This is a genomic window from Alteromonas sp. 4NS20-0143, from assembly GCF_057542855.1.
On the sequence record NZ_BAAJLR010000002.1, the window covers coordinates 461,372 to 576,714 of the forward strand.

Sequence of the window (115,343 nt, forward strand, 5' to 3'; positions counted from 1 at the left end):
TACCATTGGTTCATTCTTCTCTAGCTTATTCGCTAAATAGTACCACTGCACTGACTATCAATATTCCAAGAGCGAATATGCTTTTTGATACTAACGACTTAATACCGATAACCTTTGATGGCGTTCGCTATCAGTCAAAAGAGCGGTATATTTCAGCCACAGGCAATAAATGTATAAGATTCGTGTTAAGCGATAGCAGTAAAGAGGCAGTGCCTAGCGCTACTCGTAAAAAACTTACGTCATGCGAACGAGATGGTGTGTGGGTTTTAATAAACCCACTTGTCGGAACCACTAACATGGAAGGCGTTTAATTAAGATGATGGCTCATAACGTGATTAAGCTTAAACAATCTCTAGCGGTTGCATTACCGCTTCTCATTACATTTTTAGTTTTTAGTACCAACGCAAATAGTCAAAGCGCCGAACAGATAGAACAGCTAAGACAGCGAGCTCAGCAAACGAACAGCTCGTCTGCGGGAACCTCGGCTGTTTCCCCGCTTAATATTCCAAGCCAACGAACGCTTCCTGGGGCAACACAACCTGGCAGCGCTGTAGGGCAGTTTTCAACCCAACCCAGAAATGGCGTCTCTTTGCCGGGTGAGCCCACAATAGATACCGTATTCCCTCTACAAACAGCGATGGAAAACCCGCCTTTTGCGGCTAATCTGTTTATCGGTGGATTTGAATCTGAGCGCACCTCTGGAATGAATGACAATTACCTTGTAGCACCAGGAGATAAAATTTCAATTTGGTTATGGGGCGCAGTTAACTTTTCAGATGTGGTCACTGTGGATAACCAGGGCAATATCTTTATTCCAAACATAGGCCCAATTCGTGTTGCAAATACGCCAGCAGGCAGTGTTAATCAAACCGTAACTGGCAAGATACGTCAGGTTTACACTAATGATGTCAATGTATATGTAAACCTTCTTACGACTACTCCTGTGTCGGTTTACGTTTCTGGACCAGTGTTACGACCGGGACAATACGCTGGCCTTGCTTCTGATAGCGTTCTCTATTTTTTAAAAAGAGCGGGCGGTGTAGACTTTCAGCGCGGCAGCTTTAGACAGATAGATGTATTGCGCGATAACAAAGTGGTAGCAAGCGCAGACCTTTATGCCTTTTTCAGAAACGGAAAGCTTCCTTCCCTATCGTTTAAAGATGGCGATACTATTTTAGTGCACCCTATTGGCAACACTATTACTGTTGAAACAGGTGCACGAAACAGCTTCACATTTGAATTTTTGAATGAAGAGCTAAACGGTGAAGCCGTCAACTACTTCGCTCGTCCTGGTGAGTTTGCGTCTCACGCTTCAGTAGCAGGCGTAAGGGGAGATAAGCAATATGCTAGATATTTAAGCATAGAGGAGTTCTCTGCTCTAACATTACGTGCAGGAGATACGGTAGAGTACGTAGCCGATAACGAACCGCAAATATATCGCATAAACGTTGCCGGAGCCTTTTCAGGCGCCTCACAAGTTATGATTGACAAAGGCACTCGCCTGCTTGACGTGTTAGATCATATTGAGGCTGACACCGCCTTATCAGACACTCAAAATATCTTTTTATTAAGAGAAAGCGTGGCAATAAAGCAAAAAGAAATCATTGAAGAAGGCCTACAGCGTCTTGAACGCAGCATGTATACCGCACCAATTAGCTCAACGGGCGAAGGGGCAATCCGCGCACAAGAAGCGCAGCTCGTCGCTGATTTTATTGCTCGAGCTAGACAAGTCGAACCTCAAGGAAGGGTTGTCGTTTCTGAAAACGGTGACATCGCGAATATTCTCCTTGAACCGAACGACACTATTGTAATTCCGGAAATCACCGACCTAGTTCATGTAGGTGGTGAGGTACTGCTACCTCAATCTATTGTATTTAATCCTGAAGCGACCACCGAAGACTACTTAGCGTGGGCTGGCGGATTTACAGAAAGAGCGGAAGACGAGCGCATCTTAATTGTACGTAAAAATGGTAACGTCACATTTAGCAACTTAAACGGTAGCTTGTTATCGGGTGCTGAAAGTAAGCTAGAGCCTGGCGATCAGATTATTGTATTACCTGCTATCGATACTAAAGTGCTTCAAGCGGTGAAAGATATCACTCAAATTGTCTTCCAAGTTGCTGTTGCCGCCAATGTGGCGACAAACTAATAATGGTAACGTTTAAAGAACAACTCTATGCATGGAGAGGCGTAGTCTTTGCGCTTTTCCTTCGCGAGTTGCAAAGCAAATTCAATGACAAATTTGGATTGGGGTGGGCATTTTTAGAGCCTTTCGCATTTATTTTTGCATTGTCTTATCTTCGGGGTCTTATCAGTGGTGGTGACATTCACTCTGTTCCATTGTTTATCTTTATGATGGTAGGCATGGTGGGCCTGCAGTCTCTCACAACGTGTTTACAGTCGGTGTCAACATCGGTGCGACGAAACAAACCCCTTTATGCATTTAGACAAGTTCAGCCAATATCTGCCATTATCACTGCTGGGTTCCTAGAGTTTTCAGTAAAAGTGGTTGTTGTTATGCTCCTAGCCTTGGCACTTTTTCTGATGGGAGAAACATTCGTTGTTCATGACCCATTACTTTTGATTTTTTTGTTTCTACTTTTATGGATATTTTCAATCTCGATTGGTCTTATGTTTGCCATTGCAGCAGCATTTGTACCTGAAGTGGACAAAATTAAGTCGATGCTTACACGGCCGCTTATGTTTATCTCCTGTGTATTCTTCAGTTTGCAAGACTTACCAGAAGAGTTTTGGCCGTATCTAACATGGAATCCGCTAGTGCATTTCAACGAACTAGCACGTTATGCCTGTTTTGAGTCTTATGGCCATAAAGGTGTATCACTTGCCTTTGCTATCGAAATTACCGTTGTTTTCTTATTCTTAAGCCTTTCGATGTACCACATCACATGGAAAAGGGTGCTATCTAGATGATAAAGATAGAAAACTTAACCAAAAGCTATCCCAGTAAAATGGGACCGCAGTACATTTTTAAGAATTTAAACTTCGATTTCCCAAGCGAAGATAATGTGGCTATTTTAGGTAAAAACGGGGCGGGTAAATCTACGCTGTTTCGCATGCTCGCTAAAAGTGAATATCCAGACAGAGGCCGCGTTGTCACTAATAAAGCCATGTCTTGGCCAGTGGCACTGGCCACTGGCGTTCACCCACAAATGACAGGGCGTGAGAACACGCGCTTTGTGGGAAGGATTAACAATGTTCGTTCTCTTCCCGAATATGAAGAAAAGGTTCAGGAATTTGCCGAGTTAGGCAATCGTTTCGACCTTCCTGTTCGCACCTATTCTTCGGGTATGCGCGCAAAGCTTGTGTTTGCATGCTGTATGAACATCGATTTTGATATTTACCTTATCGATGAAGCAACGTCCGTTGGCGACCCACTTTTTCGTAAAAAAGCCCGGCTCTCATTAAAAGAAAAAAGTAAACAGGCCGGCGTCATTATGGTGAGCCATGAATTAGATCAAATCCGAGAGTTTTGTACTTCAGCTGTCATCATTGATGATGGAAAGCTCACATATTATCAAGATCTTGAAGAAGGCATCGACGTGTATACGCAGGATGCGGACAATAAGAAATCACTTAAATAGGTTTAACACCGTGGAAAAATCTCTTACACAGCTAAACACTCTTCTTAAACAGAATAAAACCGCACTTCTTATTCTGCCATGGGTGCTTTATGCCTTTTATCTTATCGTTTGGGCAGCGCCTCAGTATGAAAGTCAAAGTCAGTTAATTGTAAAATCAAGTGATGGTGGCAGCAGTTTCGACCCATCTTCTCTTCTTATGGCTGCTGGCGTATCTGGTGGGAGCGGTAACGAAAGCTCTTTAGTAGAAGCCTATATCCAGTCTGCCGATATGATTAGGTATCTAGACAGCACTATTCAATTGCGTGACCACTACACCTCTGATGAGGCAGACATGTTCAGCGGTCTATCCTCAGAGCATAAACAAGAAGACTTTTATCAATTTTACCTTAACCACGTTGACGTAAGTGTTGATTCTACGTCTTCGGTAATTACATTGCGTACACGGGCCTTTAACGCTGAGTATGCACAAGTAATTAACCAGGCTATCGTAGAGAAAGCTGAACAATTTATTAATACTATCAATAACAACTTAGCTAAATCTAAACTGGTATTCGCGAAAGGCGAGCACGAAATTGTAGAGCAAAAACTTCAAAATGCAAAAACAGAGATTTTGGGCTTTCAGTCAAAATATAATGTTTTAGACCCCACCGCCGAAGGCGCTGCGTTTCAACAGATAGCCTTCTCTCTTGAAGCGACACTTGCGCAGAAAAAAGCCGAACTGAGCACCATGGCCACAATGATGTCGAACATGGCTCCAGAGGTAATTAATATAAAGCGAGAAATCAGTGCACTTCAAAAAGAAGTAGAAAAGCAGAAAGAAAAAATCAGCACTACCGAAGGACCGGGGCAAAGCCTTTCTGTGAGTGAATTAATGGCACAATACAGCAATTTGCAAGTCCAGCTACAGCTGGCCATTCAGGCATATTCATCTTCTTTAATCACGCTCGAAAACGCTCGGGTTGAAGCTTATCAAAAACTACAGCATCTGGTGACAGTGGAATCATCCACCCTACCCGATGACAATTCCTACCCCACTATTTTGTATAATCTTGTCCTTTTCGGCGTAGCGCTACTTTTACTGTATGGCATTGCACGCATCATAGTAGCAACGATTCGAGAGCTGTAATTTTCTCGTAGAATTAAGATAAATGTCATCCGACCGCTTTTGCTCAGCATTGTTCAATACTTGGTCGGTTGACACTTGGCTTTCGAAGTTTGCACGCGAAATCTTGTGTCTTATCGCCACCTCTAGTATAAGAAGTTATCCGTATTCGGACCATTATCAAAGAGCCGACCAATATAGAGCTCTACAATAACAACCATAAGCAATGTGGAATTAAAAAATAATTATGAAACCATCTATCGATACAAGCTTTTTCGGTCATCCAGGGGGCCTAAGAACGCTTTTCTTCACTGAAATGTGGGAACGCATGAGTTATTACGGTATGCGCGCCCTGCTCGTACTTTTTATGACAGCAAGCCTTCAAACCCAAGGACTTGGATTAACCGTCGCGACAGCGGGTGCAATTTATGGCTTATACACCGGTGCCGTTTACTTTCTTGGCTTACCCGGTGGTTGGTTAGCTGACAGACTAATTGGCGGTAAGCAAGCGGTATGGTACGGCGGCCTTATTATCTTTGCAGGGCACGTAGTACTTGCTATTGATTTGCAAAACCTATTCTTCGTTGGTCTAATTTTAGTGGCATCAGGAACTGGGTTACTCAAACCTAATATTTCTGCCATGGTCGGTCAGCAGTACGGGGAAGACGACGGTCGCCGTGACAGTGGCTATGCACTTTATTACATGGGTATCAATATTGGCTCTTTGATTGCGTACTTGGTCACCGGCTACCTTCAAGAAAACTGGGGCTGGCACTACGCCTTTGGCGCCGCTGCTGTGGGTATGGCAATTGGTCTAATTCAATACTATTTCTCCAGCCGTACGCTTTCAGCGGAATCGGTCGCCCCGGCAAATGCCTATCAAGGCGTAGCCAGAAAACGAGCGTGGACAGGTGTTCTTGTGGTTGTTGCGGCAGCTATTGCTGTCATCATCATGGCTCACATGGGTAGCATTGTTATCGAACCTATCGCGCTTGCACAAAAAGTGGCTATCTTCTTTACTGCTATTTTCTTTTTATATTTTGGCTTTATTTACTTCAAAGGCGACTTATCAGAAAACGAAAAGAGACGCATGTGGGCGCTATTCCTAGTATGTGTAGCCTCGGCATGTTTTTGGTCTGGTTTTGAACAAGCGGGCTCTTCACTTAATTTGTTTGCCCAGAATTATACCGACCGTGTGTTAAGCGATGGTTCCTTCCTTACCTCTTGGTTTGGTATGTCTGCTATACCTACGGTGTGGTTCCAGCTGTCAAACTCATTGTTTATCATCATACTATCGCCGTTTTTTGCCGCGCTTTGGATAAACCTTGCAAAGCGTATGATCGACCCGTCTTACACCATCAAATGTGCCGTCGGCATTATCATTATGGCGTCAGGCTTCTTGGTCATGTTTATGGCATCACAATATGCCGCACAAGGCCTAAAAGTAGCGCCTATGTGGTTGGTAACAACTTACTTCCTACATACAGTGGGCGAGCTATGCTTAAGCCCTGTGGCGCTAAGTGCGGTCAGTAAGCTGTCGCCTAAACGTTTTGCTGGACAGATGATGGGTGTATTCGTATTGACCTATTCAATTGGTAACATCATTGCCGGTCTTCTTTCTGGTAATTTCGACCCTGAAAATGTAAAAGAGATGCCTAATCTTTATCTACAAATAGCCTTATTCAGCATTGCCGTAGGTATTGTGATTGCCCTTCTTAGCGTTAAATCACGCTTCTGGGAAAAAGCTGGGATCCAAAATAAAACGTAAAAGTTGACTATATTTTTCCAGGTTAAAACAGTTTTATTTTTACGCTGTTTTAACTAGTAGAATATTGACCTACAATAACCGCCGTTATAGTTATATTTCGGCGGTTTTTTATTGGGCGCGAACTGCTAAGGGCGTGTTGTCTTTTGCTGTACATTTAGTCCAAAACTTGTACAGCAAAGGTGAACAGGCCCTAATTATAAGTAAGTTTTTTATTGAGAGTGAATGATGACGTTTTATTTTTCTACACGTAATATCCCTGCGCTACAAGGTTTACCCTTAGCCGAGCGAGCTCGTTTGCTTGACCAAGCATCAAAGCGGCTTTCCGTACCAGAAAAAACGCTACTGAATGTCTTAAAGCTACTCGTTATTGTGCCTGTTTTTGCCTTTATTCTTCAAACGGCTACAAATTGGACATCGCTACTGTGGGCATTTGTGGTATTTTTACTTTATCCGTTGGTAATAAAGCCTATCCAATACTCCATATGTGCTAAATACATAGCGCAACCGTCAAGCAAGGAAAATGAATGAAAACCATCTTAGTTACTGGTGGTGCGGGTTACATCGGTAGCCACACCGTTCTACAGCTTCTCGAACAAGACTACGGCGTCGTTGTACTCGATAACCTATGCAATGCCAGTCCTGAGTCGTTGAGACGGGTTGAAGGCCTTACTGGGAAGTCAGTTACTTTTGTACAAGGTGATATCCGAGATACCGCCGTATTAGATGATATTTTTAGTGAGCACAGCATTTTTGCCGTTATTCACTTTGCCGGACTTAAAGCGGTAGGTGAATCGGTGGCTAAGCCGTTATCTTATTACGAAAATAATGTGTACGGCACGCTAACGCTATGCAAGGCAATGCAAAAACATAATGTGAAGAACATTGTGTTTAGCTCATCAGCCACTGTATACGGCGACCCTGCATCCCTTCCTCTTAGTGAAGATATGTCTACAGGTCACCCAACAAACCCTTACGGCATGTCAAAACTGATGGTCGAGCACATGCTTAGCGACCTTTATGGATCAGACAACGAGTGGAACATTGTGTTGCTGCGGTATTTTAATCCAGTAGGTGCACATAAGTCTGGCCAAATCGGTGAAGATCCTAACGGGATCCCAAACAACCTGATGCCATACATCTCTCAAGTTGCCACAGGGAAACTTCAGCAGCTTAGTGTATTTGGCGATGACTACGACACCGTTGACGGAACGGGTGTTAGAGATTACATACACGTTGTCGATTTAGCGAATGGCCACTTGAAAGCGCTAGACAGACTCAATCTTAATATGGGATTAGATAAGTATAATCTCGGCACAGGTCAGGGTTATTCTGTGCTAGAAATGATAGCAGCATTTGAAAAAGGCTCTGGCAAAAAGGTGCCTTACAAGGTTGCACCGAGACGAAGTGGCGATGTAGCCGCCTGTTATGCTGACCCTACAAAAGCGGCCCAAGAATTAAATTGGAATGCAGATAAAGGATTAGAAGACATGTGTGCCGACACATGGAATTGGCAGTCGCAGAACCCAACGGGTTATCCAAAAGATTAGCCATCGGTTAGACACATTTAAATGCAAAAAAACCATGCGCTTACGCATGGTTTTTTATTTGTCTTGAGCTTGTAGCATTGCTGAAAGTAAGCTTTTATTACTTATGCGCTCGAGAGCTTTGAATGCTCTTTAATTATCTATAATATCGCTATCTTCTGACGCTTTAGCTTTATCACTTTGCTGGTCATCTTCGCTTTGCTCTTCTTCATATTCGTAATCATCAAAGCTTGAATCTTCTAGCATAGCCTCAAAGTCAGCGAAATCATCTAGCTGCTTTTCATCAATAGCCTTATCGCCACTTTTACCATCGGTTACCCGAAAGGCTAGGTTTTCAAAATAGGCGTTTTTGATAAACGCATAATCGTCAACCGACTGTTCTAGCTGCGCTTCTTGCGCCATTACTTGAGCACGAGTTTCAAGTAGAGACACCACGTAGCGAGCGATGAAAAAATTGCTGGCAATAACCGCCATGGGGTATACCGTGCCATCAACAAATTGACCTGTGAAACTTCGAGGGTCGTTTGGTCCCAACACCGGAAGCATCATAAAGGGCCCTGTATCAACACCCCACACGCCTAACGTTTCGCCAAACTCCTCGTCCTTGCGAGATATACCAATGTTCTCAGCAACATCGATAGTACCAAGTAAACCCACGGTAGAGTTCAATAGGAAACGGGCCAAGCTATCTAAACCATCATCCACCTTACCTTGGAACACATTGTTCATAAAGTTAGCCGGCTCTTGTAAGTTCCGTGAGGCGTTTAGCAACCCAGTTCTTGCAAACTGAGGCATCACTGTCACGTAACCAACGGTCAGAGGGCGCACAATATAAGCATCAAGTACTTCCCAGTTAAAATCCCACATTAAACGGTTTACTGGTTCAAGTGGGTCTCTTGGGTCTGATGAATCCACCTGTGTGCTGTTTGTTGAAACCTCTGAAGTTTGTTGGGATGCGTTATTTGTTGCACATCCGCCTAACAGGCTGCTTATGACTAAAGCGCCAGCGACCAGTTGCCTGGTTATATCCATTACTACAATTCCTTATTTATGATGACGGTTAACTCAGGCATTTGCCCTTGTTTAACCTGCGCTGAAGTACTGCCCTGCCACTCGCCTGATGAAATAGAAACATCCCCATCCATAGACAGCCTTGCTGTGATAGTGATGTCAGAAAGCGAGCCTAAAGTGTATTGCGGCATCATTGCGTTTTTATTGCTAAGTGTCACCACCGCAGGCATAGCACCAATGGGCATTTTTACTACCGCAGCAGGCATTCTATTTTCTGATAGAGCATCTTGTGCAAATACGATGAGAAAGCCCTCTTTAGGCGCTTTTACTTTCGCCTCTTCGGACAATTTTACCTTGATAGTAAAGCCAGTTTTCATTTTTGATGGCTCAGATAACGCAGTGTCTGACATATTGCTTGATTCACCTGATGCCAACATGTTGCCGTCAGTGCTGGCATTAGTGCTGCCAGTCAGTTGCGCCATATCACTAGCTCGCCCTTCGAGCTCAGCGATACGAACCGTTAGACGCTGCTGCATATCACTGCCATTGGGAAGCTTGTCCTTCACTTGAGCATAATAACGTTTAGTCTGCGCTAAATCACCTACTTGTGCAGATACCACGGCCATCATTAAAGCAAGATTGTCGTTATCTGGAGCATCAGCTAACAAGCCGTTTAATATACCCTGTGCCCTTTGAAGGTTATTCACATCACCAGTGGTCATCAAAGCCTGCGCAAGCGTAATTTTGTGACTACTGTTGGCAGGAGCCAAAACGGTAGCTCTATCGATAGCCTCTATCGCCTGCACCTCTTGCCCTATACTTAGCATCAAACGCCCTAAATACATCCATCCAGTATCGTCACTCGGGTCGTCGCGAAGGCGCTGGCGAATAGCGAGGGCTAAATCAGCAATATCCTGTTGAGTCAGACTGTTCGCATTGCCGTTCGCAAGTTGCTGACTCAATTGAGGCAGCGCAGCAATTGCATCCGTTGAGCGCTTGACTTGGCTCATTTGATTCACTTGAGAGTAAACCACGGCGCCGCAAATGAGCGCAATGAACCCACCTACAATCAGCACAAGAGGCGCGGTGCCGGTTTTCTTTGCTGTAAAAGCACTTTCGTCAACAAGGGCAATTTTTAACTCGTCCACCGCTTGACGCTTATCTATTTCGCTAATTAGCCCTTCTTTTACTTCGCGCTCCAATTCTACCAGGCGCTGTCTAATAATTTGCGTATTGCTCAGGCTATCTCGTTTTGCATGATTTTTATTGCGTAAAAACGGAAATGCGATAATTAAAAGAACGAGGGTAATAAGCCCAGAAACAATTAAATAAAACTCAGACCAACTCATTCTTTATCTTGCTCCAACATTGCATCGGCTTTGGCTAATTTTGCTGCCATGTCCTCAGGCGGTGAGGCTGACTTACGTCTAACGATAAATAGTAATGCGATAAAAACAAACAACACCGGCACAGCCCATAGCCACATGGTAGCGATTGTCACCGGTGGCTGATAGTGAACAAAGTCCCCGTACCGCGTCTTCATATAATCAATAACTTGTGCTTCACTTTTGCCCTGTTTAAGAAGGGTATATACCTTGCGGCGCATATCATGAGCGATCATAGCGTCACTATCCGCTATGTTTTGATTCTGACACATAGGGCAGCGCAGTTCCGCAGTCAACGTTAAAAACGCCGCCCGTTGCTCTGGTGTTTCAAATGAAAAGTTGTCCTCTGCTGCATAAAGGGTACTAGCAAAAGCCAGCGCGCTTATCATTAAAGCGCTTGATATAAAGGGTCTTAACCTCAAGGCAATGAGCAACGACGTTATATACTGGCGCATTACTTTACCTCCGCGCTAATAGTATTAGCGTTTGCGTTGGTACTAATACTTGTCTTATCACTATTACTATCAAACTTGCCTGTCGATGCATCTGCCACTAACCGATTGTACAGTGGGCCTACTTTGTTTTTCCAAACCCGCTCATTAATGTCACCAATATGATGCATCCGGATAACGCCCTGGGCATCAATAACAAAATGCTCTGGTGCGCCTGTAACACCCAAATCTAGTGATGTATCGCGATACACATCAAAAATATTAAACGCATACGGATTGCCGTATCGGCTCAACATGGATGTCACTTCTTGTTGCACTCTATTGAGAGTCTTAGTGCCAAAATCTGGATCTAAATCTTGGTCAAAATAGAGACCGACAATATGAACGCCTTTCTCATTTTTCAGCTCAGTCAAATAAGGCATTTCAACCGCACACGTTACGCACCATACGCCCCACACGTTTAGTAGCGTCACCTGTCCTTTTAAACTCTCTGGGGTATAGGTTATGTCTGGTTGCATAAGATCTGGCAGTGAGAACGCTGGCAGTACTTTATCCTTCACCTGAGAATCTAGCTCTCGAGGGTCTGAAAACAACCCTTTGAATAAAAAGACAACCAGCAATAAAAATAATACCAGTGGAATGACGACTAAACGCGCATTCTTCATATTGCATTCCCTTCAGGTTTATCTGTTGTGCTTCTACTCAATACCGCTTTTACTTTCTTCACTTTCGCAATTCGGTAGCGCTTGTCACTAATTGACAGTACGCCGCCCAGCGCCATTACTACGGCACCAGCCCATAGCCAGATAACAAACGGTTTAATGTATATCCGTATTGCCCAAGCCCCATTATCTAATGGCTCGCCCATGGCGATAAACACATCTCGTGTAACTGTAGAGTGAATTGCAGCCTCGGTCATCGGCATACGCTGCACGGTGTAAAGACGCTTTTCAGGCTCAAGCCTAACGACCTTCTCGCCGTTTTTATACACATCAAAAATACCTGCGTCGGCATTATAATTTGGTCCATCGGCGCGCTTTACATCGGTAAAAGTAAAGTCATAACCACCTAAACTCACTGTCTCGCCAACATCCATACGAATATCACGCTCAAGCTCATAATTAGACACTAGAGTGATACCAATAATTGAAATAGCAAAACCAACATGACCTAGCACCATACCCCAGTGGCTAGGCGTCAGTTTTTTCAGCGACGTCAGTGTGCTCATGTCACTGGGCATTGAGGATACCCGCTGAATAACTTCTTGCACAGTCATCACCAAAATCCAAAACACCAGTACCATACCAAGCACACCCATGTAGCTTGGCGTGTCGTAGGCGAAGTTCACAAGTATGCCTGCACTTAGCGCAATGCCCAGCGCTATAAGCAACTGTTTTTTAAGCTCGCTAGCTTTTTGATGCTTCCAACGGGTAAGCGGCCCAAGGCCAAGGATAAGCACAAAAGGAACGATAAGCAGCGTAAACATCTGATTGAAAAACGGTGCACCCACCGAAATACTGCCCAACCCCAACTCTTTATGCACAAGTGGGAATAGGGTCCCTAGCAATACCACTAGCGTTGCAGCACAGAGGAATACGTTGTTTCCCATCAGTAACACTTCCCGTGAGAAAGCTTGATACCTGCCCGGGCTTTTCAGTGACGCAGCACGCATTGCGTAAAGCAGTAAACCAAAACCACTGAGCACAATAAGAATACCGAGAATAAATAAACCTCGGGTAGGATCGCTTGCAAAGGAATGCACAGACACAATGACCCCAGAGCGAACCAAAAAGGTGCCAAGTAAGCTCATGCTAAATGCAGCAATGGCCAACAAAACGGTCCAAGACTTAAAGGCTTTACGCTTTTCCGTTACTGCTAAGGAGTGCATTAATGCAGTACCTACTAGCCATGGCATGAAAGACGCATTTTCTACTGGATCCCAGAACCACCAGCCTCCCCAGCCAAGCTCGTAGTACGCCCACCAGCTGCCTAGTGCGATACCAACAGTGAGAAATGCCCATGCAGCAATCACCCAAGGACGAGACCACCGAGCCCATGTAGAGTCGAGTTGTCCTGAAATTAGCGCTGAGATTGCGAATGCAAACGCCACAGAAAAACCTACATATCCCATGTACAGCATAGGAGGATGGATAATCATACCAAAATCTTGCAGCAGCGGATTGAGATCGCGCCCATCAACAGGAAAAAACGGCAGCATGCTGTTGAACGGGTTTGACGTTAGCAGCATAAACAAATAAAAACCGATACCGATCATTCCTAGCACCGATAGGACTCGAGCGACCATAGCAAGGGGGATCCCTCGGCTAAATATGGCCACTGCAACAGTCCATAGCGACAGCATCAGTACCCACAATAAAAACGAGCCTTCGTGACCACCCCACACCGCGGTGATTTTATAGTAAATAGGCAGTTTGCTGTTCGAGTGTTGGGCAACGTATTCAACGCTAAAGTCATCGGTAACAAAAGCATATGTGAGGCACACGTAAGCAATTAGCGTGAAAACAAATAGGCCAATCGCTAAGGGCTTGGCCGTTGCCATCAAGGTTTCATGTTGACGATGGGCGCCCCAAAGTGGATATACCGCCAACAAAATGGATAGTACTAGCGCCAGTGTAAGCGCTATATTACCAATTTCAGGTATCATGACTTACTGCCCCTCATTCATGCTCGTGGTTGAATTTGCCTTCGAAGGCTCATTGCCCGATACACCGCTTTCGTAAGTGCTTTTCCCATAAGAGCTGGCGTCTGAAGAACCGTAACCGGATTTATTTTCCGGCTTAACGTGTTTTATACCCTTCATTTTTTCTGCCAATTCAGGCGGCATATACTCTTCATCGTGTTTTGCCAGTACTTCCTGAGCATTTATCTGTCTTGAGTCTGTTAATACGCCCGTTGCCACTATGCCCTGACCCTCGCGAAATAAATCCGGTAAAATACCGGTAAAAGTCACCGTAACAGCAGGGCCTGTATCTTCAAGGTCGAAACTGACCGCTAAACTATCTGGGTCGCGGCTTACCGTTCCTGGCACCACCATTCCGCCTATCCGCAAACGTTGTCCTACCTTTGGCTTTATTCCATTTTTACCCTCAATGATTTCGCTTGGCGTATAAAATAAATCAATGCTGTCGTTTAATGCATAGAGCATCAGTCCAATTGCACTAGCAACTAGAAGGCCTATTAAAGCCACTACAGTTAAACGCTGCTTTCGTCTCGAGTTCATGCAACTATCTCACTTCGATATTTGGAAAATTGAAAATTGTGTCTTGTTGATAGCACGCCTTATACAGTGCGCTAATTTTAAGCGCCCAATTTACACGCTCTGCTGGGCACGCTTAATTCGGGCTCTTCGCTCTTGTTCTTTTAGCGTTGTAGACAGCAGCGTTTTTTGTTTTACATAACTTTGTATTGCTATGATGGCCATGCTGCCAAACGTGACAAAAAACGATATCCATACGTAAAAGGCATACCCGCCCATCGCAAAAAAGTCTGTCAACGATTCAAATTGCATACTACTGAGCCCCTTTTACCTGTTTTTTCGCAAGCGCTTGCACCCAAGGACGATGCATTTCTCGCAGCACAATTTCATTGCGTAAGCGAACTGTGGTTACTGCACCAATAAAAAATGCAAAACCAAGTAGGTTAATTAGTAGTGGCCACAGCATTTCAGGTGCTATCGAAGGGTTGTCAAATTTGCTAATTGTGGCGCCTTGATGAAGGGTGTTCCACCACTCAACTGAGTAATGAATAATGGGAATATTCACTACCCCTACTAACGCCATAACCCCTGCGGCTTTGCCAGCTTGCTGTTTATCTTCAAATGCACCGTAAAGCGCGATAACACCAAAATATAAAAACAACAAAATAAGCTCTGAGGTCAACCGCGCGTCCCATACCCACCACGCGCCCCACATGGGCTTGCCCCATGCAGCACCGGTGAACAAGGCAATAAATGTCATTACAGCGCCAACAGGCGCCATGGCAATCATGCTCATGTAAGCCGTGCGCCACTGCCATACCATACCGACGAGTGCCGCTACTGCCATGGCTACATACGTGCCCATAGACAATATGGCGCTTGGCACGTGAATATAAATAATACGAAATGAATCACCCTGTTGATAATCCTGTGGCGCAAACGCAAGTCCCCACAGCGTGCCAACAAACAAAGCAATGCCTGCGCCGGCCCAAAGCCAAGGCTGTAATGTTACGCAAAGCTGATAAGCTCGCTCTGTTTTTGCGTAAGGATGTAACCACTTCCACATTAGTTCTGACTCACTCTTAAAGAATACGCTATCGCAAAAGGTGCTATTGCTAGTGCCAGCAGCAGCATGGCCGCGATAATAGCAAGTTGCGGATAATAAGGTAATTGAAGTGCGGCAGAATCCACAGCTGACGTGGCAAAAATGAGTAACGGAATAAAAACAGGGATTAGCAGCAATGCTAACAACACACCACCTTTCTGTAACCCTACCGTTAAACCTACTGCAATTGCACCAATTAACGACAGTAGAGGCGTACCTAGAAACAACGTTGCTAGTAGCGCCACGTACATATCAAACGTTAAATTTAAAAACATGGCTAATAGCGGTGACAGCACGAGCATGGGAATAAAACTCACCAGCCAATGCACGCACACCTTCACAGCACTAATCCCCGCAAGAGACATACCTGAGAGCACGTATTGCTCCATGGTGCCGTCTTGAAAATCGTCTCGAAACATTCGCTCCATGGCCATCAATGATGACAGGATTGCCGCAATCCACAGCACCCCAGGACCAATGCGTTGTAAGGTTTCAGGAGACGGGCTGACACCAAGTGGAAACATGGTAACTACCATCAGCAAAAACATAAGCGGTTGAAGTAGCTCAGCCTTCTGTTTAAACGCAATGTGAACGTCTCGTTTAAAGACTCCCTGATACAGCGACATTAAAACCGATACTCCAAATCAAATACGCTGTGCTCGCCTGCGGATTCAGACAGCGGCTGATGAGAGGTTGTTATGACAACGCCACCACGCTCAACATGAGATTTCATTCGCTCTTCGAGCAACGCTATGCCTTTAACATCTAATGCGGTAAAAGGCTCATCGAGGATCCATACGTCAGCGGGTTTTAACCACAAACGGGCAAGGGCTACTCTTCGCTGCTGACCCGCCGACAAGAACCGTACTGGCACGTCTTCAAGACCAACTAGCCCTATACGCATTAATGCATCGAAAAGTTGGCTCTCTTCGCATTTCACTTGATGTTGAGCTAGCCAAAACGTTAAGTTGTCCAATGCAGATAAACTGCCGTTGGTCCCGCTCTTGTGGCCTAGGTATAACAACGTCGACAAATACGAAAACGAAGAATCTGCAATATCTTCTCCGTTAAACAATACGGTGCCAGATTCAGGCGTGCTTAACCCGGTGAGAATTCGAAGTAAGCTGGTTTTACCCGCTCCGTTAGGCCCACGGACATACAGAAGCTCACCGGCACTGACCGCCAATGAAACATTTTCGAATAAGACCCTGTCTCTTTTTACGCATGTCAGTTCACACGCTTTTAGCACTACGACGTCTACCTTCTGTACGAATTACTAACTCTAAAAATTGGCGCTAGTTTATCACAGGATGGCATTTTCGCAGTCGCGAATATCAATTAAATATGATTTACTTCAACAGTTTTCTTGTCTTTTTTATTAACGATTTATTGTTTATATCCCACGCTATCTACAACATTAACTGGGTTGTTCGTATGCTTTTCAAAAAATGAGTTATTTAGCGAATTAATCGGTGAGCTAATAACTGGTTTAGCAGGCGGCTTTTAACCGGCTTTACTATAATAATCGATTGTGCCTTTATTAATTACTCAGCTAAGGAAAAACATGCCAAGGCCGATACCATTCACATGACGTCGCAACTTTCCAATATTCTCGCGAGTGTACTGAAAACAACAGCACAATCTACAGGGCAAACAGGCGCTGCGAGCGCTGCTGGCAGTCAAAATACCACTCCTGTCTCCGCTGATACAGGCCAAGCACTTACTCGACAAGGCGCTACGAATCAACCCCGCAGCAACCCGCTATCACGGGCGGTAGCAATTGATAACGCCGCTAAGGTAGTTGTTGCTCGGCTTCCAGATAATGTATTGGCCCTAAGCACTCCCCAGTTAAAAGCAAATTTACGTGTCCCCGATACTGTTTCTCGCCAAGGAATACAACAGCCTCAACTCATATCCCTCGGCTCTGGGACAAGTGCTTTGGGAGTAAATAACTCTGGAGCGACGGCTTCTGGAATAAACAGCGCAGTACAAGCTGCATTGACGTCTGTAGAGGTGACATCGCAGAGCACGAGCATTCCTTTGGATAAGCAAGGTCAGCTGTTTAAAGCAATCGCAGAAGCTTTAAAGAACGCTGAAGGAGCCGCCGTATCGCTTAGGGCACAAATACATTCTGTTACCAGTAAAGAAGTAACCCTTGGTATAGAGGGGGGTAACTCAATTCATTTGCCCTTGGCGCAATTAGACGCTAAGTCAATGGCATCACTTCAAAACCTTATTGGCAAAGGCGTTTCCATCAGCCTTAACAGGACGCAAAGTGGGAATATTGCGCTAACCCTACACACTAGTTTAAATAATATCGCCAACGAGTTAACGGGCAAGAGCTCTGCACAGCAGCGCACAAACTTAGACTCCCTATCACTAGGAAATATAAGTGCTAAAGCTCAATACCAACTTATTGAGCAGGCACTTAAACAAGGCGGTGTGGCGATATCTCAAGAGCGCAGTGTTCCTTCAGCGTTAAAGCAGCTTCTCCCTGGCTCGGCGTCGCTCTCTACCTCAAGTTTTGGCAACAACACCTTAAAAGCCGTAAGTCTACTTTCCTTAAATACAAAGGACGCAGCAAGCGCTACACTAAACGTTCACACTACAAAAAATAGCGTGCTAACCACATTTTCACTACCGGCTTCAGCTTCACTTTTAGCCAAGGACATATTGCCTGTATTGAGCACAGGGCAGCTGCGTAATGTAGATGTTAAAAGCCTGCCGATATCTCAACTTACTGGCATTGAAATATTAAAAGCGGGAAAAGAGGCAAGTTCACGGCTAGCACCTAATGCGTCATTACATAGCTCTCATAGTGTTAATAATGCTCACAGTGCCAGTATTAAAACTGCACCTGAGTCACTTAGCGGCAGTGATGTACATAACGCCATTCACTCACTCTCCCGTGTTTTATTAAATCAAACTGGCAGCACCGCTAGTGCCCTTACAGCCCTAGTGTCCATTGTAGAGAATAGACCGAACACTAGCGCTCTTGGGCAAGTACAAGGTAATTCCATAGCTCAACAAGATACGTCATCTGCACTGTCCAAATTAATACAGCAACTAAAAAGCATAGACGTTCGCTCGGCGTCGCCTTCGGCGCTAAACAAGCCACAGCTTGAAACATCTCAGGGATTGCCTGCACAAAAGGCACCTTCTACTCAGGTTGCAAATGCGGTGGAAAACACAGCGAACACCCAGTTGACCAAAGAAGCAAACGCAACAAAGCCCACACTGGGATCCATTGCTCAAATGATAAAATCTGAAGCAAAAAGCGCTTCGGTGGAGCTGTTTAATAATCTATTGCAGCAACTCTCAAATAACACCAGCAAGCAACAAATAAGCACTAGTGAACGAAACGCGCTAGTCAAAGAAATGGCAAGTGCTTTAGCCGAGTCTGACGTGAAATCTACTGACAGCACGGGAAAGGACAAAGAGGTTAAAGACGCTAATTTAAAGACCGGAACGTCAGGGTCTGACTCGTCATTGCCTCAGCGTATTCAAACGCTGCTAAACAGCCCAGCACTTTTGGCAACGCCATCAACGCTGACCTCTCCCGTTGCGGTATCGAGTTTTGTACAAGGACTTGTTGCACTTGTTCAACTCGCACTAGCGGGAAGAGCCCTGCAGCGACAGCCCAGTCTGAAGTCGCAAATAGATGCACCTGACTCTATTATCTCCAAAACCTTGGCAAGCGTGGGAAGTAACACTCAGCCAAGCAGGGTTAGCCAAGATGTAAACCAGTTAGATGGCCGTCAGCAGCTGTTAGCTCAATTAAAAACATTGCTTGCCAATCATCAGCAAAGCAAAGTAACTCAAGCAGATTCACGTATTCAAGGTCAAGATGCTTTTTATTACGTGCTGCCCACGCTGTCTCAACACAGCACGCCACCAGAACTGCTCATCTACCGCGAAAATCACAAACAGCATCAACAGCAAGAAAATAATGCTCAGCGGGGGCTATGGAACGTCACTATGAAATTGGATATCGGCGATACAGGTCAGGTGCTTGCCAAATCAAAAATAGATAAAGAGTCAATAACCCTCGACTTGTATGCGTCAAATGACGTTATTCTGGCAAGGATTGCAGATACACTGCCGTATTTAACCAAACGGTTAGAAGGGCTGGGGCTTCATGTAGAAAATTCGAGTTTTCAGCGCGGCCATATACCAGACACACTCAATAGCCGTCCTCATCATATTTTTGAGACCAAAGTGTGAAGCGTGTTTTGAATGCTTCTCTTTTTTGCGTTCCCCTTGGAAACGCTCTGTTGAGTCTCCCTTTTTCAAAAGAAGCGTAAAAATGGTAAATGAGTTATTGCGATGAGTTCAGATAAGCAAAACAAGGCTAAACGTGCCATAGGCCTCAAGTACGAAGGAGGCGACAAAAAAAATACGCCCAAAGTGGTGGCAAAGGGATATGGCGACCTCGCCGAAGCCATCATCGCTATGGCAGAAGAAACAGGAATACTTATCCATGAAGACCCTTATTTAAGTGAAGTACTTGCCACACTTGATGTAGGCCAGGATATCCCAGAGTCCTTGTATTTTGTTATCGCAGAGCTGCTCGCCTACTCATACGTTCTTCAAGGAAAGATCCCTCCTGGCTGGGAAGGTATTATCAAACGAATCGATTTTGAGGTATGAAACACGTCCTTTGTATTAGCCAAATATCCGGCCTTCGAAAATATTCCACGCCATAAAAAAACGCCCCGTGTGGCTGGTAGGATTAACCACCTTCCAACCACACGGGGCGCTCGCGCTGATACCAGTACACTGGCTATCTAAATAGTACTTTTTCTTTGTTGAACCAATGAATGCAGAACATGATAAGGCCTATTGCTATAACGGCTGTGGAAGTAAAAATACCAAACAGCGCAAAGTAATCCATAGTGCCCTTAAACAGTTCCTTCATCGCGAGAGCTACATTCGTTAACGGGACCCACACCCACGCACCCTTTAGTTCTACACCAGGCATCATAGCAATCAGCACAGGGAAGATAACCACCATGATTAGCGAGCCCATATAGCTTTGTGCTTCTTTGAATGAACGCGCATAGATAGACAGGGAAAGCAAAATAGCTGCGAATACTGCCACCACAGGCACCAACATAAGAAATATAAGTACAAAATCTACAATGCCAATCATGGACATCACTTCAACGACAAATTCGATGGCCATACCTTGTGATAACACTATTCCCCACAGAGCCATGGACGATACGGTGATGAGGGCAGTAATGATCCCCGCAGCGCTTACCGTAAAGAATTTACCCAGTACAAGTTTGTACCTGTCCATTGGTGAGATAAGCAAGGTTTCCAGTGTTCCTCTTTCCTTTTCCCCTGCTCCCAAATCAGCCGCTGGTGCCATAGCACCTTGTAAGCACAATATGAATATGAAATAAGGAAGGAAGCCACCAATACGCTCTCCCCACACTTCTCTGTCATCGGCAATATTTTGTTTTTCAATTGAAATGGGTTTTAGCAGCGCCTCCTGCTGAGATTCATTTAAACCTAACTGCGTAAATGCAGAAAGCTGGTACTCATCCATATATACATCGATAATTTCAGCTACTCGTCCGTACACTTTATTAAGCCCAGCGTCATTAAGATAAAGCTCAATTTTATGCTGCCCTGATGTCAAAATATCAGGGTTAAAGGTTTCAGGTATTACTAGCACGAAGTCTAAGGTTTCGTTTTTAATCAGCGTTGCGTAGCCTTCTTTATTGGTAGCGGTGCCGTCAATAGCGACTTGCTCAAACTTATCAGAAGCCTGACTGAACGACTCAACAATATCTGGCGCATAAGCTTCACCAACAATGGCATATTTTAAAATTTCGTTTTCTGCCTTTTCAGCGGCATTACTCATAAAGAAAATGCCCACACCAAAGATCGCGGGGAACAATAATAGCGGTAACAAGATCATAAAGATGATCGTTTTTCTATCCCGCAATAATTCTTTAAATTCCTTCTTAAAGATTAACCACATTGCTCTTCTCCTGTGATTCTGTTTCTAGTGTTTTAAGGAAACTCTTGTGCATTTGGCCATCGGACAGTGCGCTGAACGCCGCTAGTGAGTCATTGAATACCGTTTCACCTTGATTGATGACGGTGACTTTGTCACACAGCGTTTGCACTTCATCGAGATGGTGAGTAGAGAAAATAACGGGTGTGCCTTTATCTTTTAATCGTTGAATAAATTCCATTACGGTGCTGGTAGCCATAATATCTAAACCCGTGGTGGGCTCATCGAGCACAACAAGTGAAGGCTCGTGTATAACCGCTCTCGCTATTGATACCTTTTGCTTCATACCGGATGAAAAGTTTTCGGCTCGCCGCTCTAAGAAGCTCTGCATATCAAGTAAGTCTGCCATTTCTTCAATACGAGCTTCAATCGTACTTTTCGATAATCCATGCAGTTCGCCGAAGTAGCTGATATTTTCTCTACCAGTAAGTCGACCATACAAACCTGTGGAACTCGATAAAAAGCCTATCTTTTTACGAGCAACATTAGGGTTTGCCAAAATGTCTTGACCATCTATTAGCACGCTGCCGCTATCTGGACGAAGTGCCGTTGATAACATACGAAGCGTGGTCGTTTTACCTGCTCCATTGGGACCAAGCAAACCAAGAACCTCTCCACTTTGGCATGTAAAAGACACATCCCGAACAGACTGAAAATAACGCCCCTTTAAACGCGGATCTTTTTTCTCTTGTTCGCTAAGCTTTTTCGGGTTCTCGACCTCAAAACGTTTAGCGAGGCCAGCTATTTCAATCATGGACCTTCCCTCTTCTCTTTTGTTAGTGACGATTTATGCTAGCGACTCGCGTATTCATAAACCGATGATGTTCAGTGATGCTTACAATATAAGCAGCATTACACTATTTATTTTTATCTTATTAGAAATACTTTATTTTGCATAAACATACAATTTTCATAGCTTGAGCTACTGCTTGAACATTCTATTTATCACTTCTCTATATATCGCTGTACTATTTATCGATTTATTTTTTATCGCTGTACAATTTATCGATTTAATTTACGCTTCAATGGAACGCTCTGCAGACTATTAGTCTTTTCTTTTTGTTATTAATTACAGCATTCCTCTTATTGGTCATGTAAACAAGGGTTATTCAGGCGAAAAATGTTAGTAAATGTTTTCTATTTAACGATATCGTTAATTTTCTATTTGGTTATCGATAACGTTTGATAGATATAAAAAGTAAACAAGAAGGTAGATGACTCAAGCGGTAGACAGATGAAAAATAAACAATCTGCAGATACAAAAAAACCGCCTTGATGGCGGTTTTAATTATTTTTAAGAGGATTGAGCTTCTCACAAATCATTTAAGTAAGATGCTATTTCTGGTGGTGCTTATGACTCTTCACCAGCCTCTTCGCTTTTATCTTCAACGATTTTGCCTGGAAGCAACATTTCTCTTAGCTTAGCTTCTATCTCGTCCGACACGGCAGGGTTATTCTTTAAAAACAACATGCTGTTCGCTTTACCCTGACCGATACGGTCTGTGTTGTAGCTATACCATGCACCGGCTTTATCGATTAACTTGTGCTTAACACCTAAGTCAATTAACTCGCCGTGCTTAGAAATACCTTCACCATATCTAATGATAAATTCAGCTTGCTTGAAAGGAGGCGCAATTTTGTTCTTAACGACTTTAACGCGAGTTTCGTTACCGACAACCTCGTCACCTTCTTTTACCGAACCAATTCTTCTGATGTCTAAGCGTACAGACGCGTAAAACTTAAGTGCATTACCACCTGTTGTAGTTTCAGGGCTTCCGAACATCACACCAATTTTCATACGAATTTGGTTGATGAAAATCATCATTGTATTCGAACGTTTCAGATTACCCGTAATTTTACGCATACTTTGAGACATCATTCTCGCAGCAAGACCTACGTGTGAATCACCGATATCGCCTTCAATCTCGGCACGCGGTGTTAACGCTGCTACGGAGTCGACAACAATAACGTCAACAGCGCCAGAGCGTGTCAACATGTCACAAATTTCAAGCGCTTGCTCACCAGTATCAGGTTGCGATACTAATAATTCGTTAATGTTAACGCCAAGTTTTTCCGCGTAAATAGGGTCTAGCGCGTGTTCCGCATCGACAAACGCACAAGTCTTGCCTTGGCGCTGCGCTTCAGCAATGACTTCAAGGGTTAAGGTTGTTTTACCTGATGACTCTGGACCGTAAATTTCAACAATTCGGCCAAGTGGTAAACCACCCGCACCAAGAGCAATGTCTAGCCCAAGGGAGCCTGTAGAAATAGTTTCCACATCCATTGTCTTGTTTTCGCCCAACTTCATAATTGAGCCTTTCCCAAATTGTTTTTCAATTTGAGAAAGCGCTGCATCTAACGCTTTGGTTCTATTTTGATCTGTCATCTTAACTATGCCTATGCTTATCTTTTGCGCGTCACATTGCGTTTATTATCAACAAGAGTTGGAACATGAATGTGAGTAAAAATGAAAATATAAGGATGTTTTATTACGTTCCTTATATTTTAACTTTCAAAACATCTTACTGCTTATGATTCTCGCTTTGCTTACTACTTGTTTGCGCTGTTATTCGTTTACTTTGTTGTTAATTTGCCCAGCTGCTTATCTGCCCAGCAATTTATTTGCCAGCAGCTTATCTATCTCAGGCTGCCTTGAGTTCATTCATAAATACTGAACCACTGCGACAACATCGTTCGTCAATATTAAAACGCTAGAACGACAAACCACATCTATACCCTAACAATTTCTGCATGCATTCTATACTGTACAAGCATACAGTTTCAACCAGTGTTTTAATTATTTTTTTCAACTCGGCCTAAGATGTGTTGCTTAACTAGTACTAAGCATTTTCAGCACATAGTTAATGGCAAAGGCTACCGCTTCACCACGTACTTCATCCCTGTTGCCACTAAACACCTGCTTGACTTGAAAAGCATCATCACCACAAATAAAACCAAACCACACAGTGCCTACAGGTTTGCTGTCAGTACCGCCACCAGGCCCAGCAATACCGCTAACCGTAACCACCACGTTTGCTCCACATCGCTTTTGCACACCAAGCGCCATTTCAGTCACCGTCGGCTGCGATACAGCCCCATGCGTTTCAAGGGTCTCAGTGTTTACGAACAGCTCCTGCATTTTAGCCTTATTAGAATAGGTTACCCAAGACTGATTAAACCAATCTGAACTGCCTGCAACGCTGGTAAACGCAAAAGCAATGCCGCCGCCGGTGCACGATTCAGCAGTCGATATTGTCCACCCCTTTTTACGCAACACATCACCAATCGCCATGACTTGGGTATTTAATGCGCTATCAAGCATTACGGGTATGGCGTTTGGTTTAGAAACCGTTGAAAATGGTGTGGTCATATCAATCTACCGTCAGTGCTTTTTGTTGCACAGAGTTTATCATTTATTTGTTACCATACGCACTAACACCATAAACATATCTATCGAGGCCGTTTTTTTGGAATCACATACTCCTATGATGCGCCAGTACCTTACGATTAAGGCGCAGCATCCGAATATTCTCTTGTTCTATCGCATGGGCGATTTTTACGAATTGTTTTTTGATGATGCCAAAAAAGCTGCAGACCTTCTCGATATATCATTGACGGCTAGAGGCAAGTCTGGCGGCGATCCCATCCCTATGGCTGGCGTACCTTATCACGCGGTAGAAAGTTACCTTTCCCGATTAGTTAAAATGGGTGAATCGGTGGCAATTTGTGAACAAGTAGGCGACCCCGCTACGAGTAAAGGTCCCGTAGAACGCCAAGTTCAGCGTATTGTCACACCAGGTACTGTCACCGACGAAGCGCTTTTAGAAGAACGACGGGATAATATATTAGCCGCAGTGTGTGGCCACACACTGCATTATGGTCTAGCCACGCTGGATGTGACTAGCGGGCGATTTGTGGTGTTTGAATGCGATAATGATGAGAACTTGCTCGCCGAGATTCAACGAGTCAACCCTGCTGAATTGCTCTACCCAGAGGGATTTGAGCATGTATCGCTAATAGAAAACAGAAAGGGGTTACGACGTCGTCCTGAGTGGGAGTTTGACATTGATACCGCAGATGAGCAGTTGAATCTGCAGTTTGAGACCAAGACCCTTGATGGTTTTGGCCTTAAAGGTATAACTAAAGGGTTAGGTGCTGCGGGCTGTGTGCTGCAATATGTAAAAGACACCCAACGAACGGCCCTACCCCATATCAGGCAAATACAAACCGAACAGCAAGACAGCCGCGTTCAGTTAGACGCAGCGACAAGACGTAATTTAGAGCTCACTCATAACTTATCTGGCGGTCAAGAAAATACGCTTTTTAGTGTGATGGACACCACCACAACGGCGATGGGTAGCCGTATGTTGCAACGTGTTATTCACTCACCGTTAACCGACCAACATGAGCTACAGAGTCGATTAGACGCCGTTGATGCCTTTATTGACGATAACCCTGACGATATTCGCAGCGCCTTAAAACACATTGGCGACATTGAACGTATTATGGCGCGCTTAGCCCTTCGCTCTGCGCGACCTCGTGATTTTGCCAGGTTGAAAAACGCGTTTAACGCATTGCCTGATTTACGCGACGCATTATCGCGCTTTGAAACTGGCCAAATAAAACAAATTAGTCAAACCATCGGCACTTATCCCGAGCTGCAGACACTGCTTAATCACGCCATCATTGATAACCCGCCGGTAATTATTCGAGAAGGCGGCGTCATAGCACCTGGCTACAACGAAGAATTAGACGAGTTACGCGCGCTCTCTCAGGGTGCTACTGACTATCTTGATGCAATGGAGCGTCGAGAAAGAGAACGTACTGGTATTTCTACCCTTAAGGTGGGATATAACCGAGTGCATGGCTTTTTTATTGAAATTAGCCGCGCCAATAGTGCAAATGCACCCGCAGAATATATCCGTCGCCAAACGCTCAAAAATACCGAACGCTTTATTACTCCTGAATTAAAAGAGCACGAGGACAAGGTACTTAGTAGTCAAGGGGCGGCGCTTGCCCTAGAGAAAAAATTGTACGAGGCACTATTTGATGACTTTACGCCTTACTTAAATAACCTGATAGACAGTGCCGCTGCGCTAGCAAAGCTTGATGTGCTGTGTTGTTTCGCCGAACGGGCAATTGCCCTTGATTGGCATAGGCCGAAGCTCAGTAACGAGTGTGCACTTACTTACCTAGACGGCCGACACCCTGTCGTAGAGAATGTAATGAAAGCGCCTTTCATTGCTAATCCGCTTCAGCTAGATAGCTCACGGCGCATGCTGATAATCACCGGTCCTAACATGGGGGGTAAATCTACGTACATGCGTCAAACGGCTCTCATTGCACTGCTCGCATGTGTGGGTAGTTTCGTGCCGGCACAACATGCTCACATTGGTAAACTCGACCGTATCTTCACCCGCATTGGTGCATCTGATGATCTCGCTTCTGGCCGCTCCACCTTTATGGTAGAAATGACAGAAACCGCTAACATTCTCAATAACGCCACGGAAAACTCATTGGTGTTAATGGATGAAATAGGCCGTGGAACCAGTACCTACGACGGGCTCTCACTGGCGTGGGCATGCGCAAGTTACCTTGCCAAGCAGCTGAATGCCTATACCCTTTTTGCGACTCATTATTTTGAGCTTACCGAGCTGCCAGATACACAGCAAGGTGTCGTGAATGTGCATTTAGATGCTGTTGAGTTTGAAGATACCATTCGTTTTATGCATACGGTTTCAGAAGGTGCAGCAAGCAAAAGTTTCGGGCTGCAGGTAGCCCAGTTAGCGGGCGTTCCAAAAACCGTTATTCAAGCCGCACGCCAAAAGCTCGCCGCGCTCGAATCTTCTCATATTATGACACAAGGAGAAGAGAGTGCGCCTGATAAGGCAGCAAGCACCCCGAAAGTTACAACAAAAGCTACATCAAAGGCTGCATCAGAGGCAAAGCCAAAAGGCCAAGCAGAACTGCTGTTTCCAGATAAACCTAACCCTGCTGTCGATGCCCTTGCGAACATATCTCCTGATGAGCTCTCTCCGCGGCAAGCTCTCGACCTTATTTACACCTTAAAGCGCTTGAGTCAGTCTTAGCCGCAAGGCCAAGTTTAGGTCACAATTGGCCTGAACTTGGTGTAAATCTGGCGTAAATTTGCACATCATGTAGGCAAATAGATTGTCTGTTTACATGGTTTTGCGTATACTATCGCCCCGTCCAAAGTGTAGATGGTTTCTTTCTGAAATCGGCCTATATTTACCATACAACCCTAACGTTCTAGGTTTCGCATGACACATTATATTTTCGTCACTGGTGGTGTAGTTTCATCGCTTGGAAAAGGTATTGCAGCAGCATCATTAGCAGCAATTCTTGAAGCACGCGGTCTCACCGTTACCATGTTAAAACTCGACCCTTATATCAACGTCGACCCGGGCACAATGAGCCCTATACAGCATGGTGAAGTATTTGTTACCGATGACGGTGCAGAGACAGACCTTGACCTTGGCCACTACGAGCGCTTTATTCGCACCCGTATGACAAAACGCAATAACTTCACCACAGGCCGTGTTTACGAAGAAGTACTTAAACGCGAGCGTCGCGGCGATTACTTAGGGGCCACCATTCAGGTCATTCCACACATTACCAACGAAATTAAACGTCGCGTAATTGAGGGTGCTGAAGGTCATGATGTTGCTATTGTAGAAGTGGGCGGAACTGTAGGTGACATTGAGTCACAACCTTTCTTAGAAGCCATTCGCCAACTTGGCACTGAAGTGGGTCGCGAGCGTGCTATGTACATGCACCTTACGCTAGTACCTTACATGCCAGCATCCGGTGAAGTGAAAACAAAACCCACTCAGCACTCGGTTAAAGAATTGCGCTCAATTGGTATTCAACCCGATATTCTTGTGTGTCGTTCTGTAGGTGCTCTGCCTACCAGTGAGCGTTCTAAAATCGCGCTCTTCACTAACGTCGCAGACAAAGCGGTTATCTCATTAAAAGATGTTGATAGTATTTATCGCATTCCAGCCGCACTTAAAGCGCAAGGAATGGACCAGCTTGTTGTGGATCGCTTTGGATTTGATTGCCCAGAAGCCGATTTAGTCGAGTGGGAACAGGTGCTTTACGCAGAATCCAACCCAACGGCCGAAGTTAACATTGGCATGATTGGTAAATATGTTGAATTGCCAGATGCGTACAAATCCGTTAACGAAGCATTAAAGCATGCTGGACTTAAAAACAGATTGACCGTTAACATTCATCATATCGACTCTCAAGATGTTGAGAGTAAAGGTACACAGATTCTTGATAAGCTAGACGCTATCTTAGTGCCTGGCGGATTTGGTGAGCGTGGCATTGAGGGTAAGATTGAAGCTGCTCGCTACGCCCGTGAAAATAAAGTGCCTTATTTAGGCATTTGTCTAGGCATGCAGGTTGCGCTAATAGAATTTGCGCGAAATGTTGCAGGCATGGATAACGCCAACAGCACCGAATTTGACCCACAAACTGCATACCCTGTGGTAGGGTTAATCACGGAATGGCTAGATGCAGCGGGCACAACCGAAACACGCACTGAAACCTCAGACCTTGGCGGTACAATGCGATTGGGTAGCCAGCTTTGTCATTTAATTGAAGGCACTAAAGTGCATGAAATGTATGACAACGTCGAAATTTACGAGCGCCACCGTCACCGCTATGAAGTGAACAACAATCTTCGCGATGAAATCGAAGCTGCGGGCCTTAAAGTAAGTGGTTTGTCCACTGATAAACGACTTGTAGAAGTTATCGAAATACCTGACCATCCTTGGTTTATCGCAGGTCAGTTCCACCCTGAATTCACTTCAACACCTCGCGATGGACATCCATTGTTTAAGGGGTTTGTTGCAGCTGCAGGCAAATACCAGAAAGAAAATCACTAGTTTCTAATAAAGGGAACGCTTTCCCGTTGCGTTCCCACATCAATTGTTGAGGAAATAACATGGCGAAAATTAGTCGCATCATCGGACGTGAAATCTTAGATTCACGCGGTAATCCAACTGTAGAAGCAGACGTTTATTTAGAGTCTGGCGTTATGGGTCGTGCTGCTGCACCCTCTGGCGCTTCTACGGGTAGCCGCGAAGCATTAGAACTGCGTGACGGCGACAAGTCTCGTTACCTTGGTAAAGGTGTAATTAAAGCAGTAGCGGCTATTAACGACGCCATTGCTCCGGCTCTGCTAGGCAAAGACGCACTAGCACAGTCTGATATCGATCAGGTGATGATTGACTTAGACGGCACTGAAAACAAAGAAACCCTTGGTGCTAACGCTATCCTTGCTGTATCTCTTGCTGTAGCAAAAGCTGCCGCGCTTGAAAAAGGCGTGGCACTTTACGAGCACATTGCTGACTTAAACGGTACGTCTGGTCAATATTCAATGCCTGTGCCTATGATGAACATCATCAATGGTGGCGAGCACGCAGACAACAACGTTGATATTCAAGAATTCATGGTTCAGCCAGTTGGCGCGAAAAGCTTTAAAGAAGCACTGCGCATGGGTGCTGAAATCTTCCACTCACTTAAGAAAGTACTGTCAGCGAAAGGTCTTAACACCGCTGTGGGTGATGAGGGTGGTTTTGCACCAAACCTTAGCTCTAACGCTGAAGCACTTGCTGTTATCGTACAAGCCGTTGAAAACGCTGGTTACAAGATGAATGAAGACATTACCCTTGCACTAGATTGTGCAGCGTCTGAATTCTATAAAGACGGTAAGTATGTATTATCTGGTGAAGATAAGAGCTTCGATTCAGAAGCGTTTGGTGACTACTTAGCTGACCTTTCTTCACAGTACCCTATCGTATCTATTGAAGATGGCTTAGACGAGAGTGACTGGGACGGCTGGGAAAGCTTAACGAAGAAGATTGGCGACAAAGTACAGCTTGTTGGTGATGATTTGTTCGTAACTAACACCAAAATTCTGAAGCGCGGCATCGATAACGGTATTGGAAACTCAATCCTTATTAAATTTAACCAAATTGGCTCACTAACAGAAACGCTTAACGCAATTAAAATGGCGAAAGACGCTGGCTTCACCGCCGTTATCTCTCACCGCTCTGGCGAAACTGAAGACGCGACCATTGCTGATTTAGCGGTAGGTACTGCCGCAGGTCAAATCAAAACTGGCTCTCTTTGCCGTTCTGACCGTGTCGCTAAGTACAACCAACTTCTACGTATTGAAGAAGCGCTTGGTAGTGCAGCAACCTATAACGGCCTTTCTGAAATTAAAGGTCAGTAAAGCAAAAGCGATCCTCCAATGAATTGCTGCTAACTCGCTTTAAAAACACAAAAACGCACTTGAGAAAGTGCGTTTTTTTTTGCCCTAAAAAAATGCCCAATACGTTTTAGCGTATCGGGCATTTGTCTTATTCAACAACTTTTATTCTATGGCAACCGATGTTGCAATGTTATTTAGCAACACGCCTGCTTTTACTGCTCGGTTGCTACCACTGCCTCTGAAGTATTACTTGAATAAACAGAGTTTGCGTTGTTGTCTGGGTCTAAGTCTTCACCATCTGCATAGCTTTGAAAATCATCTTGGAACACGATGTTCGTTCCGGCAGTGTCTGCATAGATGATAAGGTCGTCCAGCCAGAACATGGCATCTTGCGTAAGCGCCGTGCTGTTGCTACCAAATCGCAAAGATATCGTCGTCACGCCGCCCTCTGGATTGCTGCCAGTTGGCTCAAACGGATCCATTACCGCTTCGCCATCAATTTCCAACGTAATAGTAGGTAGTTGCCCTGCCGCCGTATTTCCGTCGGGGTAAGCCCAGGTCACACTTAACGTTTGGAATTCACCAGGAGTGACTACAGCCCCTTCGATATCCATACTTGGGTAGCGCAAACCGAAGGAATCATCTCTTACTCGTAAGTCCATGATTGAGCCATCGTTATTATTTCCCGAGTTGAATAGGCTGATAAAAGCATCAGTGCTGCCTGCGTCATCGTCAGTACGAGTAAAACGAAGGTCAAGTTTACCTTGAGCTTGTGCTTCTGGAAGTGCAAATCTCAATTCTCCCGTATCACTGTCGTCAGTATCAATAACCCGTGCGTACTGATTACCGTCACCAGACGCTGCACCATATTCTTCAACCAGAGCGTCTTCTGTATTAGTGGCGTAAGGGGAAGTGTCACTCACTTCTGAATCAAGATTAAAGCCGGCGCTGTAAGTAGAGAAATCATCTTCAAATACCAGAGTGTCACCATTTACATCACTGTATACAGCAAACTCATCAATGGTAAATTGACCGGTTTCAGGAAGCACGAGAGAGTTACTACCAAAACGGAATGAAATAGTTGTCACGCCGCCTTCAGGATTGCTTCCATCTGGGGTGAATGGATCAACCGCTGCTTCGCCGTCAATTTCAACAGTAATGACTGGCAATTGACCCGCGGCGGTGTTTCCATCAGGATAAGCCCATGTGATCACGATATCTTGTAAAGTTCCTGGTGTAACATCCACTCCATCAAATGAGCGTTCAGGGTAGCGAGTCGCAAATTGATCATCGCGAATTCGTAAGTCAATGATAGAGCCTGCATTATTATTGCCCGAGTTAAATAGGCTTATAAATGCATCAGTACTGCCAAGGTCGTCATCTGTTCTGGTGAAGCTTGCTTCAATTCTCCCAGCGGCTAGTGCTTCGGGAAGCGAGAAACGAAGTTCTCCTGTATCGTCATCGGTTAAATCTCTAATAACAGCAGCCTGATTATTACCGCTCGCAGGATTAACACCAATAATGGTGATAACCAGTGTAGCAACTGTTCCATCAGCAGATTCTAGTACCGCACTGTCCTCAACCGACTCAGAGGCATTGGCTAAGCCAGCAACCGTTGGGTCTTCTGTGTTTAGATTGTATGACCAGTCGCCAGACTCCGTTATAGAGAACGTACCATAAGTTATAGTGGTGTCTGTTTGTGCGACAATTGTCGCTTCCCCTTCATCCACATCAGACACGGACACTGAGCCCGTTAGCGGATCAGTCACATCGTTACTTACCGTAGCGGTTAGCCCACTAATTTCTGCAGGGGTATTCGTGCCGAAAGGAGCAATCTCTTCAGTAGGCTCTGAGGTAACACTTTCCTCGAAGCCTTCTAAGTCGGTATAGCTTGCAGTGGCCGTAATCGTTGTCCCTTCAGTTGCTTCACCAAGCTCTAACGTTTGAGCCGTCTCGCCCTCTATTACCGTCCCAGACGCTGACCAAGAATAGGTGACCGTTTCAGGCAAGCCATTGCCGTCTGTTACCTCAGCTGTTAGCACCGAGCCAACGGTGGTAGCACCAGAAACCGTAATTGCACCCGCTTCATTGGCAAGCACTTCAGAAGTCTCGTTTGATGTCGCTCCTTCGCGAGTTCCACCATTATCCACATAGGTCACTGATACGCGGATGGTAGCGCCGCGCTGGGCACTAGTTAGTGTAAAGGACGAGCTTGTTTGGTCAGACAAAGGAATTCCATTGGCTAGCCACTGATAGGATACAGCGCTTGCATCAAAACCATCTGCATCTTCCACACTCGCACTGAGCGTTTCGCCAGCGATAGCGTTTCCTGAAAGCGTTACTGAGCCTGGCTGATTTCCAGGTGCGTCTGAACCACCGCACCCGTAAAGCGTCAAACTCAACATACTCAATGTAAACACACTCTTTATTTTCATCACGGTTCACCTATTTCCTTTTTTAAACCCATGCTTGACCGTTGTGAAGGCTGAAAAACAAAACCTTACCAACAAAAAGCTTAATTATTACCAATTTATTTTTTGGTATGTAATCACAATCCCTCACCATATTCCATAATTAAATACAAAAAATTAACAAATAGTCTTGAAAGCTTTATCAAGCGGTAAGTTACAAAAATTAATTTTGCGTAGAGCAATCTCACGGTGCGCAGGCGTGCACTCTTTGTATTTAAAGACCTTAATCGAATAAGCTTTAAAACCATTTCAATTCGAATAATTGGTTTGTCAAAAAATAATTATTGGTAAATTTATTTGGTTTGTTAATATGCAAAACAAAGTGAACAACATGTGAAAACTTCGTTATGCAAATACGACCTAAAAAATTTACGACGTTACTCTTTTCAAGCTTCGTCTTATTTTCAAGCCAAGGGGTAGCTGTCGACGTACCGTCAGAGCGATTTGATCTTTCTCAGTGGTATATAACGCTTCCTGTGGATGATAATAACGATGGAAAGGTTGATAATATCTCTGTAGAAGACTTACAGGGCTTTCATCACCCCAACTTTTTCTACCTTGATGATGAAGGAAACATGGTCTTTACTGCGCCTAACAAGGCGCTAACAACCAAAAACTCGACAAATACTCGCAGCGAACTTCGTCAGATGCTTAAAGGTGATGACGGCCGCATAAAAACACAATCTCCGAAAAACAGTTTTACGGTGGCAAGTAATCCAATTGCAAAACGATTCGCCAGCATTGGTGGAAAAATGGAAGCCACACTGAAAGTAGAGCACGTAGCAAAAAGGGCCAAGTACCCCGATAGACCCCCCGCATTCTCCGTTGTAATTGGTCAGATCCACGCTACTAAGTGGGATAAAAAAATACAGGGTTTCGGCTGGGGTAATGAACCTCTGAAGATTTATTATAAAAAGTGGCCAGAACACGAAACCGGTTCGGTATTTTGGACTTACGAGCGCAACCTTCCTAAAGACGACCCGAATAGAACCGACATTGCCTATCCAGTTTGGGGGAACACATGGAAAGAGCCTGCCAACCCCGGTAGTGAGGGCATCGCACTGGGTGATGAAATGTCTTATACCGTCAACGTTCACGAAGACACTATGTATTTGACTTTTGAAGCTAAAGGCCACGAAACGGTGAAGTATGAGATTAACCTAGCCAATGCAGTGGATGCTAATGGTGAACTTGATAAGTTCGATCACCCCTATGGTTACACCCTCGACTGGAACTACTTTAAGGCTGGCGCATACAACCAATGCAGTACAAGCGAAAAAGCAGGGTTTTGGTATCCAGCATGTTTAGGCACGGGAAACTGGGAAGAAGATGAAGCCAATGGCGACTATGCCAGAGTGAGCTTCTCAAAACTTAAATTAAGTGAAAGTACGTCGCCGGTTGCCGGTGAATAGAGATACTGGCACTAACAATACAGTCGTTAAATACAGTCATTAAAAATAAGAATGACGAGCTTTATATTGCGCCGTCGTTAGAGCGGTAACGCTAAAGAGAATTATAAGTATTTACCAAATGTTATTGCCAATGTGTAAACAAAAGAATAGCATTGGTAACAATTGCTACTCATTTTGGTAACACCTTGGCAGTATTGGTTACCCTAATTCCTGGTATATGGACAGCATGGATTCACAAGGAACGCCTTACTTCAATTTTGGTAGTTGAAACTTTAATGGACATCACGTTTATGCACACTGATTTAAAACAAGAAACAAGATTAAGCCAAGTATTGCAAGCGATACGCAAAGCGTACCGCCCTTCACTCGTTGCTGGTGTAATTTGCGCACCAATGACAATGGCTCCCCTCTTTGCCTATTCGCAAGAGAGCGAAGGTGAATCTGCTGAAGAAACCGAAGTTATTGAAGTTCGAGGGATTCGCCAAACGATCCAAAGCTCGATATCGATAAAACGCGAGTCTACCGAAATTGTCGACGGTATTTCAGCAGACGATATTGGCGATCTTCCGGCCTTGTCTATTGGTGAAGCGTTAGAAACCCTAACCGGCGCCTCTTCTCACAGAGAGCAAGGCGGTGCAACGGAAATATCAATTCGAGGTTTAGGTCCATATCTAGGAAGCACGGTAATGAACGGACGTGAAGCTGCTAACGGCAGTGGCGACCGGTCTGTTAACTTTTCTCAGTTTCCATCAGAGTTGTTTAACAAAGTTGCGATATACAAAACCCAATCTGCTGAATTAATTGAAGGTGGTGTGTCTGGGCAAATACACCTCGATACCATCAGACCTTTGGACTACGGAAAGCGCCGCTTTCAATTGTCGTACAAAGGCAACATGAACCCTGATAATTACGACTTGGAAGATCCAGTAAGTGATTTTGGGCATCGCATTACAACCAGCTTTGTAGATCAAATTGAAACTGACTCGCTAGGTGATTTTGGCTTCTCAATTGGTTTACAACGGGACACCAAAAGTAACCCCGAGCAAGAGGCTCGCACAGGCACCTCGTGGAACGCTTGTCGCATTGCGCCTGGGTTTGATGGCGGAATTAACCAAGGCCGTGTTGATTGTGAAGACGGTGGTGGCGCCCTTGACCTTGTGGCAGACGAAAGTGGCAACGCCCCTGATGCGAACACTCCTTTTGTATTTTCCCGCTCTCAAAACTCTTTTAGACAAAATATTACTGACGACACCCGTGAATCAGTGTTTGGTGCTGTGCAGTGGCAACCTAACGATAAACTAGAAATAAATGCCGACTATCAGTATTCAAACCGCGACTTCAGCGAAATTCGTAACGACTTAGTGTTTGCTGAGGCAAACCACATAGACGGTTTTAACACCCCTGAATCTGAAAGATTACCGTTTAATTTGGTGGCCACCGAAAACGGCGCACTTCGTCAATTTACTGCACTTCAAAATATCGAAACGAATAGCCAATATGCTGAACGCGGTGAGAAATACAATGGCGGCGGTATTAATATTAAATATACCGTTAACGATAGATTAAAAGTGATGTTTGACTACGCCGCTTCGCAAACAGAGCGGGTAGAAACCATTATTCAAACTCGACTTCAATCTGAAAACAGAGATATTTATCAAAACAACGTTGAAGGTGCAGATAGCAATGGTGAAGTACTTACCGCTGCGCAAATCTTTAATAATGGTTCATTAGTACCAACGTGGACACTGCAAAACTTTGACGTAAATTATCACGCTGCCTTTGCAGATGAAGCACGAACTCGTCTTGACTTAAATCAGTCTCGTTTCAACGACGTTAATGCTGCCCGCTTAGACTTTGACTATATACCTGACTCAGAATTTATTGTGGGTTTAAAAGGTGGTTTACGAGTGTCTAAACTTGAATACGCAAGTGTTCCTGGCGGAAGCGGCACCAACAACAGAACAGAATTAACCTTCAGTAACGATGCGGCAGCTGCAGCAAACATAGCATGTCGTAACACGGTATTTCCTGAGTCAGGCTTTCTTGACAACGAAACCGGCGGTGCTCCCTTAGTTACCAATGTGGATAGCGATGGCAATGTGCTGACAAACGGTACGGGCAATTCTTTTGCCACGTTTGACCCTATCTGCTTAGCAGAAAACCTTCTTAGTTCGTTGACGCTGGAAAACGGTGATATCCGCACTATCGCAAACTCAATGCCTACCAATGACGAAGCCGATGCCCGCGATATCGCCGCTGTTGATATGGAAGAAGACACAATCGCTGCCTACCTTCAGGCCGATTATGACACCTTCATTGGTGATTATGGTGTGCGAGGCAACTTTGGTCTTCGTGTAGTTAAGACTGACGTAACCTCAATTTCATATCGCGGCCCGCTTACGGCTGAGCGAGACTTTGACGGCATTATTACTGCAATAAGCCCTGTCGAAGGAGACCTAGAACAGGTAGAAGGCGGCGGCAGCTATACCGAACTATTGCCAAGTGTAAACGTTATTGTAGATGTCCGTGATGACATTCTTGTACGTGGCGGCCTTTATCGCGGACTATCTCGCCCTGATCCATCTGACTTAGGATTTGGTCGAAGCTTTACCGGAATAGATGACGAAGTAGTCACAGGTAACTTGTCAGATGCCGTAGGCCGTGCAGTTGCAGTTGGTAACCCACTGTTAGACCCGTTTATGTCATGGAACCTAGACGCTGCAGTTGAATACTACCCTAATGAAGACACCGTATTGGCATTTGGCCTTTACTATAAAACCTTCGACGGTGGTTTCTCGAATACGTCGCAAACTGAATCATTTGAAATTGATGGCGAGTCAGTGGATACCATTGTAACTACCCCTCAAACAAGTGACGATTCAAGCCAAATTTACGGTCTAGAGCTTACCGCTACACACTCGTTCTCTTATTTAGACAGCTGGTTAAATGGCTTTGGCTTTAAGGTGAGCTATAACTACGCAGATTCAAACTTTGAATTTGAAGATGAAAGCTTTGGTACCTCAGTTGTGATTAATTCAAGCACGGGTGAACTTGAGCAGCGTTTCGGCATTGTGCCACCGGCGAATCTATTTGGTTTCTCTGAGCACGTACTTTCCACTCAAGTTTACTATGAGTATGAGAACTTTAATGTGGCGGTAAATTACAAATATCGTAGTAATTACTTCCAGCAATTCCTGGCTACACCTGGTGCAGTTCGTTATGTAGACGATACCGAAATATTTGAGGCTCGCTTGTCATACCGCTTAAACAGCAACTGGAAATTCAGACTCGAGGCGATCAACCTGTTTGACGACCCGAAAAGACAGTATCGACCTTCACGTGATAATTTCGCAGAAATTAATGTTTACGGCCCACGTGTTTTTGCAGGCGTTGAATTCAAGTACTAACACCATTGTAAGTGCTAGCAGCTTTGCAAATAGATCAACCTTGTCAATGCAAAGAGCGCAGACATGAAGGTAGCCCTACCTTCTCTCTGCGCTTCATTTTTTCTACACTTAAAGAGCAATATTTCATGCGTAGCTTATACCTATTGTGTACCCTTTTAACGCTAACAGCCTGTGGCGGTGGCGGCTCCGGCTCTCAATCGCAGCCAGTTAGCGAGTCGGTGCCAGAGCAAGTGCCTTCACCGCCCTCCACTACGGGACAAACATGTTCTACCACCTCACTGCCAATTAGCGCATCAACAGATGATAGTTCATCTAGCGATAGCTACGGGGCAAGTAACGCTGTCGATAACGATACAACTAGCGCATCGAGATGGCAAAGTAACTTTAGTAACGAATCGCTGACTCTTGGTTTTGATCAGGAGCGACAGGTAGGCAGCCTTCAAATTAAATGGTTTAAAGGCAGTGAGCGTACATATCGCTTCTCAGTTGAAGGTTCGTCAGATGGCAACGATTGGAGCACCATACTGAGCAATGAAAGCTCTAGCGGTCGACATTCAGGCTTTGAACTTATCAGCTTTGAAGAGCCAACAACCGCGAATTTTCTTCGCATCACGGGTTCGGGAAATTCAGTAAATGATGAAACCGCCATAGTAGAAGTTGACGCATTTAACTGCGAAGCGGGCGACGGAGAAATTGTCGACGTATTTCCCAATGAAGTAGGTATTGAACTACTCGATTGGTATGTGAGCGTGCCTACCGACGAGGACGGCTCTGGAACATCAGACAGTATTTATGAGAACGAACTGGCCGATGGATACACCAACTCAGAATACTTCTATGCCAGTGATGATGCAGGCATTGTAATGCGCTCACCAGCCTATGGCTTTAAGACCTCTCAAAACACCAGCTACGTGCGAGTTGAGCTTAGAGAAATGCTAAGACGGGGAAATAAAAGCATTAGCACTCAGGGCGTAAATAAAAACAATTGGGTATTTAGCTCTGCACCGCAAAGTGCACAAACAGCAGCGGGCGGTGTTGACGGTAAACTTAACGTGTCTCTAGCTGTCAATGAAGTGAGTACAACGGGTGAAAATTATCAGATTGGCAGAGTCATTATCGGCCAAATTCATGCTAATGATGACGAACCTGTAAGGCTGTATTACCGCAAGCTGCCTAACAATGACAAGGGCGCTATTTATTATGCTCACGAAAAGCGTGCCAGCGCTGATGGCTCTATGGAGAAGAGCGAAGACTGGATTGAAATGATTGGGTCTAGAAGTAGTACAGCGAGTAACCCCAGTGACGGCATAGCCCTTAACGAGCCTTTCAGCTACACCATTGAAGTGCTTGGCAACACCCTGTTCGTAACCATCTCTAGAGAAGGTAAAGCAGATGTAGTGAGTACGTACGATATGACGGGAAGTCGTTATGACGAAGCAGACCAATATATGTATTTTAAGGTCGGCGTCTATCATGTTAATAACTCAAGCAACGCCGATGAGCGAGCGAGAGTCACGTTCTACTCTATCAAAAACAGCCACGACAACTACGCAGACAGCGAGTAGCTATTAGAAAGAAAAGCTAACAAGGGGTATCTAAAACCTACTATGCGAGGCGCTGCATAGTAGGTTTTTTTATTTTTGTATGTTAGAGGCGCGTTGGGGGTGTGTTGATTTAGTTGCGCAGATGACTTAACGAATACAAGTCTCTTGTCTGACTCGTCTTTTTACGAACCTCTTCTAGAGCCTGTGCCTCGCTCGCTTCGAACAATGCATTAATAAGCCTGTTAAAATGCGCATGCATGGCAGCGCGGGCTGCTTGTGAGTTACGCTCTTTTAGGCTCTGGTAAATTTTAGTATGTTCTTCCAATCTGTCTCTGTCTGACTGACTGCAAACATTACTATAGGCCTGTGTGATCTGCGGCTGAGAATCTCTCAACGACCAAAATTTATTCACTGCAAGCAAAATGGCTTTGTTACGCGTTGCTTTTGAAATAATGATATGGAATTCACGGTCGGCTTTTTCCGCCTCTATGCCCGACTCCATGGCATCGAGGGTTGCTGCCAGTGCTTTAAGTTCTTCATCGGAGATTGACAGTGCAGCTAACGCTGCCGCCTCACCTTCAACGAGAGCACGGGCTTGAGTTAGCTCAAAAGCACTTATTTTTTCTGCTGGTGCATCATGGTTATTTTTGGGCTTATCAAGCACGTAAACACCAGAGCTTGTTTTCACTTCAACAAGCTGGAGAACTTCTAGTGCAATGATCGCCTCACGAATAGTTGGCCGACTCACGTTAAAGGATTCCGCAAGTTCTCGCTCTGGAGGTAGTCTACTTCCAGGAGGGTATAATCCAGATTCAATTAATGACTGAATTTTTTCGGCTATTTGCCAGAACATGCGACGGTTTTTCATGGTCGAACCTTTTAAAAATAATTGCTAAATACTTAAGCACGCTTACTGCTTCGCTGGGTATAGTCAATTATGTAGCCAACGATTACATTCAGTTGAAAATCACACATAACTTCTAAGTTTGCATATTTTCTAAGTTAAAATGTCCAAGAAAATATTGTTGAAATGTTGTGTCCAATATATCCATGTAGTGCGCATTCAAACGCATATTATGCCATCTTTTTTCCGCCAATATACACGCAATTGGTAATATTTCAATTCGTGCATATTTCAGCCTACTTAAAAAACGCAAAAGAACGAAATAATCAGTATTTTACTAACATGGGCATTCAAACAACACAATTTATACTCACTTAACAATCGCACAATAAACGGTCAAAAGCATTTATCCTTAATGCTTAGCAACGTATTTTGGTAAGGCCGAAGCGTGCATTTACACCTCTATTTCTACCGTATTTGGTTAGCTATTACGTTTGCGAGTTATAAGCAGAAACTGGCACGCTAGAGCCCATCGCTACGGGAACACGTTGATGAATGCCGCGTGGCTGTATGTCTAATATTCTTTCGCCATTAGCCGTCCCGCTTCCCTTGGCTTGCTCTACCAAAAAGGCCAGCGGGTTTGCTTCATAAAGCAGCCTTAACTTTCCATTTTGATTCCCCGGCCTTGCATCTTGGGGATATAAAAAAACGCCTCCCCTACACAAGACTCTGTGAATATCGCCGACCATAGCAGCATTCCACCGAAGTGAGCTGCCGGCGTAATTGTCTGATGCATAGAGAACGTCGTCAAAGAAGCGTTTAACTGATTCAGACCAGTATCGATAGTTGAGCATGTTGACTGCAAACTCTTTACTTTCTCCTGGTACTTCTAACGCGTCTCTTGTCAGTAAAAATCCACCGTGAGTATTATCCAATGTGTAGCAGCGAGTAGGCCCTCCCGTGGTCATCACTAGCATCGAAGAAGGGCCATACAATACATACCCTGCGCACACCTGCTTATTGCCAGGCTGCAGGAATTGCTCATCACTGTCGCAGGGCACATCGTCTCTTGCCTCATAGATAGTGAAAATAGTGCCTATCTGCCCATTAACATCAACATTTGAGCTTCCATCTAGCGGGTCGAAGGCAACAATATACTTACCGTTTGGGTTTCCGCTTACTACGCTATCTTCTTCCTCGGACGCAATGGTTCTCACCGCATCATCGTCAAGCAGTATGTCTTTGAGTAATTGATTAGACAGAATATCGAGCTTCTTTTGCACTTCACCTTGAATATTCTCATTTAAGGACGACCCTAATACGCCAGCAAGTTCGCCCTGTGATACGCGAAAAGAAATTTCTTTGCATGCAGCAAGCACCGTCCTAATCAACATTATTAGGTCAGTTTCAACACCGTCTTTTTTAAGTACAGGTATTAACCGACGCATTATTTGTAGCGCCCTATACAATTTAAATCAGCAAAACACTGCTCAAGTCTTTTGGCCATGTTGGTTTCTGCATGTCGCAACCACACACGGGGGTCGTAAAACTTCTTATTAGGCTTATCGTCGCCATCAGGGTTGCCAATTTGCCCTTGTAAGTAGCCAGATTTATCGTTGTAGTAATCAAGCACGCCTTCCCACGTTGCCCACTGGGTATCGGTATCGATGTTCATTTTTACTACACCATACCCCAACGATTCTTTGATTTTCTCAGGCTCTGAACCACTACCGCCATGAAAGACAAAATTCAGACTGTTTTCAGGGAGCGAAAACTGTTGCGAAACATAGTGCTGGGAATCTTTAAGAATTTGGGGGGTCAGAACCACATTTCCAGGCTTATAAACGCCGTGAACATTTCCAAACGAGGCAGCAATGATAAAATTATCGCTGACTTTACTTAACTCTTTAAATGCATAGGCAACATCTTCAGGCTGGGTGTACAGCATGGCATTGTCCATATCGCTATTATCAACACCATCTTCCTCGCCACCTGTGCAGCCAAGCTCTATCTCAAGGGTCATTCCAATCTTTGCCATCCTCGAGAGATACTTAGCGCAAATTTCAATATTTTCCTCTAAAGATTCCTCTGAAAGGTCTATCATGTGCGAGCTAAATAGAGGCTTTCCAGTTTGCGCATAATGCTTCTCTCCTTCATCAAGGAGGCCATCAATCCAAGGAAGCAACTTTTTTGCGGCGTGATCGGTATGAAGCATCACTGCTACATCGTATTTTTCAGCGACCTGGTGGACATAATTAGCTGCAGCCACCGCACCGATAACGGCTCTCTCGTCTGCCGGTAGTGACAAGCCTTTACCGCAGAAAAACTGCGCACCGCCATGTGAAAGTTGAATAATAACGGGAGAATTGACTCTTTTAGCCGCTTCTAGCGTTGCGTTAATTGACTGCGTGCCAATAACATTTACCGCAGGAAAAGCATACTCGTTATGCCGTGCATGAGCGTACAGCGATGACACTTCTTCACCAAGCGCTACTCCGGGTTTAATGGTAGACCTTATACTATCCATAATAATTAGCCTTTTATTGCTTCTCGACACGCGTCAGTAACCGCTTGCCAGTTACCTTCTGCAACCCATTCTTTCTTGGCTACCCATGTACCACCTACGGCAAAAACATTGGGCAAGGAGAGATAGTCAGATTGATTGTTCTGGTTTACACCACCAGTCGGACAGAAAGAAACCGATTTAAATACCGAGGAGACTGCACTCAAAAAAGGTGCCCCACCAGAAAGTGACGCAGGAAAAAGTTTTTGCTCTTCAAAGCCCGCTTCTAGCGCAAGTAATATATCGCCTGTATTGGACACACCTGGAAGCACGGGTAACCCGCAAGATGAAAGGTCAGCTAAAAGCCCTCTTGATACCGCGGGTGTAACAATAAAGTCAGAGCCAGCATCAATGGCCTTCTTCAAAATATCTTTATTAATCACTGTCCCTGCGCCAACGCATAGTGAAGGGACTTCTTTTTTGATAGCGGTTAATGCATCAAGTGATGCCTCAGTACGAAGAACCACTTCTACTAAATTAAGACCAGCCTCAGCCATCGCTTTAGCGATGTTCACACCTTCTTCACTCGAATTGGCTTGGATAATGGGCAGTAGAGTCTGTCCCGACATTAATTCAGAAAAACGGGTCATTTGAAAATCTCCATATTGTTTCGTCGTGGCAAAAGCCTCGAGATCAGTTCATAAGTGCATAAGTGCATAAGTGCAGTATCTATTGTGTAATTGCGCGTTTTCTTGTCATTTCGTTCGCGCCTTCTTTCGTCTCTTTTGAGGCGCTAGGAAAGCATGTGGATAGCGTGTCTGTACCATCGGCTGCTATTTTCTAGCTTGTGACAACTTTATCTATTAATGGCCTGCTCAACTAATGACCTTCTCTACCAGCCCCTTCGGAACAATAGCTCCTGGATGTTGAATAACTATTCCAGCTGCTTTAGCGGCAAGTGAAATCGCCTCACTGATAGTGCTACCCGAAAGCCTTGCGCCCAAATACACGCCATTAAAGGCATCACCTGCTGATGTGGTATCAACAACGTTGGTGACGGGAGTGATTGCGTGCTCTAAACATTCGTTGTCGAAACACGAAATAACTGAGGAAGGTCCATCTTTTACAATGATTTCGTCGATATCGTGCTTTTGACACAGGCTCAGCACCTCTTCAGAGGTGTGAACACCATAAAGAGAAGTTAAGTCTTCTACCCCAGCAAGTGTGACGTCACAGAGTTCAAAGGCGCGGTCGAAATTAACCACTGCCTCAGACTCGTTTTTCCACAATCGAGCGCGGTAATTAGGGTCAAAAACAATTTGAACCCCTTTTGATTTCAGTGTGTTGAGGAACTGCCAAAACGCTTCTCTATCGCCAGCTTCAATAATTGCTATGGATATTCCAGAAAATACAAATTGGTCTAGGTCACTAAGCGAATCTATTTGCGCTTGTGTAATAAACGACATTATTTGTTTCGCAGCAGACTCACTGCGCCAATAGGTGAAGCTGCGTTCGCCTGTTTCGTCAGTTTCAATTAAGTAAAGGCCCGTGGAGCGAGTCTCATGTTGAAACACATACGATGTATCAAGGTCGTCTTGCTTGAATCGAGCTATCATCTCGTTGCTTAGTCTGTCGCTTCCAACAGCGGTTAACATTGACGCGCTAACATCGTTAAAACAACGTGTTAAGTAAACCGCGGAGTTATAAACATCACCAGCAAATGACTGATTCAGCTTTTGAGGCTCGACCGGACGCAGCTCAACCATGCATTCGCCCATAAAGCAGATTTTTTTCATTATTTGCACTCAATTTACGTTGTGAGGTCAGCTGCCTGCCCCACTGAAAAGCGGGGCACTGCTAGCGTTATTTCAACCTTTTTAACGGCTCAACTTTAGGGATAAGGAACCACACAGCAGCCATAGCAATAATGGCTAACGAGGCACCAATAACAAAAGCAGGGGTATAATTGCCATCAGCGGTCAAGAAGGGCACCAATGATGTGAGTCCCACGGCACCGAGCTTTGCGGCCATACCAGAAAATCCAGATAACGTACCCACCGCTTTTCTTCCAAGTAAATCGCTAGGTAGTGTTTGAACGTTTCCGATTGCGGTTTGAAATCCAAACAAAATCACGGCCATGATCAATACCGCAATGACGGGAGCGCCAGGATTTGCCATCGCCAGCAACGCGGGTAGCATGATAAGGCAGCCTAACGTGATAGTGAGCTTTCTGGTTTTGTTGATGTTCCAACCTGCTTTCAGTCTGTTTTGCGCAAGCAGACCACCAAACCAAGCTCCAAACATGGCGCCCACATAAGGCACCCAACCGTATAAGCCAATAGACTGTACGTCCATGCCATACACTTCGTTAAGATAGATAGGAATCCAGAAAACAAATAACCACCAAATAGGGTCAATGGCAGCTGACGCAATAATAACGCCCCAGCTTTCTTTATGGCCTAATAACTCAGCGGTAGATGGGTTGTACTCTTCACACGCATTTCCATGCTCGTCTTTATCTTCTGCGCGCTGGCCGGTGAGAATATACTGCTTTTCTTCTTCCGTTATCCAAGGGTGACTGCCTGGCGGCGACTTCACCAAAATAAGCCATGGAACCAACCATAGGAAGCCAATTGCACCTACAATCACAAACACCATTTGCCAATTAAAGTAGATGGTAAGTAGCGCTATAGCAGGAATAGCAATTATGCCACCGATAGCGGCACCTGAATTGAAAATCCCCTGTGCCAATGCACGCTCTTTGGTGGGGAACCACTCAGCATTACCCTTCGCAGCGCCCGGCCAGTTACCCGCTTCGGCAATACCAAGAATAGCGCGGAAGAAACTAAAGCTAAGTACACCTTGTGCAAAGGCATGTAACACGGTAGCCAGTGACCACACACCAATAGACAGAACGAAGCCTAGTCGAGTGCCTACCCAGTCAAACACCTTGCCAAAAATGGCTTGACCAAAGGCGTAGGCGAACACAAACACAATGGAAATATTGGCGTAAATTTGTTTTCGTTCCAGTGCATTTTTATCTGGGAACAAGTCTTCAACAATATCCGGCCACAGCACACTCAGCGCCTGACGGTCGATGTAATTAATGATGGTAGCAAGCGCTATAAGCGCTATTACCCACCAGCGTAAGCCGTTTACTTTCATGGCTATTCCCCTACAAAGTCTTCGCGTGCAGGACTAAATGTATCAATTAACACACCACCTGTTGGGCATACTGCACCATGCTCCACATGGGGAGGAATTAAACAGCTATCACCCGCTTTGAGAATTTTCATCTCACCGCCAATGCTGAAATGGAACTCACCTGACTCAACATAGGTCACCTGTGAGTGACGATGTTTATGGGTGTAACCCTCAGCGCCTTTATCAAAAAACACTTTAACTGCCATCAGCTCGTGGTTGAATCCTAGCATTTGGCGCTTTAGACCATTACCTAAGTCTTCAATCGGTGTTTCATTGCCGAATAAAAAGTGTTCGCTTTGCTTATTCATAATATCTATTCCTAATCGTGTTACAGCTCATAAACGGCAAATCGGCCATCAAGAGAATATGAAGTTTTGTTAAAAGTGAAAGAATTTGATTCATCTGCAGCGGCGCTTCGCTTGTCTATCGCAATCAGAAACGTATGCTCGGCGGCAGTTAGTGTAACCAGCACAATCCCAGACTCTTCATCCATTGAAAGCGCCGTTATTGAGCTTGATGCATTAAGCGTAAACTCCTTGCTTGGGTTGTAGCTCCCATGAGGCTCAAGCACAGACACAAACTGGTGAGATGAAACACCCTCTACTCTGCGAATAAATCCATTTTCATTTCGAAGGTTAAAATTAGGGTCGCCAGCACCAAGCTGCGTGAATAAAAAGGTTTCTGGAGAAGTCACTAAGCTTAGTTGAGAATAGAAGTGTCCATTTTCATTAAGCCAGGTCACTCTTGACAAGGTGTCTTCAACCATTCCCTGAGCCTTAAGCCAAAGGTGCTGATAACCGTTGTCCTTGCCTAAGGCTGGAAGTGAAGATGTGTTTGCCGTCATTGGAAAGCTGGTATCAATTAGATGCCCTTTGTAATGAAGCGGAAGGTCGAACTGATGCTTACTTGATGAGGTCACGTCGAAAATATCCAGCGCTACCGTTTTGTCTATTTTTGGAAGGTCAATTAGCGCCAACGTTCTTTCTAGCGACACATCATCATAGGCCGTTTCAATCTCTCCATTGGCTATCGTTCCAAAGGCATTACTTTCAAAGAAATTTAAGGTTGGTGCATTGCGATTGCCTACTTTGACGTTACCATTGAAATGACTTTTTTCATCCACCACTATCGTGTTATGCGCAACGGTTTGTTTAGCATAGCTGTTGTTTTCCGGCAGATAACGACCACCAAACTTTGCTTCCACATTTAAAAAGCGAGCAGCGCCATAATCAGATACGATTTCTTCACCTGCATCATAGAACTGCCATGTGAGTTTATCGAAATGGCCGTGGCCTAACCCTTGAGCAGCGGGTTTAAACAGTACTGCAGAATCACCATTTTTCTCGCTGCGCATGACGACCAAAGCGCCTTCATCGCCATCTTTGCCATCGCCAAATGCGACTGAGCGGAAGCTATAAGGTGTAGTTAAACCATCATCTAACGCTTTTGCTACCTTTACACCGTCGCCAGTTAATACAATTTGGTCTTGCTTATCAGCAATGTCTAAATAGGCTGTATCACCTGTTCGCCCGTACGCTACCGCAACACCATAAACCAGTTCGATAGTATCGATCCCCTTGCTTTTGATAGCATCGTTGATGGGGAAGAATAAACCGTTATAGCTAAGCTGTATGGTGGTATCAATGGCTTTAAGTAAAACCCCATCACGATAGTCGAACACGTCTCTCTCAGGTTGATTGTTTTCAATCGCTTTGGCAAAAGTAACAAAGGGCATGAGTGCATAGCGCTGGTAATAAGGGCCTTCGTTATAGTAGCCCTGAGGTGAGAACAGTGTATCAAGCTGACGCAGGAACCCGCCTTTACCCGACTTTTTAAGGTCGTATAACGCCTTCTCTACCCATTCTGGTTCGCCCATCACGTATCCGGCCATACCTACACCAGCGGTAGCCCAAGTGCCGTGATTGTGCACTTTGTTAAACGTAGAGGGCTGGCCTTCAGAGAGAAATAGTGCAACTGGCTTTAACAGCTTGTTTTCTATAGTTGCACGTTCACCATCACTTAGCGCCGTATAAACCAAATCGTAGGCTTGAATAGTATTCACTAGCCAAACGGCTTCATTTAGGCTCTGCCAAAACAGCTTTCCAGGGTTTTGCGACTTTACTTTTCGTTTTGGGTGCACATCAAGTGTAGGGTACAGTGCAGCGTAATCGAGCAGTAAATCTTTAACGTAGTTGGCGTAAGCTTCATTTTGGCTGATTTGATACAGCACGCCAGCGTTGTACATAAGCTGATAGTTTTTCTTATGACGTTCGTGGGTGTAACCGCCGCCACCATCTTTTGGCACAGGTACAACATTTGGCTGGGTCATGTAAAAGTCGATGTTTGCCTTAAGTGCATGATAGGCATTTGAAAAGCGACCTCCTTCCTTCACGGCGGCTCTCATGTCAACCACATCACTTTCAGTAATTACTAAGTTAGGGTGGGCAGCCTGCGATTGGAACGACAGCGATGACGCGGCAAATAACAACACTGCTGTGGCGCACGATATAATTGCTAGCTTTTTCATAGGTTACTCGCTTCCTTTCCCGCAACACTATTATTTTTTAGTATTGCGGTATGTGGTCCTTCGGCATGAAGTTCTTGGATTTGTATTGTGGGTGTGGCCGTAAACGTATTATCGATTACAGAAGTGACAGGCTCGCCAACCGTGTGGTCAATGATAAGAGGTGCTGACTGAATAAACTCATTACTCTTTACATCAGTAACCTGCACACCGTGTAAGAACACGCTAGCCCCTTTTTTGTTGCGCTTACCGTTACCCACATTATTTAGCACGTTGTTGGTCATCAGTAAGTGCGGGCCAAATGTACTTTCATCAGTACCACCTCGATACAGCTTAAGTACGCCACCTTGTATATTTGTAAATGTATTTTGCTTAAGCGTCACGTATTCAGCGTTGTAAATACCAAAATCTTCAATTTCTTTATCTAGGCGAAGAATATCTCCTGAAACCGATGTAAAAGTATTATTAGAAAGGGTTATTGCATCAGCAAAGGCCCCTTTTCCAGAGGTAAAGAATGAGAACGAGTGGTTAATATCAAGGTCTTTCACAATGGTGTTTGCTAGTGTGAATCGGTAATTGTTTACCATGCCCCATTTCTTTGTACGTACCACACTGTTGCCAGAGGAATCAGGGCTTTGTGCACCAGAAATAACCAGGCCTTCTAGTTTTAGGCTTCCCCCGTCACGAATTTCAAATAGCGCAGTGCGCTCAAAATACAGGGTGGTTTTATGCAAATTTCGCGCTTTAATAGTGATAGCGTCATCAATGTAGAGTACAGACGGTACAACAAACTCTCCCTCAGCAAGCTCTAACACATCACCATTTTGTGCTGTTGCTATGGCATTTTTTAACGCGTTTGCGGAGGCTTCAACGACAATAGTGTTGCCCGCATCGAAATCATCAGAGACTACCGTTTTGGGGTAGTAGGATGTTCCTACGCTATCTTTACTGACCACTGATAAAGATTTAGCAACTCCTTGAGCAGTACCTTCAGCGTAAAAAAGTCCGTTTGCCGCTCTTTTCAGTGACAGTTTTTGCTTATCAAATCCGCGCGCAATGGGTTTTGCAGTTTCTGTATTAGTGACATTATTACGGAAGGAAATACCGCTAACATCATCGAAAATAGAAAATGGCTGTGTGTCGTTTTGGTTATAAACCACATTGTCTTTAAAAATAGTGGATTTAGGCGCAGCACTTCGCTCGGCGTCGCTGCCTGCAGCAAGATGAATATGGTCAACGTTGACGAACGTGTTATTTGTGATTGTTGCGTTTTCTACTTGGTGGTAGCGGTTAATTGGCGAATTGGGAACCCCATTCATAATGGTGAAGCCACTTCCAAAGCGATAGCCCTTAAGGCCTTCTAAGTAGTTATTTCTGATCACCTGATCTTTGTTGATAACGCGGATGCCACCGGTATGCGCAACCTCGTTGCCAAGAAACACGTTATTCTCAACGATATTGCCATTGCCATGGCGAAGCGTCAGTGTGCCTCTAGCCGATAAAAATACATTTCCGCGCAATGTATTTTTGCCAGATTTCACAGAGATGATTTCTACTTCACCGTTAGTTTGTTCGAAAATATTATTCTCTACCATCGTGTATGAATTAGTGAGGGAGAAGTGACTGGTTCCAATACGAAGGGTTTCACCGCCGTTTGAACCGAACGTGGGGCGATAGCCAAAATAATTGTGGTCTATGGTGTGGTAGTTTTCTTGGCTGGCCTCTGAGTTAAGACGAACAGCAACCGTCACGCCTTTGTTGCGCTTACCCTCTAGGTGGTTGTGATCGAAGCGGTTGTGCTTACCATAAAGAGCAACCCAATAATCGGATTCTTGCTTGTCTGGATTGTTAAAGTTATCAATAACAACATCTGTTACGCGAGAGTGATTGGCGTAACTTTCTTTATTCTTGCGAAATGCAATAACGGCGCTAGTTGGCGTGTAACCATTCTTAAACACTAGACCAGAAACAACGAGGTGCTCCCCTGCCAACCTTAAGTTTGACTTGCCCGATAATACTACATCACCTTTTGATTCTGCTTTTAAGATGATTGGCGCCTCGCTCGTACCTTTACCTTCTAGCAATATTTCGAAATCTTGCCAGACACCAGACGTTAAAATGATAGTGTCGCCAGGCGTTAGATTACCTGAAACGTTTTTATATTCATCTTGAGAGGAAACAACGTAGTCGGCAGCATCAATAGAAAATGAGAGAAATGAAGCGCTTGTGAATAATAAGCTTGCTAAATAGACCGTACTTAATCGCATAACACACTCTTACTTTATCGAGACGGCAAATAAAAATGTCATATTTTTTACAGAAACGATGTTAGGTTTGAGGATAGTGGAACGTAGCGCTCTTGATACAATACTCTATCTCGAGCGCTCATCTACCTTGATTCGCTATTACTTTGCTAGCGTTTTGAAGTAGTCAAAAATTTCCGGCACATTACCGTTGCTAAGCCCTGCATCGACGGCAGCATTGAGGTTAGCAGATGAACCTTCAGCAATCTTCGACTCAGTACCAAGGTCTTCTACCATTTTTAAGAAGTATCCAAGGTCTTTGTTAGCGTTAGCAATAGAAAAGCCTAAGTCGCTAACATCATCAACCGCGTAGTTTTTGCAAAACTGCATAAACGGTGAATTAGACGGACCTGTAGACATAATGTCGAAAAGCTGCTGTTTATCAACACCCGCTTTTTCGGCTACTGCAAATGCCTGTGACATTGCACATACTGTCGTCATACCCATAAAGTTGTTAATCAACTTAGTAGTATGGCCTGCGCCTAATGCACCAAGGTGAAAAATATTTTCGCCTTGATCGTCAAGTACCGGCTTAACTTTGTTGAAGGTTTCCATATCGCCAGACGCCATAATATTTAATAGGCCATCTTTTGCATGCGCAGGCGTTCTGCCTAGCGGCGCATCAATCATACCAGCGCCTTTCTCTGCTAAGTCTGCGCCAATCTTGCGCGTTGAAGCAGGAATTGATGTACCGAAGTCAATCAATACTGAACCGGCTTTCATACCCGCTAGGACACCATCTTCTGCGTATACCACTTTTTCAACGATGTCTGATGTTGTTAAACAAAACATCACGATATCTGACTGTTCAGCTAGTTCTTTACCCGTAGACGCTGTATTCGCGCCGCGAGCTACACAACGCTCAACGGCGTCCTTGTTTAAATCCATTACAGTAACTGAGTAACCTTTCTTCTGAAGGTTCTCAACCATATTGCCGCCCATTAGGCCTAGGCCGATAAAACCGATCGTTGGTTTGGACATGAATAACTCCTAAATTTTGATACTAGTATTGAGTTCTAAGCAGTGAAGTCTTGTATATTCACTGGTTAATAAAATTCTTTCTTAATAACGCTAGAGACTGCTCAACGATTTAGCCCCTTCGGGATAACCGTGTTAATTGATAACCGGAAGCACATAACAAAAGTCTATTTTTATTATACCAATTTGTCAACCAATCTAGGTTTATATTTAAATATTGGTAAATAAAAAGTTAGTAAAGGTAGGATATTCATACATTTATTACATTGGTGAATGAACGCTTGAGTATCCAGTTTCAATGCTAATTACGCCTCGCTAAGTCACAATCGCCTTAGGGGATATTTACGGCTTATCACCTGTAGGATGACTGCAACGTTAGGCAGGTTGCTCCGCTATATGTTAATGGCCAAATTATGATGGCTGAGTGTTAATGGTTTGGCCTTTTGTTACAAAGGCCAAACCTTGATTACAGTATCTCTTCTAGAATCTGTAGTTTGCGCCAACAGTGATGCGGCGATCAGTCAATCCTTGGAAACAAAGAACGGCATTTTCATTTACACAATACTGGTCAACTTCTGACTCGGTTAAATTCACCGCTTCAATGCCAACGTTTAAGTTTTCATTCACAGTGTATGTAACGCTTGCGTTAAGCTGGCCGCGATCCCCTTGAACAGCGGGGAAGCCCCAAGGGAAACTGGAAGTACTTCCGAAGTCGTCCGTTCTGAACGCTTCACGCCACGTGTAGCGCATGCGTGCAGAAAAGTCGTACTTTTCGTAATACAGCGTGAAGTTGTAAGCATTTTCAGAAAGATTGAGTAGGCCCTGAACTGCAGATACTTCCTCTTCGCTACCCGTTGTTGCTGCAAATACATTAGCGGCACGTGAGGTCGCACTATTTTCAGTATCACCACCAGAGAACTCTTGAATGGTATAGTTAGCCAACACACCGAAACCTGATGCCCAACCTAGCTCTTTTTCAAAGCCTGACAAGTCATACTGAACAGCAAATTCAATACCTTTTTGCGTCGTTTCACCCGTGTCGTTAACTTTAGTTTCTGTACCTACGCACACACCCGTTCCTAAATCAGGACCAAACACGTTGATATCTGCAATAGGGTTGAAGATACCGCCGCCTTCACAAGGGTCGGTTAGGTCACGGAAGCCAGTGGTTGGATCTTCGAATGGGCTGACAATTTGGTCAACAAAAAGATCTTTACGTGTTTTATGGAATATACCGATACTGACAACACTAGCCTCTGCAAAATACCATTCTGCTGATAAATCGTATGACGTCACTTCTTCAGGACTTAGGCCAGGGTTACCAATCGCTACATTCGGGTTAGGACTTGTGCTGTAAACCACAGAGGTAGATAGGTCGTTGTAGTTTGGACGGCGGATATCTTTACCTGCACCGAAGCGAACAACCACATCGTCGGTAACGTCTGCAACGATATTTAAACGTGGCAATACGAAATCGTAATCACCTTTGTTAGTCACTCTTGACACTAGCTCGTTGCCGGCATCATCTTCAGTAATTGAATTACCTAATGACGTAACGTCAGTTTGCAAATAGCGCAAACCGAAATTACCACGGAACATTTCGTATTCGAAGTTAGCTTGTGCATAAAGTGCATGAGTCTCTTCTTCAATATCAAAGAAACCAGATGATGACGCTGTCGGTTGGCTTAACGATCTGCTAGAACCATGGGTCGTCAATGCAGACTGAAGTGTTGCTAAAACGCCATCTGGGTCTGATGCAACTAACTCTGGATTAATCAAAAGGAAGTCTTTTACGAATAACTGGCGGCCATCGGCATCATTAAAGTTATCTGGACCCGCAACAAGAAGGTCAGCAAACAGGCTACCGCGAGGGCTGTCGTCCATTGTACGTAAACCTACGCTGGTACCAATATCTTCTCGTACACTAGAAGATTTGTTGTATCGATAACCAAAGTCGACTGACGTAATAAGTGAATCGATGTAATAAGACGCATCTACACGAAATGCATCTTCAGAGTTTTCAGTTGTATCACGGCCAATGTTCACGTCGCGCAATACAACGTTGTTAGGGTCGAGCAACTGTGATGAGGTTGGGGCAAAGTCTGCACCTTCTGCAATACCAAATGCTAATGAACCACCTGATAAATCGTATGCAAATGGCACACTATTATCGTTACCACCACCAGCGTCTAATGGCGCATTAGGGTTAATAAAGTTAAGCGTAGTATTGAAGCTAGGCGTTGTAGTATCTGATGAAGATGACGCGATTTCAGTGAAGATGCTCCACTTGTCGCCTTGCCATTCCCCACCAAATCTGAATATTTTGCTGTCGGTGATACGAGAGTTTGTATCGCTAGAAAAACGAAGGTTTGGATCGTCATCATCATTCTCTAGGTTTACAGGAATGACGCCACGCAGTGCCGCTTCTACAGAACCTAGGTTTCTTCCACCTAGTGAGCCAAAGTTAACCGTTTCATATTCATCAGGTACTGAAATGTCATTAAGTGCACTAACGCCTGAAGCCTGAACTCGCGAGCTTTCTTGACGACGCTCTTGGTCGTTAATGACCGCGTCGAAGAATACTCTAGAGTTGTCATTCGGCGCCCACTCAAACGTACCTACAAAGTTCTTAGTTTCATATTCGAAGTTATCATAGTCTTGAACGAAGAACTGGATAGGAAGGAAGTCGAACGCCTGGGCACTTGCAAAACCACTATCAGTAGCTACTAGGTTATCTCGGTCAGCACGTGGGCGGAATGCAGTCACATCCTGCTCTGCGTAGCTTGCACTTATTACTACACCAAACTTACCGTTGTCGTTTTCCCAGTTATCACCGAAAGTCCCGGAAAAACGTGGTTGGAAAGTGCTGTCTGTTGTAAGGCTACTGTTTTCGCCTTGTACTCGAACGGCAGCAAGTCTTTCAGTAAGTTGAAGAGGGCGAATAGTTTTTAAATTGATGGTACCACCGACTGAACCTTCGATAGTTTTCGCATCTGGAGATTTCGTTACCTCAAGGCCTGCAATAATTGCAGCTGACACGTCTTCGAAGTTTATACCGCTTCGACCTGCGCCAGAACCTACTGTTGAAACACCGTTGATTTCTGTTCTGTTTGCGTCTGTACCACGAATTTGCACGCCAGTACCAACACCAGCAGAACGCGTAATTTGAATACCGGTAATATTTTCGAGGACTTCAGCTAAGTTTTGATCAGGCAGCTTACCAATATCTTCGGCTTCGATAACTTCAACTAAGTTATTGCTAAAGCGCTTTTCGTTCAGGGCGCTTGCGAGTGAAGCGCGAATGCCTGAAACTTCAATCACTTCAACTTCTTTTTCTTGCTTGCCTTGCTCTTCAGCCTCTTGTGCATGGGCCATTGAGGCAAAATTGAGTGATGTAGCTGACAGCACGGCAAGTGTAATCTTGGATAGTTTGTGTCCCATTTGTGTTTCCTTTAAGGATTGAAAAGTGAGTTACTAGCCCACCTGAATCACAGAATTATTTTTCATCGTCATATGCCCTGCCAGATAAAAACTTACAATACGTTCACAAGGCGTTCACAAAGTTAAGCCAAAAAACGCTATTGGTCAACCAAGAATGTAAACAAAAAGCGGAATTAAGACTAAAGTTGGTAATACCAAACTGTTTTTAATGTAAATTTTATTTAAATTTTACTTAGCCTTATTGAAACAGGCCCTTAGGCCGCTAATTTACTGATTTTGAAATAACAAAAGGAAAAACAACACCTTCCCAGCAACTTACCAAAAATGTGTAATTGGTAATTTATTAGGTGAGACGAATGTTGATATTGATTTTGATGTTGATGAGGATGGTTTTAGTGATGGTCAGACAATTTAACTTTTGCAAAAAAAGTATTATCAATTATGCTAATAATACTCATCGCGCTAAGCCGCCGCCTGAACCATAATCCGATCAGGCGTTTCGCAAAATGCATTTCTTCTTTCTTCACTTCTAGCGCAATTAATAAGCGAGCAGTGGCGAGATCGCAGTATTCTTGATACGGTTAGTGCAGAGACAGTCAAAACGCGATGTTAACGTGAGCACAAACAGTCATCCGCCAAAAACACAATCAGGTTTTTTTAACGACTTAGGCGAGCTAGGTGGTAATCACGCACAGTTTTCTGAAGTGTGTACGGCGCTATATGAAAGAGAACTTTTGTTTATTGCCCACAGCGGTATCAGCAATGCGTCTATCCTTAAGCGCCGAATTGGTGGCTTGCCTCATCATATTAGAAGTGTCGCTCGATATTTTGTAACCAACCCCACCCCACTCTCTACCGATACCTATAACGGAAGCTGGTATGCCAAGCAGCCAAAATCTGCACCCCGTTTACCACAGAATGCTGATGCAACAGCGCAATGGTTTAGAAAACATGCCGACTATGGGTTAATTGTTCCGGTCTTAGTTAAAACCATTGAAGGTATTCACCTTGAATTAGACGCTATCGACAAAACGATGTTGGTAGACGATGTCGTTCATTTGAACAAACACGGTTGGTTTACAGTTGATGGAATCAATCGGGGAAACAGTCAGGAAGCGAATCGAAGAAATAAGCAGGCTAGTCATTCCATTAAAAGCTCAGATGAAGAGCCTCGTGAAAGTGGACTTGAAAGCTACGGAACTTTTGATAGTAAAACTCTTCTTAAACCAACGAAAACCATCATGGCGAGCGCCTGCTCGGGTCATGCTTGGAACTTCAAATCTCGAGTATCACCTCGTGCACTGTCTATTAGAGAAATGCGGCTGTCTACTCAAATAAACTGGAAGAACTTTACCTTATTGAAATAAAGGACTTGTCTACGCCCTTTTTCTTTTAAGGCGACATTAGTAATGCCATACCAAACCAAACATGCATAAAAATACAAAAATAATAAGTATTAATTCATTTAATAACTTCTTCATATCAGTCAAAAAGAGTACAAACATACTAACCATTTCAAAAGCCAAACTCATAATCTGCATTAGCAGCAATCAAACGGGCGTTTAACACATAAAACCAGAGAGCTCACACCACCAATTAGGATAGCCATCCTAATATGAGCGTTAAGATCAATTTTTTCATAAAAATTTAATCAATATGGTAAACAATGGTTGACGTTCAAGGCTCACATGGTTAAATTGTCGCTATCAATTTTGGTCAGCAAAGATTTTCGAAAAATGCGTATTCGTTTTCTTCTAATTACTCTACTCCTCAAGGCAGCCAGACTGCACGGGTAGATTGCGACCAGCGACTAATCACACAAAAACCCGTGCACAGCACGGGTTTTTTTTTAACTATTCAATTGAGAGAGCGTCATGACAAATCAAGTGAAAATCTTTGATACCACGTTGCGAGATGGTGAGCAGGCCTTGCCAGCAAGTCTAAGTGCCAAAGAGAAGTTACAGATTGCACTGGCGCTTGAGAGACTAGGTGTAGATATTATTGAAGCCGGTTTCCCTGTGTCTTCACCTGGCGACTTCCAATCAGTACAGTTGATTGCCAAAGAAATCAAAAACTCAGTGATTTGCGGTCTGTCCCGCGCCCTTCCCGGTGATATCGATGCATGCGGCCAAGCCCTAAGCGTAGCTGATCAGTTTAGAATTCATACCTTTATTGCCACATCGGAAATACACGTTGGCGCCAAATTGCGTAAATCTCATGATGATGTGGTAGACATGGCCGTGGCTGCGGTAAAGCATGCCCGCAAATACACCGATGATGTGGAGTTTTCATGTGAGGACGCCGGCAGAACACATATCGACTACCTTTGCCGTATGGTTGAAGCTGCTATTCACGCAGGCGCTACAACGGTAAATATTCCGGATACTGTTGGCTACACTACGCCCACTGAATTCGGCGGGATTATTCAGCAGTTGTTCAATCGGGTTCCTAACATCGATAAAGCCATTATCTCTGTACATTGCCACAACGATTTAGGCTTGGCTGTTGCTAATTCACTGGCGGCAGTAGAGCAAGGTGCGCGTCAAGTGGAGTGCACTATAAATGGTATTGGTGAGCGTGCGGGTAACGCGTCGCTAGAAGAAATTGCAATGATTTTGCAAACGCGAAAAGGGCTGCTTGGCATTGATACTAATATCAATTCAACGGAAATTTCACGTACGTCTAAACTTGTCAGCCAGCTGTGTAATATGCCGGTGCAATCTAATAAAGCCATTGTTGGAGCCAACGCCTTTAGCCACTCGTCAGGTATTCATCAAGACGGTGTCTTAAAAGCGCAAAATACCTATGAAATCATGACGCCTGAGAGCGTGGGCATTAATAAGAACAACCTAAACCTAACCTCTCGTTCGGGTCGCCATGTTATCAAACATAGACTAACTGAATTAGGTTACAAACCTGAAGAGTTTGATTTAGAGGCCGTATACGATGCGTTTTTAAAGCTGGCTGATAAGAAAGGACAGGTTTACGACTACGACCTTGAGGCGCTGTTGTTTTTCGATAAGCAAAAGCACGACCAAGCGCACTATCAACTGCTTTATCTACAAGCTAATTCGGGTAGAGAGATTATCCCAAGCGCTACCGTAAAAATGAAAGTGGGCGAACAAGAGATTACACAGGCATGCACAGGTAACGGACCAGTAGATGCCGCATTTAAAGCGATAATCTCTATTCTTGGTCATGAAGACTTAGAAGTTGTCGACTTTAAACTAGATTCAAAAGGCGAAGGTGCAGATGCATTAGCGCAAGTGAGTGTTATCGCCACATATAAAGATCGTCGATTCCACGGTATAGGCTTGGCCACAGATATCGTAGAGGCCGGTGTAAAAGCATTGATATTTGTACTGAACAATACTTATCTGGCCGACCAGATTGATCAGCAAAAGAATCAACAAGAACGCGTTGTAGGAGTGTAAATGAGCCAGTTTTCAATTGCCGTATTAGCCGGAGACGGTATCGGTCCAGAAGTTATGCAAGAGGCCAACAAGGTCTTAGATGCTGTAGAAAAGAAGTTTAGCATTACGCTAAATCGCACCGAGTTTCCCGTTGGTGGCTTTGCTATCGATACCGAAGGCGAAGCCCTTCCAGCGAAAACACTGTTAGGTTGTGAACAAGCAGACGCAATATTATTTGGCAGCATAGGCGGACCTAAGTGGGATACGCTTCCACTTGAACAGCGTCCCGAACGCGCTGCACTGCTTACTTTAAGAAGCCACTTCGATTTATTCAGTAATTTGCGCCCTGCACGTATCTACCCTGGCCTTGAAGGTTTGTCTCCACTTCGTGAAGACATTGCTAAATCAGGTGTAGATGTGTTGGTAGTGCGTGAACTTACCAGCGGCATTTACTTCGGCCAGCCTAAAGGTCGTGAGGGTGAAGGCGAGGAAGAGTTTGCTTACGACACGATGCGCTACAGCAAACGAGAAATTCGCCGTATCGCCGTCGCAGCCTTTGAAGCAGCACAAAAGCGTCGCGGTAAAGTCACCTCAGTAGATAAAGCCAATGTATTGGTTACTAGCAGGTTGTGGCGTGAAGTGGCAGAAGAAGTGGCCAAAGACTTCCCCGATGTTGAGTTAGATCATATCTATATCGACAACGCCACCATGCAAATAATGAAGAACCCCGCGCAATTTGACGTCATGCTGTGTTCAAACTTGTTTGGCGACATCGTATCTGATGAATGCGCTATGATGACGGGCTCTATGGGGCTTTTACCTTCGGCAAGTATGAACGAAGACGGGTTTGGTTTATACGAGCCTGCAGGCGGTTCAGCGCCGGATATTGCAGGGCAAGGTATTGCAAACCCCATCGCTCAAATTTTATCGGCAGCCATGATGTTGCGTTTCAGTATGAACTTAAACGACGCGGCAGATGCTATTGAAAAAGCCGTGGTCGCCACTCTTGAAAAGGGCGTACTCACTGGCGAACTGCTGCCTGAAGATAAAAGAGACCAAGCTTCAAATACATCGCAAGTAGGCGATGAAATTGTTAAACAATTAATGGCGCAGGAGTAGAAATACCACATGGCCAAGACCTTATATGACAAAGTATGGCAAGCGCATATTGTCGACCAGCTAGGCGAAGATAGCCTTATTTATATCGACCGCCACTTAATTCACGAAGTGACATCTCCGCAAGCCTTCGCTGGCCTTAACGAAAAAGGCCGTAAAGTGCGTCGCCCAGATAAAACTGTGGGAACCATGGATCACAGCATATCAACGCGCTCGTTAGCCATTGATGCATGCGGCCCAGATAACGCACTACAGCTGCATACCCTAGCCAAAAACTGTGAAGATCACGGTATTCAGCTCTACCCTGTAGGCCATCAAAAGCAAGGCATCGTGCATGTAATGGGGCCAGAATTAGGGCTTATACAGCCTGGCATGACCGTAGTGTGCGGCGACTCTCACACTGCAACCCATGGCGCATTCGGTGCACTTGCATTTGGAATAGGTACTTCTCAAGTTGAGCATGTTTTAGCCACACAAACTCTGAAGCAAAGCCGCGCAAAAAGCATGCTTATTAATGTGAATGGCAAACTTCCTGTGGGAATTACAGCGAAAGATATTATTTTAGCCATCATTGGCAAAATTGGACACGCTGGTGCAACAGGTCATGTGATTGAGTATGCGGGCGAGGCCATTCGTGGGCTTACCATGGAAGAGCGAATGACTGTGTGTAACATGAGTATTGAAGCGGGGGCAAAAGCTGGGCTTGTAGCACCAGACGACGTTACCTTCGCGTATTTAAAAGACCGCGAGTACGCACCCAAAGGGCAGTCTTGGGATGACGCGGTTGCCTATTGGAAAACCTTATACACCGAAGACGGTGCAAGCTTTGACACCGTTGTCGAACTTGAAGCGGCCGACATAGCACCGCAAGTCACGTGGGGAACCAACCCTGGCCAAGTTATTGGAGTAAATACTCCAGTGCCGGCTCCCGAAGACTTTAGCGACCCAATTGAAATAGAAAGCGCGAAAAAAGCACTTAGCTATATGGGCTTGAAGGCGGGTGAAAAACTTGCTGATGTAGCAGTCAATCACGTTTTCATTGGTTCGTGTACCAATGGTCGTATAGAAGATTTACGTGCCGCGGCTCACGTTGCCAAAAAAGGCAAAGTATCATCATCGGTCACCGCTATTGTGGTGCCGGGTTCTGGGGCAGTAAAACGCCAAGCTGAAGCTGAAGGTTTAGATAAAATCTTCGAGCAAGCCGGCTTTGAGTGGCGCTTACCAGGCTGTTCAATGTGTTTGGGTATGAACGACGATAAACTGGTTTCTGGCGATCGCTGTGCATCAACGAGCAACAGAAACTTTGAAGGACGCCAAGGCCGTGGTGCACGCACCCATTTAGTGAGCCCCGCTATGGCTGCAGCAGCAGCTATTAACGGCCACTTCGCCGATGTTAGAGACTATCAGGAGTAATACATGTCAGAGCAAGGTTTTACACACCACACGGGCATTGCAGCACCGTTAGACCAAGCCAATGTGGATACAGACCAAATTATTCCTAAGCAGTTTCTCACGGGTGTCACCCGTATCGGCTACGGCAAGCACCTTTTTCACGATTGGCGCTATTTGGATTTAAAAGAGCAAGAGCCTAACCCAGATTTCTCACTGAACAAGCCAGAGCATAAAGGCGCTAGCGTATTGTTGGCTCGAGAAAACTTTGGTTGTGGTTCAAGTCGAGAGCACGCACCTTGGGCACTGGCCGATTTTGGTTTTAAAACCGTTATTGCCACCAGCTTTGCTGATATCTTTTATGGCAACTGTATTAACAACCAACTCGTTCCTGTTGCGTTAGGTAGCGAACAAATGGACGCTTTATTTGATGCTGTAAAAGCAGATCCTACGGTCGCTATTACTGTGGATTTGCCGGCGCAGACAGTGAGCTTTAACGACACATCGTTTAGTTTTGATATTGCACCTCATCACAAAACTAACCTGATAAAAGGCCTTGATGCAATAGGTCAAACTCTTGAGCTTGATAGTGCTATCAGCGCGTTTGAAGACAAACAGCCTAGCTGGCTTTAGGCTGCGAAGGGAGTGCTAATGTAAAGGCGCTAGTATAACGGCGCTGAATCAAGGCCCCAATTGTAAAGTTCGAAATAAAGCGAAAAAAAAGCGAGGGTTGGTGACAACCCTCGCTTTTTTATTTTACCTAAATACTTTAAACAGCAAAGAACAATCACTCGGTCACTGGCGTTCCGTCATCATTGAACTTGGCAATATCAGCACCTGATGACTCCCACTCTTCACGCTCTTTATCCGATGCCTTCGGTGAAAACATACCGGTATAGGCATAAAATATTCCTATTAATGGCGCTGTCCAACATGCGAAAGCAAGAGGTATGTAGAGTAGGTTTTGCAAGTTATCACCGGAGATGCCAAGTCCTAATGCAGAGATAACAAAAGCGCCTCCGGCATTCCACGGAATGAGTGGAGACATTAGCGTACCGCCCTCTTCTATACCTCGGGAAAGATTAAGCGTTGAATACCCCATGCCGCGATAAACGGGAGAATACATACGTCCAGGTAGGGCAACAGATAAGTACGGGTCACCGGCAACAAGATTCGTTGCAAACGCAGTTCCTACGGCTGCAACTTGAGTACCTGCGAATGTTTTTGCTTTACTTTTGATAGCGTTGATAATGCTTCTCAAACAGCCTGTAGTCTCAAGCGCGCCACCAAAACCTAGGGCAATAAGTACTAGCGAAATGGTCCACATCATCGATTGAATTCCGCCGCGATTAAGCAATGTATCTATTTCGCTAATATTAGTTTGAATGGAGTAACCGTTATTTGCATAGTCAAACACGGCCTGAAGAGACTGCCCTTGTGTAACCATTGCAAACGCGCCGCCAACAACTACGCCTGCAAACAGCGAAGGCAAAGGTGGGAATTTCTTCAATGCCAATACCATCACGACTAAAGCAGGCAATAACGCCCATGCAGATATGTAGAAGTTATCTTCTAAAGCGGTAGTAATGCCTTCAATTTTTTCAAACGACACACTTTGCGTATCGATAACAAAAAAACCAACGCCAATATAGATTAACAGCGCAATAACCATGGCCGGTATAGTTGTGGCCATCATGTTTTGTATGTGTGAAAAGACGTCGGTGCCTGTCACCGCTGGTGCTAGGTTCGTCGTGTCAGAAAGGGGCGATACTTTATCACCGAAAAATGCGCCAGAAACAACAGCGCCTGCCGTCCAATACATGGGAATGTCAAACCCCTCGCCTATGCCCATCAGGGCCAAACCAACGGTTCCGACACTTCCCCAACTAGTGCCTAAAGACACTGACACCACGGCGCAAATGACCATGCCAGCGGCGAGAAATATCTCTGGCGATAAGGTTTTTAAGCCGTAATAGATAATGGTGGGAACTGTGCCGCTGGCAATCCAAATACCGATGATCATGCCCACCGTTATGAGCACGCTTACCGATGGCAGCGCAACATGGATAACTTTAAAAATACCGGCGCGAATATCTTCCCACGACAGTCCAAGGTAAACACCTACAAAACTTGCAAGGGCTAAACCTATCGCTAGGGGGATATGAGGCTCGAAAACGCCAAAGTAGAAAATCTGTGTTCCCAAGATTATCAGCGTTAACACAACAGGTGTTAACGCCAGCAAAAGCCCGGGCGTAGTTTGCTGTTCATCTTTCATAGGACATCCTTATACTAGAGCACTGATATAGACAATCAGACCCTATGCTGTGAATAGCGATCTAGATATAAAAAGTACTTCGCTAGATATGAAAAGCGCTATTACAAGAGTTAATTATTTATTAATTGTGCAGGTTTACTACGCTACTTTACGTGTAAAAGATCGAATGCATGGAGAATGACAGTGGTTATGCAAGGGCTTGGTCACGGGTTTGGGCATATATTTAAACGTTACGTTTGGTTTCATTTTTCAATGAAAACCACTGTAAGTACAAGAAGTCGACTTTTACGGTTATTAAAAATAATATTCCTCATTATTGGCATATCATCACACATAACCCTATGCTAATTTAACGAGCCTAAAACAATGCAGTAAACGGACAATGAAATGCTAGAACAGGTGCCTATTAATGAGCTTAAACCAGGAATGTACGTTACACAGGTTCTAGAGCAATCTGGTACGCTTCATATGCGCTCCCAGGGCATTGTTAAATCTCAAAGCATTGTGGATACATTGAAGAAGAAAGGCATCTTACTTCTCGAAGTTGATATTGCTAAGTCAAAACATCAACGCAATGAAGAAACACAAGTTGATGCTCTGGTAAATGATAGCTCGGCCCATAAAGGCACGGCACATGAAGAGCAAGCGCCGACCAAGGAGCACTCAGCTTCTGAGTCAAAAGCTCATAAGTCAAACCCCCTAGACAATGCCTCTATCAACAAAGCTAACGACTTATACGAAAATGCACTGTCTATTCAAAGTAAGTTTGTAAAGGCGTTAAATCAAGAAGCCGTGACTGACTTATCTCCTATGACGTCGCTATCGCACAGTCTCATCGAAAGTGTATTTGATAACGAAGACGCCTTAAGTTGCCTCACCCTCATTAAAGATACTGACAACTACCTGCTAGAACACTCGATAAACTGCTCAGTGTTAACCGGAATATTTTGCAAATTCTTAGGATACGACAGAGACAGTATTGAGCAAGCAAGTCTTGGGGCATTGCTTATGGATACGGGCATGTCGTCAATACCTGCTGACATTCGAAGGCCTACTGCAGCCCTATCTGAAGACGATCTCGCGGTTTTGAAAACCCACGTAGAAATTGGTGCTACCCTAGTAGAGCAATGCGGAGATATTCCCGATTTATCTTTGCAGGTTATTGAACAACATCAAGAGAGAGTAGACGGCAGTGGTTATCCCGACGGGCTTTGTAACGACGAAATATCAGAGTTTGCTCGAATAGCCGCCATTGTTGATACCTATGACGAGTTAACATCTCATCACCCGTCACAGCCAAGTCTCACGCCTATGCAAGCGCTCAAACGCTTATCAGAATCATCTGGCCTAGATCAAACCTTAGTTACCCAGTTCATCCAATGTATTGGCGTACACCCAGTAGGCTCTTTGGTTAAATTAAAAAGCGGCAAGTTAGGCATTGTTAGTAAAATTAATCCTAAAGATCCAGTAAGCCCTCATGTGATGACGTTTTACAGCGTGACATCGAACCACTTTAATGAAATTAAAAAAATTGACCTTAGTCATTATAACGATGAAGTGGTATCGGGCGTTCGTCCGGAAGAATTCAGAATAAACCTGCCGAAGTTTTTCAAGGAAGTGTTTGTTCATCAAGCCCCACACTAATCGACAGCCGATTACCGACAACCGGGGCTTGGTTCATCTTACACGCTACCAGTCAGTAAGCGCTGCCATGGTAAATATTTCATCTTCAAAGGCTAGCACCACCCGCTGAGCCTCAATGTTTACAATTTGGACTTTGTCGGCAATCCAGTCGCCTTCTGAAAGCTGACGACCATTTACCCTAACCCACCTATCTCGCGGTTGAGACGCGTACATATGGGCACTGAAATTCATTGTAGGCAGCCGAGTTAATAACCTTACCGGTAATTGGTCTACCCGCAGTGTATCGTCACGTACCGTTACCTTTGTCTCAGGCTCTCTCGCTGAACCCGGTGATTTGTCATCAAGTGCTTCAACGGCAGCATTAAATCGCGCCATTAGCTCTGGAGAAACCTCAATATTGTTAGCGTTATTTGCCTCGTTAAGCACTTTCCCTTCGTACTCGTCGGTAGAGCCCTGCTCACCCGTAATATTTTGCCCTGTGCTACCCTGCCCCGTGCTTTCCTGCCCCGTGCTTTCCTGATTGCCAGCTCTGCCAATTTCAGAATTAGCGCTTCCAGAATTAGCGCCCTCAAAATTAGTGCCTGGCCCTGAATTGCGAGCTTTATTGTCAAAGCCATCTGACGCCATTTGATTATTCGACGGCTGCGATGCGTTGTTGTTCATCACATTCTGCGCATTATCTTGCGTATTACCACCGTATTGTTGTTGCGCTGACTGCTGACCTGGCTGTTGTGATGTCTGTTGCACTGGCGTTGAATTATTCCCTGTATTAGTAGATAAAGCTTGCTCACCGCCAATGCCGCTTTCATTCGGCGCTGCATTTGTACTGGTATTCGAAGGCGTATTTGCTGCCGTATCAATATTGCCTGCTGATGTTGAGGTGTCGGTAGAAATTGATGAGGCTAACGCCGGCCACCAATTATTCTTAGTCGCGGCGGTAAAGCCTAGTGCCAGTCCCCCCATAATCACAACAGCAAAAACAAAAGCTTGCTTTGCATAAAGTGAAAACGACGACGGAAGGCCTTCAACAGTAGGCAAAAATAAACTGCGATTGAATTGGTCATTCAGCGATTTATCGAAGCGCGCCGACGTATCGTGCTGGCCCCGCAATAATGCCTGCGTTTGCGTGCGATGGTGAGTTGAAGTGGGAGTTGGAGGTGCAACTTCAACCGTTTGTTCAGGGTCAATTTCAAGCTCTTGCACTCCCATTTCTGAAAGGCCTTGCACCATAGCATCGCTCGATACTAATCCGGATTTGCGTATTTTAACTGGCCCGTTTTGCTTGGTAATTTGAACGATCACCATGCCTGGCTGCAAATTTTCGATAGCAACAATACTAGACATACAAACTCCCAATGGCATACCCACACACTAACGCTAGTACAAACGTACCCGCCAAGTACCACCGGTTTTGGCCCTGCACTCTTTGGCTTACTACATCTTCACCCAAAATCTGTTCTGCCGCTGCGAGAAAAATGGGCTTTTTCACCACCGCATGTTGCTTAGTAAATGAGAGGGTTAACGCCCTATCACATAGCAAATTAATAACCCGAGGAATTCCCCCCGTTATTTGGTGTACTGCACGCAAGGTACCCTTGCTGAAAATACTGATATCGCCATCTGCCACGCTAAGTCGGTGAGCAATGTAAGAACTCACCTCTGGGGCGGTTAGCGGCAGCAGGTGATAACGAGCCGTTATGCGTTGTGCAAGCTGTCGAAGTTCATTGCGTTTAAGCAATTGCTGTAGCTCAGGCTGACCAATTAACACCACTTTAAGCAGCTTTTCTCGGTTAGTTTCTAAATTAGTTAATAAGCGCAACTGCTCTAATACCTCAGGCAATAAATGCTGCGCTTCGTCAACCATCAATACGGTATTCATACCCGATTGATGATTTTCGGCGAGTTTAGACAAAATGAGATCAGTGAAATATTTAAGACTGGCTTTATCAGATGAATATGAAAGCCCTAACTCGTCACACACTGTGGCCAAGAGCTCTAAGGCTGATAACGTGGGGTTTAAAATCATCGCTACCTGAGTGTTATCCGGTAGCTGTTGAAGTAATTTTCGCGAAACCGTTGTTTTGCCTGTTCCAACCTCCCCAGTTAGCATTACAAAACCTCCGCTTTCCCTTAAGCCGAAGGTTAAGTGTGCTAGAGCCTCTTTGTGTCGTGGGCTCATGTAAAGATAGTCGGGGTTTGGCGCTATGGAGAACGGGTTGTCGTTTAACCCGAAGTAATTCAAGTACATGGTTTTCGCTAATTCATCGTAAAAACGATGATTAAACTACCAGAGCATGACGGTAAGTAAAAGCGCCATAGCACGCAGTAACAAATTTAATTTTAACATTGGTATACTCATCATTATTACCCTTACTTTTTGAAGAGCGAGAATACATGCAAGTTTACTTGGTTGGCGGTGCCGTTAGAGACACGTTGTTAGGAAGGCCCGTTACCGAACGCGATTACGTGGTAGTAGGAGCAACCCCTAACGACATGCTCGCAAAGGGCTTTACACAAGTAGGAAAAGACTTCCCCGTATTCCTTCACCCTCGCACTAATGAAGAATATGCCCTAGCTCGCACAGAAAGAAAATCTGGGGCTGGTTACACGGGCTTTATTTGCGATGCATCATCTGAAGTGACTCTTGAAGAAGATTTACGACGTCGCGACCTTACCGTTAACGCCATGGCGCAAGATGATTCGGGCAATATTATCGATCCTTATAACGGAAAAGCTGATTTAGAAAAAAGGTGCTTGCGCCATGTTTCTCAAGCATTTAGCGAAGATCCATTGCGGGTGTTTCGCGCGGCCCGCTTTGCGGCTAGGTATGCCTACTTAGGTTTTTACATTGCCGAAGACACCATCGCCCTTATGACATCGATGGCAGAAAGTGGTGAATTAAAAGCACTAAGTGCAGAGCGCGTATGGCAAGAGACTAAGCGCAGCCTTTTAGAGCAATCTCCCGAAGTGTATTTTTCAACGTTAGCAAAAAGCAAAGCGTTGCCAAGCTGGTTTATGGAGCTCACTGACTTCATCGACGAAGCAATAGTGTTACTAATTAAATCAGTAGCCGCCACTAGCAGCAATGGCAGTAGCAGCGATGGCGACAGCAGCAGCGACGATAGTATCGATAGTAAGGCTGATGAAAACGTCAGCGCTGATAAAAAAGAACAGGATGATACCCAAATATTAATTACACGATTTACTTCACTTTGCATATTGTTAGATGAGCAACAAGCAGCGGCGCTGTGTAAACGCCTAAGGGTGCCAAACCAAGTAAGTGAGATTGCTGTGCTGGCCTGTAAATTTAAAACCTTATTGCTAGGTAATAGTATTGGCCCTGCGAAAAGCCATAGAGCGAGCTTTACTGAAACCAGCATAACCTCTGATGCCCTGATCACTGTTTTCAACGCAGCGGACGCGTGGCGACGACCTGAGCGCTTTGAGCGATTACTTTTTGCCATCGGTCCGGCGGCAGAGGCAAGAAGAGCAAACTGGTCAGCCACGCACGGATTAATTAATAAGGCCTTAGCCGCAGCGAATCAGGTTAATGTTAAAGACATTATTGCCAATGGGCACAAAGGCGCAGCAATAAAAGAAGCTTTAGATAAAGAAAAGCTGCAGGCCATAGGCCATGCTATTGAGTCAGCCCAAGGCAGCAGTACTAAGTAAGTCATTACATACAGCAAAGCTTATGTATTCTTTTCAAACCGCAAGAAAGTTCTGCCGTACAGCTTTTAATCGACGATTAAAAGCTGTACAACTCCGGTCAAAATCCTTTGTAAACTGTGAAACTCTTTCACGGTTTTTCCCTCTTTTCTGTGAAATTTACGCTGGCATACCAATTGAATAGCTAATCACATCAACCGTGAACAATTACAGCTTCACGTTGAACTTCCCTAAGGGAAGCTAATGGAAAGTTATAAATTGAAAAGAGGATGTCATTATGAAAAAAACACTTACAACACTTGCAGGAATCGCAGCACTTTCATCGCTAACATCATTTGGTGCCCATGCGCAATCAAACGATATCACCGCTGACGACAGTGGTTTTTATGTAGGTGGTAACTACGGATACCTTCGTGTAGAAGGTGAAGACGACTTTGATGACGACAAAGATGTATGGCAAGGATTGCTAGGTTATAAATTTAACGAGTACGTTGCATTAGAAGGTAGCTTCATCGATTTCGGTGACTACGGCACCGACCTAGCTGGCGGGAATACCGATGGGTATACGGCAGCGATTAAAGGTATTCTTCCGCTAACAGACCGCTTCTCGCTTTATGCAAAAGCAGGTCAACTGTGGTCAGAAACTGAGTATAATTTAGGTGGCATTTCAACTGAATCAGACGATGAAAGCCTTTTCGTTGGCGCAGGTTTAAGTTACGCCATTACCGCTAACTTCCTAGTAAACGCGGAATACACAGTATACGACGCTGAACTAGACGCGGAAGAAGCCGTTGACGATATCGACGACACTAATTTTGAAACCGATTTAAAACAAGCGAGTATTGGTGTTGAATATCGCTTCTAAATAACAATTTTCAAATACTAAAAAGCCAGCCTTTAATCAGGCTGGCTTTTGTCTTTCAGTTTTTTATCTAACGTCCTTTTACTTAATCTTCTTACCTAACAACTGTCATTTCTTCAATTAAGTTGTTTGCCCCATCTACATACTCCATTACCCACAGCATATAGCGGGTATCGACGTGGATAGTGCGAGTAGTTTTAGGGTCGAAGTCCCAATCTGAGTTAACACTCTCAAAGGTTCCATCAAACAATAAACCAATTAATTCGGCTTTCGAATTTAAAGTAGCAGACCCTGAGTTACCGCCTGTAGAATCTAAGTCGGTTAAAAAGTTAACTGGAACGCTGTTTATATCATCCAATTTATACGTGCCATACTTCGACTCATTGATGAGTGAAAGCTGTTTTTTAGGTGAATTAAACGGCGTTTCGCCTGTGTCTTTCTCAGTAATCCCTTCAAGACGGGTGAAAGGCTCGTAGATAAGGCCATCTTTAGGCGAACCGCCCATTACGTTACCGTAAGTCACACGCAATGTGCTGTTAGCATCTGGATAAGCCAAACTTCCCATCGACTTCTGCCATTCAATAATTGCCTTCATGTATTTAGGGCGAAGCGCTGTGGCTTTGCCGCTTAAGGTTTTGCTTTGATCTTCAATACTCATTTCAGTATCGAAAAGGGCAACGGCCAATTTAATGAATGGGTCATCACTTTTTTCAAAGTCTTCACGGCTGGCAGTGAGCCATGACAGTCGAGTTTCAGAGTCAGTTAATGAGGTATTCTCGTAAAACGCCTTCAATGTTTTCTGCAGTGTTTGGCTGTCTGTAGAGCCGTCAATACCAACCGCTTCGTCAAATGCAGCAACGCGATTTTCTTCAGGTTGCTCTAGATACATGCTGATCATTTTTTGCCAAACGGCTTGATCAACAACCGGATCGAAACGACGCTCTATTCGCTCCATTCCTTCTTTTAAACGAATTTGATCCCGTTCTTGAAATCCAGATTCACGCTCAGCATCTGGCTTTTCACTCTCAATAGCATTGCGATATAACGTCTGCGCAGACGACAGTAACTGAGCGCGATTCAAGTTGTTGTACCAAAAGTTTTGCTTATTCATTTGCATCTGCTGTTCGCTTACCGCGTCTAGTTCAGCTAGCGCCTGCTTAAGTTCGCTTTTGTCATTTTTATCAAGCCAAGCCGACAGCTGTGCTTCGCGCTCAGCACGACGTGGTACTAATCCTACTCGTTTGGCGCCAGATAGCTGGCCTAATGTGTTCTTATGGAAGTTGTTTAAACCGGCAAGAGTCGCTTCGTATTTAATACGCGCGTCGCTTCCTTCTTCTGACGCTTTTTCGATAGTATCAATCCACTCGCCTACTAAATCTAAATAGGTGGGGTACAACCAATCGAATGTGTAAGACACACGGGACAAACGCGCATAGCGATTTGTTGAGCCGGGGTATCCCGCTGCCATAACAAAGTCGCCGTCGCTAAGCCCTGCGGCAGACACTTTTAAGAAATGTTCTGGCTTAAATGGTACGTTCTCTTCACTAAAATCGGCTGGCTTACCGTCTTTACCCACGTAAGCACGATAGAACGAAAAGTCGCCCGTGTGACGAGGCCACATCCAGTTATCGATATCACCGCCATATTTCCCAATGGAATCTGCAGGTGCATACGCAATGCGAACATCGCGTATTTCCATTTGTTTAATAAGCTTGTATTCAAGGCCTTGGAAAAATGACGGCACTGAGCAGCGGAAACCCGGTTGTGACTCACATTCGGTGATCAATGCTTTACGGTTAGCTTCGATAGCATCGAAGCGCGCACGCCCTTCTACCGACTCTTTTATACCACCAGTTACTTTATCTGTTACGTCTTCAAACCCAACGGTAACAAACATACGGGTGCCAGGTGCAGCAGGCAGCTCTTCATTCATTTGCTTGGCAAGAAAACCATCTTCTAAATAGTTGTTTTCAGGCGTGCTGTTGTATTGCACAGACCCTCTTGCACAATGATGATTAGTAACCGCCAAGCCTTTATCCGACACAAAAGACGCTGAACAGCCACCAAGCGACACAATGGCGCCCATGGGGAATGCCGTTAAGTCGTTAATACTTTCAGCAGGAATGGCCAGCCCAGTTTGCTTTAGCTCGCTAGCTATTGATGGTAATTGCTCTGGCGTGAACATGCCTTCTTTGGCATTTACGTGCAACGCGGCTCCAGCTGCACCAATAAATGCAGTTGAAATACATAACGCTTTTATTTTTGACATAGATTTTCCTTTTTATTGCCAATAGACGGTGTGATGAGCCGCCTTAAAATTCCGTGAGATAAAGTAACTGGCTACACACAGTTTAGTATTTTTGCATTGTCGCAAAAGCGTCAGCATATAGTGAGCACACAATTGTTAACAAGTGTAACCAAAGGCGTTGAAGTACTTAGTGCGTGACAGCATCACCCCAAATTTCTTCTAAGCGAGCGTCGCGGCCACAACCCCAGCGATACGTTGCATAACGGATTGGGCTTTTTTTGTAGTAGTCCTGATGATAGCTTTCATTGCCTTTGATGGGGTAAAAGGTTGAGGCGTTGAGAATAGGTGTAACCACCTGCTGATTTGGAAACTGGCTAATAACCGCCTGCTTAGATTTTTCTGCCAGCATGCGCTCACTCTCGTTTTTCACAAAAATGGCACTGCGGTAGCTAGGTCCTTTATCACAGAACTGGCCTTTGTCATCAAATGGGTCGATGTTTACCCAGTAATGGTCCAAAATATCTTGATAACTCAACACGCTAGCGTCGTAAGTGATCAACACGGCTTCGTAATGACCTTGATGATTGCCACTATACGTTGGATTTTTAAGTTTTCCCCCAGTGAAACCTGAAATAACGTCAGTTACCCCTTCCAATGTTTCAAAGTCTTTTTCCATACACCAAAAGCAGCCACCTGCCAGTATGGCTTGTTTCGTTTTCGCAGCCATTGCTAAAGGACCATAAAAAAGTACGGCACATGATATTGCCAACGTAAATATTTTTTTCATAACAGCATTTTACCTATTTTGAGATGCTCTTTTGTTTATCTATTTTCAAACGCTTAGGTGTGTTGACCTAGCCTGCTTTGCGTTTGTAATTGCATTTTTATCTGTAGTTGAGTCTATACGGTTAAAACAAAATCGCGGTTTTAATTTAGCGCTAGCAACTTTACCATTGCAATTGATGCAAAACGCGTAAACGAGAACGAAAGGGAATGCAGAGATAATCTCATTTCCTGTACAGTTTTTTTCTGTGTTTCGACGCATCAATGCTACAATACACCCCATTCATTTTAAGCGTTTTTATACTATGACTTTCGAAGAACTCGAATTAGACGAAACTCTCTGTCACGCCGTGGCCGATATGGGTTATGAAACCCCAACTAATATTCAAGAATTGGTTATTCCACTTGCCATGGACGGACGAGACATTTTAGCGTCTGCACCCACCGGTACCGGAAAGACAGCGGCATTCTTGCTGCCTGCGTGTCAATTTTTGCTGGATTACCCGCGTAAGCAACCCGGCGCTACGCGTATATTAATTCTAACGCCCACTCGTGAACTTGCCCTTCAGGTATACGAGCAAGCTAAAAGTTTTACCAAGCATACGCAACTAATCTGTGGTGTTATTACTGGCGGTATTAACTATGGCACCGACAAAGAAACACTAAGCCAAAACTTAGATATTCTTGTAGCCACACCGGGACGCCTTTTAGAGCATATCGAAAAAGAAACGGCTGACTGCCGTGATATTGAATGCTTAATTCTTGATGAAGCTGACCGCATGCTCGATATGGGCTTTTCTACCGTGGTAAATCAAATAGCCACTGAAGCTCGCTGGCGCAAACAGAACCTGCTTTTCTCAGCAACGTTAGAAGGCGCTGGGGTAAGAAACTTTGCGAAAGACATCTTAATTAACCCTGAAGTTGTTGAAGCAAATCCATCGCGCAAAGAAAAAAATAAAATACACCAGTGGTATCACCTTGCCGATGACTTCGCTCATAAACAAGCGCTGCTTATTCACATTCTTAAAGAGCAAGTGACTACTGCAGTTGTGTTTGTAAAAACACGAGAGCGTTTGCAGATGCTTAAAGACGTGCTTGCGTCTAAAGGAATCAATGTTTGCTGGCTTCAGGGCGAAATGCCGCAAGACAAACGAAACGCCGCATTAGCGCGTTTTAAAAGCGGTGAAGTGCCTATTTTACTTGCCACCGACGTTGCGGCACGTGGAATAGACGTACCCGATGTAAGCCATGTGATTAATTTTGATATGCCACGCAAAGCCGATATTTACGTGCATAGAATAGGAAGAACCGGCCGCGCTGGCGCAAAAGGTACTGCTATTTCACTGGTAGAAGCCCACGACTTTGCCATGGTTGCAAAAGCTGCCCGTTATATGGAAGAGCCTATTAAAGGGCGAGTTATCGCCGAGCTTAGACCTAAAAACAAAACGCCCAAAATTACTGCCAAAAAGAAAAAGGTAGCAACAAAGAAAAAGACAAGGCCGAAGAACAAAGCGAAAGCAAGGGCGAGTTCAAAAGCAAAGTCAGCTGGCAAAAAAGCCAAGTAAGTCAGAGGTTGTTAAGCACTGCTAGGGTATCTAAAAAGGGTATCTGACAAGGGCATCTAATTTGTGCAATTAAATTGAGCCATTAAGTTTAATCATTAAATTTAATGGCTATGGCTAGAAACAAAGCTAGCTGTCAGATTGTACAATGAAAAAGTGCCCCTTAGTGCCCGCTGTTGACTCAGTTCACTTGGTCCACTGACTGTGGCAAACCTATTCAACTCAGAGTAATGATATGACATTTCCCCAAAAAATTGTTTTAGCCTCGGGTAATCAAGGCAAGGTACGTGAATTCACCTCTCTTTTTGCTGAATACGGCGTAGACGTAGTTGCACAAAAAGAACTGGGCGTTGAAGACGTACCAGAAACAGGTACCACCTTTGTAGAAAATGCCATTATTAAAGCGCGCCATGCAGCTCAGGTAACGGGTTTGCCCGCTATCGCAGACGACTCTGGGTTGGTAGTTGATGCATTAGGCGGTGCTCCAGGCATTTACTCGGCTCGCTATGCTGGTGAAAACGCCAGCGACGGTGACAATATCGATAAGCTCTTGGCTGCCCTTGATGGCGAAGCAAAACGCAAAGCCCACTTTTTCTGCACACTAGTATTTATGCGTCACGCTGATGATCCAGTACCGCTTGTCAGCCAAGGCAAATGGCAAGGCGAAATTCTTAAAGCTCGCCAAGGCGACGGTGGTTTTGGATACGACCCCATTTTTAATCTACCTTCCCACGGCTGCACAGCGGCAGAGCTAGAAAGCGGCGAAAAAAATCGTGTTAGTCATCGCGGTAAAGCGCTGGCCATTTTACTTGATAATATGAGATCTGCTTTTGCGTAATCCACCTCTTAGTTTGTATGTGCATATTCCTTGGTGCGTACAAAAGTGCCCTTACTGCGACTTTAATTCACATGGATTAAAGTCGGCTTTGCCAGAAAAAGAATACGTGGCTCATCTACTCGATGACCTTGCAGAAGACGCCAAGTCTATTGGCGATAGGCAAGTAGATACCGTGTTTATTGGTGGCGGCACACCAAGCTTATTTTCTGCAGACGCAATGGCAGATATTATCGCTGGCATAAAAGCCCGGGTAAATTTAGCACCTGATGCGGAAATTACCATGGAGGCCAACCCTGGCACCGTGGAAGCTGGCAAGTTTTTAGGGTTTTATCAAGCTGGCGTAAACCGTATTTCTGTGGGAATTCAAAGCTTCCAACCGCAGCATTTAGCGGTGCTTGGCCGTATTCATAACGATGACCAAGCTATCAATGCAGTAAAGCAAGCGCACAGCGCTGGACTGCCTACGTTCAATCTCGACCTAATGCACGGATTGCCCCAGCAAAGCGTCGACAATGCTATGTCAGACTTAGATAAAGGCATCGCCCTTAATCCTTATCACCTATCTTGGTATCAGCTGACCATCGAGCCAAACACGCCTTTTTACTCTCGCCCTCCCGACTTACCCGATGACGACATACTGTGGGAAATACAAGAACAAGGGCACCGAGTGTTAGAAGCAGCGGGTTACCAGCAATATGAAATTTCAGCCTATGCAAAAGAAGGCCACCAGTGTCGCCACAATGTAAACTATTGGCGTTTTGGTGACTACTTAGGTATTGGCTGCGGGGCTCATGGCAAAATAACGGATATAGAAAGCGGGACGATAAAAAGGCTAGTCAAGGTGAAACACCCTAGAGGCTATATGGAAATGAGTCGCCCTTATATCGATACCACCACACTGGTAGAAGAAGACGATATTCCATTTGAGTTTTTTATGAATAGATTCCGTCTTTTAGAGCCCTGCCCTATCGACGACTATAGTGCGCTAACAGGGGTTTCAATAAGCGATGAGGTGAAATCTGCGCTAGATGATGCTGCGCAAAAAGGACTGCTAGACATTACACCGCATCACTGGCAGGTGACAGCTAAGGGCCGACGCTACTTAAATACGCTGCTTTCCTGCTTTGTGTAATAACATCCAAATGAGCCTGAAACAGGTTATACATTGTAGTGTCAAAAGCGGCAGTGTTAAAGGCGGAGCTGTGTAACGCGGCAGTTTGTTTGCAAAGCAGCAGCGCCGGGCTTACTCGTTAGCCGTTTGTGCTGTTTGCGAAGTAATAATGTTGTAGGGTTCAAACGCTGGAAGACTGGCTCTTAAGTTTTCCTCGGCAATGTCTAAACGCTTAAGCTTTTCACAAAACCATTCTGCTTTTTTACGCAGCGTCGTGGCCTTGTCGCCAACGTCTAAACCTTCACCGACCGTATTAAGCTGTCTTGTAATCGCCGCGACTTTCTCTTCATTCACTTCGCTGCTGTCGGTGTTAATACCGCTGATGGCTGAGAGAATACCGCCTACTGAGGTAGAGATCGCTTCTTCAAGCTGCGCCTCAATTTCACTGTCTACAAACTCATCGACGCTTTCTAGGGACCCAGGGCCAATAAAATAGTGATTACTGGCATGGCGAAACTTATCCTTCACTCTGCCTTGTACCCGCTTCATTGCGGTATTCAAGCGCTCGTAGCTGTCGTGATCGCTACCTACCAAGCCCAAGTAAACATGCTCGATAGTATCTATAGCCAAATCTACTCCTTCGGTGGCCAGCACTATCATTTTCGGCACTACATAATGCAGACCATTTGAATATTCACTAAGCCAAGCACGCTGCTCTTCATTAAGCGTTTGCCACCTGCCGTTAATAAAAAGCTGAGACTGTTCGTTAATTTGTACTACTGTGCGGGTTTTATCCATCACTCGCAATTGGTCGCTATTAACCGCAATGCCGTAGGCAAAATCGATGTTACAGGTATATTCAGCCTGCGTAGAAAAAGGCAGCCCTGCTAGCAAGCAAAGCAGTATCGAAATAGGTTTGAAACGAGGGAAATATTTCATAACGCTATTGTGGCTAGCTTACGACAAAATAAAAAGCCGTGTTGAGTTTAACGTGCTAAAAATCAGGTTGAACTTGAACTAGATTGGATAAAAAGAAAGCACATAAATCATTATGTGCTTTTCCATCGATAACTTTATCTGTTTTTGCTAAATGCAGATGTCTAATTGTCGGTGGTAAATGTTCTTACTAAGCGAACATAAATAAATCGGTCTTTTTCTTTAATCGAGTGGCTTGCATTAAAAAAGGCAACCACCCAAGCTCTATCAGGATCGTCAGCAGATGGTGTAGAAGTCCAAAAATCATCAGGGGGGGTGGCCGGGAAAAGCGAGCTATTCACAGCGGGTCTAACGCAGTCTCGCTCGGTAATCGAAGCAAGCTCTTTCACATTAGGTAAACGCCAGCCAAGCAAATCTTCGTCGCTTGCTTGATGGGCTAGTTGCAGCGCCTCTTGCCACGTGTACTTTATCGCTTCACCTTCGCAAGTTGAGCCGTTCCACGTTTGCCCTTCTGAGCAACGTCGCCATACAAGGTCGGTGGTAACATCAAGCAATGTACTGGTTGTTACCGCAGTAAAGTTGTCATTAGGGGTGGTTTCCAGGCCATCTGACAAACACTCTTGCGCTAGCGCCACGCTGGGAGTAATGCATAGCGCCGCTAACAGACATGCACCAGCCATCTTGGCGTTTAATGTGCTGTTTATGGCTGCAGCAGCTTTTGTCATAAAGGTGTTTTTTATAGGTAGTTTCATCACATTATCTCCCTGCTCTCACTAAACGTACTTTCGCTGCCGTGGACTTATTGAGAAAATTATCAACACCCGAGTCAAAATCTAACGCCCATGAATTTTGTGCATCATCACTGTTTACACCGTCTGCGCTTGGCACTGACGACCAATACCAAAGAGGCGTGCTCGATGGAGCCCCCGTATTAGGAAAATAGTCTTCATCTATCGCTACCCCGCTAACGTCGCCAAGATGCATAAGCGAAAAGAGCTCTTTGTGTGTGGGCATACGCCAATCGAAAAAGCCGCACAAACCTTGTGAGTTAACCTCGGCAACATAAGCCGTAGTATTACAGTTTGTGAGCAGGCATGTTGCGGCCATGCCCACTTGGTCGCCTTCAAAACCGCCGTTAACTTCTTCGCTATACCAAGAGTAGGTAAAGTTTACGTCGCGCACCGAACCGTCATCGGTTTTTACTTCCCATACCAAGCCGGTTACGTTGTCGCGAACGCAAGACCATGTTTGGGCATCAGCGTCTTGCTCATCGCCGTTTGCGTTTAAGCGGGTAAAATCAAAACCGGCTTTTCCTCTGCCTGCTTTTTCTATTAACCCGTTTTGCTCAATAATATCAGAGCCGCGCTGACCGTCTTGGCCAGGAAAGTCGTTTTGCTGTACTTGGGTTAGCGCATTATTGGTGGCTTGTTGTAAAAAACCAGTGTCGTTGACTAACGCAGTGGGCATGGGTTGAATACGTACCGAAATAGAATCTTCAACACTGTTGCTATTGGCATCGGTTACTGTAAGCGTATACGTCACTACTGTGGCAGACGATACCGCAGGGGCAATGGCGAAGGTAGATAGCGCATCACTATCGTCAACAGCTTTTATACTTACCGATGTGCTCGCTGGGTCGCTATTGTTTAAGTCAGAGCCAGTCGCGCCAGACAAAGAAGAGGTCGCAATACTGCTGCGCTCCCACGAGTATTGAAGCGGCTCTGCCGCCGGAATACTGGTACTCGCTTGTCCATTCAACACAATAACTTCACCACTAAATACGCCTTGCGAAAAGCCGGCGTTAGCTTCTGGTAACGTTTCGGCCTCAGACTGAATAGACAAACTCACTGAAGCGGTGTCGTTCGCCCCTTCGCTATCAACCACTTCTAGCTGGAATTCGAGGGTCTGTGGAGCGTTTGCAATAGGCGTAGTGATACTCAACGTAGATAAATTGGTTTCCACACCCGTGATGACATTGGTTCCGCTAGTTTGCGACCACGTATAGCTGGCTATAGCGTTTGTATTTGCTGGCGCATCAGCATCACTGCTGCCAGAACCGTCTAATACAATATTCACACCGCCTGGAAAATTATTGGCTGGCAAACCACTCCACTGCGGAACAGAAATATCTGCCACAGGGTCGATGTTAATAGGCGCAACTGTGATGATAGTGGCATCGCTGGTTGAATTACCGCTAGCGTCATTTACCGCCAACGTAATGGTATAGCTGGTGCTTTCATTTACCGAAGGAGCGATAAAGCTCGCTGAGGACGTGGATGTATCGTCATGGGTAATATTAAGGGTCGGCGACGCAGTCCAATTATAGGTATAGGTACCGTCTCCACCAGTTACGCTGCCGCTTAATGTATAAGTAACCCCTTCTGTAACGGTGGCGTCTGGCCCTGCATTTACCGCCAGAGCACTGTTGCCTGGACTGCTGTTGGAATCGGAGCCACCTCCGCCGCATGCACCTAAAATAAAGACACCACAACACACAACAAAAAATCGTGTCGCGGCAGTAAAAAAGCGAGGAGAATGAATAAAAGGCGTTACTTGCATAAAAGCTCCAATAGCACGACAACCTATTTGCCGTGCTTTTAAAAAACAGTATGTTTTAAATTACTGAGGGGAGTAAGGAATGAGGTGATGCAGTTGCGTTAACGCTAGAGTATTCTTTTCGACTCCTGCGCCTCTGACACCGATACCTGCAACGATTCTAATTGCTTTTTCCCTACTGCCACATCAGTCATGTCATAAATCATCATACTGATGTAATCCACTTTACCCGTTGCCGAAGTCAACGGTGAAAGCGTGATGTTTTGATACATATATGGCTCACTACCTGTAATCGGCCGATAGTTGGGAAACTTAAACAAATAGGGGCGTTGCTCCCATGTCATAAATGCACGGGTTTTCAATTCAAACACTGGCTTGGCTTTTTTCATAAACCAGTCTTTTTTGATGGCAGGAAATAGCTCAAATAACGATTTGTCTCTTACTTCGCTAGGCAGCATTCCGCTGTGGCTTTCCATAAAACCGTTCCACACCTGCACAGAAAAGCTTTTATCTAACACCACAATACCCACATCAACGGTTTGCAGCATATCCATCATCCAATGGAATTCTAATAAATCGTCGAGATTCTGATTCATTAAAAGTCCTCCAGCAAATGGGCGAGTTTTGAATTCATCATTTTCATCGATTCCTCAGTGAACAGCAAAATGAGATCGCATTGAACGTTGTAGCCCTCAAGGCCATAGCTTAATTCAATGGCAAGCGTTCGCTTCCACTTAATTTGGTTCATACTGATGATTTCGGTAATCGCGCGGTGTTGACCAAGTACAATGGGATGCCCTTGGCTGAAATTAACATCCATCTGATTTGCCAGCCCGCTGAGACAGGTGCCAATTAAAATACTGGCAGCGTCCATCAATAGTTCTAATTGAAGCTGGTCGTCTACCTCACCTTCTACATTTAATATTTTGGCCACGTCGTCGAAGCTCGAATCACTTAAAATACACAGCGCTTCGCCGCTGATACCTGGGCCTAAAAAGCCTTGGCAAACCGCGGTGACTTCTTCATGACTTTCTATATCTGACAGCATCATATGAAGTTCAGACACTTCAATGAGATTGACGTTGGGAATGGGTAATTCAACAAATACGTTCATGGTTCTGGCTAGGTGGTCGCCCGCTTGGCCCATGGCTATATTAGTAATCTCTTGGTAGCAATCGCGAATATCGGGGTCAAGAGGAGTAACCTCATGCACCTCTTCCTCTTCAGCATGCAGGATATTATGTTTATCTAATACCTCGGCAAGCGCCTGAGGGTCGACGGGCTTGCGAATAAAATCTAACGCACCAAGCGAGATTACTCGGTCACGGGCTTCAGGCTGAATATCACCAGACACCACAATAACCTTAGTTTTAAGCCCCTGCTTTTGAATCGCTTCTAAGGTGCCGTACCCATCAAGTACGGGCATATTTAGGTCGAGTAGAAGCAAATCGCCTTTACCGGCGGTAAGGGACGCAAGCCCCTCTTGGCCATTTTTAGCAAAGTGCACAGCAACGTCCCAATCTTGGGGAAGGCACTTAGCCACTTGCTTTCGTGCAACTAATGAGTCATCACAAACGAGTACGGAAAACATTAAGCTTTTATACCACCTAATTTAAGAAACCAGTTTTCACCGACGTTATCAATTACTAACTAATGTAACCGTATCGGCAGAATAACAGCAAACTGAAACGCGCTTTTGCATAAGCGTATAATGATATGAAATACATCACTAAGAAATAGCACTTTTGGGGAATATTGCCAACGATAGCACCAAATTAATGCTGTTGGGGCTTTATAACACTATGCTGAACATAAGGGGGAGAATAAAAGCGGTAAATAAGCCGTTAATGCAAAGCCCAAGCGTTGCCATTGCGGTTACCTCCTCGCCCATGTGAATAGCTTTGGCCGTGCCTACTGCATGGGCCACTGTACCTAGAGCGATGCCCTGAGCTTCTGGGCTTGTTACGCGGCACAACAAAAAGACCGAGTTGGAGACCACCGCTCCCACAATACCCGTGGTGATAACAAAAACAGCCGCCAGTGCTGGTATGCCGCCAATTTGAGCTGTGGCTTCCATGGCCAGCGGCGTAGTTATTGATTTAGCTAACATGGTGAGCTGAAGCGCAACGGGCGAACCCAGCGCATACAATGTAAACCACGCTAACAAGGGCGCCAACACACCGCCTACCGCAATACTGGCAAATAGTCGCCAGCCGTAATGCCTTAACTTTTGCCACTGCTTAAAAATAGGCAGCGCTAAAGCAACGGTTACCGGCCCTAATAACCAGTGCAACAGCGATACCGATTGTTGATACTGAGGCACACTCATATTACTGAATAAAAGCGCGAGCCCCACCAGCGATACCGTAATTACCAATGGGTGTGATGCGGGATGGCCGTTAAAAAACAGGTTCACTTTTACGCTAATGACGTAACAACACAGGGTAACGGGTAACCATATAAGGCCACTTACGGTAAAGGTATTGAGGATCGCATCTATCATTGCGCTACATCGACTTCTTTTTCATTAGTTTATTCGCTACCCACGCCGTTAACCCCAAGCTTAATGCTGTGGTGCCCCCAATCGCTACAGCCAGCGCCATCGCATTAGCTTCAATATCGCTCCAATACATACCGACTCCCAATACGGCGGGAACAAAAAGTACAGACATGTGCTTGAGTAAAGGCTGCGCCACTAATGTGGTGTGTGTTTCAATGTTTGGAAAGGCGAAAAGCAAAGAGAGCAATAATACCAACCCTAGTAACGGGCCGGGAATGGGCAGACCGAGGGAAGCTGAAAGAAATACCCCGCCGTAATAGGCGAGTAAAATAGCAAAAGCGCCAATGAACGTATTTTTAAGCTGAAGCATTTTCGCCTTTCGTCTCTTTGATATTGATTAGCAAGTGTATTCTCATACTAGCATGCTGAAAAGCGCGACAAAGGTCTTACTAATAAATGATCACCACGCGTTAGTTAATGATGAATGCTGCAAAGTGAGGCGTCAGAAACAAGTAAGGGCTAGATAAACTAGCCCTTACTTTTAAAATCAATACTTGCTAAAAACTCACTATCGGCCTAGAAGAAGCTGTCTTGGTGAATTTTAATAAACATGCTGGTGCCAACTTTCGAGTAGTCTATTTTGTACTCTTTTCCGTTAAGGGTTTGGATGAACACCAATGTTTTCTCATCGCCAAACACGTCGCTCATCGTCACGTCCACAAGCTCCATATCCATCATTTTGGCATCGCGCTTGTTCTCTGGCACTTTGCCTTCGTACTGCTTAATACCTTTATAGGTAACAATAATCGGCGGATGCTCGTCTCCATTAATGACCAGTAAGTCTAGCTTTCGAATTTTATGAATAATGGTGTTACGGCCACTTGTAATAAAGGCTCTTTCTGTCATTTTTATCTCCGCGACAGCGCACCTGCTGTATAAGGCAATGCAATGTTAAAATTATTATAAGTTTACCACTAATCACATGCGTAGCACATAAGCAGTAAGCTCTTGCTTTGACTAAAGTATAAACATAAAACGAATAAAACAGGCAAATAAATACGACTTTTTGTCGCATTTTGCCTACTTTCGCTGCAACTACTGCCTCTTTTCTATGTTTATCGCGCTAATTTAGTGCCATTTTATCCATGGGCGGTATACCAAGTTGTTGATCAGCTTCTTGCACGGCGCAATTTCAGATGACGCAAACTTGCAGTCGTCTACCTCGTTTATATCTAACTGAGCAAATATATTAGACACTGAAATATCAATGTCTAGGTCGGTATCTAGCTGTGTCATGGGAAGTATAAACTCAACACGGTTAGTGAATGCACACGCCTCAACTTTCACCTCATCAATACCTGTATCCTCACACCCTGCATTACCCAAATGATAAGACCATGTCGATGACGGGTCACCGGCTTTTGATACGTCTAACCGCAAAAACATATGCCCGTCTAACTGGTTAGCAAACATAGACTTATCATTTATCGGCGAGGTCTGTTTATTAATGTCGGCGTGATTTTGCTCTAAAGGCAGCCCCATAGTGAAACGCAAGTTGGTTGACAACTTTAATAGCTCTTCGGAAACGTCTAATACAATCTTATTGTTCGCATCGCTTGGATTGCTGCACATGGTATGAAATTTTAAAAGCGCGGTAGACGGCGTTTGCCATTGTGTTTGCTTAAACTTCACTCGCTGCCATTTCCCGTCAACCCGCACCTCTGGCTTACTCAAATAGAACCCAAAGTAGTCGATATTCCATCTGTCGTTTCCGGCGCGCACAATGACGGGACAGGCATCAGTTTCAACGCCCACTAGTTTAAACGGTATTTCACCAGCTTCTCTGCTGCCAAAGCTCCCCATATCACAACCACTCAATGACAAGGTGGCAGTAAACAATAGAGCTAGTAAAGAAGCAGAACGGGAATGCATGTTCATAACGGAGCGTTTATCCTGTAAAAAAAGAGATGAGACATCTAATAGACAAGCAATAAGGAAGTAAAGTTTAAAAAAAGCGTAGTCAATTAACCCAAGCGATTGTTTGCAGCCATGAGCTAATCGCAAACAGCCTTGAGCCAATCGACAACAGCCCTGAGCCAATCAAAAACAGCCCTAATAGTGCTGCTTTTGGCTGTAGCGAGTCAAGAAACTTAATAGGAGTAGAGAAATCTGCGCCCATCGCCAAAAGCTTTTCACCACATCTTGCGCTAATGTGAACAAAAATAAAGCAAACAATTCATAAAGCTATTGCCAAGGCGTGACAAGCCAAATAAAACTGCTTATACTTGCGGTCGCTTGAATATGTGAAGCTCATGTTGCTTTCAAACATAGCTTTGAATCACATAGTTAACGCAGCGCAATATACAATTCAAAATGGCCCAATAGCTCAGTTGGTTAGAGCATCCGACTCATAATCGGCAGGTCCCCTGTTCAAGTCAGGGTTGGGCCACCATTTTTTCCCAAAATATTCTATAAAGCTCAAACGCACTCAAAATTAAAAAGCTAACCCTAATTCCCTCTCGAATTTTGTCGAGCATATTGGATAAAGGCTGCGCAATGTGTGATTGAATTTATGATTGTTATCACATACTATTCTTAACTTGCACGACAATAATATAGAGAAGTACCTGTATAAAAGCTGTCTAAATAAAAGGATATAAATATGGAACATTTAAAGTTTTTATTAATTGGTTTTTTGATGGTTTTGTTAGCAGCATCGGGATGCGCTTCTAATCCGAAAGGCGCTTCGTTTGAACAAGCACCTGATACCGTATCTCCAGATCAAGCACGAATTACGATTTATCGTGATTCCGACGCCTATGCGGCCTCTTTTTCTTGGCTTGTGGCTCAAAATGTAAGTCAGCAAAGTCCTAAACCGCTCGCGGTAATCTCTAGAAATACTTACTATCGTTTCGATACAGCTCCTACACGAATTGAGCTATTGGCAGATTTACAGAAAAGCCCAATATATACGCCCGTATCTCCGCTTGCTGCGGTAGCCGGTGTAATTTCTGCTGCTGAAGCAAAAAACACTAACGATAAAATTGATTATGTCGCGCTTCATGATTTTGAAGCAAAGCCTGGACAAGAATATTACTTTAAGCTTGAGTTTAAAGACGCAATGCTAGATCCAAGCCCTTATCTTGTGCAAGTGACAGGTAAACAAGCTATGAACGATCTTAAGAAGTCAAAAATGGCATTATTACCGAAGACATAATTCCGCTATTTTTTGCTTCAAATGAAACGATAAATTCTGGACTGCAGACATCATTAAGGTTCTCAGTCCCTAGCACGTAAAACTCAACAAACGTGAAGTTAGCTGTAAGCCTGCACAAACACTCCATCAAGCAACGAGGTCAACAAATAACACGCAACTATTATCGCTACATTGAACAATGCACGAATGGCCCACGGGAAGTTAGCGTATTGAAGATTCAGTTTGCTTGTGACTAAAACTGCTGCCCCCATCACTGCAAACCAAGGTGTAAAAAAGAATATAGCGTGCCACTTAAGCAAGGTAACCGCTAGGTCGTGAAGCGCTCCGCTTACTGCAAAAGTTATCATTATCGTTAGCCACTGCGGTAGCCATTTTGATAGTGGCCGCATTACGTATCGCGATAAATAGTAGCTCCATATCGGATTCCAATACCGCCAAAAATGACTGAAAGATTTGGCCCCTAGAGAACGTGAAAGCATATTTTGCAAAGAGCCAGAAGCACCTAGTCCTAAGCCGGTTCTTTTCTTCACATATTGATTTAGTCTAATTGTCAAAACGAGTCTCTTTCTGAACGCAGTAAAAGTGTATAGATGTTCGTAACCCAGCCGCTGTGTACTCCACTATATGTATGCTCGCCCAAATAAGCACTCTATTTCGACAGCAATAAAAACTTCCAGTTAATGCGGCGAGATTTTTGGTATTTCTCCTTCTTTAAAATGACTTTCTACAAAACATGAAATTTATTGGCACGTATAGCGTTCTTATTTAAAAATTCACATTTAAGGTTTATCGCCGTGCTCATTTCAAAATACGACAATACTGTTAAGCGTTTACACCATTTCGATGGGGTAGCATTACTATTAATAAGGCTTTATCTAGCGCCAGTTATGATTCAGGCCGGTTGGAATAAAGCCAGCAGCTTTTCAGGAATAGTAGATTGGTTCGGTAATGAAGATTACGGTTTGGGGCTACCCTTTCCATTTGTGCTTGCGCTACTGGCTACAGCGGCTGAACTGGTTGGCGGCATCTTTCTTTTGTTTGGCTTGCTGACGCGATTAGTTAGCGTTCCTTTGCTAATAACCATGCTGGTGGCCATGGTAACCGTGCATGGAAAAAACGGCTGGCTAGCTATTTCTGATGCCTCTTCGTGGCTGGCTGATGGTACTATTTTGCTTAACGAGCGCATTATGGATGCTCCTGAAAAGCTAGATGCTGCCAAATCACTGCTTCAAACCCACGGCAACTACGACTGGCTAACTTCAAGTGGCAATATTGTGGTGTTAAATAATGGCATTGAATTCGCCGCCACCTATTTTGTTATGTTACTCGTACTACTTATTTACGGCGGCGGAAAATACGTGAGCGCCGATTACTTTTTAACAAGAAATAGGTAGCACTAACAACCTTGTTACCTATGGCTATTGGCTTACTCCTATTGCTGTTTTTATTCCCGGCCTTGTTGCTGCTTTTATTTTTGTTCTTGCTGCTGCTCCTGTTGCTGCTCTTGCTGAAGATTAATTGCAGCAATAGGAAATGGAATAACGATACCTTCTTCGTCAAAGCGCTTTTTAAGCAATTTAATAAACGCACTTTTAATAAAGAAGCGGTTGAAGTATTCACGGGTTCGCAGCATTACCGTAAGGTTAATGCTCGAACTATCGAAGGTATGAAAAAGCACAAACGGCTCGTAGGTATCTACTCCGTATTCATGGGTGTGCAGTGTATGTTTGGCTACCTCTAAACACACTCTTTCAACGTGATCTAGGTCAGAACTGTAATGCACGCCTAATTCCACAGGCACCGATAGCTCCCGCTCGGGATAGTAGTAATTAATCAACTTTGAATTAGACAGCTTACTGTTGGGCACAATAACAATATTGTTTGGTAGCATTCTTACCCAGGTTGAGCGCCAGCCAATCTTTTCAACAAAGCCTTGCTCGCCTGAATCTAGCTCTATGTAGTCACCTATTCGAATAGGCTTATCCATCACTAACTGAATGCCTGAAAAGAAGTTTTCAAGGGTAGGCTGCAGTGCTAACGCCACCGCCAAAGAGGTAATACCTAGTGATGCCACAATGGGCGTTATAGAAATACCCATAGCGCTTAAAATAATGAGAATGGCCAGAACAGCTAATACTGCCCGAAGCGCCCCACCGGCAATGGCACTGGTATTTTTAACTAAAGACGACTGGTCTTTGTAGCGACGTAGGGAATAGGTAAGAAAACGCTCTAAGAAAAGGAACAACGTGATGATAATGCTCGACTCAATAAGCACATTAAGTACTGTAAGCGTGCGTTCATCGTCTACTTTAAAAACAGATACCACGCTTTTTACAAGCAGTAAAAATATTACCCATATAGTTAGGCTAAGGGGTGCGTTTAAGGATAAAACAAGTACCCGATACATACCCGACATACTGCTAGTTTCGGAGCGAGCTTTTTCTTTCAAACGCACCAAAACAAGGCGTTTTACCAAAAAAAGAATGACAACAGCCAAGAATAAGCCGGCTATCGCTGCCAGCTGTTTGGGCTCTAACGTACTTGCTATGTCCATGTCAGCCTTGTCTCCCGCGTATCGCTGGCGTGTGCCACTTTAAACTACCTGCTCTTTTCAATAGCGTGGTTGCTTACTGGTCTAGTCATCCCCTAGTGCGCTGCAACTTTTGCGCCGTAAGTTTTAGGCTTATGCTATCGAGATGTTTTACCGGCTGTGCCATGCAAATGAGTCTGTCACCACAGGCACTTTCTACTAATTTTGAAAGGGCAAACGAGGAATAGAACTAACAGAATACTGCACCGTCTCATTTTTTGCGGTAGTATAAACGGCGTTAACCGTTAAATTTAACGCTAAATCAGAGACTTACTAAAGCTACGGAGATAACCTAGTGTCGAGAATGAATTATCATCATTTGTATTATTTTTGGCGCGTCGCGAATACAGGTAATTTAACCCAGGTAGCCAACGAAATTCACCTTTCACAATCGGCTATATCGGCCCAGCTTAAACAGTTTCAACAACACTTAGGTATAGAGCTTCTCACCCGCAAGGGGCGTTCACTTATTCTAACGCCCGAGGGCAAGCAGGTACTTGCCTACGCCGACGACATATTTTCGAAAGGCGAAGAACTAGAGAGTTTGATCAATAAGGGGCTACCCACTCAACATAGGCACGTTTCAATTGGCGTGTTATCGAACTTATCTCGAAACTTTGTAGAAAGTTTTACGCTACCGCTTATAAACGATAAATTTGCTACTTTCTCTTTGCAAACAGATAGCCTAGAAAACCTGCTCGATGGCCTTTCTAGCTTTAAATTCGACATTATACTCACCAATCACAATGTTGAATTAGGTCAGCAAAACGCCATATGGCACAGCGAATTAGTTTCCCGCCAAGCCATTGAAATTATTGGGCCTACTAAGCCTCAGCGAACCCGTAAGTTCCCCAATAGTTATGGGGATGCGACCTGGGTTCTGCCTTCTCAGAATAGTGAAATTCGCTCTGCATTTAGTATTGCTTGCGCCAAATTTCAATACACCCCCAAAATAAAGGCAGAAACCAACGACATGGCGATGCTTAGATTGTTAGCTCGAGATAGCGGCGCCTTTTCAATTATGCCTGAAGTGGTAGTTCGCGATGAAATTGCCAATGGCCTTTTACATATTCAACAAAGCCTGCCCGACGCCTACGAACATTTTTATGCCGTTACCCTATCGAAAAAACGGGTTTCTCCCCACGTTCAACAGTTGATTGAACAAACGAAAAGTTAGCCCAAAGCCACTACTCTGCTTACTCGATTATTCAGTGCAAACCACGAATCGGTATTAGGTAAGGCTTCAATATAAATACAACTCAGCCCCTGTTTATCTAATTCATGCAGTGCATCATAAAAGTCGCGACTGTATTGCTGAGGCGTTGAAGAAAGTTGAATGTAGTTTCTTTTTTCTAAAGGCCATGTGCAGGGTGAAAGAGCTATTAAGCCTTCGCCTTTGGTAAATCTCTTTTGCACTAGCGCGTTTTGGGAAAGCATCTTCACTGGCGTATTCGGCTGATAATGCTGTAAGACGCTGCCAGGTACAGTAAGGCCCTCATTGTTTTTGAAAGTGACTTCGGTCTGTAAGTCGCGTTTCAGGCTGTCGCGGTCGATAGGCCCAGGCCTCAATATGCAGGGCGTCTCTCCCGTTACATCAACAATGGTCGACTCAATACCCACTTCCGCCCTTCCTCCATCTACCACTGCGGCAATTCGTCCATGTAAAGACGTAAGCACGTGGGCAGCGCTAGTTGGGCTTATAAACTTGTATTTGTTGGCAGAGGGAGCAGCAAGCCCAACTCCCGCCGCGTTGATTAACGATAAGAAATCATCACTCGCTGGCATTCTCAGCACCACGGTATATTGCCCCCCGGTGACGGTATCGCTTACCCATGGCTGCTTTTTTAGTAATAGTGATAACGGCCCCGGCCAATATTTTTCAGCCAATAAATAAGCCCGCGATGGAATATCCCTAGCCCACTTTTTCATATCAGCAATATTGGCAATGTGAACAATAAGCGGGTTTGTGGCTGGCCGCGCTTTGGCTTTAAAAATGGCTTTCACCGCATCTTCGTTCGATGCATCGGCAGCAAGGCCGTATACCGTCTCGGTTTTAATAGCTACGCACTCACCTGCTTTAATAAAAGCGGTTGCCTGTGCTAAGTCGTTGGGAAAGTGAAGAATAGGGGTTGTAGGTTGCATGCTTCGTTATACAAAAATTCTGTTAGCGTAATGATCGCCCTCAATGAATATAAAATAAAATTCAAATTATCAAACAAAATCATTCATTAAACAGAACGAATTAACAACAAAAGTTCACATTCAATATATTTTTCAATATTTTACTTAAAACAAAAAATTAACACAGTTAAAAATACGAACGATTTTTAAATATATATCTATTTTTTAAATTAAACTGACCGTGCTTTACTGCTTAAAACAAAAAAGGAGTAAAACATGTCACCTCAAACCAGCGCATTTTTGCTAATTTCGCTGCCACTGTTCTGGGCCATACTGTCTTGGTTTACCAGTAAAAAAGCCACACTGTTCTCAACTGTCAATATCGAGAAAGTCGCTATTGTGGGAAGCATCACACTGCTCATCGTGTCTTTAGCTACTGGCCTTTCTAGCAGCATGCTTACTGATGAGGGGACAACTGCAGTGGGTGTCATGTTAGTCTCTATTTCCCCTATGAAAGCCATTGTTATGCTAACGGTTGTAGCAATAGGCACCATACTGATGCGATTTTCTCGCAATTATTTAGTGGGTGAAGCCTGCTACCCCCGTTTCTTGCGCTGGATGCAGCTTACCTTGTCCTCTGTGGTTATTACTATCTTAGCCAACCACCTCATTATTTTCTGGGCGGGATGGCTAGCGGTCAGTCTTTCTTTGCACAACTTATTGCTACTTTATCCCGAGCGCCCACGCGCCATTATTGCGGCACATAAAAAGTTTATTTTGGCTCGCACCTCAGAGTGCTTGATGGCGGGTGCCTTTGTATTGCTGTTTTTAGCGTTCGACACCTTGTATATCGATGAAATTTTGTACCTCGTTAATCAACCCAGTTCGATTATCCAAACACAAAGTGGATTAACTAACGCTGAGTTAACGACTTATGCCGCCTGCCTAATAAGTGCAGCTGCGCTGTTAAAATGTGCTCAACTTCCGGCGCATGGCTGGCTTATAAATATTGTCGAAGCGCCTACGCCAGTAAGTGCGCTACTTCATGCTGGCGTTATAAACTTGGGTGGGTATCTGTTATTGGCCTTTGCGCCCCTCGTTGCTGCAAGTAGTCAGGCGCAGTGGATGCTGTTAGTTGTAGCAGGGTTAAGTGTATTTTTCAGTGCATTGATCATGACAACCCGCGTCACAATCAAAGTACGACTTGCTTGGTCAACATCATCACAAATGGGGTTAATGCTTATTGAATGCGCCATGGGGCTTTATTCGCTTGCGCTAATCCACTTGGTTGCTCACTCGTTTTACAAGGCCTATGCGTTTTTAAATACAGGTTCGGCGGTTTATGAAACCTTAGAGCACGATATTAGCGCCCATCGAGCCCCCCTCTATGCCGACTGGCTTAACGCTGCGTTTATTACCTCTCTTGTCATAGCTGCTAGCTTTACACTTTCTAGCTATCAAGGGCCCGCAAGCCCCTGGGTACTGATGGCGCTGGCATTCACCGCGTTTCTTGCCATGCGAACCGCTAATTCAGACCAAACACAAATGTATATCTTAGTGGCTATCACCATTGCTCTTGTAAGCTTTTACGCAACAATAAAAGGCCTTATTCAAAGCTATATTGTGCCCGCTTACCCGGCCCCAATTGGCATGTTTTCGCTAATGGACATATGGGTATCAGCATTGTTAGTTACGCTATTTGCGCTGCACTTTGTCATGCAAACATTTGCTAATCATATTGCAGTGAAGCGTTTTAAACAGCTTTTGTTTGCAGGGTTTTACCTCGATGAATGGTTTACCAAAATCACATTAAAACTACATCCAATAACGCTGCGTGAGAAACAGTCGCGACCTAGTCATGCAGCATCAGTGTCTAAAATTGGGAATCAATAATGACCGTTATCTCACTTAACGCCTCAAGTCTTGATGAAAAGCGCATTCACAAAGCGGCAGCCCAAGCTTGTGAGGGAGTTGCGCCAAACTTCCCTCTTGATAAATTAATTGCGGTAAACCCCTATTGGAAACTGATAAACAGCTCGCAGCAAGACGTATCGGCAAAAGTACATGCCCTTGCCGGTATATCAACCGTGATGCCAGCGACTCATTGGTTAGATTTGTATAAAGAGGGAGAGATCTCAGACAATGCAATTTCTCACAGTTTAATTCAGTACGGTATTACGCTAGATAGCGCAACGTTTTTGTCTACGCTTGGCGATACCACCAAGAAGTTAGCGCTTCCACTTATTACAACGCACTTCGACAGCTATCGCTCGGCAAGTGAAATGACCTGGCAAGATGAGTGTTTATTTCAAATCAGTCAGTTTTGCGCGGCGTACTATCAACACGAGTCTCCTCTTGTTCACGTTGAGGGCAACTCTGCCGCCGACACCTTGTATAAAAGTTGGCTTAATGGGTTAAAGCACGACGCCGGTATTAACGTACTGATGAATACCCGCGGGCTTAAGAAAGTATTTGAAACCCTGCCAACAAGTGTTGATGGCCTTCTACTTGAAGCGAGTAAAACACTGGCACTAGATAACAGCAAAGCGCAAGACTATTTCTACGCGCTCATTATGAGTATTAACGGGTGGTCTTCTTATATTGCTTATCGCACTTGGCTTAAAGACGAAAACGAACTGCAGGGTTTACTCGCTATTCGTCTTGCTTGGGAACTCATTGTGTATCGGTATTATGAAAAACACCATGCTGTAGAGGCTAACCAAGTAAGAACAAGATGGTCTTACGTATTAAATCAACTCCCAGCAAGAATAGCGCAGTTTAAACGAGAAGAGCAAAGCCAGTGGGTAATGATGTATGCCTACGAGTATGAACAGCAACAGCGGTTACAGGCTAAATTGATTGGCTGTACGCCGGTTGAGCAAACCCACGCAGAAGTGCAGGCTATCTTTTGCATTGATGTGCGCTCTGAAGTTATCCGTCGTGTTTTAGAATTGCAAAGTCCTTCCGTGAAAACCATGGGGTTTGCAGGCTTTTTTGGTATGCCAGTAGCCTATGCGCCTGCGAATACAGATGCAAAGCGTCCTCAACTACCAGGGCTTCTTGCTCCGCAGCTTTCAGTATCGGAAAGTGGTACTGAATCTCATCGCACCGAATTTATTCAGCAGCGTTCTACGTGGCACAAATGGAGCAAGTCGCCACTTGGCAGCTTTTCTATGGTGGAGTCTGCGGGGTGGTGGTATGCCTTTAAACTTTTGAAAAACTCTTGGCTTCCATCGAGTAAAGAAAACCCGATGAACACATTAAGTCATGAGCGCAATTGGGAAATTAAAAATGAAAACGGCCCTATTGGCCTAGATGACAAAGTAGCCTTAGCTGCGGGTGCACTAAAAATGATGGGAATGAATAAGTTCTCTCCCACTGTGTTGTTAGTGGGTCATGGCAGCAAATCTAGAAATAACCTGCATGCCGCTGGTCTTGATTGCGGCGCCTGCGGCGGTCAATCTGGCGAGGTTAATGTGCGCGTGCTGGCTCAACTGCTCAATGATGAGGATGTTCGCAAAGCACTTAAAACAATGGGACACAAAATAGCCGGAAATACGCGCTTTATCCCCGCACTGCATAATACGACTACCGACGACGTGGAGTGTTTTGATACCTCCGCACCAGAGAAAGTAAAAAACTGGTTATTAAAAGCCAAGCATCAAGCGCAAAAGGAACGGGCTAAACATTACAGTACCAATTTACAGTTTGAATCGGACAAAAAACGCGACCAGCGCTTTCAGCAACGCGCAAAAGACTGGTCTCAAGTTCAGCCTGAGTGGGGTCTTGCAGGAAACGCGTCGTTTATTATCGGTCCTCGCCAGCGTACTCGAGGCGTCGACTTAGAAGGTAAAAGCTTTTTACACGACTATACCTGGCAAACCGATTTGGACTCTTCCGTGCTAGAAACCTTGATGACAGCGCCAATGATTGTTACCCACTGGATCAACGCGCAGTACAACGCCTCTGTAACGGATAACGATAAATTAGGCAGTGGAAACAAGGTGCTTCACAACGCCGTTGGCAACAATATTGGTGTGTTTGAAGGCAATTCCGGTGATTTGCGAATAGGGCTTTCAAAGCAGTCGCTACACAACGGCGAGCGCTGGGTTCACCAACCTCAACGACTGGGTGTTTATATTGTTGCCCCAAATCACAAAATTCTCGACATTGTGAATAAACACACCATGTTGCAAGAGCTTATTGATAACGACTGGATATATTTATTTAGCTGGGAAAAGCAGGCTGTCATAGAAAGACTTTACAAAGGAAAGTGGTACAAGTCTCACGGCCTTTCTATGTAACTCTGCCTACCGGCAAATGTGTTTGTGTGTAAGTGTGTTGACAGGGACGTCTTTTTTGCACATCGCTTCTTTTATTCCGCTTTTCAAGTCACTGTGTTTTTCCTATCGCTGCGATTCATTCTTTCAATTTTCGCATTGGCGTAAAACGCCATATCCTTTGGTTCATCTTAACTATCTATCGAACAGGTAACCAAAATGAACACTCCAGCCCCATCGTCAGTCTCACCTCAAGCAAACGAGCGTACTAAGTTAGCGCTTATTGCAGAAGGCGGGGGACAGCGTGGAATTTTTACCGCTGGAGTGCTCGACGCGTGGTTGGCTGAAAATTACGACCCTTTCGACATGTTTATTGGAACCTCAGCAGGCTCGCAAAACTTAACCAGCTTTTTAGCGCGGCAAAAAGGATATGCGAAACGATTAATTAGAGGCCTGTCGCGTCACAAACGTTTTTTTCAAGTTGGCCGTGGCTTGGTGGGTAAGCACATTGTCGATTTAGATTGGTACTTTGATAAAACCAAGGAAACAAATCGACTATTAGATTTTAGCGCAGCTACTGAAAATTTAGGAGACAGAGAGCTATTAATAACGGCTACAAACTCTCGGGATCGTAAGCCTTATTTTTTAAGCCCTACAGGTAGCGCTAATCAATGGCGTGAACTTCTAAAAGCGTCTAGCGCATTGCCTTTTTTGTATAAGCAAGGCGTAGCGCTAACAACTGACTATAACGCTAGCGCTTATAACGCCTCTTCGAATAACGGTGAACGCACTAGCGTTTCTAGCACTAACAGAGCGTCAGCGAGGAAAGGTATCGCTAACGGGCCTACAAAAGGTGAACAAAATGCCAGTTGTATTGAGCCAACGGCACCTATATCAGATTTTTACTTAGATGGCGGTTTAGCGGCTCCCCTACCCGTGCAAGAGGCGTACGAGCGAGGCGCGAAGAAAATTGTTGTTATTCGCACTGGTGATATTAATTTTCAGGCGCGCTCAGCATGGCTACACAAATTGAAGTCATTAGTATGCGCAACGGGTCATTGCCCCAAAACAATTAATTATTTAGTGCAGCACGAGCAAGCTTATCAGCAAGAGTTGGCGTTTATCGCAAACCCACCAGCAGATGTAGAGATTATCCAAATATTTGCTGACAAACCCTTGCACAGTAAGCTTCTTGGAAGTACTGACAGCGACTTGCGTCATGATTATAAAGTGGGTGTAAGCGCAGGAAAGCACTTTTTAGCTCAGTATGAGGCCGCAAAAGACCATGATGTAACGCTACCGGAAACAGATGATTTATCATTACCAGCAACAAACGATTTAGCGCTTGTAGCGGCAATGAATGGCTCACCTATCAGCCAAACAGCATTTGGTGCCCACCGGCTGTCTGCTTAGAGTGCTGTTCTCTTTAGCGCACAGCTCCTTCCGGTGCACTGCTCCTTTTAATGCACTGTTCCTTTTAATGCACTAGAGCAGCGCACTTGTCGAAAAAATGACTTTACGCTCTTTAAGGGGGCTAGTTTTTAGTGCTAAGGAATTAGGGCATGAATTAAGACATTTGTGTGAAGATAAGGGCAATAGCTCAAAATTTCCTCGACATATTGCCCTTATTTCCTTATAGTGCGCGCGCAATGCAAGCTGCCTCGGCGTACAAACACGCCCAGCTTTATCTTCTGATTTACTCCCCTGGATACCTGTTTTGATAACCACCGCTAATATTACGATGCAGTTTGGCTCTAAGCCACTGTTTGAAAACATTTCTGCCAAATTTGGCAACGGCAACCGTTACGGCCTAATTGGTGCAAACGGATGCGGCAAGTCTACCTTTATGAAAATTTTGAGCGGTGAACTTACACCGACTTCTGGCAATGTCTCTATGGCACCGGGTACTAAACTCGGTATTTTAAGCCAGAACCAATTTGCATTTGAAGAATTTAGCGCAGTTGACACCGTTATCATGGGCGACCGTGAATTATGGGAAGTAAAACAAGAACGCGACGCCATTTACAGCAAGCCTGATATGAGCGAAGCAGACGGTATGCGTGTTGCCGATCTTGAAACTCAGTTCGCCGAAATGGACGGTTACACAGCTGAAGCCCGAGCAGGCGATATATTAAGCTCTGCCGGTATTGATGAAAGCTACCACTTTGGCCTAATGAAAGAAATTGCACCGGGTAAAAAAGTGCGTGTTCTTCTTGCTCAAGCCTTGTTTGCAGAACCTGATATTTTGCTACTTGATGAGCCAACCAACAACTTGGATATTTACACCATAAGCTGGTTAGCAGAAGAGCTAAACAAGCGTAAATCTACCATGATCATTATTTCCCATGATAGACACTTCTTAAACTCTGTGTGTACTCATATGTCGGATATTGACTACGGTGAACTTCGTACTTACCCAGGTAACTACGACGATTACGTTCAGGCTGCAATGTTAGTACAAGAACAGCTGCACAACGAAAACGCGAAGAAATCTGCTGAAATTGAAGAGCTTCAGGGCTTCGTTGCACGATTCTCTGCTAATGCGTCAAAAGCAAAGCAGGCAACTTCTCGTGCTCGCCGTTTAGAAAAAATTGAATTGTCTGAGGTGAAAGCGTCGAGTCGCCGTAAGCCTTACATTGTGTACAAGCAACACAAAAAACTGCATCGCTTAGCCATAACCCTTGAAGAACTGGGCCACAGCTATCCCGACCTTCCGCTTTTCAGCAACGTTAACTTGTTGCTTGAAGCAGGTCAGCGCCTGGCAATTATCGGTGAAAACGGTGCAGGTAAAACCACGCTACTTAAAACCTTAGTAGACGATTTAGAGCCTACAATGGGTAACATTAAGTGGGCGGAAAACGCAGCGATAGGTTACATTCCACAAGACAACGCCAAATACTTCGCTAAAGATATGACGTTGTTTGACTGGATGAGCCAGTGGCGCAGTCCAAAGCATGATGACCTTCAAATAAAAGGCATGCTGGGACGCTTACTGTTTACTTCTGATGACTTTAATAAGAAAGTGCAGGTGTGTTCAGGGGGTGAGAAAAACCGTCTGTTGTTTGGCAAGCTAATGCTTCAAGATATCAACGTGCTTGTGCTAGATGAGCCTACTAACCACATGGATATGGAGTCTATCGAAGCGCTCAACAATGCTATTTACAAATTTGATGGCACGGTTATTTTTGTTAGCCACGACAGAGAGTTCGTTTCTTCGCTAGCCACTCAAATTATTGAAATAAAAGACCAAGAGCTTAACCACTTTGATGGTAACTATGACGAGTTCTTGTCGCATAAAGAAATAGCGTAAGTTAACGGTTAACGTTATATACAAAATAAGGTGGCGCAAGCCACCTTATTTATTTAAACCACGTCTGTCTTTCACTTTATTGTGCACAATGCACTTTTCCTATAGAGCCTGTTTCTATCGGCCCTACTCCTTTAAGAACGTTTTTACTTTACGCCTTCTTTCACTCTATCCTTCGCGCTATCCACTTGTGAAAAGTACCCTATTGCACCGCGCTGAGCGTTTGTTTTTGGCGCGCATAACGATTGCTGTATATCATTAGGCAATAACGGAATATAGGTTTGCGCAAGTCCACCCACCACACACACTGGCATTACTGATGAATCGCCCGCTGTTTTACAAAAGCTTCGATAATACTCGTTTAGCGTGTTTATGATGGAGTGAATGTAGCGAGCGCCTTCGCGAATAATCTCGGTAGCGGTTTCGCAGCCTGCTTCATGGCATGCTGTAACAATGGGTGCCAGCTCTCCATAATGACTTGGTTTATAAGAGGAGGTAATGGTAACAACATCGCTAGCTGTGCGTGCTTGAAGTTGCTCAACCACTCGTTTTGCAAGCGCGCTTTCTTGATGAACACCATCCATCGTAAGCAATGTATTTTTGACTGCCTGAAGGCCAAGCCACGCTGCGCTGCCATTGTCGCCTAAGCTAAGTCCATAACCACCAATATCTTTAAATGTGCCATCGCGATGACACGTAGCTGCCGAGCCAGTGCCGCAGATAATTAGACCACCGTTTGCGCCTTCATGGGCACCAAAGCAGGCGGCATGCAAATCGCTCATTACGTGAATGCGTTTAAACGGCATTGGCAATGACAGAAAATAAGTCTTTGCTTTAGGAATGTTGGCGCCGGCAAGCCCTGCCATTACCACCAGTTCAGACAGAGAAAGCGACAGGTTGGCATCGGCTATTGCTGCTTTGCATGCACTCACTATTGATTGCAGTGCCTGTTGGGGGTCGCTCATTATATTTGATGCCCCAGAGACTCCCTCTCCAACTAACTTTCCATTGCTATTTTGCAACACAGCCCGACAGTGTGAACCTCCGCCGTCGATGCCAATAATGTATTCGTGCTTCACCATTTTCTCGTCAATTTACTTCATATTGCTTTGCTTCATATGCCTCCACTCTATCACAAGCGCTATCATCAACTAACGTGGTTTTTACCACGCAACACGAATTCTTTTCTAAAAGTCTGCCTGCAAGGGCGTAGTCTTAGGACAGCAGCAACACTTGGTTACACTCACTAACCCGTAGTGCTGATCAATTATGACCAAATGAATGTATTCTTGTTTATGGTTCTATTCTAGGTTCTGTTTTAAGTTCTGTTCAATCTCTGATTTAAACGTTGCTTTAAACGGTCGAATAAATTGCTATTAAAAAGGAGGCTCGAAATTGAAAATACAAACAAGTTTAATACTAGGCGGCTTGCTGTCAGCACTGACAGCTTCTACATTTACGTACGCCCAAGCTCCACAACAACCTCAAGGCTGGATGTATGGCTTTGGCATTAACGCATCGCAAGATGTCTATGCGGGATTCGATAACCGAATTGTTCCTATTCCTATTATTGGTTATGCCGGTGAAAAACTCAGGGTGTATGGGCCTTTTGTTAGCTACCAGGTATTTCAAGAAGAGGGCTTCTCAGTCGATGCACAATTAGTCCCCGTATTCGCCGGTTACGAGGAATCCGACAGCTTTATCTTTGAAGGAATGGACGATAGAGACTTTAGTTTTGCCGCTGGAATAAGTGCAAATTACAACACGCAAAGCTGGACATACTCCTTATCCACCAATGCCGATATGCTAGGAAAGTACGATGGTTTTCAAGCCACCGCAAGAATAGGTAAACAATTCAGAATAAATGGCTTTTTGATTGAGCCCTCTGTTGGCCTTAGCTTTCAAGACAGTAACTATGTGGATTATTACTACGGCGTGCGCCCTGAAGAAGTCACTGCATTTAGAGGTTTGTATGAAGGCAGCAGCGCGACAAACACCGAAGTAAGAGTAGCAGTGTCTACGGGTAAGTTTTTAGGCGGCATGACCCGAGTTGACGTGGGCGCTACATTTTTTGATAGCAGCATAAGCGACAGTCCACTCACCGATGACGACACTGCATTGAGCGCCACACTGGTTTACACCCGCATGTTTTAACCTGGCGCTCATTACCATGACAACGTTTATTGGCGCTGTCTTAAGCCAATATCAGTGCTTAATTAAACGCCTCGGTTTCCCATAAAGGCACTGTAGAAAGACTGTGTTTATAACTGCCCGATGTTTCTTTTGTGCTGTATGACAAATACATCAGTGTTTTTGATTCTTCGTCGTAAATGCGGCGAAGCTTCATGTTTTTGAAAAACACACTTTTAGACTTTCTAAAAATCACATCACCGGAGGGCGATTTATCGATATTCGCCAGCATTTCTGCGGTTATCGGCCCGGTTTGTCTGCAGGCGATGGCGCTATCAGACGGATCTGAAAAGTCTAGATCGGCTTCGATGCTAGAAATATGACAGGTAACGCCTGTCACTATGGGGTCGACTAATGCATCTATTTTAATATCTTTGGTGGTAAATAATCCAAGAGACACATCACCTACTTCACTGTCGCTGCAACCTGCTACGCCCCCAATCGCTAAAAAAGCTAAGAAAATAGTTCTACGCAGTAACGTACTTAATGTAGTTCCATCACTACCCTGTAAGATCAATTTTTTCATTTCCATCCTTTTTTGCCTTTTACATTGCATCAATCGCGTGCGTCGATTTAGCTACTTTGTACTTCTACTCTTTGAACCAAAAACGTCCATAAGCGCATGAAATAGAGTTATAGCAATCATTCAGCCTAATTGAGTTTGGTTTCTACCATTATTTTTTGCTTTATATAACGCGTCATCTGCTTTGCTAATTTTCTTAGCAATAACGTCTTTATCTCCTAGGTCTTGAGGCTCTATTGCAGCGACACCAATACTTACTGTGAGCTTTTTGCTATTCGGTAGACGAATTTTTTGAACGGCTTCATGAATTCGATCGCAATAATATTGAACATCTTGAAGATGGGTGTTGTAAAGCGCAACGAGAAACTCTTCACCTCCCCAACGAGCAACAAGGTCACTTTCTCTCACCACAGCAGTTAACATAGACGCCAACCTTAGTAGCACTTCATCGCCGTATTCATGACCAAAATTATCGTTAATGAGTTTAAAGTAATCGATATCGATAAGCACCAGGCATACGGGCACGTATTTGCGCCTCATAAATGTGATTATCTTGGTGAGATCAGTATTTAATGCCCTGCGATTTAGCAAAGAAGTCAGCGGATCTAAACGCGTTAAGCGAGTGAGCTCTTCCGTTTTCTCCTCTAAGCTTTCTCGCGCTAAGACCAGTTCTTGGTAAAGCTTATCCCGTTCTTCGGCAGGATAAACGGCCCAAAATAGTGTACCGCCAACTAAGCGTATATTCGCCACTGCGGGTATTCTATCGCCTCGTCGAGTGATTAACGTTAACTGCACCTCCGTAAAAATACCATTATTTATAAGAATCGGCTTTACATAACTTTCATAAAAAATAAGCGAGGCTTTCGATAGAACATCAGTCAACGTTAGCGAGAGCTCGTCGAAGCAAATGTGTAAAAATTGCTGTGCATAGCCATTACCTGATAGTACTTGAGTGCTTTCAAGATGAGTCACAAACAGCAGGCAGGGGAAGTTATCTACCTCTACTTGTCTCAATCGAGAAACTCCTCGATAGCACACGCCACTTGCTCGGGCGTTGTCATATGCAGGCAGTGCCCTTTAGCTTCTAAAACATTGAGTACCGAGTGCTCAATTGCTTTATGCATGTACTGTCCAACCTCAACGGATACCAGAGTATCGTCCTGACTTTGAAGTATGAGTGTTGGCGTAGTGAGCTTGGGCAATAAGTGCCTATCGTCAGCAAAAAACGTGGCTTTCGCAAAGGGTTTAGCATAGCTGGGGTCGGTCGAGCAAAAACTGCTTTCTAGCTCCTGTTTAAACGAATCACCATTCCCCTCTCCAATGGCTAAAGGAGCAAAATAACTCGCCCATCCAAGATAATTCTTATCCATTAAATTGATAAGTTCTTCTAAGTCCTCTTTTTCAAACCCTCCCATGTAATCGGGCGGTAAATTCAAGAAGCACGGAGAAGGACAGACCATGATCAGCTTGCCAATTAAGTCTGGACGTTCGATAGCTGCGTACATGCCGATGGTGCTGCTCACAGAGTGTCCAATAAAAATTACGTTGCTAAGTGCTAGCGAATCACAGATTTCTTCAACGTCTTTTGCATAACCGCTAAGCTGAGAATATCTTTTTTTATCGAATGCATTGAGGTCAGACTGCCCGCATCCAACATAATCAAACAGAACGATTTTGTAGCTTTCTTCAAAAAAGGGAATGAGGTAATCCCACATACGCTGATCGCAACCAAAACCATGAGCTAGCAAAAGAGTGACTTCACCCTTACCAGTAACGCGTACATTGTTGCGCTGTATGATATCTGTTTCTAAGTACATATCTGTTCTACCAACATTTTTTGCATAACAGGTGATTTGCTTACCCTAGCTGCTAGTTTTTTAGCACGATGTCCTTATCTCAAACCAACGCATTACTAACTTCTAAGAAACCAAGTGTAGCGTAAAATTACTCTCACTATATTATGCTAATAGCCTTTTCCGCTAAAAAAGCGGCCGAATGTTCTAAAAACTATACTAAGGTAGAAGGGACAGAATAGCGCTTTTCCAATGCACTTAACCCAACACCATTTTGCTTAATAACCTTTAACTGAGTAGGAATGCGCTCTTTCATGGCCTCAATATGGCTTATAACACCAATCATTTTGCCACTAGCATTAAGGTTATCAAGAGCGTCTAAGGCCACGTCTAGGGTTTCAGCATCCAAGGTGCCAAAGCCTTCATCTAAGAACAATGAATCGATACTGGTTTTATAACTTACCAAATCAGAAAGAGACAGCGCCAACGCCAAACTCACCAAAAAGCTTTCGCCTCCAGATAAGGTTTTGGTATCTCTTAATACATCACCTTGCCATGTATCTACCACACTTAAACCTAACCCTTCATTCACTTTGCGAATTAGCTGATAACGCCCGTGTAACTTATCAAGCTGCTGATTGGCCAGCACTACCAAGTTATCTAAAGTAAGGCCTTGAGCAAAGCGCCTAAACTTGTCACCGTTGGCTGAGCCGATTAGGGAATGCAGATACGTAATATCGTCGTAATAGGCCTCAAAACGCGCCATTTCTTCTATTAATGTCTGCTGTTTTTCTTGTGCCTGTGCATTGGCTGATAGCTGCTGAGCTATCTGACCTTGGGTAGACAGCAACGCGTCTTTACGCTCATTTTTCTCAGCTATATTATCACTAACCTGCAGCGGCCCGCGGTCTTCAAGTAACTGCTGCCAGCGCTCAGCATTCTCGTTCCCTTTAAGCTTTTCTTGCTGCGTAACAGCATTGGCCACTAGTAACTCAGCATGTTGCAGCTTCTGCGAAACTGAGTGTTTGAGTGCAACAAGCTGCTCTCGGGTTTCTTCATCAAGCATCGATTGAGTAAATACTTCCTCGCTTTCAAAGGGGCTTTTGTTAAGCAGGCTGTCAAAATCACTACGAGCAATGGCAAGCTGCTCTCGTTTAGTCATTAACTGTTCGATAAGCTGCTCTTTTTCCGCATCTAAGCGAGCAGCGGTATTGTTGGCGCCCTGCTGCTTGGCTCGATATTCAGTTAACTGTTGCTCAATACGCTCTATGTTGTCAGCGGCGATTTTTCGCACTGCGGCTATGTTTTGCTCTGGGAATACCTCCTGTCGTTTAGCGTTGAATGACGACAGAGAATCTTCATATTGCTTTACTCTTTCAGTACTTTCTTTCAGCTGCTGCTGATAAGTCGCTATTTCACGGGTAAGCGTAGCTAAATTCTCGTTAAAGGCATTAATGCTTGGCAACAGTAACTCAAGCTCATGCTGCTTTGCTTTGTAAACGTTGAGTGCGTCGGCCTTTTCTTTTAACCATTGCGTTAGGTCTTGAGGTGCAGGAGCTGTAAATTCGACTCCAGTGTTTTTACCTTCAAAAGTATTATCATCAGAAGTATTAGCGCCAGAAATATCCGAATTAGCTCGGGTAACTTCGGCTATTGCTGCAATTAGGGCGCTTTCTTTTTCATCGAGTGCTCGCTGTTTTTCCTCAATATCTTTTTCCAGCTCAGCAATGGATGCCTGCACGTTTTGCTGTTGTTGTAACAGTAACTGGTGCTCACCATTTGCACTCGACAGTTCGCGTTGTGCATTGTGGTGCTTGGCTTTCTCGTCGGTTAACTGTTGCTCCGCCTGCTCAATATCTTTTAATTGCCGATTAAGAGAATCGATACGCGCTTTGTATGCGTTGCTAAAGCGTGCAAATTGAGCGTTGCCTTCTACGGGTATTTCACTAAATGCTGAGTCGATGGCGTGGCTAATCACTTCTTGCTGGCGTTGCCACTGCACTTTTAATTCTTCTAACCGCTTAGTAAGAGCACTTTTATTTGCGAGGGCTTGTTCAATAGCCATCTCAGCTTTTGCCAGTGCTTCTTTGGCTTTTGTTCCCTCTTGCTCTATATCTTCTAACTGTTGTTTGAGAGCATCTCGCTTTTGCACTGTTGCGGGTACATCAATATTTACCGAGTCTACTTTGTGTTCATTTGCACCGCATACTGGACACGCCTCGCCGTCATTAAGTTGAGCACGTAAGTGCGCTACCTCGTTGTTCAGTGATATGATCTCATCGATTTCTTTTAATCTTGCTTTCGTATTTTTGTAGTCATCCACCAAACTGTCACGTTTGGCTTTTTGCGTCGCTTTATCGTTTTCACGCGCTTCATCACCTGCCGCAATATTATTCACATCATCCGTCAGCGCTTTGTACTGTAGCTGCAAATGATCGCACTGAATAATGTTATCCCAGTGCTTAAGCTTTACTGCAACTTCATCACTCAGTGTTGCTTTTTCATCACCATTTAGCAGCAAATTAAGTGCATGTTGATAGCTCTCCACTTTCTCTTTAAGCCGTTCAGTTTCTACAGTGAATTTTGATACTTCATCAAAGCGTTGGCTTACCTTTTCTGATAGCTGACTTAACGCGTGTGCATTTTCATTGCGCTTAGCGACCCACGAGTTTATTAACCCTCGTTCGTTATTTATGCTTACCGCAGATTCACTCCAGCCGCTTATATGCTCGGCAATATTGCCGATGTGCCTGTGCGACTGTAAGTAAGACGATAATTCTTCTTTAAGCGCGCGCTGCTGAGAAAAAGCCTTTTCAATTCGCGACTTTTCTTGCTCTTTTTCACTAAGAGATGCCGTTAACGTAGATATGGTATTGGTTAACTCGCTCAGGGTGTCTGTGGTCTGCTGAATTTTATTGTTTATGGGCAACACATGGTTATTGATGCGTTCTTCAAGACGAGTATTGTTAGTCTTTGCTTCTTTCAGCTCTTCCTCGGCCTGCGCGACAGATTGTTGCGCCTCACTGCATGCCGCCTGAGCATAAGGTAACTGCTGTTCTTTTTCTTTCAGTCGCCCCTCATAAACAGTCACATCATCTTGAATCGATTTATATTTAAAATAAGGAACTCGTAGCACCTCGGCAGGTTCACTTTGTGCTAATTTGTTCAGCTTGCTTTTTGCCTCGTCTGCGTCACTCTGCGCAGCTTTTTGTAGATGTTGCGCTTCATTTACGGCGTGTTCATTTTCTTTAATCGCATCTTGCCACTGCTTTTGCTGGTGCAATACGTGAAGCTCTGCAGATAAATCGGCAATGTGTTGTTTGGTCTGCGTGAGTTCATCATTTAAGGCCTTAGTTTCATCTTCGCTTAGCAGGGTTACGCCCTCTAACATTAACCCAAAGTCTTTCTTTTTTTGTTTGGCTTCAGAAAATTGGGCATGCACTGCTTGGGAAATATGACCGTAAATTTCTGTTCCCGTGAGCTCTTCTAATAGCTCGGCTCTGTCATTTTCATTAGCATTCAAAAATGCCGCAAAGTCGCCTTGAGACAGCATCATCGACTTAGTAAAGCGGGCAAAGTTAAGCCCAGTAAGTCGTTCTACTTCATCACTTTTAGGTCGAACCTGGGTTGCTAATACTTTGCCAGTGTCTACCTCGGCGAGTTCAACGTCGGCACTTTGCAAATTGCCATCTGCCTTGCCTCGCGCCCTGCGCATACTCCAAAACGCGCGATAAGCTTTGCCTTTAATATCAAACTCAACCTCTGCTAAACACTCTGCCGTGCCGCGAGTCATAATGTCATTGGCCGTAGAAGAGATAGTGCCTAAACGAGGCGTTTGATGGTAAAGCGCTAAACAGATGGCATCGAGCAATGTGGTTTTACCCGCACCAGTTGGCCCGGTAATGGCAAATAAACCATTATCAACAAACGGGGACTGAGTGAAATCTATCTTCCACTCGCCCTTTAGGGCATTTAAGTTTTTAAGTCGCAGGGTTAATATTTTCACTTCGCCTGCTCCTTATCTGCTTTGCTGCTATTAACAAGAGCGTCATTGTCCTCGTCATTAGCGTGAACTCGCTCTACTGCCTCTGAAAACAGTTGTGTTATGCGCGCTTTACGGTTTGTTGATGATGCTTGAGTGGATATGCTTTCATCTGGCTCTAGGCTCTCGAACAGCTCAGGGCTATTCTCCCGCTCAAGGCTGTCAAAATCTTCGAGGGCCAACCGCGCCTCAAACACCTCTTTAACCGACAGCTCGCTCAATTGCCTGTTTTTTGTTTCACTTAAGCTTTTAGTGGCGTTTTTCCTCACACGCTTGAGTTGTAATATTTCGGCGTTTTTACCTTCCAACAAAGCCTGTATACGTTGTTGCAAATCCGTAAGGTAATCTTGGGTTTCAACTTCAATACACAACCACACAGGCGAAAGCTCTGTGGCATCAGCAATAGCGCTGCTGTTATTAATGGCCAATTCAATACTCGCTAAATCTCCTTTAATCACCTCCATGGCTTGAAAGCGCGGAACGGGGATCGGCGTGATAGCGGTTTGGTCTGATGTAAACTCAACCATAACAACCTGCTTTTGCGTATTGAGTTCATCAAAGCTTAAGGGTATTGGCGAGCCGGAGTAGCGAATATGCTCGGTTTTAGCCACTTTTTGTGGGCGGTGGATATGGCCTAAGGCAATGTAATCGGCCGGCGGAAAGCCACCTGCATCGAACCCTTCTAACGTACCGATATAAATATCCCGCACACTTTCAGACTGACTGACACCCAGCGCCGTTAAGTGGCCTGTAGCAACTATGGGAATAGTCTCGGCCTGCCGCTGTGTTTGTGCTGCAATCGAATGTCGAAGCGCAATGGCTTGCTGATACAACACTGCGTAATGCTGCTTTATTGCCTCACCCAACGCATGGCGCTTATCTACCGCACTTTGCCCTGCTGTACTCACCAACACATCTTTTGGGCGAATAAACGGCACGGCACATAAAATAGCGCCAACCTCATCGGCGCTATTTTTAAGCGCAATAACCTGTTCGGCGCTATCACCAAACGTGCTGGCGATAACGTGACTATTTAAATACTTAAGCAGCGATTTACTCTCGTTAAGTACAGAAACAGAGTCGTGGTTTCCCCCCAGTACAACAAGAGTGCATTGCCGACCTTGCAGCGCACCAATAAATGCATGATAAAGCTCTCGTGCGTAGCTAGGAGGCGTACCTGTATCAAACACATCGCCCGCCACAATCACCGCATCTATTGCATGAGTGTCGACTTCATTTAAAAGCCATTTCAAAAATGCGTCATGTTCGTGCTTTCGGCTTTTTGTAAAAAAGCTCTGCCCTAAATGCCAGTCAGACGTATGCAATATTTTCATGTAATTGGAGAACCAGAATGCGTTTGGAAAGAATAAAGTGACGTATATTGAACTCGCAAAGTGCTGTTAAACAGACTCAAGGAGTTACCGTTGAACTATAGAGATATTCTACTTTTATGACAATGGTGCATATGAATTTGCATGGAATGTAATATTGTGAGCAGCTGATATATTTTTGACTGCTAACTCGAGAAATGCTGACGGGAAGTATAAGTAGAATATACAAATAAAAAAGCTGGCGTGTTTAGCGCCAGCCCTTTCAATTTTCTTGTTTTTGTGTTTCTTACACTTCTTGCTACTTACGTTTCTTTTTGTGTTCAATTCTTCTAGCTAAAAGCATTTAGAAGAATAGATACGACACGCTAAATCTTACGCTGCGCGGCATAATGAAACGGCCATTTGGTGCTTCTGGATTACGAGGATCCCCCTCTGTAATGCCCTGTTCATCGGTCAAGTTATCAACCGACAGTTGAAGGCGAAGCGACTCTGTTGGGTCTAAGGTCATACCCACATCAATTTTTTCGTAACCCTCTAGTACGACTGTGTTCTCGTTGTTACCAAAGCGGTCGTCTACTGCAGACAGGGTTCCATACACTGTTGCGTACATGTCACCAATATCAAAATCGTAGCTTGGCGTCACACGCACCTGCCAACCTGGCTGGCGCTGGGCCTCGTTACCTTCATTAGTCGCACTTGCTGTAATTTCAGTTTCTTGAAGCGTTGCATTAACACTTAAAGAGAAGCCAGAGTCATGGCTGTATCTACCATCTAGCTCAACACCGTAGGCTTCATTAGTAAGAATTTCAGCTGGCGCACCGGGTCTGCGTACAAACGTATCACCTTCAACTTCATTCGCGAAAGCAGTTGCAAAAAATTGCACGCTATCGTTCATAAATTTATAGCCCAATTCCGCTTGCATGATCTCCTGAATGAGGTCGTTTCCGCCAGTATAAGCCCCCCAGTTGTCACGAAAATCATCGAAGTACGGCATTTTGTAACCGCGGTTGGTGCGAATGAAAACGCCGCTGTTATCGTTTAAAGCGTAGTTCGCTCCTAAGGTCCACGATGTTTTGGTTTCATCGTATTCAAGGGCTTTGGTGATTGTGCCGTCTAAACCTTCATCCACTGAGTAATTCACTTCGTGATTCTCACGGCGTAGGCCTAAATCGATGCTTAAGTCGGTTGTCGCATACCATTTACTGGTTGCGTAGAAAGCAAACGTGCTGGCATCGCCTACCGAGTTAATATCGTAGTTAAAACCACATCCCTCAGCACTGTTATTACATTCGATGCCATCAAGCAATTCACCGCCTGGTTGCAACACGTGATAAGCCGTATTACCTATGCTCCACCAGTCTTCTGATTTAGTTGATGCACTGTAAATACCGAATGAAGCATCAAAATCTTCCCAGCTTTTCGATATCGCTAAATCGTTAGTAAATGATTCAATGTCTTTAAGTACAACCCAACGACCAATTTGCTGAATGGGCGTATCGCCTGCGTAAGTGGTGCCTGTTACGGCGCCAATTGCCGATTCACCATCATCGGCTACGTCTGAAACCTTGACTGCAGCGCCATTTGGAACAAGACCAAACGTGTTTGCTTCACCCTTAGTTAAGTTAAAGCGGTCGATAAGAAACCAGTCATCACCCAACTCAAGCTTCAAGCTTCCGCCACTCACATGACCGTCCCAGCCTCGCCCATCACCAAAATCAAACGCCTCGGTAGTATCGTCTGGACCATAGGTAATTGTGGCTTGTCTGTTAAGTGGGCCTATTTGAGTATAATTAGCATCAATACCTTCGACGTTAAGCGGTGTAGGTAAATACCAAGTGCCACGGTCATCAGTTTGACGGGTGTATAAGTTAAGCTCGCCTTTATCGAACACCTTAGTAATGTTCACGGTAAACTGATTACCCTGCTCTGAATTGAAGCCGGCATCTCTGATCCCTTCAGAGCTTTTAATATAGCCACCTACCATGTAGTAAAGATCGTCAGCGAGTGCACCACTTGCTACTACGTCAACACGATTAAGCCCGTAGTCCGACACTGTGTACTTTGCCATTGCTTCGCTAGACTCTCCACCACGCTTCATTCTGAAGTTGGTCGTTAGGCCTGGCTGACCGTTACTCACTACTGGGTTAGGTCCACCGCGCAAACCTTCTACCATTTCGATGGTTTCATCGATACGGAAAAGCTGAGAGTTTTCCAAAAACGACAGGGTTGGCGCTGGGTAAATAGGCGACCCATCAAGCGCTATTGTAAGAAATGGTGCGTCGCCGCCTCCAGGGAAACCACGAACAAAAACGTTGGCACCAGACTCACCACCAGAGCTCTCTACCCATACTCCGGGGATGGCTTTAAATAAGTCGGCGGTAGACTTAGGGGCTAACTTTTCAATGTCGCTTGCGTCTATGTTTGTCACAGCGAAGCTTGCGTCAATTTTTCTAATCCCTGCCCCACCTGGCGTACCACTTACCACAATGATTTCGGCGTTTTCTTCGGCGAGTTCCTTTGTGGTTTGTTTGGATTCTTCTTGTGCGATAGCAGGTTGTGCAAGTGCCACTGCAATAGCGCTGGCGAGTGATGCTTTTGTAAACAACGTTTTCATGGTGTGTGCTCCCGAAAATGTTATATTGCGTTGTTAACTGAATGCGTATAACACGTTTATAAAATGTTATTCACATCACGAATTGACAACAAAATAGATCCATTTGCAAACGATTGCAAACGATAATTGAAAAAATTGCAATCGTTTGCATTTTTTTAATATTCAACAGAACGTCTATTTTATACAAGGTGTTTGTGCGCTATATTGTTAGCTTATTGATACGATAAGCTTTAATGCGTAAGAGTTGGCACAACTTGGCCGCTGTCGGGCTATCTACAATCAATACACTCATCATGCAAAAGATGCCCTGCATAATAAGAATTAACATTAGAGAACGTAAACATTGACTGCTGATACAAAACTGACGCTAGCTAAACTTGCTGAATTGGCCGGAGTGTCTACCTCTACTGCGTCTCGAGCGCTAAAAGATAACCCACTGATAAGAAAAGAAACTCGCGCAAAAGTTCAGGCGCTCGCTAAAGAACATAATTTCAGCATTAACGCCGCAGCCAGTAGATTGCGAACACAAAAAACCAACGTGATTGCCGTTATTCTCAACCTTATCGACAATACTGAACAAAGCACCACAGACCCATTTTTACTTAAGTTAGTCGGCGAATTGAACCAGGCGCTAAACGCCAAAGGTTACGAACTACTGCTGTCTAATTCTTTTATGGCCTCCGACGATTGGGCTAATTATTTTATTCACAGTCAACGGGCCGATGGCATTTTGGTTATTGGACAAGGTAAAACCACAGAAAAGATTGATCGTGCTGCTAAAAGTGGCGTGCCCATTGTGGTATGGGGAGACACTAAAACTGATGCTGGGTACCCCATTGTGGGCGGCAATAATTTTTTAGGTGGCTATGAAGCAACCAAGTACCTCTTGAGTCAGGGGGCGAAGCGAGTGCTATTTCTCGGTGATTCAGAACACGCAGAAATGCGAGAAAGACTTAGGGGCTTTATGCAAGCTCACGAAGAGGCCAACATAGTGCCAGACTTTTCTCATGTAGGCGCTATTGATATAACCTCAAAAACGGCTTATCAGTACATGAATGATCGGATAAAGGCTAACGGCCTCGATTTTGATGGCATTGTGTGCGTCAGTGACATGGTAGCACTGGGTGCTTTAAAAGCACTTAAAGAGCGCTACGTCGGCATTCCAAGCGATGTAGGCATAGTGGGCTATGACGATATATCACTAGCCGAGCTCATGCACCCTGCACTCACTACCATAAGGCAAAATACCCAGCAAGCCGCTACACTTATGGTTGAGCAGCTACTTAATCAGTTAGAAAATAAGCCAACCGAAAATCAAGTGGTTGAAACTTCGCTCATTGTAAGGCGTTCAACTAAATAAACGCAGTCGCTTTATTCAGTCTGCAGCGTTAACAAAACCGCCTAAACAGCATTTATCCCTAAACGAGCATCGCAATACGTTGTTCACCACTCATGCTGCGCTTGCGTATCACTGAATGCAAACGCACGACTTAATACAAACGCGTCACTCAATACAAACACACCTTCAAATGCAAACGTTTGCATTTTTATTTTCTTAGCATTACACTCCAGCTTAATTAAGTTAACAGAGTGTTTACACATGTCTCGTTTGATGATTATTGCTGCCATTGCGGTGAGTTATTATGTCTTCGCTATACTGCTAAATAGTGTAGGCACGGTGATCCTACAATCCATCAATAGTTTCGACATTAGTAAACCTCAAGCGAGCACCCTCGAGGGGTTTAAAGACCTTTCCATTGCCATTGTGTCTTTTTTGGTAGCCAGCGTTATTCCTCGGATCGGGTATAAAATTGCCATGCTATTAGGCTTAGCTCTTGTTGCTGTAGCCTGCGCTCTTACCCCATCAGTCGCTAATTTTATGTTCATTAAAATGCTGTTCGCCTGCATCGGAACAGCATTTGCCCTAGTGAAAGTGTCGGTGTACGCCATTATTGGTCAGCTTTCATCGTCGACAAAAACCCACTCATCATTAATGAACACCATAGAGGGCATTTTTATGTTGGGTGTTTTGTCTGGCTATTGGATTTTCGCGGGCTTTATCGATCCGAATAACGACGCCTCTCTTGCTTGGCTCAATGTTTATTATCTTCTTGCTGCCTTAGTTGCGCTTACGTTTGTTATTGTGATGTTTGCGCCCATTAAGGCGGTGAAGCTTTCTGACGACGCTACCATTGCAAGTGAATTCACTAGCATGCTCAGACTTGCCTACAAGCCGCTGGTATTAGTATTCATTTTTTCTATCTTTCTCTATGTGTTGATTGAACAAGGTATAGGTTCATGGCTACCAACCTTCAATAAAGAGGTGCTTGGATTACCTACCCAAGTGAGCATTCAAATGACGAGCATTTTCGCCATAGCCCTCGCAGTGGGCCGCTTGACAGCCGGTGCTGTGCTAAGAAAAATGAACTGGTATCCGTTTTTAAACATCTGTCTTGTTGGAATGGCGATTGTCATGCTTATTAGCTTACCTTTGGCTGAAAATAGCGGCGCGCATAGTGATATAACCAGTTGGACCGGCGCCCCACTAGCAGCATTTCTTATACCAATGATTGGACTAATGATGGCGCCAATTTACCCAATTATTAACTCAGTTATGTTAAGCGCCCTGCCTTTGCAGCAGCATGCGCCAATGACTGGGCTCATAGTTGTGTTTTCGGCCCTTGGTGGCACAACAGGCTCAATCGTCACTGGTTTTGTCTTTGATGCCATGGGCGGACAAAACGCGTTTTACCTATCCCTTGTTCCTATAGCGGGACTTCTTGCCACGCTCTTTTTCTTCAAAAAAGCATCATCTTCTTCTGAATTACAGGATGCCTCATCATCATGAACTCTTCTTTGCATAGCTGGCGCGACAGTCTGGCGTTTTTTAACAGCGACTTATTTCGACACGTTCAAATGGCCGAACTATTTCCTGATAGCAAAACCTTCGCCGATGCCATAGTAAAAACAGACCTAACAACAGTACTTCAACAATACGAACAAGAGTTGCAGATAGCGAGTGAGGAAGGTGGCGAGGTAGACTTGCACAACTTTGTGGACGCACACTTTACGCTACCAGATAGCGACAATGCGACCTCGACGTTGCCATGCGACGATATAACTACTTATATTGCCAATATGTGGGATGTACTTACGCGCACTCCCGATACTCAACACAAAGATAGTTTAATTGCGTTAGCTCGCCCTTACATTGTGCCAGGTGGTCGTTTTCGCGAGATTTATTACTGGGATAGTTATTTTACCGCGCAGGGTCTTGTGCATGCTGGGCGAAGCGATATGGCTATTAATATGCTGGAAAACTTTGTAGATATTCTTAACGAAGTGGGCTGTATCCCCAACGGCAACCGGGCTTATTATCACTCTAGAAGTCAGCCGCCTATTTTAGCGTTGTTCTACAACTTGCTAGAAAACCAACTTTCAGAAAAACAAAGAGCCTACATCATTGATGGGCTAAAAAAAGAGTACGCCTTTTGGATGCAAGGGGCTAATAAAGCCCTTAGCAACGGTGATAAAGCCTTAAGCGATGGTGATAAAGCCTTTAGCGAAGACAAAGCCTTTAGCGAAGACAAAGCCCTTAGCGACCGTAATAAAGCCTCTAGCGAAACTAGTAGAGATCACGTAAAAACGCGGGCCGAACTTCGCACCGTGACAATGCCCTGCGGCGCTGTGTTAAATCGCTATTTCGATCCCGAGCCAACACCAAGGCCCGAATCTTATAGGGAAGACATAGAAACTGCTAATAATATCGATGCCGATAAAGGCGGGTTTTATCAACATATCAGGGCGGCCTGCGAATCGGGCTGGGACTTCAGCTCTCGCTGGCTTGAAAACCCACAGCAGCTTGAAAGCATCAGAACCACAGAACTGCTCCCTATCGATTTAAATGCGCTTTTAGCTTCACTAGAACAAACACTATCACGGGTGACCGAAGGCAAAGAGCGCGCAATTTACCAAGATGCGTTAACAAGCAGAAAACAGGCTATAAATACTTACTTGTACAGTGCAAAGAAAGGCGGTTACTTTGACTGCCACTTTCCTAACATGACACAAACGTCTGTTGTATCAGCGGCTATGACTGTTCCGCTTTTTGTGAACATAGCAAGCGATACTCAGGCTGCTACAGTCCAACACACACTGATGAACGATTTGCTTAAAAAGGGTGGCGTAGTAACTACTACAAACACTACATCTCAACAATGGGATGCGCCAAACGGCTGGGCACCTCTGCAATTTTTTGCAGCAATAGGTATGGCAAATTATGGTTTCAACGACGATGCTACAGAAATTATGCAGCGTTTTTGCACTACGGTTGAAGATAGCTTTGCCAATACCGGTGCCTTACTTGAAAAGTATAATGTGTGCGTGCCTACTGAGACTGCAGGGGGCGGCGAATATGATGTACAGTTGGGATTTGGATGGACTAACGGCGTGTACAGCTATTTCAAAAACGCGCTCAAGGGGTAGTTTTACCCCTATTTCACCCGGTTCGTTGTTCACTTAGCCTTTATTCATATACAAAACAGTCATTTAAAACTACCCTCTTACGTAGACTTACAGGTCATATAATTGCAATGATTTGATGCATTTCAGATAATCACTCAAGTAACCTGCTAATAGAGGACAGTTTTTTGTTAAATCACATCAAGGCTCTCGCTTGCCTACTTATACTCAGCCTGCCTGCTAGTGCAGCGGATACATCGTCATTGGTGTCTGAGTCGACAATGTCAGAGTGGTTCAACGCATTTAAACAACGCGCAACACCAGCGCAAATGTATAACTTCTTGCATGCCATGCCCAAAGGCGGTGATATTCATCATCACCTTTCCGGCGCTGGCATGAGCGAGTGGTGGTGGGATATCGCCACAAATTCAAAGCAAAACGGCGGCTATACTTATTACACAAAAACAGCACCCACATTATGTAACGGTTACGGCACGAACGAATTTGGCTTTAATCCTCAGCTGTTGATGTTTCACACCGTTTCAGCCTTTACTTACGAGCAGCTCTCTATCTGCGAAAAAAACAATTACACCCTGCTTACCAACTTGAGCAAGACGCAAAAGCAGGCGTTTCTAAACAGCATTAGATTGGATAAGCCTCACGAGGGCCGCGACGAGTTTTTTCAGACTCATTGGCAACGCCTGGGAGACATGCTGCTTAACCCTCATATACAAGCCTATTTACTATTAAAGAACATGCAGGCGTACCAACAGGAAAACGTACTGTACTTAGAAACTCAGCTTCAAGTAACAGACATGCGGTTTCCAGACGGCTCTGCCTATACGCCCAAAGCTACTGCCGAACTGTTTGTAGAGATGTTAGA

At 44.6% G+C, this 115,343-nt stretch carries 89 protein-coding genes and 1 tRNA gene (2 of these 90 running past the window's edge); 40 read left to right on the forward strand and 50 right to left on the reverse strand.

Annotated features, from left to right (window positions below; all coding sequences use genetic code 11):
• The 8 genes from AC27HD_RS05780 to galE form a co-directional block, all read left to right on the forward strand.
• On the forward strand, nucleotides 1-311 hold the 3' portion of the coding sequence (locus AC27HD_RS05780; RefSeq protein ID WP_487104388.1) for a hypothetical protein. The gene continues 94 nt to the left of window position 1, outside the view; 311 of the gene's 405 nt are visible here — the last part of the coding sequence; its start codon lies off the left edge, out of view; its stop codon occupies nucleotides 309-311.
• Nucleotides 312-319: 8 nt separating this feature from the next.
• Entirely contained in the window at nucleotides 320-2,149 is a 1,830-nt protein-coding gene (locus tag AC27HD_RS05785; RefSeq protein WP_487104698.1) for a polysaccharide biosynthesis/export family protein, read from the forward strand.
• Between the two features lie 2 nt (nucleotides 2,150-2,151).
• Nucleotides 2,152-2,931, forward strand: a complete 780-nt coding sequence (locus AC27HD_RS05790; protein ID WP_487104390.1) for an ABC transporter permease — start codon at nucleotides 2,152-2,154, stop codon at nucleotides 2,929-2,931.
• Nucleotides 2,928-3,602, forward strand: a complete 675-nt coding sequence (locus tag AC27HD_RS05795) for an ABC transporter ATP-binding protein (protein ID WP_334063290.1) — start codon at nucleotides 2,928-2,930, stop codon at nucleotides 3,600-3,602. The genes AC27HD_RS05790 and AC27HD_RS05795 overlap by 4 nt, the downstream gene beginning before the upstream one ends.
• Before the next feature lie 10 nt (nucleotides 3,603-3,612).
• On the forward strand, nucleotides 3,613-4,728 hold the full coding sequence (locus AC27HD_RS05800; protein WP_487104392.1) for a KpsE/RkpR family capsule polysaccharide export protein: 1,116 nt from the start codon (nucleotides 3,613-3,615) through the stop codon (nucleotides 4,726-4,728).
• Between the two features lie 223 nt (nucleotides 4,729-4,951).
• On the forward strand, nucleotides 4,952-6,472 hold the full coding sequence (locus AC27HD_RS05805) for a peptide MFS transporter (protein ID WP_269517570.1): 1,521 nt from the start codon (nucleotides 4,952-4,954) through the stop codon (nucleotides 6,470-6,472).
• Between the two features lie 225 nt (nucleotides 6,473-6,697).
• A complete protein-coding gene (locus tag AC27HD_RS05810; RefSeq protein ID WP_032094319.1) occupies nucleotides 6,698-7,000 on the forward strand; it encodes a DUF6170 family protein in 303 nt (100 codons plus the stop codon).
• Nucleotides 6,997-8,019 carry a UDP-glucose 4-epimerase GalE gene (gene galE / locus AC27HD_RS05815; RefSeq protein ID WP_163105184.1) on the forward strand — a complete coding sequence of 341 codons (1,023 nt, stop codon included), beginning with the start codon at nucleotides 6,997-6,999 and terminating at the stop codon, nucleotides 8,017-8,019. The genes AC27HD_RS05810 and galE overlap by 4 nt, the downstream gene beginning before the upstream one ends.
• A gap of 129 nt (nucleotides 8,020-8,148) precedes the next feature.
• On the opposite strand, the gene AC27HD_RS05820 is transcribed toward galE, so the two are convergent.
• The 10 genes from AC27HD_RS05820 to ccmA form a co-directional block, all read right to left on the reverse strand.
• Entirely contained in the window at nucleotides 8,149-9,048 is a 900-nt protein-coding gene (locus tag AC27HD_RS05820; protein ID WP_487104395.1) for an MlaA family lipoprotein, read from the reverse strand.
• A gap of 2 nt (nucleotides 9,049-9,050) precedes the next feature.
• Nucleotides 9,051-10,376 (reverse strand): c-type cytochrome biogenesis protein CcmI, encoded by a 1,326-nt coding sequence (gene ccmI / locus AC27HD_RS05825; protein ID WP_487104397.1) that lies wholly within the window; start codon nucleotides 10,374-10,376, stop codon nucleotides 9,051-9,053.
• Complete coding sequence (locus tag AC27HD_RS05830; protein ID WP_487104700.1) at nucleotides 10,373-10,801, reverse strand: cytochrome c-type biogenesis protein; 429 nt, start codon at nucleotides 10,799-10,801, stop codon at nucleotides 10,373-10,375. The genes ccmI and AC27HD_RS05830 overlap by 4 nt, the downstream gene beginning before the upstream one ends.
• Before the next feature lie 65 nt (nucleotides 10,802-10,866).
• Nucleotides 10,867-11,529 carry a redoxin family protein gene (locus AC27HD_RS05835; RefSeq protein WP_487104399.1) on the reverse strand — a complete coding sequence of 221 codons (663 nt, stop codon included), beginning with the start codon at nucleotides 11,527-11,529 and terminating at the stop codon, nucleotides 10,867-10,869.
• Nucleotides 11,526-13,529, reverse strand: coding sequence for a heme lyase CcmF/NrfE family subunit (locus AC27HD_RS05840; protein ID WP_487104401.1), 2,004 nt, complete (start codon nucleotides 13,527-13,529; stop codon nucleotides 11,526-11,528). Before AC27HD_RS05840 ends, AC27HD_RS05835 begins: the two co-directional genes overlap by 4 nt.
• A 3-nt stretch (nucleotides 13,530-13,532) precedes the next feature.
• Nucleotides 13,533-14,105 (reverse strand): cytochrome c maturation protein CcmE, encoded by a 573-nt coding sequence (gene ccmE, locus AC27HD_RS05845; protein WP_487104403.1) that lies wholly within the window; start codon nucleotides 14,103-14,105, stop codon nucleotides 13,533-13,535.
• Between the two features lie 90 nt (nucleotides 14,106-14,195).
• Complete coding sequence (ccmD, locus tag AC27HD_RS05850; protein WP_032094313.1) at nucleotides 14,196-14,393, reverse strand: heme exporter protein CcmD; 198 nt, start codon at nucleotides 14,391-14,393, stop codon at nucleotides 14,196-14,198.
• Nucleotide 14,394: 1 nt separating this feature from the next.
• Nucleotides 14,395-15,147, reverse strand: coding sequence for a heme ABC transporter permease (locus AC27HD_RS05855; protein WP_487104405.1), 753 nt, complete (start codon nucleotides 15,145-15,147; stop codon nucleotides 14,395-14,397).
• Nucleotides 15,147-15,812 carry a heme exporter protein CcmB gene (ccmB, locus tag AC27HD_RS05860; protein WP_487104407.1) on the reverse strand — a complete coding sequence of 222 codons (666 nt, stop codon included), beginning with the start codon at nucleotides 15,810-15,812 and terminating at the stop codon, nucleotides 15,147-15,149. Before ccmB ends, AC27HD_RS05855 begins: the two co-directional genes overlap by 1 nt.
• Complete coding sequence (gene ccmA, locus AC27HD_RS05865) at nucleotides 15,812-16,435, reverse strand: cytochrome c biogenesis heme-transporting ATPase CcmA (protein ID WP_487104409.1); 624 nt, start codon at nucleotides 16,433-16,435, stop codon at nucleotides 15,812-15,814. The genes ccmB and ccmA overlap by 1 nt, the downstream gene beginning before the upstream one ends.
• A gap of 338 nt (nucleotides 16,436-16,773) precedes the next feature.
• On the opposite strand from ccmA, the gene AC27HD_RS05870 reads away from it, so the two are divergent.
• The gene (locus AC27HD_RS05870) at nucleotides 16,774-19,410 is read left to right on the forward strand and encodes a flagellar hook-length control protein FliK (RefSeq protein WP_487104411.1); all 2,637 of its coding nucleotides are present in this window, start codon (nucleotides 16,774-16,776) and stop codon (nucleotides 19,408-19,410) included.
• A 102-nt stretch (nucleotides 19,411-19,512) separates the two neighbouring features.
• Complete coding sequence (locus AC27HD_RS05875) at nucleotides 19,513-19,836, forward strand: EscU/YscU/HrcU family type III secretion system export apparatus switch protein (RefSeq protein ID WP_032094308.1); 324 nt, start codon at nucleotides 19,513-19,515, stop codon at nucleotides 19,834-19,836.
• A gap of 133 nt (nucleotides 19,837-19,969) precedes the next feature.
• Here the strand turns inward: AC27HD_RS05875 and AC27HD_RS05880 are convergent, their stop codons facing one another.
• From AC27HD_RS05880 to AC27HD_RS05895, 4 genes are all read right to left on the reverse strand, one after another.
• Entirely contained in the window at nucleotides 19,970-21,178 is a 1,209-nt protein-coding gene (locus AC27HD_RS05880) for an ABC transporter permease (RefSeq protein ID WP_487104413.1), read from the reverse strand.
• Entirely contained in the window at nucleotides 21,162-21,968 is an 807-nt protein-coding gene (locus AC27HD_RS05885; protein ID WP_032094306.1) for an ATP-binding cassette domain-containing protein, read from the reverse strand. The genes AC27HD_RS05880 and AC27HD_RS05885 overlap by 17 nt, the downstream gene beginning before the upstream one ends.
• Nucleotides 21,969-22,565: 597 nt before the next feature.
• On the reverse strand, nucleotides 22,566-23,600 hold the full coding sequence (gene recA / locus AC27HD_RS05890; protein WP_032094305.1) for a recombinase RecA: 1,035 nt from the start codon (nucleotides 23,598-23,600) through the stop codon (nucleotides 22,566-22,568).
• A gap of 444 nt (nucleotides 23,601-24,044) precedes the next feature.
• Nucleotides 24,045-24,584 (reverse strand): CinA family protein, encoded by a 540-nt coding sequence (locus tag AC27HD_RS05895; RefSeq protein ID WP_487104416.1) that lies wholly within the window; start codon nucleotides 24,582-24,584, stop codon nucleotides 24,045-24,047.
• A 115-nt stretch (nucleotides 24,585-24,699) separates the two neighbouring features.
• Between AC27HD_RS05895 and mutS the strand changes: the two genes are divergently transcribed.
• The 3 genes from mutS to eno all read left to right on the forward strand — a co-directional run bounded on the left by mutS (nucleotide 24,700) and on the right by eno (nucleotide 30,479).
• Complete coding sequence (mutS, locus tag AC27HD_RS05900; protein ID WP_487104702.1) at nucleotides 24,700-27,303, forward strand: DNA mismatch repair protein MutS; 2,604 nt, start codon at nucleotides 24,700-24,702, stop codon at nucleotides 27,301-27,303.
• Nucleotides 27,304-27,495: 192 nt separating this feature from the next.
• Nucleotides 27,496-29,127 (forward strand): CTP synthase, encoded by a 1,632-nt coding sequence (gene pyrG, locus AC27HD_RS05905; protein WP_487104418.1) that lies wholly within the window; start codon nucleotides 27,496-27,498, stop codon nucleotides 29,125-29,127.
• A gap of 59 nt (nucleotides 29,128-29,186) precedes the next feature.
• Nucleotides 29,187-30,479 (forward strand): phosphopyruvate hydratase, encoded by a 1,293-nt coding sequence (gene eno / locus AC27HD_RS05910; RefSeq protein ID WP_487104420.1) that lies wholly within the window; start codon nucleotides 29,187-29,189, stop codon nucleotides 30,477-30,479.
• 191 nt (nucleotides 30,480-30,670) lie between these two features.
• Here the strand turns inward: eno and AC27HD_RS05915 are convergent, their stop codons facing one another.
• The gene (locus tag AC27HD_RS05915; protein WP_487104704.1) at nucleotides 30,671-32,893 is read right to left on the reverse strand and encodes a VCBS domain-containing protein; all 2,223 of its coding nucleotides are present in this window, start codon (nucleotides 32,891-32,893) and stop codon (nucleotides 30,671-30,673) included.
• Nucleotides 32,894-33,276: 383 nt separating this feature from the next.
• Here AC27HD_RS05915 and AC27HD_RS05920 point away from each other — a divergent pair, with 383 nt between their 5' ends.
• The 3 genes from AC27HD_RS05920 to AC27HD_RS05930 all read left to right on the forward strand — a co-directional run bounded on the left by AC27HD_RS05920 (nucleotide 33,277) and on the right by AC27HD_RS05930 (nucleotide 39,313).
• On the forward strand, nucleotides 33,277-34,341 hold the full coding sequence (locus AC27HD_RS05920) for a polysaccharide lyase family 7 protein (RefSeq protein WP_487104422.1): 1,065 nt from the start codon (nucleotides 33,277-33,279) through the stop codon (nucleotides 34,339-34,341).
• Nucleotides 34,342-34,493: 152 nt separating this feature from the next.
• Entirely contained in the window at nucleotides 34,494-37,748 is a 3,255-nt protein-coding gene (locus AC27HD_RS05925; protein ID WP_487104424.1) for a TonB-dependent receptor, read from the forward strand.
• 125 nt (nucleotides 37,749-37,873) lie between these two features.
• Nucleotides 37,874-39,313 (forward strand): polysaccharide lyase family 7 protein, encoded by a 1,440-nt coding sequence (locus tag AC27HD_RS05930; protein WP_487104425.1) that lies wholly within the window; start codon nucleotides 37,874-37,876, stop codon nucleotides 39,311-39,313.
• 109 nt (nucleotides 39,314-39,422) lie between these two features.
• On the opposite strand, the gene AC27HD_RS05935 is transcribed toward AC27HD_RS05930, so the two are convergent.
• From AC27HD_RS05935 to AC27HD_RS05985, 11 genes are all read right to left on the reverse strand, one after another.
• Entirely contained in the window at nucleotides 39,423-40,160 is a 738-nt protein-coding gene (locus AC27HD_RS05935; protein ID WP_032094299.1) for a FadR/GntR family transcriptional regulator, read from the reverse strand.
• Between the two features lie 464 nt (nucleotides 40,161-40,624).
• Nucleotides 40,625-41,584, reverse strand: a complete 960-nt coding sequence (locus AC27HD_RS05940) for a class 1 fructose-bisphosphatase (protein ID WP_487104426.1) — start codon at nucleotides 41,582-41,584, stop codon at nucleotides 40,625-40,627.
• Nucleotides 41,584-42,663, reverse strand: a complete 1,080-nt coding sequence (gene fbaA, locus AC27HD_RS05945; RefSeq protein WP_487104427.1) for a class II fructose-bisphosphate aldolase — start codon at nucleotides 42,661-42,663, stop codon at nucleotides 41,584-41,586. Before fbaA ends, AC27HD_RS05940 begins: the two co-directional genes overlap by 1 nt.
• A 5-nt stretch (nucleotides 42,664-42,668) precedes the next feature.
• Nucleotides 42,669-43,289 (reverse strand): bifunctional 4-hydroxy-2-oxoglutarate aldolase/2-dehydro-3-deoxy-phosphogluconate aldolase, encoded by a 621-nt coding sequence (gene eda, locus AC27HD_RS05950; RefSeq protein WP_487104429.1) that lies wholly within the window; start codon nucleotides 43,287-43,289, stop codon nucleotides 42,669-42,671.
• A gap of 225 nt (nucleotides 43,290-43,514) precedes the next feature.
• Complete coding sequence (locus AC27HD_RS05955; protein ID WP_487104431.1) at nucleotides 43,515-44,435, reverse strand: sugar kinase; 921 nt, start codon at nucleotides 44,433-44,435, stop codon at nucleotides 43,515-43,517.
• A 67-nt stretch (nucleotides 44,436-44,502) separates the two neighbouring features.
• The gene (locus AC27HD_RS05960) at nucleotides 44,503-45,804 is read right to left on the reverse strand and encodes an MFS transporter (protein WP_032094294.1); all 1,302 of its coding nucleotides are present in this window, start codon (nucleotides 45,802-45,804) and stop codon (nucleotides 44,503-44,505) included.
• A gap of 2 nt (nucleotides 45,805-45,806) precedes the next feature.
• Nucleotides 45,807-46,151: a cupin domain-containing protein gene (locus AC27HD_RS05965; protein WP_349377974.1), complete on the reverse strand. Its 345-nt coding sequence runs from the start codon at nucleotides 46,149-46,151 to the stop codon at nucleotides 45,807-45,809.
• A gap of 20 nt (nucleotides 46,152-46,171) precedes the next feature.
• The gene (locus AC27HD_RS05970) at nucleotides 46,172-48,370 is read right to left on the reverse strand and encodes a heparinase II/III domain-containing protein (RefSeq protein ID WP_487104434.1); all 2,199 of its coding nucleotides are present in this window, start codon (nucleotides 48,368-48,370) and stop codon (nucleotides 46,172-46,174) included.
• Complete coding sequence (locus AC27HD_RS05975; protein ID WP_487104436.1) at nucleotides 48,367-50,634, reverse strand: polysaccharide lyase 6 family protein; 2,268 nt, start codon at nucleotides 50,632-50,634, stop codon at nucleotides 48,367-48,369. The genes AC27HD_RS05970 and AC27HD_RS05975 overlap by 4 nt, the downstream gene beginning before the upstream one ends.
• Nucleotides 50,635-50,772: 138 nt before the next feature.
• Nucleotides 50,773-51,651, reverse strand: a complete 879-nt coding sequence (locus tag AC27HD_RS05980; protein ID WP_487104438.1) for an NAD(P)-dependent oxidoreductase — start codon at nucleotides 51,649-51,651, stop codon at nucleotides 50,773-50,775.
• A gap of 477 nt (nucleotides 51,652-52,128) precedes the next feature.
• A complete protein-coding gene (locus tag AC27HD_RS05985) occupies nucleotides 52,129-55,089 on the reverse strand; it encodes a TonB-dependent receptor (RefSeq protein WP_487104440.1) in 2,961 nt (986 codons plus the stop codon).
• 614 nt (nucleotides 55,090-55,703) lie between these two features.
• Between AC27HD_RS05985 and AC27HD_RS05990 the strand changes: the two genes are divergently transcribed.
• The 5 genes from AC27HD_RS05990 to leuD all read left to right on the forward strand — a co-directional run bounded on the left by AC27HD_RS05990 (nucleotide 55,704) and on the right by leuD (nucleotide 61,640).
• Nucleotides 55,704-56,456 (forward strand): hypothetical protein, encoded by a 753-nt coding sequence (locus tag AC27HD_RS05990; protein WP_487104442.1) that lies wholly within the window; start codon nucleotides 55,704-55,706, stop codon nucleotides 56,454-56,456.
• A 507-nt stretch (nucleotides 56,457-56,963) separates the two neighbouring features.
• Entirely contained in the window at nucleotides 56,964-58,523 is a 1,560-nt protein-coding gene (gene leuA / locus AC27HD_RS05995; RefSeq protein WP_032094287.1) for a 2-isopropylmalate synthase, read from the forward strand.
• The gene (leuB, locus tag AC27HD_RS06000) at nucleotides 58,524-59,621 is read left to right on the forward strand and encodes a 3-isopropylmalate dehydrogenase (RefSeq protein ID WP_287010945.1); all 1,098 of its coding nucleotides are present in this window, start codon (nucleotides 58,524-58,526) and stop codon (nucleotides 59,619-59,621) included.
• Nucleotides 59,622-59,630: 9 nt separating this feature from the next.
• On the forward strand, nucleotides 59,631-61,031 hold the full coding sequence (gene leuC / locus AC27HD_RS06005) for a 3-isopropylmalate dehydratase large subunit (protein ID WP_487104444.1): 1,401 nt from the start codon (nucleotides 59,631-59,633) through the stop codon (nucleotides 61,029-61,031).
• Nucleotides 61,032-61,034: 3 nt separating this feature from the next.
• Nucleotides 61,035-61,640 (forward strand): 3-isopropylmalate dehydratase small subunit, encoded by a 606-nt coding sequence (gene leuD, locus AC27HD_RS06010; RefSeq protein ID WP_032094284.1) that lies wholly within the window; start codon nucleotides 61,035-61,037, stop codon nucleotides 61,638-61,640.
• A gap of 154 nt (nucleotides 61,641-61,794) precedes the next feature.
• Here leuD and nhaC read toward each other — a convergent pair whose 3' ends face one another.
• Complete coding sequence (nhaC, locus tag AC27HD_RS06015; protein WP_032096427.1) at nucleotides 61,795-63,282, reverse strand: Na+/H+ antiporter NhaC; 1,488 nt, start codon at nucleotides 63,280-63,282, stop codon at nucleotides 61,795-61,797.
• Between the two features lie 387 nt (nucleotides 63,283-63,669).
• Between nhaC and AC27HD_RS06020 the strand changes: the two genes are divergently transcribed.
• Nucleotides 63,670-64,926 (forward strand): cyclic di-GMP phosphodiesterase, encoded by a 1,257-nt coding sequence (locus tag AC27HD_RS06020; RefSeq protein ID WP_487104447.1) that lies wholly within the window; start codon nucleotides 63,670-63,672, stop codon nucleotides 64,924-64,926.
• 45 nt (nucleotides 64,927-64,971) lie between these two features.
• On the opposite strand, the gene AC27HD_RS06025 is transcribed toward AC27HD_RS06020, so the two are convergent.
• Together AC27HD_RS06025 and AC27HD_RS06030 are read right to left on the reverse strand one after the other, a co-directional pair.
• Complete coding sequence (locus AC27HD_RS06025; protein WP_487104449.1) at nucleotides 64,972-66,270, reverse strand: general secretion pathway protein GspB; 1,299 nt, start codon at nucleotides 66,268-66,270, stop codon at nucleotides 64,972-64,974.
• The gene (locus AC27HD_RS06030; RefSeq protein WP_032096424.1) at nucleotides 66,263-67,174 is read right to left on the reverse strand and encodes an ExeA family protein; all 912 of its coding nucleotides are present in this window, start codon (nucleotides 67,172-67,174) and stop codon (nucleotides 66,263-66,265) included. The genes AC27HD_RS06025 and AC27HD_RS06030 overlap by 8 nt, the downstream gene beginning before the upstream one ends.
• A 146-nt stretch (nucleotides 67,175-67,320) precedes the next feature.
• Between AC27HD_RS06030 and AC27HD_RS06035 the strand changes: the two genes are divergently transcribed.
• Nucleotides 67,321-68,598, forward strand: coding sequence for a tRNA nucleotidyltransferase/poly(A) polymerase-related protein (locus AC27HD_RS06035; RefSeq protein WP_487104451.1), 1,278 nt, complete (start codon nucleotides 67,321-67,323; stop codon nucleotides 68,596-68,598).
• Between the two features lie 274 nt (nucleotides 68,599-68,872).
• The gene (locus AC27HD_RS06040) at nucleotides 68,873-69,460 is read left to right on the forward strand and encodes a porin family protein (RefSeq protein ID WP_487104453.1); all 588 of its coding nucleotides are present in this window, start codon (nucleotides 68,873-68,875) and stop codon (nucleotides 69,458-69,460) included.
• A 91-nt stretch (nucleotides 69,461-69,551) separates the two neighbouring features.
• Here AC27HD_RS06040 and AC27HD_RS06045 read toward each other — a convergent pair whose 3' ends face one another.
• Together AC27HD_RS06045 and msrA are read right to left on the reverse strand one after the other, a co-directional pair.
• The gene (locus tag AC27HD_RS06045) at nucleotides 69,552-71,726 is read right to left on the reverse strand and encodes a S46 family peptidase (RefSeq protein ID WP_487104455.1); all 2,175 of its coding nucleotides are present in this window, start codon (nucleotides 71,724-71,726) and stop codon (nucleotides 69,552-69,554) included.
• A 166-nt stretch (nucleotides 71,727-71,892) separates the two neighbouring features.
• The gene (msrA, locus tag AC27HD_RS06050) at nucleotides 71,893-72,492 is read right to left on the reverse strand and encodes a peptide-methionine (S)-S-oxide reductase MsrA (RefSeq protein ID WP_487104457.1); all 600 of its coding nucleotides are present in this window, start codon (nucleotides 72,490-72,492) and stop codon (nucleotides 71,893-71,895) included.
• 301 nt (nucleotides 72,493-72,793) lie between these two features.
• On the opposite strand from msrA, the gene srmB reads away from it, so the two are divergent.
• The 3 genes from srmB to hemW all read left to right on the forward strand — a co-directional run bounded on the left by srmB (nucleotide 72,794) and on the right by hemW (nucleotide 76,020).
• Nucleotides 72,794-74,053 (forward strand): ATP-dependent RNA helicase SrmB, encoded by a 1,260-nt coding sequence (gene srmB, locus AC27HD_RS06055; protein WP_032096419.1) that lies wholly within the window; start codon nucleotides 72,794-72,796, stop codon nucleotides 74,051-74,053.
• Between the two features lie 232 nt (nucleotides 74,054-74,285).
• Nucleotides 74,286-74,888, forward strand: coding sequence for an RdgB/HAM1 family non-canonical purine NTP pyrophosphatase (gene rdgB / locus AC27HD_RS06060; RefSeq protein ID WP_032096418.1), 603 nt, complete (start codon nucleotides 74,286-74,288; stop codon nucleotides 74,886-74,888).
• Nucleotides 74,881-76,020: a radical SAM family heme chaperone HemW gene (gene hemW, locus AC27HD_RS06065; protein ID WP_487104460.1), complete on the forward strand. Its 1,140-nt coding sequence runs from the start codon at nucleotides 74,881-74,883 to the stop codon at nucleotides 76,018-76,020. The genes rdgB and hemW overlap by 8 nt, the downstream gene beginning before the upstream one ends.
• Nucleotides 76,021-76,131: 111 nt before the next feature.
• Here hemW and AC27HD_RS06070 read toward each other — a convergent pair whose 3' ends face one another.
• The 9 genes from AC27HD_RS06070 to AC27HD_RS06110 all read right to left on the reverse strand — a co-directional run bounded on the left by AC27HD_RS06070 (nucleotide 76,132) and on the right by AC27HD_RS06110 (nucleotide 83,929).
• A complete protein-coding gene (locus AC27HD_RS06070) occupies nucleotides 76,132-76,938 on the reverse strand; it encodes a YggN family protein (protein ID WP_052010211.1) in 807 nt (268 codons plus the stop codon).
• Nucleotides 76,939-77,099: 161 nt separating this feature from the next.
• On the reverse strand, nucleotides 77,100-77,615 hold the full coding sequence (locus tag AC27HD_RS06075; protein WP_487104705.1) for an Lcl C-terminal domain-containing protein: 516 nt from the start codon (nucleotides 77,613-77,615) through the stop codon (nucleotides 77,100-77,102).
• Between the two features lie 76 nt (nucleotides 77,616-77,691).
• Nucleotides 77,692-79,494, reverse strand: coding sequence for an Lcl C-terminal domain-containing protein (locus tag AC27HD_RS06080; RefSeq protein ID WP_487104462.1), 1,803 nt, complete (start codon nucleotides 79,492-79,494; stop codon nucleotides 77,692-77,694).
• A gap of 104 nt (nucleotides 79,495-79,598) precedes the next feature.
• Nucleotides 79,599-80,087, reverse strand: coding sequence for a PAS domain-containing protein (locus tag AC27HD_RS06085; protein ID WP_032096416.1), 489 nt, complete (start codon nucleotides 80,085-80,087; stop codon nucleotides 79,599-79,601).
• Complete coding sequence (locus tag AC27HD_RS06090) at nucleotides 80,087-81,082, reverse strand: response regulator (RefSeq protein WP_032096415.1); 996 nt, start codon at nucleotides 81,080-81,082, stop codon at nucleotides 80,087-80,089. Before AC27HD_RS06090 ends, AC27HD_RS06085 begins: the two co-directional genes overlap by 1 nt.
• 201 nt (nucleotides 81,083-81,283) lie before the next feature.
• Entirely contained in the window at nucleotides 81,284-81,994 is a 711-nt protein-coding gene (locus AC27HD_RS06095) for an LrgB family protein (protein ID WP_032096414.1), read from the reverse strand.
• A 4-nt stretch (nucleotides 81,995-81,998) separates the two neighbouring features.
• Nucleotides 81,999-82,361 (reverse strand): CidA/LrgA family protein, encoded by a 363-nt coding sequence (locus AC27HD_RS06100; protein ID WP_032096796.1) that lies wholly within the window; start codon nucleotides 82,359-82,361, stop codon nucleotides 81,999-82,001.
• Between the two features lie 206 nt (nucleotides 82,362-82,567).
• Nucleotides 82,568-82,897 (reverse strand): hypothetical protein, encoded by a 330-nt coding sequence (locus AC27HD_RS06105; RefSeq protein ID WP_032096413.1) that lies wholly within the window; start codon nucleotides 82,895-82,897, stop codon nucleotides 82,568-82,570.
• Between the two features lie 222 nt (nucleotides 82,898-83,119).
• Nucleotides 83,120-83,929 (reverse strand): MbnP family protein, encoded by an 810-nt coding sequence (locus tag AC27HD_RS06110; protein ID WP_032096412.1) that lies wholly within the window; start codon nucleotides 83,927-83,929, stop codon nucleotides 83,120-83,122.
• Nucleotides 83,930-84,366: 437 nt separating this feature from the next.
• Here AC27HD_RS06110 and AC27HD_RS06115 point away from each other — a divergent pair.
• Both AC27HD_RS06115 and AC27HD_RS06120 read left to right on the forward strand, forming a co-directional pair.
• Nucleotides 84,367-84,443 (forward strand) — tRNA-Ile (locus AC27HD_RS06115).
• A 210-nt stretch (nucleotides 84,444-84,653) separates the two neighbouring features.
• Entirely contained in the window at nucleotides 84,654-85,208 is a 555-nt protein-coding gene (locus AC27HD_RS06120; protein ID WP_032096411.1) for a hypothetical protein, read from the forward strand.
• 98 nt (nucleotides 85,209-85,306) lie between these two features.
• Here AC27HD_RS06120 and AC27HD_RS06125 read toward each other — a convergent pair whose 3' ends face one another.
• Nucleotides 85,307-85,762 (reverse strand): MBOAT family protein, encoded by a 456-nt coding sequence (locus tag AC27HD_RS06125; protein WP_235207779.1) that lies wholly within the window; start codon nucleotides 85,760-85,762, stop codon nucleotides 85,307-85,309.
• A 240-nt stretch (nucleotides 85,763-86,002) separates the two neighbouring features.
• Here AC27HD_RS06125 and AC27HD_RS06130 point away from each other — a divergent pair, with 240 nt between their 5' ends.
• Nucleotides 86,003-86,602 carry an HvfX family Cu-binding RiPP maturation protein gene (locus AC27HD_RS06130; RefSeq protein WP_032096794.1) on the forward strand — a complete coding sequence of 200 codons (600 nt, stop codon included), beginning with the start codon at nucleotides 86,003-86,005 and terminating at the stop codon, nucleotides 86,600-86,602.
• A gap of 74 nt (nucleotides 86,603-86,676) precedes the next feature.
• On the opposite strand, the gene AC27HD_RS06135 is transcribed toward AC27HD_RS06130, so the two are convergent.
• The gene (locus tag AC27HD_RS06135) at nucleotides 86,677-87,762 is read right to left on the reverse strand and encodes a mechanosensitive ion channel family protein (protein WP_032096408.1); all 1,086 of its coding nucleotides are present in this window, start codon (nucleotides 87,760-87,762) and stop codon (nucleotides 86,677-86,679) included.
• A 340-nt stretch (nucleotides 87,763-88,102) separates the two neighbouring features.
• On the opposite strand from AC27HD_RS06135, the gene AC27HD_RS06140 reads away from it, so the two are divergent.
• Nucleotides 88,103-88,975: a LysR family transcriptional regulator gene (locus tag AC27HD_RS06140; protein WP_235207806.1), complete on the forward strand. Its 873-nt coding sequence runs from the start codon at nucleotides 88,103-88,105 to the stop codon at nucleotides 88,973-88,975.
• On the opposite strand, the gene AC27HD_RS06145 is transcribed toward AC27HD_RS06140, so the two are convergent.
• Nucleotides 88,972-89,940 carry an L-threonylcarbamoyladenylate synthase gene (locus tag AC27HD_RS06145; protein WP_487104467.1) on the reverse strand — a complete coding sequence of 323 codons (969 nt, stop codon included), beginning with the start codon at nucleotides 89,938-89,940 and terminating at the stop codon, nucleotides 88,972-88,974. The genes AC27HD_RS06140 and AC27HD_RS06145 overlap by 4 nt on opposite strands.
• A gap of 255 nt (nucleotides 89,941-90,195) precedes the next feature.
• Between AC27HD_RS06145 and AC27HD_RS06150 the strand changes: the two genes are divergently transcribed.
• The 4 genes from AC27HD_RS06150 to AC27HD_RS06165 all read left to right on the forward strand — a co-directional run bounded on the left by AC27HD_RS06150 (nucleotide 90,196) and on the right by AC27HD_RS06165 (nucleotide 97,509).
• Nucleotides 90,196-91,812 (forward strand): NADH-quinone oxidoreductase subunit L, encoded by a 1,617-nt coding sequence (locus tag AC27HD_RS06150; RefSeq protein WP_487104469.1) that lies wholly within the window; start codon nucleotides 90,196-90,198, stop codon nucleotides 91,810-91,812.
• Nucleotides 91,812-94,223 (forward strand): YbcC family protein, encoded by a 2,412-nt coding sequence (locus AC27HD_RS06155; protein WP_487104471.1) that lies wholly within the window; start codon nucleotides 91,812-91,814, stop codon nucleotides 94,221-94,223. The genes AC27HD_RS06150 and AC27HD_RS06155 overlap by 1 nt, the downstream gene beginning before the upstream one ends.
• A 195-nt stretch (nucleotides 94,224-94,418) precedes the next feature.
• Nucleotides 94,419-95,612 (forward strand): patatin-like phospholipase family protein, encoded by a 1,194-nt coding sequence (locus AC27HD_RS06160; RefSeq protein WP_487104473.1) that lies wholly within the window; start codon nucleotides 94,419-94,421, stop codon nucleotides 95,610-95,612.
• Between the two features lie 304 nt (nucleotides 95,613-95,916).
• Nucleotides 95,917-97,509, forward strand: coding sequence for an ABC-F family ATPase (locus AC27HD_RS06165; protein ID WP_032096404.1), 1,593 nt, complete (start codon nucleotides 95,917-95,919; stop codon nucleotides 97,507-97,509).
• Between the two features lie 143 nt (nucleotides 97,510-97,652).
• Here AC27HD_RS06165 and AC27HD_RS06170 read toward each other — a convergent pair whose 3' ends face one another.
• Nucleotides 97,653-98,588 carry a glucosamine kinase nucleotide-binding domain-containing protein gene (locus AC27HD_RS06170; RefSeq protein WP_487104475.1) on the reverse strand — a complete coding sequence of 312 codons (936 nt, stop codon included), beginning with the start codon at nucleotides 98,586-98,588 and terminating at the stop codon, nucleotides 97,653-97,655.
• Between the two features lie 313 nt (nucleotides 98,589-98,901).
• Between AC27HD_RS06170 and AC27HD_RS06175 the strand changes: the two genes are divergently transcribed.
• Entirely contained in the window at nucleotides 98,902-99,660 is a 759-nt protein-coding gene (locus tag AC27HD_RS06175; RefSeq protein WP_487104477.1) for a MipA/OmpV family protein, read from the forward strand.
• A gap of 58 nt (nucleotides 99,661-99,718) precedes the next feature.
• Here AC27HD_RS06175 and AC27HD_RS06180 read toward each other — a convergent pair whose 3' ends face one another.
• From AC27HD_RS06180 to AC27HD_RS06205, 6 genes are all read right to left on the reverse strand, one after another.
• Entirely contained in the window at nucleotides 99,719-100,222 is a 504-nt protein-coding gene (locus tag AC27HD_RS06180) for a CreA family protein (RefSeq protein WP_152561555.1), read from the reverse strand.
• Nucleotides 100,223-100,342: 120 nt separating this feature from the next.
• Nucleotides 100,343-101,233, reverse strand: a complete 891-nt coding sequence (locus AC27HD_RS06185) for a GGDEF domain-containing protein (RefSeq protein WP_487104479.1) — start codon at nucleotides 101,231-101,233, stop codon at nucleotides 100,343-100,345.
• A complete protein-coding gene (locus tag AC27HD_RS06190) occupies nucleotides 101,230-102,036 on the reverse strand; it encodes an alpha/beta fold hydrolase (RefSeq protein WP_032096403.1) in 807 nt (268 codons plus the stop codon). Before AC27HD_RS06190 ends, AC27HD_RS06185 begins: the two co-directional genes overlap by 4 nt.
• Before the next feature lie 190 nt (nucleotides 102,037-102,226).
• Nucleotides 102,227-106,018 (reverse strand): AAA family ATPase, encoded by a 3,792-nt coding sequence (locus AC27HD_RS06195; protein WP_487104481.1) that lies wholly within the window; start codon nucleotides 106,016-106,018, stop codon nucleotides 102,227-102,229.
• Complete coding sequence (gene sbcD / locus AC27HD_RS06200) at nucleotides 106,015-107,388, reverse strand: exonuclease subunit SbcD (protein WP_487104483.1); 1,374 nt, start codon at nucleotides 107,386-107,388, stop codon at nucleotides 106,015-106,017. Before sbcD ends, AC27HD_RS06195 begins: the two co-directional genes overlap by 4 nt.
• 340 nt (nucleotides 107,389-107,728) lie before the next feature.
• Nucleotides 107,729-109,999, reverse strand: a complete 2,271-nt coding sequence (locus AC27HD_RS06205; RefSeq protein WP_487104485.1) for a TonB-dependent receptor — start codon at nucleotides 109,997-109,999, stop codon at nucleotides 107,729-107,731.
• A 343-nt stretch (nucleotides 110,000-110,342) separates the two neighbouring features.
• Here AC27HD_RS06205 and AC27HD_RS06210 point away from each other — a divergent pair, with 343 nt between their 5' ends.
• From AC27HD_RS06210 to AC27HD_RS06225, 4 genes are all read left to right on the forward strand, one after another.
• On the forward strand, nucleotides 110,343-111,359 hold the full coding sequence (locus AC27HD_RS06210) for a LacI family DNA-binding transcriptional regulator (RefSeq protein WP_487104487.1): 1,017 nt from the start codon (nucleotides 110,343-110,345) through the stop codon (nucleotides 111,357-111,359).
• A gap of 240 nt (nucleotides 111,360-111,599) precedes the next feature.
• Nucleotides 111,600-112,847 carry an MFS transporter gene (locus AC27HD_RS06215; protein WP_487104489.1) on the forward strand — a complete coding sequence of 416 codons (1,248 nt, stop codon included), beginning with the start codon at nucleotides 111,600-111,602 and terminating at the stop codon, nucleotides 112,845-112,847.
• Complete coding sequence (locus AC27HD_RS06220; RefSeq protein ID WP_487104491.1) at nucleotides 112,844-114,484, forward strand: trehalase family glycosidase; 1,641 nt, start codon at nucleotides 112,844-112,846, stop codon at nucleotides 114,482-114,484. The genes AC27HD_RS06215 and AC27HD_RS06220 overlap by 4 nt, the downstream gene beginning before the upstream one ends.
• Nucleotides 114,485-114,648: 164 nt before the next feature.
• Nucleotides 114,649-115,343 carry the start of an adenosine deaminase family protein gene (locus AC27HD_RS06225; protein ID WP_487104493.1) on the forward strand. 754 nt of this gene lie beyond the right edge of the window, so the window shows 695 of its 1,449 coding nt (coding positions 1-695); its start codon is at nucleotides 114,649-114,651; the stop codon falls past the right edge of the window.

Excerpts from the sequence above, each read along its gene's own strand:
- AC27HD_RS05930 (WP_487104425.1), top strand. The coding sequence starts at position 37,874 with ATGCGTAGCTTATACCTATTGTGTACCCTTTTAACGCTAACAGCCTGT.
- AC27HD_RS05960 (WP_032094294.1), bottom strand. The coding sequence starts at position 45,804 with ATGAAAGTAAACGGCTTACGCTGGTGGGTAATAGCGCTTATAGCGCTT.
- AC27HD_RS05855 (WP_487104405.1), bottom strand. The coding sequence starts at position 15,147 with ATGTGGAAGTGGTTACATCCTTACGCAAAAACAGAGCGAGCTTATCAG.
- AC27HD_RS06025 (WP_487104449.1), bottom strand. The coding sequence starts at position 66,270 with ATGTCTAGTATTGTTGCTATCGAAAATTTGCAGCCAGGCATGGTGATC.
- AC27HD_RS05970 (WP_487104434.1), bottom strand. The coding sequence starts at position 48,370 with ATGAAAAAGCTAGCAATTATATCGTGCGCCACAGCAGTGTTGTTATTT.
- eno (WP_487104420.1), top strand. The coding sequence starts at position 29,187 with ATGGCGAAAATTAGTCGCATCATCGGACGTGAAATCTTAGATTCACGC.
- ccmI (WP_487104397.1), bottom strand. The coding sequence starts at position 10,376 with ATGAGTTGGTCTGAGTTTTATTTAATTGTTTCTGGGCTTATTACCCTC.
- AC27HD_RS05875 (WP_032094308.1), top strand. The coding sequence starts at position 19,513 with ATGAGTTCAGATAAGCAAAACAAGGCTAAACGTGCCATAGGCCTCAAG.
- AC27HD_RS05835 (WP_487104399.1), bottom strand. The coding sequence starts at position 11,529 with ATGAAGAATGCGCGTTTAGTCGTCATTCCACTGGTATTATTTTTATTG.
- srmB (WP_032096419.1), top strand. The coding sequence starts at position 72,794 with ATGACTTTCGAAGAACTCGAATTAGACGAAACTCTCTGTCACGCCGTG.
- AC27HD_RS05985 (WP_487104440.1), bottom strand. The coding sequence starts at position 55,089 with ATGGGACACAAACTATCCAAGATTACACTTGCCGTGCTGTCAGCTACA.
- AC27HD_RS06070 (WP_052010211.1), bottom strand. The coding sequence starts at position 76,938 with ATGAAATATTTCCCTCGTTTCAAACCTATTTCGATACTGCTTTGCTTG.
- AC27HD_RS05895 (WP_487104416.1), bottom strand. The coding sequence starts at position 24,584 with ATGACCACACCATTTTCAACGGTTTCTAAACCAAACGCCATACCCGTA.
- AC27HD_RS06120 (WP_032096411.1), top strand. The coding sequence starts at position 84,654 with ATGGAACATTTAAAGTTTTTATTAATTGGTTTTTTGATGGTTTTGTTA.
- AC27HD_RS06045 (WP_487104455.1), bottom strand. The coding sequence starts at position 71,726 with ATGTCAAAAATAAAAGCGTTATGTATTTCAACTGCATTTATTGGTGCA.
- AC27HD_RS05920 (WP_487104422.1), top strand. The coding sequence starts at position 33,277 with ATGCAAATACGACCTAAAAAATTTACGACGTTACTCTTTTCAAGCTTC.
- pyrG (WP_487104418.1), top strand. The coding sequence starts at position 27,496 with ATGACACATTATATTTTCGTCACTGGTGGTGTAGTTTCATCGCTTGGA.
- AC27HD_RS06110 (WP_032096412.1), bottom strand. The coding sequence starts at position 83,929 with ATGAACATGCATTCCCGTTCTGCTTCTTTACTAGCTCTATTGTTTACT.
- AC27HD_RS05840 (WP_487104401.1), bottom strand. The coding sequence starts at position 13,529 with ATGATACCTGAAATTGGTAATATAGCGCTTACACTGGCGCTAGTACTA.
- AC27HD_RS05915 (WP_487104704.1), bottom strand. The coding sequence starts at position 32,893 with ATGAAAATAAAGAGTGTGTTTACATTGAGTATGTTGAGTTTGACGCTT.
- msrA (WP_487104457.1), bottom strand. The coding sequence starts at position 72,492 with ATGAAAAAAATATTTACGTTGGCAATATCATGTGCCGTACTTTTTTAT.
- AC27HD_RS06155 (WP_487104471.1), top strand. The coding sequence starts at position 91,812 with ATGACCGTTATCTCACTTAACGCCTCAAGTCTTGATGAAAAGCGCATT.
- AC27HD_RS05830 (WP_487104700.1), bottom strand. The coding sequence starts at position 10,801 with ATGATAAGCGCGCTGGCTTTTGCTAGTACCCTTTATGCAGCAGAGGAC.
- galE (WP_163105184.1), top strand. The coding sequence starts at position 6,997 with ATGAAAACCATCTTAGTTACTGGTGGTGCGGGTTACATCGGTAGCCAC.
- AC27HD_RS06075 (WP_487104705.1), bottom strand. The coding sequence starts at position 77,615 with ATGGCTGGTGCATGTCTGTTAGCGGCGCTATGCATTACTCCCAGCGTG.
- AC27HD_RS05955 (WP_487104431.1), bottom strand. The coding sequence starts at position 44,435 with ATGAAAAAAATCTGCTTTATGGGCGAATGCATGGTTGAGCTGCGTCCG.
- AC27HD_RS06035 (WP_487104451.1), top strand. The coding sequence starts at position 67,321 with ATGCAAGTTTACTTGGTTGGCGGTGCCGTTAGAGACACGTTGTTAGGA.
- AC27HD_RS06205 (WP_487104485.1), bottom strand. The coding sequence starts at position 109,999 with ATGAAAACGTTGTTTACAAAAGCATCACTCGCCAGCGCTATTGCAGTG.
- AC27HD_RS06170 (WP_487104475.1), bottom strand. The coding sequence starts at position 98,588 with ATGGTGAAGCACGAATACATTATTGGCATCGACGGCGGAGGTTCACAC.
- AC27HD_RS06135 (WP_032096408.1), bottom strand. The coding sequence starts at position 87,762 with ATGGACATAGCAAGTACGTTAGAGCCCAAACAGCTGGCAGCGATAGCC.
- AC27HD_RS05885 (WP_032094306.1), bottom strand. The coding sequence starts at position 21,968 with ATGATTGAAATAGCTGGCCTCGCTAAACGTTTTGAGGTCGAGAACCCG.
- AC27HD_RS05810 (WP_032094319.1), top strand. The coding sequence starts at position 6,698 with ATGACGTTTTATTTTTCTACACGTAATATCCCTGCGCTACAAGGTTTA.
- sbcD (WP_487104483.1), bottom strand. The coding sequence starts at position 107,388 with ATGAAAATATTGCATACGTCTGACTGGCATTTAGGGCAGAGCTTTTTT.
- AC27HD_RS06020 (WP_487104447.1), top strand. The coding sequence starts at position 63,670 with ATGCTAGAACAGGTGCCTATTAATGAGCTTAAACCAGGAATGTACGTT.
- AC27HD_RS06105 (WP_032096413.1), bottom strand. The coding sequence starts at position 82,897 with ATGACAGAAAGAGCCTTTATTACAAGTGGCCGTAACACCATTATTCAT.
- leuD (WP_032094284.1), top strand. The coding sequence starts at position 61,035 with ATGTCAGAGCAAGGTTTTACACACCACACGGGCATTGCAGCACCGTTA.
- ccmB (WP_487104407.1), bottom strand. The coding sequence starts at position 15,812 with ATGTCGCTGTATCAGGGAGTCTTTAAACGAGACGTTCACATTGCGTTT.
- AC27HD_RS05795 (WP_334063290.1), top strand. The coding sequence starts at position 2,928 with ATGATAAAGATAGAAAACTTAACCAAAAGCTATCCCAGTAAAATGGGA.
- leuA (WP_032094287.1), top strand. The coding sequence starts at position 56,964 with ATGACAAATCAAGTGAAAATCTTTGATACCACGTTGCGAGATGGTGAG.
- AC27HD_RS06180 (WP_152561555.1), bottom strand. The coding sequence starts at position 100,222 with ATGAAAAAATTGATCTTACAGGGTAGTGATGGAACTACATTAAGTACG.
- AC27HD_RS06085 (WP_032096416.1), bottom strand. The coding sequence starts at position 80,087 with ATGAATCAGAATCTCGACGATTTATTAGAATTCCATTGGATGATGGAT.
- AC27HD_RS05940 (WP_487104426.1), bottom strand. The coding sequence starts at position 41,584 with ATGCGTCGGTTAATACCTGTACTTAAAAAAGACGGTGTTGAAACTGAC.
- eda (WP_487104429.1), bottom strand. The coding sequence starts at position 43,289 with ATGACCCGTTTTTCTGAATTAATGTCGGGACAGACTCTACTGCCCATT.
- AC27HD_RS05880 (WP_487104413.1), bottom strand. The coding sequence starts at position 21,178 with ATGTGGTTAATCTTTAAGAAGGAATTTAAAGAATTATTGCGGGATAGA.
- ccmE (WP_487104403.1), bottom strand. The coding sequence starts at position 14,105 with ATGAACTCGAGACGAAAGCAGCGTTTAACTGTAGTGGCTTTAATAGGC.
- AC27HD_RS06040 (WP_487104453.1), top strand. The coding sequence starts at position 68,873 with ATGAAAAAAACACTTACAACACTTGCAGGAATCGCAGCACTTTCATCG.
- AC27HD_RS05980 (WP_487104438.1), bottom strand. The coding sequence starts at position 51,651 with ATGTCCAAACCAACGATCGGTTTTATCGGCCTAGGCCTAATGGGCGGC.
- AC27HD_RS06100 (WP_032096796.1), bottom strand. The coding sequence starts at position 82,361 with ATGCTTCAGCTTAAAAATACGTTCATTGGCGCTTTTGCTATTTTACTC.
- AC27HD_RS06150 (WP_487104469.1), top strand. The coding sequence starts at position 90,196 with ATGTCACCTCAAACCAGCGCATTTTTGCTAATTTCGCTGCCACTGTTC.
- fbaA (WP_487104427.1), bottom strand. The coding sequence starts at position 42,663 with ATGGATAGTATAAGGTCTACCATTAAACCCGGAGTAGCGCTTGGTGAA.
- AC27HD_RS05870 (WP_487104411.1), top strand. The coding sequence starts at position 16,774 with ATGACGTCGCAACTTTCCAATATTCTCGCGAGTGTACTGAAAACAACA.
- AC27HD_RS06090 (WP_032096415.1), bottom strand. The coding sequence starts at position 81,082 with ATGTTTTCCGTACTCGTTTGTGATGACTCATTAGTTGCACGAAAGCAA.
- AC27HD_RS06160 (WP_487104473.1), top strand. The coding sequence starts at position 94,419 with ATGAACACTCCAGCCCCATCGTCAGTCTCACCTCAAGCAAACGAGCGT.
- mutS (WP_487104702.1), top strand. The coding sequence starts at position 24,700 with ATGATGCGCCAGTACCTTACGATTAAGGCGCAGCATCCGAATATTCTC.
- AC27HD_RS05965 (WP_349377974.1), bottom strand. The coding sequence starts at position 46,151 with ATGAATAAGCAAAGCGAACACTTTTTATTCGGCAATGAAACACCGATT.
- AC27HD_RS05790 (WP_487104390.1), top strand. The coding sequence starts at position 2,152 with ATGGTAACGTTTAAAGAACAACTCTATGCATGGAGAGGCGTAGTCTTT.
- AC27HD_RS06145 (WP_487104467.1), bottom strand. The coding sequence starts at position 89,940 with ATGCAACCTACAACCCCTATTCTTCACTTTCCCAACGACTTAGCACAG.
- nhaC (WP_032096427.1), bottom strand. The coding sequence starts at position 63,282 with ATGAAAGATGAACAGCAAACTACGCCCGGGCTTTTGCTGGCGTTAACA.
- ccmD (WP_032094313.1), bottom strand. The coding sequence starts at position 14,393 with ATGCAATTTGAATCGTTGACAGACTTTTTTGCGATGGGCGGGTATGCC.
- AC27HD_RS06030 (WP_032096424.1), bottom strand. The coding sequence starts at position 67,174 with ATGTACTTGAATTACTTCGGGTTAAACGACAACCCGTTCTCCATAGCG.
- leuC (WP_487104444.1), top strand. The coding sequence starts at position 59,631 with ATGGCCAAGACCTTATATGACAAAGTATGGCAAGCGCATATTGTCGAC.
- AC27HD_RS05935 (WP_032094299.1), bottom strand. The coding sequence starts at position 40,160 with ATGAAAAACCGTCGCATGTTCTGGCAAATAGCCGAAAAAATTCAGTCA.
- AC27HD_RS05820 (WP_487104395.1), bottom strand. The coding sequence starts at position 9,048 with ATGGATATAACCAGGCAACTGGTCGCTGGCGCTTTAGTCATAAGCAGC.
- AC27HD_RS06220 (WP_487104491.1), top strand. The coding sequence starts at position 112,844 with ATGAACTCTTCTTTGCATAGCTGGCGCGACAGTCTGGCGTTTTTTAAC.
- rdgB (WP_032096418.1), top strand. The coding sequence starts at position 74,286 with ATGACATTTCCCCAAAAAATTGTTTTAGCCTCGGGTAATCAAGGCAAG.
- AC27HD_RS06190 (WP_032096403.1), bottom strand. The coding sequence starts at position 102,036 with ATGTACTTAGAAACAGATATCATACAGCGCAACAATGTACGCGTTACT.
- AC27HD_RS05975 (WP_487104436.1), bottom strand. The coding sequence starts at position 50,634 with ATGCGATTAAGTACGGTCTATTTAGCAAGCTTATTATTCACAAGCGCT.
- AC27HD_RS06080 (WP_487104462.1), bottom strand. The coding sequence starts at position 79,494 with ATGCAAGTAACGCCTTTTATTCATTCTCCTCGCTTTTTTACTGCCGCG.
- AC27HD_RS05805 (WP_269517570.1), top strand. The coding sequence starts at position 4,952 with ATGAAACCATCTATCGATACAAGCTTTTTCGGTCATCCAGGGGGCCTA.
- AC27HD_RS05785 (WP_487104698.1), top strand. The coding sequence starts at position 320 with ATGGCTCATAACGTGATTAAGCTTAAACAATCTCTAGCGGTTGCATTA.
- AC27HD_RS06095 (WP_032096414.1), bottom strand. The coding sequence starts at position 81,994 with ATGATAGATGCGATCCTCAATACCTTTACCGTAAGTGGCCTTATATGG.
- leuB (WP_287010945.1), top strand. The coding sequence starts at position 58,524 with ATGAGCCAGTTTTCAATTGCCGTATTAGCCGGAGACGGTATCGGTCCA.
- AC27HD_RS06140 (WP_235207806.1), top strand. The coding sequence starts at position 88,103 with ATGAATTATCATCATTTGTATTATTTTTGGCGCGTCGCGAATACAGGT.
- recA (WP_032094305.1), bottom strand. The coding sequence starts at position 23,600 with ATGACAGATCAAAATAGAACCAAAGCGTTAGATGCAGCGCTTTCTCAA.
- AC27HD_RS06215 (WP_487104489.1), top strand. The coding sequence starts at position 111,600 with ATGTCTCGTTTGATGATTATTGCTGCCATTGCGGTGAGTTATTATGTC.